The sequence below is a fragment of the Streptomyces sp. NPDC004065 genome, assembly GCF_044903565.1.
Lineage (GTDB): Bacteria > Actinomycetota > Actinomycetes > Streptomycetales > Streptomycetaceae > Streptomyces.
This window is the reverse complement of sequence record NZ_JBJDQT010000015.1, coordinates 1-114,513: the sequence shown is the minus strand read 5'-3', so window position 1 is coordinate 114,513 and position 114,513 is coordinate 1. Positions and strand designations below refer to the sequence as shown.

Genomic DNA, 114,513 nt, shown 5'->3' with positions numbered 1-114,513 from the left:
CCGAATACGAGAATGCGGGGACCGCCCGCGTTCATGCCGAATCCGAAGGACGAGAAAATGCCCGAGATGATGTTGATGATGGTGAACGAGATCGCGAAATTGTCGAATGCCTGGAAACGGCGGGTGAGTTTTCGCGGATAGCCCATCGCGTGCAGGGTCGCGTCGTCGTCGAACGTGCTCGTTTCCGCCTTGCCGCGGCGGCCGCGCGGGGGGCGGGCGGCGTGCGCCGCGGTGTCGTGGACCGGTGTCCGTTCCGGCACGGTGGACCTCTTTCAGGTGGGGGGTTGGGTGTCTGGTGGAGGTTCGGTATCTGGTGGGGGGTTGGGTGTCCGGTGGGGGCAGGTGGTCCTGGTGGGGGCCTGGGGGCCGAGGCGCTGTGCGGGGGCGGGCTTCAGGGGGACGGTGGCACCGGCAGGCCGCAGGCGCGCCGGGCACGGGAGAGCTGCTCGACCGGGTCGCCGAAGGCGCACCACGGCATGCGCGAGGCGTACGGTCCCATCGCGGTGAGGACGGCGCGGGCCTCGAACTCGCGCCGGGCCATGACCAGCGCGTGGGCGAGGTAGGCGAGGTCGAGCACCGGGGTGAAGCGGTAACCGGACACCGTGGGAAGCCAGTTGTGGTAGACCGCGAGCGAGGTGGAGCGCCACTGGGGCTGTTCCCAGACACGGTCGGCGAGCAGTTGGGCCGGGTTGTAGCTCTCCACCAGCGCGACCAGCGGCAGCAGCCGCAGCGCCGAGTCGGCGGGCGCGCGCTGGCCGAGGAACGCCGCCACGTCCCAGGCGGCGTTGACCGAGCCGCCGTGGCGGGTGAAGAAGAAGGCCAGGAAGCGGTGGTGCGCCTCGCGGTGCCAGGGGGCGAGGGACAGGATGTGCGCGAACAGCCGCCAGGGCCCCGGCGGCGCGGTCAGCAGCCCGTGGGGTGCCGGGTCGCGCGGCCGGTGCAAGCGGGCCATGGCCAGCTTGGCGACCCACGGCGTGGGGTCGGCGGGGTCCATGGCCGAGGCGCGCTCACAGGCGGAGAGGGCTATGCGCTCCAGCGCCTCGGCCCGGTCGTCCCGGGCGTCGGACGCGCGCAGCGCCCTGAGCACCGCCACCCGGGCCCACAGCAGCGCGGCCTCCGGGGACGGGTCCTCGGCCAGCCAGCGCTCGGCGAGGTCGGAGTCGGCGGCCTCGGAGGCCAGCACCAGGGAGCGGTGGGCCCGCAGCGCGTGGTCGCCACGGGTCTCGGCGAGGCAGTCCCGGGCACTGACGTGCCGGCCGGCCCGCACGTCGACGCACACGCTCGCGAGCGTGCGGTCGTCGGCCGCGGGATGCCAGACGTAGTGCCCTTCGAATAAGCCGGCCGCCATCTTCCCCCGTCCATCGCCTATGGCACCACATGGTTCACGGGAAGCACTTTACTCAGCGGGCGCCACAAACGGAACGCCGATTTCGACCTGTGGACGCGCCGACTCGCCGCGGTTCGACGGAAGTTGACGCTTGCTCAATGAATGGTTCAACGCGACACCATTTTCGGGATCACCACGCCCGGCCGGCGCCCGCCGACGGGGGCGGCGGGAAGGTCCCGCAGGAAGGTCCCGCAGGAAGGTCCGGCAGGAAGGTCCGGCGGGAAGGTCGAGTCGAGGCGGTCATTAGAATGTTCCGGGAAATACCCCTGCCCCAGCGCACCGACTCCGGGAACCGCCATCCACGCCCTCGCCGCCCGCCTCAGCCGCCTCCAGCCGTCCTGCGGCCCGGTCCGTCTGATCGGCGTCGACGGGCACGCGGGCTCCGGGAAGACCACCTTCGCCGCACGGCTGGCCGGGGCCCTCGGGGACGCCCCGGTCCTGCACCTGGACGACGTCGCCACCCACGAGGAACTGTTCGCCTGGGACGAGCGGCTGCTGACCGAGGTGGTCGAACCGCTCTCGCGCGGGACGGCGGCGCACTACTCCCCCTACGACTGGCGCGCCCGGCGCGTCGGCCCCGCCCGCACGCTGCCTCCCGCGCCGGTGATCCTGCTCGAGGGCGTGGGCGCCGGCCGCCGCTCCCTGCGCCCGCATCTGGCCCGGCTGCTGTGGATGGACGTGCCGCCGGAGGAGGCCTGGGCGCGGGGACGCGCCCGGGACGGCGAGGAGCAGCACGCGTTCTGGGACGGGTGGGTCGCGGCGGAACGCCGGCACTTCGCCGAGGACCCCTCGAGGCCCCATGCGAATCTTCTGGTACGGCAGTTGACCGTGGGATACGAGGTGCTGCCGGGGCCTTCCGGGGCCCCTGCGCCACACCGGGCGGTCACCCACCGTGACGACCCGTCCGCAATGTGCTGAACACGTGAAGATCGCCCCCGGGTGAGTTGTCCGAGTGCCCCAACTCGGCTTGACCGGGGGGCCGTACAGGTCTTAGGTTCTCAATGAGCGGTCGTCGGAGACCGCCCGCAGACGCGAAGCCCCCGGTTGTTCCCCCGTGACCGGGGGCTTCGTTCTGACCTCGTCCCGTTTCCCGGGCGCCCCGCGAGCCGATCCGATCACCCTCGGTCACCGCAGTGGTGCGCCACGTCCCGCCCCCACCTCGGCGAACGGCCCGTGCGGCACCCTTCGGCGGGTGGCGGCCCCGCGGGTACGATGCCCTCGGTGCGACCATCGAACGGCTGCTTCGCGCACCTGCAACTCCGGTCCGCGGCACAGCGGTTCGACCACAGGAGGCCACCGGGTGGATGCCCGGCGGCGAACCTACGGGGGCACGGTTTGTGGGGGACGTGATGGACTTCGGCACGCAGGGCCCCGAGGCCCCTGCCGACCTCGCCTGGCTGCGGGGCGTGGACGCCTACACCATGGGCGCCTATCCGCAGGCCGAGGAGGAGTTCCGGGCCTCGGTACGGATGGACCCCGGCATGGCCGACGGCTGGCTGGGGCTGCACGCGCTGCGCGTGGACACGACGACCGCGCTGCTGCGGATGTTCCGGCACCGCGACCGCTTCGGCGAGCAGCGGGCCCGGCACCGCCGCTCCCTCAACTCCTGGTACTGGCTGGGCTGGTGGGTGCAGCCCGTGCTGGAGAGCCCGCGCGATCTGCTGCTCGCGCACGCCTCGCACTGGCTGGACGGGCGCCATGTGCCCGAGCTGGACCGGGCACTCGCCGGTCTGCCGCCGGTGGACACGGACCCCCAGGTGCGGTTCCTGCACGCCTGCCGCGCCTACCTGGTCAAGGACTGGGAGCAGCTCGTCCGGCACACCGACCCGCTGCTCGACGACCCGATGCTCGGCATCGAGGCCGGACTGTTCGGCGGCATGGCCCGGGTGCGGCTGGAGATGTACGGGCAGGCCGAGCCGATGCTGGCGGCCGCGCTGATGCGCTGCCGCAGCGAGCAGCCGCAGCGCAAGGAGCTGCGCTACTGGCTGGCGCGGGCCCACGAGGGCACCGGGCGCAGCGCCGCCGCGCTCCCCCTGTACCGGGCCGTGCACCGGGTGGACCCCTCCTTCATGGACACCTCGGCCCGGCTCGCGGCGATCGCCGAGGGCGACGGGTTCGACGACGCGGCGGACCTCGCGGCGGTCACGCTCACCGGCCTGGGCCAGGACACGGTGGACGGCCCGGACGTCCTGGATCCGCTGTTCGGCACCGAGGGCAGGGACCTCATGCTCGGTGAGCCGGAGCCGCCGCTGTCCGCTCCCCTGGCGCCGCTGTCCGACCCCGCCGTGCGCGAGCGGACCTCGGTGGCCGCCGATCCGCTGCCCTCCGGTCCCACCGACCCCGCGCTGCTGGAGCAGGCGCTCGCCGAGCTCGAGCGCATGGTGGGCCTGGAGCCGGTCAAACGGCAGGTGAAGGCCCTGTCGGCGCAGCTGAACATGGCCCGGCTGCGGGCCGGGCAGGGGCTGCCCGTGCAGCCGCCCAAACGCCACTTCGTCTTCTCCGGACCCTCGGGAACCGGCAAGACCACGGTCGCCCGCATCCTCGGCCGCGTCTTCTACGCCCTCGGCCTGCTCGGCGGCGACCATCTGGTGGAGGCGCAGCGGGCCGACCTGGTCGGCGAGTACCTGGGCCAGACCGCCGTGAAGGCCAACGAGCTCATCGACTCCGCGATCGGCGGGGTCCTCTTCGTCGACGAGGCCTACTCGCTGTCCAACTCCGGGTACGGCAAGGGCGACGCGTACGGCGACGAGGCGCTCCAGGTGCTGCTGAAGCGGGCCGAGGACAACCGCGACCACCTCGTGGTGATCCTCGCCGGCTACCCCGAGGGCATGGACCGGCTGCTGGCCGCCAACCCCGGGCTGTCGTCCCGCTTCACCACCCGCGTGGACTTCCCGTCGTACCGCCCGCTGGAGCTCACCGAGATCGGCAAGGTGCTCGCCGCGGAGAACGGCGACCAGTGGGACGAGGAGGCCCTGGACGAGCTGCGCTCCATCGCCGGGCACGTGGTCGACCAGGGGTGGATCGACGAGCTCGGCAACGGGCGGTTCCTGCGGACGCTGTACGAGAAGAGCTGCGCGTACCGGGATCTGCGGCTGTCGACGTATCCGGGGACGCTGTCGCGGGACGACCTGGCGACGCTGCGGCTGCCGGACCTGATGCAGGCGTACGGAGAGGTCCTGTCGGGGCGCGGCCCGCAGGACCCGTGAGGCGGCCGGCGCGGGCCCGCGGGTCCCGTGGGACGCCCCGAACCCGGCGGGGCGCGGCCGTGGAGACGACGGCCCGCTCGAGGGCCGGGAGGCCGCTGCTCAGGAGCCGCGGGTCCCGTGAGGCCGTGCGCCCAGGGGCGCACGGCCGTGAAGGGCTGTGCAGCCTGGCGCGGGCACGGTCGGGTGCCGGCCGTCCCGCACGCCGGGCCGGCCGGGCGGCGGGACCTACTACCCGCCCCCGGCCGGCCCGGGATCTGCCCGCCCGGCCGGTGCGGCGGGGCGATGTTCCCCGCCCGGCCGGTGCGGCGGCGGGACGTGCCCGGACGCCAGGCCGGTGCGGCGGCGGGACGTGCCCGGACGCCAGGCCGGTGCGGCGGCGAGCGTCAGGTGGCCAGTACCTGGTCCGGCTCCCCGCTCTCGCGCCGCGGCTCCGTCAGCCGTACCCCCGGGCGCACCCGGTGGGCCGGGTCCCGCACCTCGCCGACCAGGAGTTCCAGTACGTCCTCCAGGGCGACCAGGCCCAGCACCCGGCCGGAGGCGTCCGCGACCTGGGCCAGGTGCGTCGCCGCCCGGCGCATCACCGTCAGGGCGTCGTCCAGCGGCAGCTCGGACCTGAGCGTGGTCATCGGGCGCCATATCCGCTGCGGCACGGCCCGGTCGGAGTCCTCCAGGTCGAGGACGTCCTTGACGTGCAGGTACCCCATGAAGGCGCCGCTCTCCGCGGCCACCGGGAAGCGCGAGTACCCCGTGCGCGCGGTGAGGGCGACGATCTCGCCCGGGGTCACCGACGGGCTGACGGTCACCAGCGCCTCGCGCCGCAGCAGCACATCGGTCACCGGCCGGGAGCCGAGCTCGAGCGCGTCCTCCAGACGCTCCTGCTCCTCGGGGTCGAGGAGCCCCGCCTGGCCGGAGTCCTCCACCAGCCGGTTGAGCTGCTCGCTGGTGAAGACGGCCTCGACCTCGTCCTTGGGCTCGACGCGGAAGAGCATCAGGATGCCCTTGGCGCAGGCGCCGAGCGCCACCGTGATGGGCCGGCACAGACGGGCGAAGGCGACCAGACCCGGGCCGAGCCACAGCGCGGCCTTCTCCGGGGCGGCCATCGCGAGGTTCTTCGGCACCATCTCGCCGATGACGAGGTGGAAGAAGACCACGGCCGCGAGGGCGACGACATAGCCGAGCGGGTGGACCATGCCGTGCGGCAGCCGGACCCACTCGAACACCGGCTCGAGCAGCTGGGCCACCGTCGGTTCGGCCACCGCGCCCAGGGTCAGGGAGCAGACGGTGATGCCGAACTGCGCGGCGGCCATCATCCGCGGCAGCCGCTCCAGACCGTGGATCACCTGGCGGGCCCGGGCCGTCCCGAGGGGCTCGATCTGGCTGCGGCGGACCGACACCAGGGCGAACTCCGCGCCGACGAAGAAGCCGTTGGCCAGTACCAGCAGCGCGGCGAAGAAGAGCTGGAGCACGCTCATCGGGAGGCCTCCACCGCGGTGGCGACGGCGCTGCCGGCGGGAGCGGTGCGCACCAGGCGGACCCGCTCGGCGCGGTAGTGCCCGACCTGGCGCACCGACAGCCGCCAGCCGGGCAGCTCGGCCCGGTCGCCGGGGGCGGGAATCCGGCCGAGCAGGTCGGCGACCAGACCGGCGACGGTCTCGTAGGGCCCCTCGGGGGCCTCCAGACCGATCCGCCTGAGCAGGTCGACGCGGCAGGCGCCGTCGGCGTCCCAGGCGGGGCGGCCGTCCTCGGGCGGGGCCGGGGCGAGCTCGGGCACGTCCTTGGCGTCGTGCTCGTCGCGGACCTCGCCGACGAGTTCCTCGACGATGTCCTCCAGGGTGACCACGCCCGCCGTGCCGCCGTACTCGTCGACGACGACCGCGATGGGCTGCTCGCTGCGCAGCTGGGCCAGCAGCGGCTGCACGGGCAGGGTCTCCGGCACGAGCAGCGCCGGGCGGGCGATGCGGCCGACGGGCGTGCGCAGCCGGTCGCGCGCCGGGACCGCCAGGGCGTCCTTGAGGTGGACCATCCCGACGACCTCGTCGATGCGCTCGTGGTAGACGGGGAAACGGGACAGGCCGGTGGCACGGGTGAGGTTGACCACGTCCTCGGCGGTCGCCGAGGACTGCAGGGCGCTGACCTTCACGCGCGGGGTCATGACGTGCTGTGCGGTCAGGTCGCCCAGGGACAGGGTGCGCACGAAGAGGTCGGCGGTGTCCTGTTCCAGGGCGCCGGCCTGCGCGGAGTGGCGGGCCAGCGAGACCAGCTCGCCGGGGGTGCGGGCGGAGGCCAGCTCCTCGGTGGGCTCGACGCCGACGGCGCGCACCAGCCGGTTGGCGACCGTGTTGAGCCCGGCGATCACCGGGCGGAACAGGCGTGCGAACAGGTGCTGGGGTCCGGCGACGAAACGCGCGACCTGCAGCGGCCGGGACACGGCCCAGTTCTTGGGTACGAGCTCGCCGACCACCATCTGCACCGCCGAGGCGAGCAGCATGCCGACGACCACGGCGACACCGGAGACGGCGCCCGCGGGCAGGCCGGTCGCGGCGAAGGGGCCGCGCAGCAGTTCGGCCAGCGCGGGCTCGGCGAGCATGCCGACGACGAGGGAGGTGATGGTGATGCCGAGCTGGGTGCCGGAGAGCTGGAAGGACAGCTCCTTGAGCGCTTCGACGACCGTACGGGCCCGCTTGTCGCCGTCCGCGGCGGCCTGCTCGGCGTCCGCGCGTTCCACGGTCACCAGGCCGAACTCGGCGGCCACGAAGAAGCCGTTGGCGAGGATCAGCAGGAAGGCAGCTGCCAGGAGCAGCAGGGGGATGGTCATGATGCCGCCGCCCGGGCGTGGGCGCGGGCCGCCGTGGGGCGGTGCGCGCTATGTCGGCAGGGGGCGGCGCAGGTACTGCAGGACGATCCGTCCATCGCCGGGGGGTGTCACTCCTCGGGTAGCAGGAACCCCTGGCGCCGGTCGGAGCCCAGGGGCGGAGGCGCAGCGAGTGGAGCCTCCGCCACCAGATTAATCAAGACACCGGTGTGTGCGGCAGGGCGGACGTCACGTGGGGGTCCGGGAATTCGGCCCCGCGGTTGACCCGGGGGCCGCTCGGGGTCAGCCCCGCGGTTCACCCGGGGACCGCTCGGGGTCGCCGATGGCGCGGGCCTCGACGAGCGCGCGCAGGGTCCGCGCGTCGGCGAGGGCCTGCCGCCTGGCGATGCCCGGCTGGATGCCGAGCGCGGGCAGGCTGGTGCCGTCGCTGAGGTTCAGGAACACCCAGGGATCGCCGGGACGCAGGTTGACCTGGACGATTTCCGCCCACTCCAGGGTGCGGCGGCCGGTGATGTTGACGACGGTGACGCCGGAGTCCTCGGCGACCACCTTCGGCCGGGCGAGCAGGAGCAGCACCCCGGACAGCAGGGCGGCGGTGACGACGAAGCTGACGCGCTCGCCGGGGCTCACCCCCTCCAGCAGCATCCCGACGGTGACGATCACCCCGAAGATCGCCACCGCGGCCGTGAGCAGTACCACACGGGTGGAGGCCGGCCGGAACGTGACCGGGAGCGCGGGGAGGTCGGGCAGGTCGGACATCTCTCGGTGTCCCTTTACAGTCGGCAGGCGTGGATGGCCGTGGTCAGGATGGCCCGGGCGCCGATGGCGTACAGGTCGTCCATGATGCGCTGGGCCTCCTTGGCCGGGACCATGGCGCGCACGGCGACCCAGCCCTCGTTGTGCAGCGGGGAGACCGTCGGGGACTCCAGCCCCGGGGTCAGCGCGACGGCCTTCTCCAGCTGCTCGACACGGCAGTCGTAGTCCATCATGACGTACGTGCGGGCCACCAGGACGCCCTGGAGGCGGCGCAGGAACTGCTGCACCTTGGGCTCCGCGCCGTCCGCGCCGGTGCGGCGGATCACGACGGCCTCGGACTTCATGATGGGCTCGCCGATGACCTCCAGACCGGCGTTGCGCAGCGAGGTGCCGGTCTCCACGACGTCCGCGATCACCTCGGCGACGCCGAGCTCGATGGCGGTCTCCACGGCGCCGTCGAGGTGGACGACGGAGGCGTCGACGCCGTTGTCGGCGAGGTGCTTGGCGACGATGCCCTCGTAGGAGGTGGCGACGGTCATCCCGTTCAGGTCCGCCACGCCGCCGGCCCTGCCGGGCTTGGTGGCGTAACGGAAGGTGGAGCGGGCGAAGCCGAGCGGGAGGATCTCCTCGGCGTTGGCGCCGGAGTCGACGAGCAGGTCGCGGCCGGTGATGCCGATGTCGAGGCGGCCGGAGGAGACGTAGATGGCGATGTCGCGGGGGCGGAGGTAGAAGAACTCGACCTCGTTCTCCGGGTCGACGATGCGCAGTTCCTTGGACTCCCGCCGCTGCTGGTAGCCGGCCTCATGCAGCATGTCCGCCGCAGGGCCGGAGAGTGAACCCTTGTTGGGGACGGCGATGCGCAGCATGAGGTCGGCTTCCTTCGTTCGTGCGGTGGTACGGCGTTCGGTGTGCGGGCGGATACTGCTACTGCTGCTACTGCTGTGCTACTGCTGCTCAGAGATGGGCGTAGACGTCGTCCAGGCCGATGCCGCGGGCGATCATCATCACCTGAACGTGGTACAGCAGCTGCGAGATCTCCTCGGCGGCCGCCTCCTTGCCCTCGTGCTCGGCGGCCATCCAGACCTCGGCGGCCTCTTCGACGACCTTCTTGCCGATGGCGTGGACCCCCTTCCCGACCAGCTCGGCGGTGCGGGAGGTCGCGGGGTCGCCGTGGGCGGCCTTCTGCTGGAGCTCGGCGAAGAGCTCCTCGAACGTCTTCTTGGACATGGTGTTCCCCACCCTACGCGCTCGGGCCGACTCCTCACCGCCAGGGTTCGGATACTGAACGCAGCGTGGCCGCGGTGGCGACCGCCGCGGTGACCGCCTCGTGGCCCTTGTCCTCGCTGGACCCCTCCAGGCCGGCCCGGTCCAGGGCCTGCTCCTCGGTGTCGCAGGTGAGCACCCCGAAGCCGACGGGGACGCCGGTGTCGACCGACACCTGGGTCAGGCCCTGGGTGACGCCCTGGCACACGTAGTCGAAGTGCGGGGTGCCGCCGCGGATGACGACGCCGAGGGCGACCACCGCGTCGTAGCCGCGGCCCGCCAGCACCTTGGCCACCACCGGCAGTTCGAAGCTGCCGGGGACCCTGAGCAGGGTGGGCTCGTCGATCCCCAGCTCGTGCAGGGCGCGCAGGGCGCCGTCCACCAGACCGTCCATCACCTTCTCGTGCCACTGCGCCGCCACGACGGCGACCCTGAGGTCCCCGACGTTCCGGACGGACAGTTCCGGTGCACCCTTGCCGCTCACGTTTCTCCTCAGTCGCTTTCTGTCCTACTGGTTGCCGCAGGTGGACACGGCGTTCGTGTCCAGCCAGGGCAGGTCGTGCCCCATCCGGTCCCGCTTGGTGCGCAGGTAGCGGAGGTTGTGCTCACCCGCCTGGACGGGCATCGGCTCGCGCCGGGTGACCTCGATGCCGTGGCGCAGCAGCGCCTCGGTCTTGTCGGGGTTGTTGGTCATCAGGCGGACGCTTGCGACCCCGAGGTCCTTCAGGATCTGCGCCCCGGCGCCGTAGTCGCGGGCGTCGGCGGGCAGGCCGAGTTCGAGGTTGGCGTCGAGGGTGTCCCGGCCGCGCTCCTGGAGTTCGTACGCCCGCAGCTTGGACATCAGGCCGATGCCGCGTCCCTCGTGACCGCGCAGATAGACCACCACTCCCCTGCCCTCCTGCTGGATGCGCTCCAGGGAGGCGTCCAGCTGGGGGCCGCAGTCGCAGCGCAGCGAGGAGAAGACGTCGCCGGTCAGGCACTCGGAGTGGACGCGGACCAGGACGTCGCGGCCGTCGCCGAGTTCGCCGTGCACGAGGGCGACGTGCTCGACGCCGTCGGCGGCGCGGTAGCCGTAGGCCGTGAAGACGCCGTGCGCGGTGGGCAGACGGACCTCGGCCTCGCGGCGGACGACGGGCGCGTGGGGAGCGGTCACGTCGGGGCGGGCGACGGGCTCGCTGGAGGGTTCCCGCTGCTCGGGCGGGGCCGGGCGCTCGGTGGAGCGGCGGTGGGCGATCAGGTCCTCGATGGAGATGATCGTCAGGCCGTGCTTGCGGGCGAAGACGACCAGTTCGGGCAGGCGCAGCATCCGGCCGTCCTCGCCGGCGATCTCGACGATCGCGCCGGCCGGGCGCAGCCCGGCGAGCCGGGCGAGGTCGACGGCGGCCTCGGTGTGGCCGTTGCGGACCAGCACGCCGCCGGTCCTGGCGCGCAGCGGGAAGACGTGGCCGGGGCGGACGAGGTCGCCCGGCTCGGCGCTGCCGCCCGCCAGCAGCCGCAGCGTGGTCGCCCGGTCGGAGGCGGAGATGCCGGTGGTGACGCCGTGGGCTGCCGAGGCGTCGACCGAGACCGTGAAGGCGGTCTTCATGGACTCGGTGTTGTCCTCGACCATCTGGGGGAGTTGGAGCCGGTCCAGTTCCGCGCCCTCCATGGGGGCGCAGATCAGGCCGCGGCACTCGCTCATCATGAAGGCGACGATCTCCTCGGTCGCCTTCTCGGCGGCGATGACGAGGTCGCCCTCGTTCTCGCGGTCCTCGTCGTCGACGACCACGACCGGTCGGCCGGCCGCGATGTCGGCGATGGCCTGCTCGATCGGGTCGAGCACGAGGTCCTCGACGTTGTCGGTGCTGTACAGGACGGGTGCCGCGGTCATGCGGGCGCTCCTTCCAGGACCGGCTGCGCGGCCCGGCGGGAGCGCAGCCACCAGTCGCGCATGCCCCACAGGACGAGCGCGCCGTAGATGACGTAGACGAAGCCGGAGAAGGCGAAGCCGTTGGCGAAGTTGAGGGGGACGCCGACGGCGTCCACGAGCAGCCAGGCGAACCAGAACTCGACCATGCCGCGCGCCTGCGCGTACATGGCGACGACGGTGCCGACGAAGATGTAGGCGTCGGGCCAGGGGTCCCAGGACAGCGACGGGTAGGCCTGGAACAGTCCGGCGACGGCGACCGTGCCGGCCGCGGCGGCGCCGAGCAGGGCGGCCCGCTCGCGCCAGGTGGCGAACCGTACGGCGATGTGGCCGTCCCCGGCGCCGCCCCTGCCGCGGTTCCACTGCCACCAGCCGTAGCCGGCGACGGCCATGACCACGATCTGCTTGCCGGCGCTGCCGGAGAGGTGGGCGGTGGCGAAGGCGCCGAACAGGATCAGTCCGGACAGGAACTGGGCGGGCCAGGTCCATATGGAGCGCCGCCAGCCGAAGGCCAGGGCGATCAGCCCGATCACGTTGCCGATCATGTCCGACCACTTGATGTGCTGGCCGAGGAGCGCGAAGGCCTCGGAGTTGAGCCAGTTCACTCGGCGGCCCCCCGCACCCGGTCGCCGGGCACCCGGTCGCCGGGCACCCGGTCGCCGAGCATCCGCTCGACGTACTTGGCGACGACGTCCACTTCGAGGTTGACCGGGTCGCCTGGCTGCTTGAGGCCGAGCGTGGTCAGGGCGAGGGTGGTGGGGATGAGGCTGACGGTGAAGTAGTCGGGGCCGGCCTCCACGACCGTGAGGCTGATGCCGTCGACGGTGATGGAGCCCTTCTCGACGACGTAGCGCGACAGGTCGGCGGGCAGGGAGATCCGCACGACCTCCCAGTGCTCGGAGGGGGTGCGCTCCAGGACCGTGCCGGTGCCGTCCACGTGCCCCTGCACGATGTGCCCGCCGAGGCGCGCGCCCACGGCCATCGGCCGCTCCAGGTTGACCCGGGAGCCGACCGTGAGGGCGCCGAGGCTGGAGCGCTTGAGGGTCTCGGCCATGACGTCGGCGGTGAACTCGTCGCCCTCGTGCTCCACGACGGTGAGACAGACCCCGTTCACGGCGATGGAGTCGCCGTGCCGCGCGCCCTCGGTGACGAGGGGGCCGCGGAGCCGGAAGCGGGCGGCGTCGCCGAGGTCCTCCACGGCGGTGATCTCGCCCAGCTCTTCGACGATTCCGGTGAACACTTCCCGGGTCCTCCTGCCTCTTCGGGCACGGACTCCGGGGCTGCCGACGACGGCAGAAGGTACGAGCGGGGACACTCCGCACGGCGCCGGACGGACACACCCCCGCGGGTGAGCCCACCATCGGCGGCGCGCACATGCGTGCCCGCTCGCCGCGCACTGCCTCCCATCCGGACTTTAACCGTCGGTCCAGGAATTTCACCTGGTCAACCGGCCGCTGGAAGCGACCGGGTCGCGGACTGTAACCGCCGGTTCGGAGTTTCACCGACCCCGGAGTGCGCTGCTACTGGTACAGGGCCAGTGTGCCACGCCCGGTCGGCATCCATACGGACGATCGGTGTGGGCTCGCTCACAGAGCGCATCCCCTGCGTCGCCTGCGTCGCCCGCGCCGCCTCCATCGTCCGCACCGCCTGGAGGCCCGGCGGCGGGCAAGGGCCGTCGTCACCGCCGCCGGACCGGTCTGCGAGCGCCAGATCGACAGTAAGTGGACTAGACCATACGGGTCAACAGGTACGTACCAGAAGCGGCTTGACGCTCGGGTGGCCCGAAATGCCGCCGCCGACTCGCCGGTTGGCGGCACGCCGTGCGACGAACGGGCTTTCCGCGCAAGCTGGATCCCGCACGGCCTCGCACGAAGGCCCGTGCGGAACCGGTCCGCTCCCCCGCGGGAGCCCCGACCACCGACGTCCGGAGGGACTGACAGATGACCACGATCCTGGTGACCGGCGGCACCGGCACGCTCGGCCGGCTCGTCGTCGAGCGGCTGCGCGCGGACGGCCACGAGGTACGCGTGCTCAGCAGGCACACCCCGCCGTACGCCGTCGATCTGCGCGAGGGCGGCCCGGCGCTGGACGCGGCGGTCGCGGGCGTCGAGACGATCGTGCACTGCGCGACCGCGCCGAAGGGCGACGAGGAGTCCGCCGCCCACCTGATCGCGGCGGCGCGCGGTGCCGGGGTGGCGCACCTGCTGTACATCTCCATCGTGGGAGTGGACCGGATTCCCTTCGGCTACTACGAGACGAAGTTCGCCGTGGAGCATCTCATCGAGCGGTCGGGGCTGGGCTGGACCGTGCTGCGCACCACGCAGTTCCACGACCTGGTGGCGAAGCTGCTCGGCACCCTGTGCCGTTCTCCCGTCGTCCCGCTCCCGGCGGGCGTGCGCGACCAGCCGATCGACGCGGCCGAAGTCGCCGCCCGCCTGGCGGAGTTGGCGGTGGCACCGCCCGCCGGCCGGGTGCCCGACATGGGCGGCCCCGAGGTCCGTACGTTCCCGTCCCTGGCCCGCTCCTACCTCAAGGCCACGGGCCGCCGCCGCCCCCTGCTGAACGTCCCCCTCCCCGGCCGCGCCTACCGGGCCTTCCGCCAGGGTCACCACCTGGCCCCGACGGAGGCGGTCGGCAAGCGCACGTTCGAGGAGTTCCTGAGAACACGGCCGCAGAGCAGCCGCCGGCCTTGAGGAGGGCGGGGCGCGGCCCCCGCCGGCGGGTGCAGGGGCGGAGCCCCGCGTGGGGTGCGGGGGCGGAGCCCGGCAGCCCGGGACCGGCCACCCCCGTGGTGCGGACGTGCCGTTGCTGTGGGCCGGGTCATGTCATGGCAGCCCGCCCGTCATCCAGTCGCTCATCCGTGGGAAGGGGGGTGGCACCGGATCCGGTGGCGGCTGCGGCGCCGGGCGCTGCCGGTGGGCCGGGCGGAGGCCGAAGAGGGATCCCGCGGCCTCCGCCAGCCCGGCCGCGCAGTGCGCGGCCTGCTCGGTGGGGACGTCGACCCGGCCCAGCGCACCGGCGAGGACGTCCTCCACCAGGTTCAGCCGCATGGCGATGCCGGCTGCACCGCCGCCGGGCGCGTGCGCCAGTGCCGTGAGTACTGCCTCGGCCCGGGTGCGGACCAGGCCGAGGGCCTCCCACCGGGACGGCTGCCGGGCGGGCGCGGTGACCGGCCCTCCTGGAGCCGGGACGCCCGCGGCGTCGCGGATCCGGCCCCCCACGGTTGAGTGCCATGGCGTCAAGGCGCCGTGCAGCTCGGCGAACAGACCGTCGAGGAAGGCCAGTAGTCCGGCCGCGCCGTCCGGTGGAACGTCCGCGGAGTGGGGCCTGCCGTCGCCGGATGCCCCGGTGAGCAGAGCCGTCCGCAGCGGGGCCAGGGTCTCGGCCGCCACTTCGGCCGCGGAGTGGCAGGCGTGGTCGGTGGGCATCACAGCCTCACCGCTGCGCCGGGTCGCCGCAGGGCGGCCCGTCCGGTGCGGACCGCGCCGCGAGGGCGAGGAACTCGGCCAGGTGGATGGCCTTCGCCCGGGAGCGGCGGCGGCGCAGGCCCTGCCGCACCTGGCGCAGACAGCCGGGGTTGACGGTCACCACGTAGTCGACGTCGGCCTCCTCGGCCTCGTCCAGCTTCGGTTCGAGTACCGTCTTGCTGTCCTCCGGCCTGAGCATCGCGTATGTGCCCGCCGCGCCGCAGCATGTGCCGGCGCTCGGCAGTTCCACGTAGTCGGCGACGGCGGCGATCAGCTCGCGGGGCGGGCGGGTGACGCCCAGGCCGTTGCGCAGGTGGCAGGAGTCCTGGAGCGCCACGCGCGCCCGGCGGCCGTTCACCGTCACCTGGCCGACGGGTCGGTGCCCCTTGGCGTCGAGGTACTCGCTCAGTTCCCGCACCCTGTCCCGGCCCAGGTGGTGTGCGAGGTGTGCCGCGCAGCCGCCCGCGGTGGTGAGGATGGTGCCCGGCAGCTGTTCGCCGAGTGTGCGGGCCAGTTCGGCGCCGGTCCCGGAGTCGCCGTTGTGCGCGTGGAGCGCTCCGCAGCAGCCCTGCCGGGCGGGCACGGTGATCTCCGGGCAGAGCTGCTGTGCGGCCCGGGACACCCCCGGGTACAGGCCGCGTTCGACGCAGCCGAGCATCAGCGACACCTGCGGTCCGGCCTCCTGCTGTCCGCAGGATTCGTCCGCGGGCGTCTCCGCGGGGTCGGGGCCGGTCGTCGCCGTCACAGGCGGCACCAGCGCGGACTTCGCCGTACCGCGCGCGTGTCGGCGCAGGAGCCCCTGGAGCCGTAGCAGACCCGGCCGGGACACCAGCGCCATCAGGGCGCGGGCGATCCACGGCCGGTTCGGCCCGCTCCACTGGTGGTCACGCCACTGCTCCAGCAGTTGTCCGTATTCCACGCCTGCCGGGCACACCGTTTCGCAGGCCCGGCAGCCCAGGCAGAACGACGACTCCTCGGCCAGGGTGGGGTCGTCGGGGGCGAGGTCGCCGGCCTCCAGCGCCCGCATCAGGGTGATACGGCCGCGTGGGGAGGAGGTCTCTTCGCCGGTCAGGGCGTACGTGGGGCAGGCGGGCAGGCAGAACCCGCAGGAGATGCAGCGGTCCAGCAGCTCCTTGTCGAAGATCCCCAGGGCCGGTCTCGGCCCGGGCGCGGGTGCGGGGGTGTGGCCGGTCGGGTCCACGAGGGGATGTTCGGTCATGATCCGAGCTTTCCGGGGTTGAGGATGCCTGCCGGGTCGAAGGCCCGCTTGATACGCCGCAGCAGGGCCATCTGGTCCTCTCCCAGCCGATCGGTGAGATACGGCAGTTTGGCGGCGCCGACCCCGTGCTCGCCGGTGATGGTGCCGTCGAGCGCGATGGCGGCCGCGAAGATCTCCGCGAACGCCTTGTGGGCGCGCCCGGCGCCGTCCGGGTCGTCCGGGTCCAGCACGCAGGTCGGGTGCAGGTTGCCGTCCCCGGCGTGGCCGAAGGTGGCGATCCGCAGGTCGTAGCGGTCGGCGATCTCGTCGATGCGGTCCACCATCTCGGCCATCCGGTGCCGTGGCACGGTGGCGTCCTCCAGGATCGTCAGCGAGCCGAGGCGGGACAGCGCGGGGAGCGAGCAGCGGCGCGCCGCGAGCAGCGCGTCGGCGCGGGCCACGTTCTCCGCGAGGGTGACCTCCAGAGCGCCCGTCTCCGCGCACACCTCCTGGATGCGGGCGAGGTTGCCGGACACGGTGGCCGGTGAGCCGTCGTCGCCGAAGATCAGCAGCGCGCCCGCGTCGCCGCGCAGGCCCAGCCCGGCGTACTCCTCGACCGCGGTGATGCACTTGCGGTCGAGGAACTCCAGCGTGGCGGGGACGATCCCGGCCGCGATGACGGCCGCCACGGCGCGGGAGGCGTCGGCGAGCGAGTCGAAGTACGCCACTCCCGTGCCGGTGTCCGCGGGTGCCGGGAGCAGGGCCACGGTGGCCTCGGTGATCACCGCGAGGGTGCCCTCGGAGCCGGTGAGCAGCCGGGTCAGGTCGTAGCCGGCGACGTCCTTCCACAGTCTGCCACCGGTGCGGATGATCTCACCGGTGGGCAGTACCGCCTCCAGGCCGAGCACATAGTTGCGGGTGACGCCGTACTTCAGGCCGCGCAGGCCGCCGGCGCAGGTGGCCACGTTGCCGCCGACCGTGGAGACGGTGCGGCTGCCCGGATCGGGGGCGTAGAGGAGCCCCTTGGCGGCCGCGGCGTCCGCGAGTGCCGCGGTGGTGACACCGGTCTGCACGCGGGCCAGCAGCTCCTCGGAGCTGATCTCCAGCAGCTTGTCCATCCGGGTCAGCACCAGCACGATGCCTCCTTCCAGCGGGACGGTGCCGGCGCACAGGTTGGAGCCGGCGCCCCGCGGCACCACGGGGATGCCCCGGGCGGTGGCGTACCGCAGCACGGCCGCCACCTCCTCGGTGCCGGCCGGCAGCACCACGGCCTGCGGGCGCGCGGTGAACAGCGGGGTGGCGTCGCGGGCGTAGGCGGCGAGTGCGCCGTCGTCCACCCGGACGTGGCCGTCCCCGACGATGGCCGCCAGGTCCCTGGCCAGATCGGTTCCGGTCGGCATCAGCCCACCACCATCCAGCCGAGGACCGAGGTGGACTGCAGGTAGATGAGGACGCAGATCGCGGCCAGCAGGCCGAGGCCCCAGCCGACCACCTTGCGGAACAGTTCGCCCTCGCGGCCCTCCAGGCCGACGACCGCGGCGGCGATGGCCAGGTTCTGCGGGGAGATCATCTTGCCGAGTACACCGCCGGTGGTGTTGGCGGCGCTCAGCAGGTAGGGGGAGATGCCGGTCTGTTGGGCCGCGGTGACCTGGAGCATGCCGAACAGGGAGTTGGAGGACGTGTCGGAGCCGGTCACGGCGACACCCAGCCAGCCGGCGATGGGAGAGAGCAGGGCGAAGGCGCCGCCCGCCTGTGCCAGGAACAGGCCGAGGGTGACGGTCTGGCCCGACAGGTTCATCACGTAGGCCAGGGCGAGCACCGCCATGACGGTGACGATGGTCCAGCGGAACTGCCGCACGGTGTCCACGTAGGAACCGGCCGCGCGGCGGACCCCGATGCCGTAGAGCAGGGCGGTGAGCACGCCGGCCAGGAGGAGGACTGTTCCGCCCGCGTTGAAGATGTTGAAGTTGAAGGTCAGCGAGGACAGCGGCTCGCCCTTGGCGTTGACCACGTCCAGGCCCGGCCAGGCGAACTTCCAGCCCGAATGCGCCTCCAGCCAGGTCTTGACGGGACCCGAGGTGGCCAGCGCGAAGAGGGCGACCACGATCAGGTAGGGCGCGAAGGCCTTCAGCGCGGAGCCCTCACCGGTCTGCCGGCGTCGCAGCACCGCGTCCGAGGCGCCGGTGGCGACGGACCCGCCGGCGATGACCGGAATGCTCCGCTCTGCGGCCAGCACCTCCGAGGGCTGCCACACGCGCAGCATCGCCACCACCGCCAGCGCGCCCGCGAAGGCGGCCACGATGTCGGCGATCTCGTACGACAGGTAGTTCGCGGTGACGAACTGGGCGCCGGCGAAGGCGAAACCGCCCGCCACGGCGACCGGCCAGGTCTGCCGCACACCCCGTCGCCCGTCCACCATGAACACCAGGATCAAGGGCACGAACATCGCGAGCAGCGGGGTCTGACGGCCCACCATCGCGCCGAGATCGGCCGCGTCCAGGCCGGTGATCTTGGCCAGGGTGGTGATCGGGATGGCGATGGCGCCGAAGGCCACGGGTGCGGTGTTGGCGACCAGGGAGACGGCGGCGGCCTTCATCGGGCGCAGTCCTACGGCCATCAGCATCACCGAGGAGACCGCGACCGGGGTGCCGAAACCGGCCAGTGCCTCGAGCAGAGCACCGAAGCAGAAGGCGATGATCACGGCCTGGACGCGCTGGTCGCCGGAGAGCGATCCGAACGCACGGCGCAGGACCGCGTCCCAGCCGGTGATCTCGGTCATCTTGTAGATCCACAGTGCGTTCAGCACGATGAAGACGATCGGGAAAAGGCCGAACACCGCGCCCTCGCTCGCCGCGAGCGCGGCCTGGCCGATGGGCATCGAGTAGGCCAGGACGGCCACCGCCAGGGCGGCGGCCAGCGAGACGAGCGAGGCCTTCCAGGCCTTCCAGCGCAACCCGCCGAGCAGCACGAAGAGCGTGACCAGGGGAAGCGCTGCGCACACGGCGCTCCACCCGAGAGAGTCCCCTACGGGGTTGAAGATCTGTTGGTAACCGGCCATGAAAGCGTCCTTGCCTCGTCCGTCGCCATTGTGTGACCCCCGTCACCCCTGCCAGCTGGGTTGGTAGATTGTCAGACAATCGCTCATGGCTGTCAATGGATCGCGCAAGACAGCGTGAGAGAATGCCGGGCGTTCCTTGTGGAGGTGTTCATGGCTCAGGACGCCGCTCTCCGGCTGTCCACTGTCTCCGTCGTCGACGCGCTCGCCGCATCCCTGCGCAGCCGGGTACTCGACGGACGGCTCGTCTCCGGCACCACGTTCGCGGAGACCGAGATCGCCGCCGAGTACGGCGTCTCCCGGCCCACGGCCCGCAGCGCGGTGACCGCGCTGGTCCACGAGGGGCTGCTCCAGCGGGAAGCGAACAAACCCGCCTATGTGCCGCAGCTTACGCGCGCCGACGTCGACGACCTGTTCCTCGTGCGGATTCCGCTGGAGACGCAGGTGGTCAGGGTGCTGGTCGAGAGCGGCGCCGTGCCGGTGACCGCGGCGGAGGGGGCCATAGCGGATCTGGACCGGCTCGGACCCGAAACGTCGCACAGTGCGTTCGTGGAGTCCGACCTGCGCTTCCACCAGTCACTCGTGGACGCGGTCGGCAGCCCCCGGCTCAGCCGGCTGTACCGCGGCATCCAGGGCGAGGTGCACCTGTGCATGGTGCAGACCCGGCACACGCTGGGGCGGGAGCGCATCGTCGCCGAGCACAGCGGGGTACTGGAAGCACTGCGGGCCGGGGACGCGCAGGAGGCGGAGCGCCGGATGCGCGAGCACCTGGACGGCGCCCGCCGCTCGCTCCAGCGGCTCTTCGAGGAGAATGGCGACTGACCGCCGGGCGCGGGGGCGGTGACCCGAACCACTCCCGCCTTCCCGCCTTGGCCACGCGGCCCCATCCCTATCGCTTGCCGTCGGCATCCGCCGTCTTGAAGACTCGCCGCAGCGAGCGGCAGGCTCCGTCCAGGTGCGCCCGCATGCGGTCGGCCGCCTGACCGGCGTTTCCGGCCCGCAGCGCCTCGAGTATCCGGCCGTGCTCGGCGACGATGCGTTCGCGTCCCAGGGTGTGCCGGGTCTGGACCATGCACAGATGTACTTCGCCCTTGATGCCCCGATACAGCCGGCTGAGCCGGGGGCTGGCGACGGCGTCGACCAAGGACTGGTGGAAACGCAGGTCCGGTTCGACAAAGGCGCTGTGCGGCGCGTCGTCCTCGAGCCGGTCCAGATCCGTGATGGCACGCTCGGCGGCACCCACCGGAATGGTGCCGCGCTCAACCAGGACCCGTACCACCTCCGTTTCCAAGGGGGTGCGGACCAGGAAGACGTCCTCGACGTCTGCGGAGGTCAAGCGGGGAACGTAGGCGGCTTTGTTGGCTTCGCGGTGCAGGAGCCCCTCGTACACCAGGGCGGTGATGGCGCTGCGGGCCGTGGGGCGGGACACCCCGTACTCGTTGGCGATCTCGGTCTCGGCGAGGGTCGTGCCAGGAAGGAGTTGCCCGTCGAGCACCCGGTCGTGCAGTGATGCGGCGAGCGCCTCGACGACCGAGATGGTGGGCAGCCTGAGCGTGGCGTCCTGGGCCATGGAACAACCTCCGTGGCCATTGTCCCATATGTCAGGTCAGAGGCATTGACAGACAACAGCTCATTGTCTGACGATCCAGTCGTAGCTGTCTGAAGGTTGAACGGGGTCCGCGAAGAACGTCTGCAGGGACAGAAGGAACTCGCCATGGCCAACTCCCCGTGCGATGTCGCCACCTTGCCGTCAGGCCGGCTGGACATCGCGCACCGCACACCGCACCCGTCCTGGTCGCGCCGGTGATCCAGGGACGCATCATGACCAGGTCGAACGAAGATGTGACCGCCCGCTCCGGATGGATGCCGACCGAGGTCGCCGAAGAGGTCTTCCCGTTGCCGCGCATCCTTGAGGCGCTTGCCGCGGTACGCCGCCGTGTCCGCGGCGTCCTGATCGATTGGGACCTTTCGCCGGATGTCGCGGACGACGCCCTCCTCGTGGTCTCGGAGATGATCACGAACGCGGTCACGCACGCTCTCTCGCCGGCTCTCCTGCGGCTGTCCCGCGTCAAGGGTGATGGCTGCCGCATCCTGCGTATCGAAGTCACCGACGCCGGCCCGGCGGCACAGTCCCGGCAAGGGGGCCGCGACACCCTGCCGGAAGAGCACGGCCGAGGCAGCGCGATTGTTGCCGCTCTGTCTTTTCGGTGCGGCGCCCGCATCCATCCAGGCGGGGTCACTCGATGGGCGGATCTCCGCGTGAGATGAGCAGACCTCGTGGCGCGGCGACAGCGCCGTCGCATTGGGGGGCTGGGCTGTCGGGGGCTTCCCCCGAGGCGCGGCCGGCCTGCCGGAACACCGCGAGACGGGCCTCACGCGCCCCCGACCAGCGTGTCCTGCTGCCGGCGTCACCCCGGCGCCCAATGACGGCCACGCACCGCACATGGGCAGGGGGTGCAGCCCCCGTGGGGGCGCAGCCCCGCCGTGGGGTCCGGAGCGGAGCCCCGGGGGGTGCAGGGGCGGAGCCCCATGGGGGCAACTCCTCGCCCCAGCGAGTCGGGCGGGCCGGACGGGGCAAAGGGGGTGCGGGGGGGCGCAGCCCCCCAGGGTCCGGGGCGGAGCCCCAGGGACGGTGCCGCCACAGCCCGGGGCCCGGGGCGGAGCCCCGGGGTACGTAACAGGGCCCCGCCCTAAAGAATCCCGCCGCCAGGCGGCCGGTACAGCTCCTCCTGCACCCGCTCCCGCACCATCAGCCCCGCCCCCCGCACCACCGCACCCCCACCCAGGGCACTCGCCAGCACCTCCGTCCGCAACGGCGACATCCTCCGCAGCCGTTCCGCCACGCGTGCCGCGAGCACGTCCCCGCCGGCCTGCCCCACCTCCCCGCCCAGCACCACGCAGCCGGGGTCCAGCACCGCCACCACCGAGGCGACACCGAGCGCGAACCGGTCGGCGAGCACATCGAGGAACCGCCCCGCCTCCCCCCGGGGCCCCGCCTCCCCCCGGGACCCCGCCGCCTCCCGCCGCACCGCCTCCCGCACCGCCTCCGCCGCGGCCACCTCCGGCCGGCGCCCGCCGTCGACCCCGGTCAGCCCGTGCTCGTGCGCGAGTCGCACCACCGCCGCCGCCCCGGCCAGCGAGTGGAAGCCGCCCGCGCAGTCCGTGGCCGAGGGCAGCCCCGCCGTGCCCGGCACCGGCAGGAAGCCGATCTCGCCCGTACCGCCGGAGGCCCCGCGGCGCAGGGTGCCGTCCAGCACCACCGCCGCCCCCGTGCCGCGCCCGAGCCACAGCAGCACGAAGGTGTCCCGCTCCCGCGCGGCCCCCTCGCGCTGTTCGGCCAGGGCGGCCAGATTCGTCTCGTTCTCCACCACGACGCGGGCGCGCGGCAGCCTCTCCTGGAGTGCGGCCACCAGCCGCCGGTGCCACTCGGGCAGCCCGGTGGAGTCGCGCAGTTCGCCGGTGGCCGGGTCGATCAGGCCGGGCGCCCCGATGCCCACCATCCGCAGCCGCTCGGCTCCCGCCTCCTTGGTCACCCGCTCCACCAGCGCGACGGCCTGCTCCACCGCCGGCCCGGTCCCGGTGTCCTCGTCGATCGGCACGGAGGCCGCGGCCAGTTCCCGGCCGAGCAGGTCGGTCACGGTGACGGCGACGCCCTCGGTGCGGACGTCGAGGGCGGCCAGGTGGGCGCGGTCGGCGACGATGCCGTACAGCCGGGCGTTGGGGCCGCGCCGCTGCGCGCCGGACTCGCCGACGACGGTGATCAGCCCGGAGGCCGTCAGGCGTTCCACCAGGTCGGCGACGGTCGGCCGGGACAAGCCGGTGAGCTGCTTCAACTGCCCCGCCGTCAACGGTCCTTCCTGCCGCAGCAGGCGCAGGGCGAGCCGGTCGTTGATGGCCCGGGCGGTGCTCGGGGATGCGGGCATGCCGGGAATCCTCCCAGATCCGGGCCGCGGGTCGGACGGCCGTCATCCCTGTCCATCAGGAAGGGTCCCTGATAGTTTACTCCGGCAGCGAGGAGCGGACATTCCCAGGACGTTCCCATACTGACCCCCACTGACTTCCACCGGCCCCAGGCCATCACCGACCCCCAACCCCACCGACCCCAGGAGGGCCACCATGAGCGCAGTGGTCCACACGCAGCGCGACGTGCGGCGCGCCCGGTACGCCGTGGCGGCCGTCTTCGCCGTGCACGGCGCCGTCACCGGTTCGTTCGCCACCCGCGTGCCGTGGATCCAGGACCACGCCTCGGTCGGTGCGGGCCGGCTGGGACTGGCCTTGGCCTTCCCCGCCCTCGGCGCGTCCCTGGCCATGCCGCTCGCGGGAGGCGTCAGCCACCGCTTCGGCGCCCGGACCGCGCTGCGCGGCCTGCTCGCCCTGTGGACCCTCTCCCTGGTCCTGCCGGCCCTCGCCCCCAACCTGCTCACCCTCTGTCTGGCCCTGTTCGTCTACGGCGCCACGGCCGGGATGGCCGACGTCGCGATGAACGCCCTGGGCGTGGAGGTGGAGAACCGGCTCGGCCGCTCGATCATGTCCGGTCTGCACGGGATGTGGAGCGCGGGCGCCCTGGTGGGTTCGGCGGCCGGCACCCTCGCCGCCCACCTCGGCTCGGACGCCCGGCTGCACCACGCCCTGGCCGCCGCCGTGCTGACCGTGCTCGGCCTGGTCGCCTGCACCTGGGTGCTCGACCTGCAGCCCGCCGAGGACGAGGAGCCGCCGCCGCGGTTCGCGCTGCCGCCGAAGTCGGCGCTGCTGATCGGCGCGATCGGGTTCTGCGCGGTGTTCGCGGAGGGCGCCGCCCTGGACTGGTCGGCGGTCTATCTGCGCCGGCAGCTGGAGACCTCGGCGGGTCTCGCGGCGGCCTGTACGACCGGCTTCACCCTCACCATGGCCGTCGCCCGGATCGCGGGCGACCGGGTGGTGGACCGCTTCGGCTCGGTGCGCACGGTGCGGGCGAGCGGTGTCCTGGCCGTGCTGGGCGGCCTGCTCGTCGTCCTCGGGGGCCGTCCGGCGTTGGCGATGACCGGTTTCGCGCTGATGGGCCTGGGCATCGCGGTCGTCGTGCCGCTGTGCTTCGCGGCGGCGGGCCGCAGCGGGCCGAACCCGAGCCAGGCCATCGCGGGCGTCGCCACCATCACCTACACCTCGGGCCTGGTCGCACCGAGCGCGATCGGCGGGCTGGCCCAGGCGACCAGCCTGGTCGTGTCGTTCGGCCTGGTCACCCTGCTGGCGTGCGGTCTCGCCCTGTTCGCGGGGGTGCTGCGGGCGGGCGACCGCGACCGCCCGCGGGTCACCGCGCCGGCCGCAGCAGTTCCCGGCCCGCGGCCCTGAACTCCTCGCTCCACGGCGCGGGGCGCAGGGTCGCCGCATCCAGCCGGACCAGGACCCGGGTGCCGTGCGCGTAGGTCAGCGCGCCGTCGGCCGAGCAGAAGCGGAAGCCGTACGTCAGACCGGTGGTGCCGAGCCGTTCCAGCCACAGGTGCACGGCGTACTCGCCCGGCCGGGTCACCGGCGCCTCGTAGGTGATCCGCAGTTCCTTGACGGCGTTGCAGGCGTCGCCGGCTGCGGCCCAGTCGCCCTCGAAGTGGAACCCGTGCTCCCGCCACAGCTCCGCCCAGGCCCGCTCGACCATCAGCGGGTAGCGGGCGTTGTGCAGCAGCCCGAGCGCGTCGAGGTCGTCGAAGTGGACGGCGACGGGGATCAGCCTGCCGTGCGAGAGGGCGGGGGCGGCGGGTGCTTCGGCGGTCACGGCGGAACTCCTGGACGTGCTGACGGGTGAGCGGACGGACCTCCTCATCCTAAGCGGACGCTCAGCACCGTCCCCGCGAGCGGGCGGGAGCAGCCAGGCAGGCGGGGCGGAGCCGCCAGGCAAGCGGGGCGGAGCCGCCAGGCAAGCGGGGCGGAGCCGCCAGGCAAGCGGGGCGGAGCCGCCAGGCAAGCGGGGCGGAGCCGCCAGGCAGGCGGGGCGGAGCCGCCAGGCAAGCGGGGCGGGAGCAGCCAGGCGAACCGCGTTCACATCCCCGACCGTGCGTACGGAGGACCGCCAGGTACCCGCGACAATGGTGCGGACAGTCTTCACGTACAGAGAAAGTGAAACCCCACATGGACCTCGGCGTGCGCTGGAAGCTGCACGGTGACGGGCGGACGCCCGCACCCGGAGCGGTGGTCCGGCCCGACGAACGGCTCTCCTGGCCCCGCACGGTCGGACTCGGCGCCCAGCACGTGGTCGCAATGTTCGGCGCGTCCTTCGTGGCGCCCGTTCTGATGGGCCTCGATCCCAACCTCGCGATCATGATGTCGGGCGTCGCCACCGTGATCTTCCTGCTCGCCACCCGCGGCCGGGTGCCCAGCTATCTGGGCTGCTCGCTGTCGTTCGTGGGCGTCGCCGCGGTCATCCGGGCACAGGGCGGCACGAGTGCGACGGTGACCGGCGCGGTCTTCGTCGTGGGGGTCGCGCTGTTCCTGGTCGGCCTCGCCGTGCAGCGCTTCGGGGCGCGGATCATCCACGCCGCGATGCCCCCGGTCGTCACCGGCGCCGTGGTCATGCTGATCGGCTTCAACCTGGCGCCGGTCACCGCGACCACCTACTGGCCGCAGGACCAGTGGACGGCCCTGCTGGTGATGCTGTTCACCGGTCTGGCGGTCGTCTGCCTGCGGGGCTTCTGGTCCCGGATCGCCATCTTCCTGGGCCTGGTCTTCGGCTACGCCCTCTCCTGGGTCCTCGACCACACCCTGGGGAAGATCCACTCCGTGGACGCGAGCGGCAGGCTCACCGACCACTGGCGGCTGGACCTGTCCGCGGTGGGCCGGGCGGACTGGATCGGGCTGCCGTCCTTCCACGGACCGTCCTTCCAGTGGTCGGCGATCCTGGTCGCGCTGCCCGTGGTCATCGCGCTGGTCGCGGAGAACGCGGGCCATGTGAAGGCGGTCGGCGAGATGACCGGCGACCCGCTGGACGACAAGCTGGGCACGGCGATCTCGGCCGACGGCGTCGCCTCCATGCTGTCGACCGCGGTGGGCGGCCCGCCCAACACCACCTACTCCGAGAACATCGGCGTGATGGCCGCGACCCGCGTCTACTCGACCGCCGCCTACTGGGCCGCAGCCGGCTTCGCGCTGCTGTTCGGTGTGTGCCCCAAGTTCGGGGCGGTGGTGGCCGCGATCCCGGGCGGTGTCCTCGGCGGCATCACGGTGATCCTCTACGGCATGATCGGCCTGCTCGGCGCCCAGATCTGGATCACCGCCGGGGTCGACCTGCGCAACCCGCTGAACCTGGTGCCGGCCGCGGCGGGCATCATCATCGGCGTCGGCAACGTCACCATGAAGTTCACCGACACCTTCTCCCTCAGCGGCATCGCGCTCGGCACCCTCGTCGTGATCACCGGCTACCACGTGCTGCGCACCTTCGCCCCCGCCCACCTCAAGGGCCGGGAGCCCCTGCTGGACGAGGGCACCTCGTCCTACGACGAGGACACCCCCGGCACCCGGCGCACCCGGCCCTGACCGCCCGCACCCGGCCGTGAGCGCCCGCCCCGGCGCACGGCCCGGCCCGTGCGCCGGGGCCCGGAGTTCCCCCTTTCCGGGGAAGCACCGGGCCCGTCGGCCCACGGGCCGGGCCCGGCCTGGGACCCTGCCCCCATGGGGCAATCGGCACAACTCACCCACACCCCGGGCACCCCGGGCACGGCGGACGCCGCCGACGCCATCGGGGCCGTCGGGGCCGTCGTCGCGCGGATGCGCGCGCTCGACGCCTCACTGCCCGAGCGGGACGGCGTCGCGGTGTTCAACCGCGTCTACCTCGCCGTCACCGAGGCGGTCGAGCGCCGGCTGTGCGAGGGCCGGTTCCCGGACGCGCGGGCCGCGGCCGCGCTCGACGTGCGGTTCGCCGAGCGGTATCTCGCCGCCGTCGACGACGCGGCGCGGGGGCGGCGCCCGCCGGCCTGCTGGCGGCCGCTGCTCCAGCTTCGCCGCCATCCCGGAGTACGGCCGCTGCAGTTCGCGCTGGCCGGCGTCAACGCGCACATCGGGCACGACCTGGCCCTCGCCGTGGTCGACGCCTGCCGCGCCCTGGAGTGCGAACCGGCCGATCTTGAGGACGAGTTCGACACCGTCGGCGATCTGCTCGCCTCGCTCGAGGAGCGCGTCCGCGAGGACCTCATGCCGGGCCCCGACCTGCTCCAGATCGCCGACCCGCTCACCCATCTGCTCGGTGCGTGGAGCCTGGAGCGCGCCCGGGAGGCATCCTGGTCGGCGGCGCGCGCACTGTGGGCGCTGCGCCGCGTGCCCGGCCTGGCCGAGGAGTTCACCGAGCGGCTGGACGCCGCCGTGGGCTTCGCCGGGCGCATGCTGCTGACCCCGCTGCCGCACTGACAAGGAGCAGACCGCCATGGCGATCCGTCTGGGACTCGGGCTTCCGCAGAACCGGCAGTACGACCTGGGCAGGGACGTGCCCGAGGTGGCCCGCGCCGCGGAGCGGATCGGCTACGACAGTGTGTGGGTGTACGAGCGGGCCCTGTTCCCCGAGCCCGCGACCCAGGGGCTGTACGGCATCGAGGGCCTGCCCTGGCCCGACTCCTACCGGCATGTGGCCGACCCGCTGGTCACCCTCACCCTGGCCGCGGCGGCCACCGAACGGGTGCGCCTCGGCAGCAGTGTGCTGGTCGCCCCGCTGCACATGCCGTTCCAGCTGGCCAAGGCGCTCGCCTCGCTGGACGCGGCCAGCGGCGGCCGGGTGCTGGCCGGTTTCGGCACCGGCTGGTCCCTGGACGAGTACGCGGCCTCGGGCATCCGGCCGATCAAGGAGCGCGGCCGGGTGCTGGACGAGGTGATCGACCTCTGCCGCGCGGTGTGGGGCCCGGACCCGGTGCGCCACCACGGCCGGATCGCTCAGATCGACTCGGCCGTGGTCGGCCCCAAGCCCGCCCGGCCGATCCCGATCCTGCTGGCCGCGACCACCCGCCGGGCCTACGAGCGGCTGGTCGAGCACGCCGACGGCTGGCTGCCCATCGCCCTCGGCGCCGAGGAGGTGGCCGCCCAGTGGCACGCCCTGCAGGACCTGGCCGCCGAGCGGGGCCGCGCGCAGCCGATCCGGACGGTGCTGCGGGTCAACGCCCGCCCCTCGGCCAAGGCACTCGACGACGCCGGCCGGCGTCCCTTCCAGGGCAGCGCCGGCCAGATCGTCGAGGACCTCCTCCCCTACGCCGGGATCGGCCTCGAGGAGTTCCTGCTCGACGTGCAGAGCACCGCGCGGGACGCCGCGGAGCTGCGGGACACCGCCGCCGAGCTGTACGAGACGGCGCGGGCGGCCGGGCTGTGACCGCCGCCCGGCCCGCAGTCCTCCGGCAGTTCGACCCGTCCGATCAGTCCTCCGGCAGTTCGACCGGGGCGATCTCGTCGTAGACGTCGCCCGGGCCGGGGTTGGCCGGGTCGGTCGCCCCGCCGAGGTGGCGCATGACGCCCCAGACCGCGTTCAGCGCGGTCTGGACGGCGCCCTCGGCCCAGCCCGCCGTCCAGGAGATGTCGTCGCCCGCGAGGAAGATGCCCCGCTTGTCCTCGGGCAGCCGGTCCTGCACGAAGTGCGTGAACAGGCGCCGCTGGTAGCGGTAGTGGCCCGGCAGGTTGGCCTTGAACGCGCCCATGAAGTAGGGCTCGTTCTCCCAGGAGACGGTCACCGGGTTGCCGATGATGTGCTTCCTGATGTCGACGTCCGGGTAGATCTCCGACAGCGACTTCAGCATGACCTCCATCCGCTCGTTCGCGGACAGCGGCAGCCACTTCAGGCTGTCGTCGCACCAGGTGTACGACAGGCAGATCACCGCGGGACGGTCCGGGCCGTCGTCGAGCAGGTAGGTGCCGCGGGTCATGCGGTCGGTGAGCGTCATCGACATCACGTCGCGGCCGGTCCGCTCGTCCTTGTCCCGCCAGAACGGCCGGTCCACGGGCACGAAGAGCTTGCTGGACTCCATGTAGTGGGTGCGCTCGATCGCCGTCCAGTGGTCGATCGGGAACAGCCCGTCGTCGCACTGGATCTTGGACAGCAGCATCCAGGACTGGGCCGTGAACACCGCCGCCTTGTAGGTGCGCACGTCGCCGCGGGCGTCCGTGACGGTGATCCGGTTGCCGGCGGTGCGGTGCAGCCTGGTCACGGCCGGGCGCGGCTCGCCGTCCACGTGCAGGGACTTCAGGGAGGTGCCGTACGGCCAGTGCACGATCTTCTCCGGCTCGCGCTCCCACAGCCGCAGCGGCAGTTGCTGCGAGCCGCCGACGATGCCGCGGTGGTGGTCGTCGGCCTCGGTGTAGACGACGCGCAGGATCTCCAGGATGGAGTTCGGGAAGTCGGTGTCCCAGCCGCCGGTGCCGAAGCCGACCTGGCCGAAGATCTCCCGGTGGCGGAAGGACCTGAACGCCTCGGAGTCGCACAGGAAGCCGTAGAAGGTCTGGTTGTCGAGCTTCTCGACCAGCCGCGCCCAGATCTCCCGGATGCGCGGCACGTCCCGCTCCCGGATGGCCCGGTTCATGTCGGAGAAGTCGGCGCCCTCCTCCAGGCACCTGTTCCACGCCTCGGCCACGTCCCGGTACACCTGGGGCAGGTCGTCGATGGTCTCGGCGTAGTGGGACTCGCCCTTGAGGTCGACCACGGTCGAGGGGGTCGCCTCGGCCAGCGGGTTGGGGAAGGGGCGCGTCTCGAGTCCGACGAGGTCGATGTAGTGCTGCAGGGCCGTGGAGGACGGCGGGAAGCGCATGGCGCCCATCTCGGCGGTCAGCGACTCGTCGCAGCCCTCGAAGCCGACGGTGCGCAGCCGCCCGCCGATCCGGTCCGCCTCGTAGACGACGGGCTTCAGGCCCATCTTCATCAGCTCGTAGGCCGCGACGATGCCGGACAGGCCGCCGCCGATGATGGCGACCTCGGTGCCGTGCTCGGTCGCGGGGACCTGGCCGAGCCCCGCCGGGTGGGCGAGGAAGTCGTCGTAGGCGTAGGGGAAGTCCGGGCCGAACATGGTGATCGGCGGCTGCTGCTCGTCGGCGTGCTCGACGGCGTTGGGCACCGTGGACGTCATGGGGTGCGGACTCCTTGCACGGGGATGGTTCGGTGAGAGCTCAGGGGGGTTCAGACCAGGGACCCGTACAGACCGGGGCGGCGGTCGTTCAGATACGGGTTCGCCTCGCGCGAGGCGGCCAGGAACGCGGGGTCGGCGTCGGCGACGACGAGTTCCTCGCCGCGGCCGGCACGGGTGCGGGCGACGCCGTCGGGGCCGGCCAGCGCGGAGAGCCCGAAGAACTCGAACTCGCCCTCCGGACCGACCCGGTTGGCGTACGCGACGTACATCTGGTTCTCCCAGGCACGCACCGGCACCAGCGCCTCGGCGACGAACTGGAAGGGGTGCATGTTCGCCGTCGGCACGACGAGCAGGTCGGTGCCGGCCAGCGCGTGGGCCCGCACGTTCTCCGGGAACTCGACGTCGTAGCAGATCATGATGCCGACGGTCAGGCCGCCCAGCCGGGCCTGGACGAGCGACCGCTCGCCCGGGGTGAAGTGGCCGCGCTCGGCGCTGCCGAAGAGGTGGGTCTTGCGGTAGTTCGCCAGGCGGCTGCCGTCGGCGGAGATCAGCTGCGCGGAGTTGTACACGGTCCCGCCGTCCCGCTCCGGGTAGCCGTAGACGATCGCCAGGCCGTGCCGGGCGGCGAGGTGGGCCACCGCGCCGGCCGCGTCGCCGTCGGCGGGCTCGGCGAGGCGGGCGATGCCGTCGCCGATCGCGTACCCGGTGAGGAACATCTCCGGCGCCACGAGCAGCCCGGCGCCCGCCGCCGCGGCCCGGGCCGCGGCGGCGTCGAGAACCTCCAGGTTCCCGGCCACGGAGCCGGGGCGTCCGGAGCTCTGGAGCAGGGCGGTGCGCATGCGTGATCCTCGCCGGTCAGGGGGGTTTAGGGGCCGCTTAGACGGTACGGTCGGCGGGCTCGGGCGGACAAGCGGGAGCCGTTGCGCGGCGGTGAGCGGATCATTGCGTGCCGGGTGGCCCCGGCGGCGATTCGTTGCGCGCCCGGGCGGGGTGTTCCGCGCGTCACAGGTCGCGCAGTCGCCGCACGATCTCCCGCAGCAGTCCGGGGTCGGCCGCCGGGCCGTCCGGCGGGAGGCCGCGGGGCGCGTCGATGCGGACGAGACCGGCTTCGGCGAGGTCGCCGAGGAGCACCCGGACGACGGTGAGCGGCAGATCGGCGTCCGCGGCGAGCTCGACGACCGGGCGCGGGGCCCCGCGCACCAGGGCGAGCAGGGACGCGCGGGCGTGGTCGACGCCCACCGGGGTCTCCTGCTCCGGGTCCAGGGCGGTGACCTGGGACATCAGGTCGATGTCGTGTCGCCGGGAGGGACGTGTACGGCCGCGGGTCACGGTGTAGGGGCGCACCATCGCCCCGGTCTCGTCCTCGTACCAGTGCTCTTCGGTCACGGCGGGATCAGGGTCCGGACGCGTCGGCGGCCGACCGGGCGGCGGTGTTCATGTGCCGGCCGACCTTGCGTACGAGCAGGGCCGTCTCGTGGGCCAGTTGCCCGACGTCGGTGCGCGCGTCGGCGAGTACGGCGAGGCGGGTGCCGTCGCCGGCCGGGGTGATGAAGAGGTAGGCGTCGTCCAGCATCACCATGGTCTGGCGCACCTCCCCGGCCGCGAACCGTTCCCCCGCCGAGCGGGCCAGGCTGTGGAAGCCGGAGCAGACGGCGGCCAGGTGCTCGATGTCCCGCCGCCGCATGCCCTCGGAGCAGCTCAGCGCCAGTCCGTCCGCGGTCAGCAGCACGGCCTGGCGGACGTGGTCGGTCCTGGCGACCAGGTCGTCGAGCAGCCAGTCCAGGCCGGCGCCGGGCGGCCGGGCGTCCTGGGCCCCGGGGCGGGTGCCGTGGCCGCCGTCGTCGGGGGCTCGCCGGGCGGGGGTCTGGGGGGTGTCGTCACGGCGCATCGGCGGTGTCCGTCCCTTCCTCGGTGTCGGTTCGCTGGGGGTCGGGCCGTGCGGGGCCGGGGTCCGTGGGGACACCCCTGCGGCCGCGGTCGAGCCCGCGCTGGAAGGCGCCGAAGACGGCCCGCATCTCCTCGGCGCTGATGTCCCGGTCCGGGGGCGTCCCGGCGGTGGCGGCGTCGGTGCGCAGCTGCGGTGCGAGGGCCTTCTGGCGTACCCGGGTGGGCAGTGCGGGCGGGGCGGCGGAATCGGCGGGAGGCTCGACGCCGGCGGTGTCCGCACGCGGGGCCACCGCGGTGGCCCCGCGCCGGGAGGGCAGCGGGCGGGGCGGCGCGGGGGCGTCGTCCGGCCGGGGTGACGGGGACGGCGCGGGCGTGTCGTCCCGCCGGGGTGACGGGGACGGCCCGGGGGCGTCGTCCCGCTGGGACGACGGGGACGGCAGGGGCGGTTCGGACCGCTCGGGCCGCTCGGGCGGCGAGAGCGGCCGGGACGGCTCGGACATCAGGGCCGGATAGGACGGCTCGGACATCAGGGCCGGATGGGACGGCTCGGACAGCGAGGCCGGCCCGGATGGCTCGGGCGGCGAGGACGACTCGGACGCCCCCGGCGCGTCCGTGCCGGTCTCCGCGGCGGGCCGCGCGTCCTTCCGGTCCACGTCCGCGAGCACCGCCGGAGGCAGCAGCACCACCGCCGTCGTCCCGCCGTACGGCGACCGGGTCAGGGTGACCTCGATGCCGTGGCGGGCGGCGAGCCGGCCCACGACGTAGAGGCCGAGCCGTTCGTGCCGGGTGGGGTCGAAGTCGTCGGGGCGGGTGAGGGTGCGGTGGGCGTCCTGGAGCTGGTCGGCGTCAAGGCCGAGTCCCCGGTCGTCGATCTCCAGCACGAAGCCGCCGCGCGCGTGGCCGGTGCGCAGGGTGACCCGGGTGTGCGGCGGGGAGAACACCGTGGCGTTCTCCAGGAGTTCGGCGATCAGGTGCACGACGTCGGCGACGGCGTCCGCCGCGACGCCCACCCCCGGCATGGGCGGGACCTCCACCCGCGCGTAGTCCTCGATCTCGCTGACGGCGGAGGACACCACGTCGGCGATCGGCACGGGCCGCCGCCAGCGGCGGCCCGGGGCGGCCCCGGAGAGGATGATCAGGCTCTCGGCGTGGCGCCGCATACGGGTGGTCAGATGGTCGATGCCGAACAGCTCCCGCAGCACGTCCGGGTCGTCGGTGCGCCGCTCCAGGGTGTCCACGAGCTTCAACTGCCGGTGCACCAGGGCCTGGTTGCGGCGGGCGATGTTGAGCAGCACCGCGAACAGCCCCCGGCGCAGACCGGCCTGCCGCACGGCGGCCTCGACGGCGGCGAGGCGGGCGGCGTTGAAGGACCGGCCCACCTGGCCGATCTCGTCGGGCCGCCCTTCGGCCTCGGCGAGCGGCGGCGCCTCGGCGGCCGCGTCGACCTCCTCCCCCGCACTCAACCGCGCCATCACGTCGGGCAGTTGCCGGGTGGCGAGCAGATCGGCGGCGTCCCGCAGGGTCTCCAGCCGGCGCGAGATGCGGCGGGCGCCGCGCACCGCGAACCACAGCGACAGCCCCACGGCGGCGAGCCCGGTCACCGCGACGACGGCGGCCTTGGTCAGCTCCCGGTAGGCGAAGGCGCGGCCCCGGGCGGCCGAGTTCTCGGCCGCCCGGGTGCACAGCAGCATGTAGCTCCTGACCGCCCGGTCGGTGGTGGTGCGCCAGGAACCGGCCGCCACGGCCCGCCCCGCGCCCGCCGGACCGGCACTCAGCAGGGCGTCCTCACCGCGAGTCAGCGCCCGGTGCGCCGCGTCGCGCCGGAACCGCTCGAACAGGGTCCGGGAGTCGGCGGGCAACGCGGGGACGTAGGTCCGTTCGAAGACCCGGCGGTCCTCGACGGTAGTGGTGAGCATGGTGTACTGGCGGGCGGTCAGGGTGCCGGCGGCGCGTGCCCCGGCGACCAGGGCGTCCTCGCGGGAGACGAACTCGCGCACCCGGACCAGTTCCACCACGACCTGGGCCTCCCGGGCGAGTTGCCCGGCCTGCAGCGCGGTCAGCGAGGACTCGACCGCGAAGCCGGGCTCCACCAGGGCGTCGTACTCGGTGACCGCGCGGTCCCAGGACAGGTCCCGGGAGAGCACGCGCTCGCGCAGCCCTTCGAGGCGGTCGGCGGCGGCGAGCATGGTGCCGAGGACCTGCCGCTGGCGGGCGGTGAGCCGGCCGCGGTCCCCGTGCAGTACCGCCTCGCGCATGGCGTTCACGGCGGTGTCGGTACGGCGCTGCTGCTCCAGCAGGTCGACGGCGGCGTCGGTGCGCGCCCGCCCGCCCAGGTACGCGGCGGCGAGGCGGCGTTCGATCTGGATCTGCCCGACCGCCGTGTCCACGGGGGTGCCGAAGTCCTCGTACACGCCCTGGAGGCGGATCAGCGCGCGCAGGTCCCCGGTGACGGAGACCATGGCGAAGCCCCACAGGACCATCAGCGCGACCACGGGAGCGAGCGCGAGGGCCACGATCCGGGCGCGGACCGTGGTGGGACGGCCGATGGGCCAGCGCATGGTCACCCCCGTGACGTGCCGAGCGGCCTGGGCCGGGCGGCGGGTCCGTGTGTACACCCAGGGTTATTACCCGCGGGTAGCCAAAGGTGCGGGCCAACCTACGGGACGTCCACGTGTGACTGCAACGCTTACCCGGGGTAACCGGTATCAGCCCGGCGCGCCCGAGGAGAAGCGCCGCAGCAGCGGCGACAGCACCAGCACGGACTTGGTGCGCTCCACGAAGGGCTCCCCGGCGATGCGCTCCAGGACCCGCTCGAAGTGCCGCATGTCGGCGGCGAAGACCTGGGCGATCGCGTCCGCGTCCCCGGTGACGGTGGACGCGGACACGACCTCCTGGTAGCGCTCCAGGCCCCGCTGGATGGTCTCCGGCGAGGTGTTGCGCCGACAGTAGATCTCCACGTAGCCCTCGGTCTCCCAGCCGAGCGCGGCGGGGTCCACCCGCACGGTGAAGCCGGTGATGGCCCCCGTGGCCCGCAGCCGGTCCACGCGCCGCTTCACGGCGGGCGCCGACAGGCCGACCAGCTGCCCGATGTCCGCGTAGGAGCGGCGGGCGTCCTCGGCGAGGGCGTGCACGATGCGTTCGTCGAGATCGTTCAGCACGGTGGGTGGATCACTTCTCGGAGGGTACGGGCGGTACGGGTCGTGGGGTCGGGCCGGACGCCGGATCAGGAAGCGGCGGCGGCCGGCTGGGCGAGACGGGAACGGCGGTAGCCGTACACGAAGTAGAACACGAGCCCGGCGGCCATCCAGACCCCGAAGACCACCCAGGTGACGGCGGACAGGCTGCCCATCATCCAGACGCAGAGCACGAAGCCCACCGCGGGCAGCACCGGCGACAGCGGCACCCGGAAGGTGCGGTGCATGGCCGGCCGGGTCCGCCGCAGCACCACCACGGCCACGTTGACCAGCGCGAAGGCGAAGAGGGTGCCGATGCTGGTGGCGTCGGCGAGCCGGCCCAGCGGGACGGCGGCGGCCAGCACACCGCAGAACAGCGACACGATGACCGTGTTGGCGCGGGGCGCGCCCGTCCTCGGGTGGACCCGGGAGAACACCTTGGGCACCAGGCCGTCGCGGGACATCGCGAACAGGATGCGCGTCTGCCCGTAGAGGACGGTCAGGACCACGCTGGCGATGGCGATCACCGCGCAGAACGCCAGCAGGGTGCCCCACAGGGACTGGCCGGTGACCTCGCGCATGATCTGGGCGAGCGCGGCCTCCGAGTCGCCGAAGTCCCGCCAGGGCTTGGCGCCCACGGCGACGGCCGCGACGAGGACGTACAGCGCGGTCACCACGACCAGCGACAGCATGATCGCGCGCGGCAGGTCGCGCTGGGCGTCCTTCGCCTCCTCGCCGGCCGTGGAGGCGGCGTCGAAGCCGATGTACGAGAAGAAGAGCGTCGCGCCGGCCGCGCTGACCCCGCTCATGCCGAGCGGCATGAAGTGGGAGTAGTTGCCGGAGCGGAAGCCCTGGACGCCGATGGCGCAGAAGAGCACCAGCGCCGCGATCTTCACGCAGACCATGACCGTGTTGGCGCGCGCGGACTCCTTGGCGCCGCCCATCAGGAAGGCCATCGCCAGCAGGACGACGATCAGCGCCGGCAGGTTGAACACGCCGCCGTCACCGGGCGGCGCCGACAGGGCGGCCGGGATGGCGACCCCGATGGTGCCCCGGAGCAGTTCGTTGAGGTACTCGCCCCAGCCGACGGCCACGGCGGCCACCGACACCCCGTACTCGAGGACCAGGCACCAGCCGCACACCCAGGCGATCAGCTCGCCCATCGTTGCGTATGCGTACGAGTAGGAGGACCCGGAGACCGGGATGGTGCCGGCCAGCTCGGCGTAGGACAGGGCCGAGAACAGGGCCGTCAGACCCGCGATCACGAAGGAGAGCGTCACCGCGGGCCCGGCCTTGGGCACCGCCTCGCCGAGGACCACGAAGATGCCGGTGCCGAGCGTCGCCCCGATGCTGATCATGGTCAGCTGCCACAGGCCCAGGGAGCGCCGCAGGGTGCCTCCCTCGCCTTGGCCACCCTCCGCGACCAGGCGTTCCACGGGCTTGCGGCGCACCAGGCGGGCTCCGGCGGACAGGGGGACGGTGGCGGTGCGGTTTCTCTCGGGTGCGCCTTGGTCGAGCACGCGCGGCTCCTTCGTCGCTGCGGGTCCAGGCGGCGGTGACCGGTGCGCCCCGTCCCGCGGGAACCCACCGAGCGGGGTCCCCGCACGCCTCGTACAGCGCAGCACCCTACGAGGCGGCGGTTCACGGACGTAATGCAGCAGCCTTGCGCGTCTCCGTAAGATCATTGCGTTCCCGGCGGCTGCGCGTACGTTCGTTGCGCGGAGCCTTCACGGTGTTGCGCGCACGAGGCGGAGGGGCCGCGTCCGGTCGGTTCCGGCCGGCGTCAGTTCCAGCTGGCGTGCAGCGGCTTGCCCTCCGCGTAACCGGCCGCGCTCTGGATGCCGACGACGGCCTTCTCGGCGAACTCCTCCAGGGAGCCGGCACCGGCGTAGGTGCAGGCGGAGCGGACACCCGCGATGATCGAGTCGATCAGGTCCTCCACACCGGGCCGGGCCGGGTCGAGGAACATGCGGGAGGTGGAGATGCCCTCCTCGAACAGGGCCTTGCGGGCGCGGTCGTACGCCGACTCCTCCGAGGTGCGGTTGAGCACCGCGCGCGCGGAGGCCATGCCGAACGACTCCTTGTACAGCCGGCCGTCCGCGTCCTGCTGGAGGTCGCCCGGGGACTCGTAGGTGCCCGCGAACCACGAGCCGACCATCACGTTGGACGCGCCGGCCGCGAGCGCCATCGCCACGTCGCGGGGGTGGCGGACACCGCCGTCGGCCCACACGTGCTTGCCGTGCCTGCGCGCCTCGGCGGCGCACTCCAGGACGGCGGAGAACTGCGGGCGGCCCACGCCGGTCATCATGCGGGTGGTGCACATGGCGCCCGGTCCCACACCGACCTTGACGATGTCCGCGCCCGCCTCGATCAGGTCCCTGACGCCCTCGGCGGAGACGATGTTGCCGGCGGCGATCGGCACCTGCGGATCGAGGTCGCGGACCAGCTTGATGGCGCTGATCATCGACTCCTGGTGGCCGTGCGCGGTGTCGATGACCAGGGTGTCCACGCCCGCGGCGAGCAGCTGCGCGGCCTTGCCGGCCACGTCGCCGTTGATGCCCACGGCGGCGGCGATGCGCAGCCTGCCGTGCGCGTCGGTGGCCGGGGTGTAGAGCGTGGCGCGCAGGGCGCCCTTGCGGGTGAGGATGCCCGCCAGCCTGCCGTCCTTGTCGACGGCGGGGGCGTAGCGCCGGTTGGCGGTGTCCAGGGTGTTGAAGGCCTCGCGCGGGTCGATGTCCGCGTCGAGCAGCAGCAGGTCCCGGCTCATGACCACTTCGAGCTGGGTGAAGCGGTCGACGCCGGTCAGGTCCTGGTCGGTGACGACGCCGACCGGCCGGTGCTCGCCGTCGACGACGACGCCGGCGTTGTGCGCGCGCTTGGGCAGCAGGGCCAGGGCGTCGGCGACGGTCTGGTGCGGGGCCAGCACGATCGGGGTGTCCAGCACGAGGTGGCGGCTCTTCACCCAGGAGACGACCTCGGTGACGACGTCGATCGGGATGTCCTGCGGGATGACCACGAGCCCGCCGCGCCGGGCCACGGTCTCGGCCATGCGGCGGCCGGCGATCGCGGTCATGTTGGCGACGACGAGGGGGATGGTGGTGCCCGTGCCGTCCGGCGAGGCCAGGTCCACGCCCTGCCGCGAGCCGACCGCGCTGCGGCTCGGCACCATGAAGACGTCGTCGTACGTCAGGTCGTACGCGGGCTGGATGTCATTGAGGAAACGCACGTGCTGCACATCCCAGTCGATCAGAGGTGACCCCCGGACAGGTGTGCCAGGGGAAAAGAGCACGTACTTCATTGTCCCATGCCACTCACCCGGTCACGCCCCGTCATAACCTCCAGGCGAGCGGAGGGGGCGTGGGAGGAACCTCCAAGGCGGGGGGCGGGGCGCATCGGAGGAGCGGTGGGAGCGGGGGCGGGGCGCACCGGGGGTGCGGTGGGGCGCCGCGCCGCGCCGCGCCGCGTGCGGCGGCGGACCGCGCGGGGCGTCCGGCGGCGGACCGCGCGGGGCGTGCGGTTACACGCCCGCCGTGCGTGTGCCGAGGCGCGCGGCGCGGGCGGGCGCTTCGATGCGGTGCGGTGCGGCGCGGTGGCACGCCTCGACGCGCTCCCGGTGCGGCCCGCCGCACCGTGTGCGGCCAGGCATACGGCCCGGCGCACGGCGCGGGCGGGGCGCCTCGACACGGTGCGGTGGCCAGGCGCACCGCGTGGGCGGGGCGTACGGCGTGCGGCCCGGCACACGGTGTGGCGGCTGGCCGCACCGGGAGCGCGGGGCTCCGCACCATGCCGGGGCGGAGCGGGGGGTACGGGTGACCTGCCCCCGGAGCGGGGCGCGGGTGACCGGCCCGGTGGCGCTCACCCGTCCGGGCCGGTGACGTCGGCGTCCGTTGCCGGCTCACAGTGGCCCCGCTCGCCCCACTCGCACCGGGCTTGCTCGTCCCCGCTCACGGTGGCTCGCCCAGGCCTCGGCCGGGGCCGGCCGCCGTGTACAAGGCCGCCGCACCGTACGGAGCCGGATGGGCCCGGGGACGGGAGCGGGCCTTGGGATGGGCTCGGGCCGAGACAGGCCCGGGGCCGGGAACAGGGCGGGGCCGGAGACAGGCCCCGCCCCGGGGACGAGCGCAGGCCCGGAGTCGGCACGGGCCCGGAGTCGGCACGGGCCCGGGGACGGGCGTGGGCCGTGGGACGGGCGCGGGCCGTGGGACGGGCGCGGGCCCGGAGCCGGGACCAGGCCCGGGGCCGGCAACAGGCCCGGCCGGAGACGGGCCCCGCTCCGGGGACGAGCGCAGGCCCGGGGCCGGGAGCGAGTCCGGGCCAGGCCGGGGCGGGCCCGGAGCCGGGACCAGGCCCGGCCGGAGACGGGCCCGGCCCCGAGGACGGGCTCAGGCCCAGAGCCGGGACGGGCCCCCGACGCGCGCAGGCCGGGGGACGCGCGCAGGCCCGGGGCCGGGGACGGGCCCGGAGTCGGGACGGGCCCAGGGACGGGAACAGGCCCGGGGCCGGGACGGGCCCAGGGACGGGAACAGGCCCGGGGCCGGGACGGGCCCAGGGACGGGAACAGGCCCAGGCCCGGGGACAGGCCCGGAGTCGGGGACAGGCCCGCCCGGAGTCGGGACGGGCCCCGGACGCGCACAGGCCCGGGGCCGGGACGGGCCCAGGGACCGGAACAGGCCCAGGCCCGGGGACAGGCCCGGAGTCGGGGACAGGCCCGCCCGGAGTCGGGACGGGCCCGGGAACCCGCGCAGGCCCGGGGCCGGGGACAGGCCCAGGGACGGGAACAGGCCCAGACCCGGGGACAGGCCCGGGGCCGGGACGGGCCCAGGGACGGGAACAGGCCCAGGCCCGGGGACAGGCCCGGAGTCGGGGACAGGCCCGCCCGGAGTCGGCACGGGCCCGGGGACCCGCGCAGGCCCGGGGCCGGGGGCGGGTCCGGGGCGGGGCGGCAGGCCCGGGGTCCCGTGTCAGTGGCCGTCCGGGTCCGCGCGGTTGAGGGCCGGCTTCGGGGTGGGGCCCGCCGTCATCAGGTAGTCCGCGGCCGAGGTGTCGGTGACCAGGCTGGTGACCAGGCCGGACCGCAGCACCGCGTCGATCGCCGCCGCCTTGCGCTGGCCACCCGCTATCGCCACGACCTCGGGGACACGGCGCAGCTGGTCGGCCTTGACCGTGATGCACCGCTCCCCCAGGTCCCGGCCGACCCGGCGGCCCTCGGCGTCGAAGAGGTGCGCGGACATCTCGGCGGCGACGCCGAGCGAGGCGTAGTGCGCGCGCTCCTCGTCGCTGAGCATGTCGTGCACCGTCGAGATGCCCGGCTCCCAGGAGCCGATGGACACGCAGGCGACGGTGACCTTGTCGAAGTACTCGAAGGCGCGCGCGATCCCCGTCTGGTGGCGCAGCGCCGCCGCGGTGGCCGCGTCCGGCAGCAGCATCGGCGCGTAGATGGGGTGGGCGTCGCCGCCGGAGACCTGGGCGGCGCGGCGGACGGCCTCGACGGAGCCGCGTTCGGCGGTCCCCGCGTCGTACACGCCCGTCAGCTGCACCACCGTGCACGGGGGCAGCCGGTCCAGGGCCGCCGCCATGTGGATGGTGGACCGGCCCCAGGCCAGGCCCAGGACGTCCCCCTCGTTGACGAGCTCGCCGAGCAGGTCGGCGGCGACCTCGCCGAGGTTCTCCGGGTCGGGCGTCTCCTCGGCCTCGGCCGGGGACTCGACCACGACGGCGTGCCGGAGGCCGTAGCGGGCGCGGAGCGCGTCGGAGCGCTCGGCGTCCAGCTCGGCCGGCACACGGATCTCGATGCGCACGAGATCCCGTTCGAGGGCGGTCTCCAGGACCCGGGCCACCTTGAAGCGGCTCACGCCGAACTCCTCGGCGATCTGGATCTTGGACTTGCCCTCGAGGTAGAAGCGGCGGGCCATGGCCGCCGCCTGCACCAGCTCAGCGGGTCCCATCCGCACTGCTGACCGGCCCGCCGACATACCCGACACGGCGATCTCCTCACTGCTGTTCACACTCTGGACTCGCCGTTCATCCTTGCAGATCCGGCGCGCTTGATCAGCCCTGATGAGAGCCGTTCACGTTCCTGTGGCTCAGTGGTTGCACGCCCAGGACGCCTTGGCGGTGGCCGTCTCCGCCTGCGTGCGCAGTGCACGTACCGCGCCGGCCGGGTCGTCCGCCCCGTAGACCGCCGAGCCGGCGACGAAGACGTCGGCCCCGGCGTCCGCGCACCGCTCGATCGTGGACGCCGACACCCCGCCGTCGACCTGGAGCCACATCTGGAGGCCGTGCTTGCTGATCAGCTCCCTGGTGCGGCGGATCTTGGGCAGCATGATGTCGAGGAATGCCTGCCCGCCGAAGCCCGGCTCCACCGTCATGATCAGCAGCATGTCGAGCTCGGGGAGGAGGTCCTCGTACGGCTCGACGGGGGTGGCGGGCTTGAGCGCCATCGACGCCCGGGCGCCCTTGGCGCGGATCTCCCGGGCGAGGCGCACCGGCGCGGCGGCCGCCTCGACGTGGAAGGTGACCGACGAGGCACCCGCTTCGACGTACTGCGGCGCCCACCGATCGGCGTCCTCGATCATCAGGTGGCAGTCCAGCGGCGTCTCCGTCGCCCGGGCCAGGGACTCTACGACCGGCACGCCGAGCGTGAGGTTGGGGACGAAATGGTTGTCCATGACGTCCACGTGGAGCCAGTCGGCCCCTTCGACCGCCTTGGCCTCCTCGGCCAGGCGCGCGAAGTCGGCGGACAGGATGCTGGGGTTGATCTGCACGGCCATGACCCAAGCCTGCCATGCCCGGGCCCGGTTGTTCGCGCCGGTACCGGTCCGGGGTGCGACGGCTCCCCGGTCGCGGCCGCCCGGGTGTGCCGGCCGGAGGGCCCAGAGGCCCGTCACGAGGACCACCGACACCCGTCATGAGGACCCCTACCCCCGTCGTGAGGCAGCCCCCGGGGCCCGGTCGGCCCACTTCCTGATGCCGGGACGGCGGGACAAGGCCCGGAAGAAGGCGCGCAAGGAGGCGCGCAAGGAGGCGCAGGCGTAGGTCCGGACCCACCGGGCCACCGGGCGGCCCCGAGAGGGCCGGGCCGGGTCAGGCGGTCCTGCGGATGAGGGCCAGGTACATCGCGTCGGTGCCGTGCAGGTGCGGCCACAGCTGTACGTCGGGGCCGTCGCCGAGGTCCGGGACGCCCGGCAGGAGCGGGCGGGCGTCGATCAGGTCGGCCCCGCGGAACTGCTTGAGCACGTCGCCCACCACGGCCCGGGTCTCGGCGAGGTGCGGCGAGCAGGTGGCGTAACCCACGACGCCACCGATCCGTACGGACTCCAGGGCGGTGCGCAGCAGGCCGCGCTGGAGCGGGGCGAAGCCCTCCAGGTCCTCCGGGCGCCGCCGCCACCGCGCCTCGGGGCGCCGGCGCAGTGCGCCGAGCCCGGTGCAGGGCACGTCGACGAGGACGCGGTCGAAGCTGCCGGGCAGCCACGGCGGGCGGGTCCCGTCGGCGGCCACGACCTGGTAGGGGCCGGGATTGCCGTCGAGCGCCCGGGCCACCAGGCCGGCGCGGTGGGGCTGCTTCTCGGAGGCGAGCAGCACCGCGCCGCGCTCCGCGGCGAGCGCGCCGAGCAGGGCCGCCTTGCCGCCGGGACCGGCGCAGCCGTCCAGCCACCTGCCGTCGGGGCCGTCCAGGGGGGCGTTCGCCAGGGCGAGGGCGACGAGCTGGCTGCCCTCGTCCTGCACGCCCGCGCGGCCCTGGCGCACGGCGTCCACGGCGCCGGGTTCGCCGCCCTCGGTGAGCCGTACCGCGTACGGGGACCAGCGGCCCGGTACCGCGGCCTCCTCCCGCAGCAGCTCGTCCACGGTGGCCCGGCCCGGCCGGGCCACCAGCGTCACCTCCGGCCGGTCGTTGTCGGCGCGCAGCAGCTCCTCGATGCCGGCGCGGGGGCCGCCCAGGGAGTCCCACAGGGCGGAGACCACCCAGCGGGGGTGCGAGTGGACCACGGCGAGGTGGTCCTCGGGGTCCTCGTCGTAGGGCGGGGCGACCTTGCGCGTCCACCCGTCGAGGTCGTCCTGCGCGACCTTGCGCAGCACGGCGTTGACGAACTTGGCCCGACCGTCGCCGAGGACGACGCGGGCGAGCTCGACGGTGGCGGAGACGGCGGCGTGCGTGGGGATGCGCGTGCCCAGAAGCTGGTGGGCGCCGAGGGTGAGCACGTCGAGCACCGGCGGGTCGACCTCGCGCAGCGGCCGGTCGACGCAGGCGGCGAGGATCGCGTCGTACGTGCCCTGCCGGCGCAGCGTGCCGTAGACCAGCTCGGTGGCGAGCGCGGCGTCCCGCCCGTCGAAGTCGCCCTTCTCGCGGGCCTTGCGCAGCAGCGGGGGCAGAACGAGGTTGGCGTAGGCGTCCCGTTCGTCCACGGCGCGCAGCGCCTCGAAGGCGAGGATGCGGACGGGGTCCTTCTGGGGCCGGCGGTAGGGCTTGGCGGGCTTGCGGGGCCGGCGGGTGTCGCTCACGAAAAAGGTGCTCCGGATGTCTGGGTGCGCTGTGCGCCCAGCGTACGTCCCCGCGCCGGCCGACCGCGCGGCGCGTCACCGACCGCGAGACGCCGGACTGCGGCGCGTCACCGGCCGCGAGACGCCCGCGCGGGGCGTCACCCGCCGGGAGAGACGCCCGCGCGCGACCCGTCACCCGCCGGCAGTCGCCCCGCGGTGTCCCGCCCGCGTCGCCTCAGTTCCCGAGGGTCTCGCCCTCGGCGATGCGCACGCCGCGCGCCCAGTCGGCGGCGCGCATCGGCTTCTTGCCCTGGGCCTGCACCCACAGCAGCTCGACGGCGTAGGAACCGGTGCCGGCGTGGACGCTGTTCTTGCCCACGGCGAGCGCGCCCGGCGCGAGGTCCGTCCGCCCGGGCGACGGCGCGACCTGGATCAGCTTCAGCCGCTCGCCGCGGAAGGTGGTCCAGGCGCCCGGCGCCGGCGTGCAGCCGCGCACCACCCGGTCGACGCGCAGGGCGGGCGTGGTCCAGTCGACCCGCGCGTCCTCGACGGTGATCTTGGGGGCGAGGGTGACGCCCTCGGCCGGCTGCGGCACGGCCTTCAGGGTGCCGTCCTCGATGCCGTCCATGGTCGCGGCCAGCAGCCCGGCGCCGGCGAAGGCCAGCCGGGTGAGCAGGTCGCCGCTGGTGTCCGTCGGGCGGATCTCCTCGGTGACCGTGCCGTAGACGGGACCGGAGTCGAGCCCTTCCTCGATGAGGAAGGTGGAGGCGCCGGTGATCTCGTCGCCGGCCATCAGAGCGTGCTGCACGGGGGCGGCGCCGCGCCAGGCGGGCAGCAGCGAGAAGTGCAGGTTGACCCAGCCGTGGGCGGGGATGTCCAGGGCGGCCCTGGGCAGCAGGGCGCCGTAGGCGACGACGGGGCAGCAGTCGGGGGCGATCTCCCTGAGCCGCTCCAGGAACTCGGTGTCCCTCGGCCTGACCGGCTTGAGCACCTCGATGCCGGCCTCCTCGGCCCGCTCGGCCACCGGGCTCGCCACCAGCCGGCGACCCCGGCCGGCCGGCGCGTCGGGCCGTGTGACGACGGCGGCCACCTCGTGCCGTCCGGAGGCGAGCAGTGCGTCCAGGGCGGGAACGGCGACCTCGGGGGTGCCGGCGAAGACGAGCTTCATGGGGTGGGTTGGGCCTCTCGGGCGGGGTGGACGGCGGGCAGCGCACCAGTCTATGGCCACGGCCGGGGCGGCCGGCGCAGCGCGCACGGCGGGGCGCCGGGGGCGTACGCATATGCGCTTACGCCCCCTCACCGTGACCAGCGGCGGGAAAGCGCGTTGGTCAAGAAAGAGTTGACCACAGCGGGCCGCCCCGGCGGCCCGGTTCCTTTCAACGCCGGTTCGAGAGGCTTGTTCATGGCCGACCACGCAACCCACGACGCCCAGGCCCGGGCCAGCCTGCACTTGCTGGTGCGGGACATCGAGCGGGTCCGCCGGCAGGTGGACGCACTGCGCACGCTCACCGCCCAGTTGGGAAACGTCTACCGTCCGCGCCGCTCCGGCCCTTCCACGGGCTTCGTCGTCTACGGACGCGCCCCCGCCCCGACGGTCCGTCTCGCCCAGGAGTTGCGGGACAGTGTCGAGACCCTGGTCACCGCCGCCGTGGACTTCGACCGTTCGCTCGGCTTCTCGTGGGACGCCGTCGGCTCCGCACTGGGCGTCACCAAGCAGGCGGTGCACCGCCGTTACGGCGCGCGCCGGGCCGCCGCGCAGGCCGCGGCGGAGGCCGAGCGCTCCACGGAACCGTCCGGCACCCGCACGGTCAACGTCGGCACGGGCCTCCCCACGGTGCCCACGGTCCCGGCGGCCCGCTCCATGCCGACGCAGCCCACGGCCGGCAGCCCGTCCCTGAACCCGTCCCTGCGCGACGAGGCCCGTCCCTCGGCGTTCCCGAGCCCGCGCAACGGCTGACCCCGCACGCCCCGTCCCGCCGCCTCACCCGCCCGGCGACGCGCCGCGCGGCAACGCCCCCGCGCGCACGCGCCTGTGCCGCCTTCCCGCCGTCCCGCCGTCCTCGTAGGGCACCGGCACGTCCCGTCCGGCGTGCGATCCACGGACGTGGCGCGACGGCCGTACGGCGTCCGACCGGCTCCGCACGCCGCGGTGGTGCGGTCGGCGGCCCGGGCCCGGCGGGGTCCGCGCGCGGAACGCCCCGAACCCCGCGGCCGTACGCTCCGGCACGCCGTCCGGGAGCCACACGCGCCGCACGCGGACCACCCCGTGCCCCTGCCGGTGCCGCGCCCGTGCGCCCGTGCCCGTCGCGGGCCGTACACCCCCGCCGCACGGTCGAGAGGCGTACGTCCTCGCCGCCCTCACGGTCAACGGCCGTACGCCCCCGCCCGCCGCGCCGTCGGCGGCCGTGGGTCAGCCGATGTCCGGTGGGTCGATGCGCACCCACACCGTGCCGGTGCCTCCCCGCGCCGTTCGCGCCGCCTGGGCGGCCTTGAGCGCGGCGGCGAGGGCCGATCCGCTGCCGGGCGGCACCCGGATCAGTGACCGCTCCCAGTGCTCGCCGGGCGGCGGGGCGCCCGACCGCCGCGGTCTCCCGGCCGGTGTGACCGGAAGCGGCACGGGCCCCAGCACCTGGGCCTCGCGGGGCAGTTCGACCGCGCCGAGGAACTCCGCGACCGCCTCCGCCGTACCCGACACGGACGCCATCCGGGACACCGGCGGAAACCCGAGTTCGGCCCGCTCGGCCAGTTCCCGCACCGCGTGGCCCACGGGATCCCACCGCACCAGCGCCTGCACGGGCCGCAGCGTCGGTTCGGCGACCACGACCACCGTGCCGCCCGCCTCCTGCGGCCGCACCAGCGCCGCGGCGCCGATCCAGCGGCGCAACGCGTCCTCCCCCGCGCGCAGATCGGGCCGTGCGAGCATGGCCCAGCCGTCCAGCAGCAGGGCCGCCGCGTACCCGCCCTCGGCGACCGGCTCGGCCCCCGGGGTGCTCACCACCAGTGCGGGCGCGTCCGGCACCGTGTCCAGCACGTGCTCGCGTCCCGAGGTGCGCACCGGCACGGCGGGGAAGGCCCGGCCCAGTTCCTCGGCGGTCCGCCGGGCGCCGACGACCTGGGCCCGCAGCCGGAGGCCGCCGCACTCGGGGCAGTGCCAACCGCTCTCCTCGCGCCCGCACCAGCCGCAGCGCAGCGCCCCCGCGTCCGGTGCCTGCAGCGGCCCGGAGCAGTGCCGGCAGCGGGCGGGAGCCCGGCACGTGGCGCAGGCCATCCGCGGCACGTAACCGCGCCGGGGCACCTGCACCAGCACCGGCCCGCTCCGCAGTCCGTCCCGGGCCGCCTGCCAGGCGAGCGAGGGCAGGCGCGCGGCCCGGGCGGCCTCGTCCCGCGCGAGGTCCCCGTCGCCCACCGTGCGCACGAGCGGCACCGCGCGCCGCACCTGCTCGCGCGTGGCCACCAGCGGTCGCGCCCAGCCGCTCTCGACGAGCTGGGCGGCCTCCACCGTGCAGTTGAAGCCGCCCAGCAGGAAGGCGCACTTGTCCAGGGCGGCGCGCAGCAGCAGCACCTCCCGCGCGTGCGGCTGCGGCGCGTGCTGCTCGCTGTGGCTGTCGTCGCCGTCGTCCCAGATCGCGACCAGTCCGAGGTCCTGGACCGGGGCGAACATGGCGGCCCGGGTGCCGACCACGGCCCGTACCGCTCCCCGGCGCACGGCCAGCCACTGCGCGTACCGCTTCTCGGGTCCGGCGTCCGCGGTGAGCAGCGCGTGCCGTCCCTCGCCGAGCAGCGCGGTCAGCGCGGCGTCGACCCGTGCGGCGGTCCGTCCGTCGGGGACGACGACGAGCGCGCCGCGCCCGGAGGCTAGCGTCGCGGCGACGGCCCGGGCCAGCTCCTCGCTCCAGGCCGGGCCCGGCAGGGCGTTCCACACGGCCCTGGGCGCGCCCTTGGCGGCCAGCGCGTCGAGGAAGGCGGGACCGTGCTCGTAGCGGGTCCAGGAGGCGGCCTCGGGCGCCCGCGGCGGCGGGAGCGGCGCGGGGGACGGCCGCCGTTCGGCGCGGGCGCTGCGCGGCGGCACGGCCAGTTGCAGTACGTCGGCGAGACTGCCCGCGTACCGGTCGGCGACGGCCCGGGCGAGCCCGAGCAGCTCCTCGCTGAGCACGGGCTCGGGCGAGACGACCTGGGCGAGCGCGGCCAGCGGCCCGGAGTAGTCGGACCGCTCCCGGCGCTCGATCAGGAAGCCGTCGACGAGTCCGCCGCCCTCGCGGCGGCCGTCGCGCACCCGGTGCCGCCCGGCCCCGAAGCGCACCCGGACGCGCACGCCGGGCCGGGCGTCGGCGTCCAGCTCTGCGGGTACGGCGTAGTCGAAGTACCGGTCGAGGTGGAGCACGCCCCTGTCGACGAGGACGCGCGCCACCGGCAGCTCGCCGGCGAGCGGGGCGCCGCGCCAGGTGCGCGGCTTGGCCCGCGGTTCCTTCGCCCTGCGCACGGTTTCGCGGATGAGCGCGAGCTGCTCCGGCGGCGCCCCTTCGGCCCCGCCGTGCCCCGGTTCGTTCTCGCTGCTCACGCCTGCATTCTTACCAAACGCCACTGACAGTCGCGTACGCCCGAGGCCCGGCCCCCACCGCGGTGGGGGCCGGGCCTCATGGACGAACGACGAACGACGACCGGTGGCCGGCGCCCGTCGACCGGGGGCCCGACCGTCGGCCGGCGGCCGGCCGGGGCTACAGCCCGGCGGCCTCCCGCAGGGCGTCGACGCGGTCGGTGCGCTCCCAGGTGAAGTCGGGCAGCTCGCGGCCGAAGTGGCCGTAGGCGGCGGTCTGGGCGTAGATCGGGCGGAGCAGGTCGAGGTCGCGGATGATCGCGGCCGGACGCAGGTCGAAGACCTCGTCGATCGCCTTCTCGATCTTCTCCGGGTCGACCTTGTGGGTGCCGAAGGTCTCCACGAACAGACCCACCGGTTCGGCCTTGCCGATGGCGTACGCGACCTGGACCTCGCAGCGGGAGGCCAGGCCCGCCGCGACCACGTTCTTCGCCACCCAGCGCATGGCGTACGCCGCGGAGCGGTCGACCTTGGACGGGTCCTTGCCCGAGAAGGCGCCGCCGCCGTGGCGGGCCATGCCGCCGTAGGTGTCGATGATGATCTTGCGGCCGGTCAGGCCGGCGTCGCCCATCGGGCCGCCGATCTCGAACCGCCCGGTGGGGTTGACCAGCAGCCGGTAGCCCTCGGTGTCCAGCTTGATGCCGTCGTCCAGCAGCGCCTTCAGCTCCGGCTCGACGACGAACTCGCGGATGTCGGGCGCCAGCAGCGACTCCAGGTCGATGTCGGAGGCGTGCTGCGAGGAGACGACCACGGTGTCCAGGCGGACCGCCTTGTCGCCGTCGTACTCGATGGTGACCTGGGTCTTGCCGTCGGGGCGCAGGTAGGGGATCGTGCCGTTCTTGCGCACGTCCGACAGCCGCTTGGACAGGCGGTGCGCGAGGAAGATCGGCAGCGGCATCAGGGTCGGCGTCTCGTCGGAGGCGTAGCCGAACATCAGGCCCTGGTCGCCCGCGCCCTGCCGGTCCAGCTCGTCCTCGTCGCCCTCGACCCGGGTCTCGTACGCCGTGTCGACGCCCTGCGCGATGTCCGGGGACTGCGCGCCGATCGACACCGACACACCGCAGGAGGCGCCGTCGAAGCCCTTCTTCGAGGAGTCGTAACCGATCTCGAGGATCTTGTTGCGGACCAGGGTCGCGATGTCCGCGTAGGTCTTGGTCGTGACCTCGCCGGCCACGTGCACCAGGCCGGTGGTGATCAGCGTCTCGACGGCGACCCGGGAGGCCGGGTCCTCCCTCAGGAGCGCGTCGAGAATGGTGTCGCTGATCTGGTCAGCGATCTTGTCGGGGTGACCCTCGGTCACGGACTCCGAGGTGAACAGGCGACGGGACACAACGCTCCCTGGGGTTGCAGCGGCTGCTGGCTGATCATTGGGCGGACGCCACTGGGGGCTGCGCCCGGCGTCGTCCGAGGACAGTTTATCGGTCGCGCTCGGCCACCGGCCCCCCTGTCTCGCCTCTCGGGAGCGCTGTGACCTGCGGCACGGGCATTCTGCCCACAGCCCGGCGGCCTTGACCAGTGGCGCCACGGGCCGAGTGCGGGGCCCGGGCGGGTCCGGGCCGGGGGTGGTCCGTCAGTGCAGCCGGGCGGCCACCAGGTCCCACACCGTGTCGGCCAGGGCCTCCTTCGGCCCGTGCGGCACGGGGGTCTCGCTGCCGTCGGAGCCCAGTACCACGGCCTCGTTCTCCTCCGCGCCGAAGGTCTTGCGCTCCCCCACCTCGTTGACGACGAGGAGGTCGCAGCCCTTGCGCGCGAGCTTGGCGCGGCCGTTGGCGAGGACGTCGTCGGTCTCGGCGGCGAAGCCCACGATCACCTGTCCGGGCCGCGCCCGGTCGGCCGATATCTCCGCCAGGACGTCCGGGTTGCGCACCAGCACGACGGGCTCCGGCTCCTGGTCGTCCTTCTTCTTGATCTTGCCGGTGGCGTAGGCCGCCGGGCGGAAGTCGGCGACGGCGGCGGCCATCACGACCGCGTCGGCGTCCGCGGCCGCCTTGAGCACCGCCTCGCGCAGCTGGACGGCCGTCCCGACCCGGACGACGTCCACGCCGGCGGGGTCCGGCAGGGCGGCGTTGGCGGCGACGAGGGTGACCCGGGCGCCGCGGGCGGCGGCGGTGCGGGCGAGGGCGTAGCCCTGCTTGCCGGAGGAGCGGTTGCCCAGGAAGCGGACCGGGTCGAGGGGCTCGCGGGTGCCGCCCGCGCTGACGACGACGTGCCGTCCGGCGAGGTCGGGCTCGCCGGCGCCGCGGGCGAGGACACGCCGGCACACCTCGAAGATCTCCGCCGGGTCGGGCAGCCGGCCCTTGCCGGTGTCGGCCCCGGTCAGCCGGCCGACGGCCGGCTCGATCACGACGGCGCCGCGGCGGCGCAGCGTCGCCACGTTCTCCTGGGTGGCCGGGTGCTCCCACATCTCGGTGTGCATGGCCGGGGCGAAGACGACCGGGCAGCGCGCGGTGAGCAGGGTGTTCGTCAGCAGGTCGTCGGCCAGGCCGTGGGCGGCCCGGGCGAGCGTGTCGGCCGTGGCGGGCGCGACGACCACCAGGTCGGCGTCCTGGCCGATGCGCACGTGCGGCACCTCGTGGACGTCGTCCCAGACCTCGGTGGAGACGGGGTGGCCGGACAGGGCGGACCAGGTGGCGGCGCCGACGAAGTGCAGCGCGGACGCGGTGGGCACCACGCGGACGTCATGTCCGGACTCGGTCAGCCGGCGCAGCAGCTCGCACGCCTTGTAGGCGGCGATGCCGCCGCTGACCCCCAGAACGACCTTGGGCTTGCTCACCGGGCCTCCCGCACTCGACACCCGTACGCCTCGGCTCGTCGGCGTACGCGTCCACTACACACCACGGGCCCGACAGTCGCGCTGCCGGGCCTGTGGAAAAACCTACCGCGATGTGCAGATACGACTTACTGACCCGGGCCCTCGACGGCCTCGGACGTCAGCAGACCCGCGTTGATCTCGCGCAGGGCGATGGAGAGCGGCTTCTCGTGGACGTGGGTGTCGACGAGCGGACCGACGTACTCGAGGAGGCCCTCGCCGAGCTGCGAGTAGTACGCGTTGATCTGGCGGGCGCGCTTGGCCGCGTAGATCACGAGGCTGTACTTCGAGTCGGTGGCCTCGAGGAGCTCGTCGATCGGCGGGTTGATGATGCCCTCGGGCGCGGAGATGGAAGAGGACACGCTCTACCTTCCGATGGATGGGAAAGAATCAGTCGCTGCGACGATCGTCACGGTGACCGTCACGATCACACGACGTCCATCAAGGCTAGCAGCTCGTGCGCCACGTCCTCGACGGAGGTGTTGACCAGGGTCACGTCGAACTCGGGCTCGGCCGCCAGCTCGACCTTCGCCGCCCGCAGCCGGTTCTCGATCACCTCCGGCGGCTCGGTGCCGCGGCCGGTGAGCCGGCGCACCAGCTCCTCCCAGGAGGGCGGGGCGAGGAAGACCAGCCGGCTGTCCGGCATGGACTCGCGGACCTGCCGCGCGCCCTGGAGGTCGATCTCCAGCAGCACCGGCACGCCCGCCTCGAGGTGCTCGAGGACGGCGGCACGCGGAGTGCCGTAGCGGTTGCCGGCGAACTCGGCCCACTCCAGCAGCTCGCCGTTGGCGATCAGCTTGTCCATCTCGTCGTCGGTGACGAAGAAGTAGTGGACGCCGTGCTGCTCGCCGGGGCGGGGCTTGCGGGTCGTCGCCGACACCGAGAGCCAGACCTCGGGGTGTTCCTTGCGCATATGCGCGACGACCGTGCTCTTGCCGACCCCCGAGGGGCCGGAGAGCACGGTCAGCCGCGGACGTGCGTCCGGGGGCACGGGGGAAGTCCCCCGGGGTGTTACAGCCATGCGGCGATTATTCCAGCAATCCCGCGGTGCCCGGGACCCACGTCCCGCATGGCCCCGGGCCCGGGGCCGGACTCAGGAGCCGGTGCTGCCGAACTCCCGCTCCAGGGACGCGATCTGGTTGGAGCCGAGGCCGCGCACACGGCGGCTCTCGGAGATGCCGAGCCGCTCCATGATCTGCTTGGCGCGGACCTTGCCCACGCCCGGCAGGGACTCAAGAAGGGCGGACACCTTCATCTTGCCGATGACGTCGTTTTCCTGGCCCTGCTTGATGACCTCGTGCAGGGAGGCGCCGGAGTGCTTGAGTCGATTCTTGACCTCGGCCCGCTCCCGGCGAGCCGCGGCGGCCTTTTCGAGCGCGGCTGCGCGCTGTTCAGGGGTAAGGGGCGGAAGAGCCACGCCTACGTCACCTCGGATGTCGAACTGTCGGATACGGACCGGTGAGGAACCTAGTCGCCCCACACCTGGGGAGGCGCGAGCAACACGCTTGCCCGCTCTCCCCCACTGCCTGGAGGGCGTGGGTTGGTGCCCTCACTCGACGGAGACTAGCGGTCAAGGGCGCTGGAGTCAGCGAGAACAGCGGAAAAGTCCTGGTCAGCCTCAGTCACGGCGGACATTTAGGACATACTGCCCCGGTTTTGAGGATGTATCCGGACTCAGGACGGTCCCGGACCCCCTTCCCCGGGCCTCACCGGACGGTCACGGCCTCCCGGATCTCCTGCGCGAACCGGTCCGCGGCGGTCCGCAGCTCGGACACGCCGGGACCGTGACGCAGAACACCCCTGCTGACGTTCGGGACCACGTTGCGCACCGCGTCCCCGAAGACCGCCGGAAGATCGGCCGGGGTCGCCCCCTGGGCGCCGATCCCGGGGGCGAGGAGCGGACCGTTGACGCCGAGGTCGTAGCGGGACAGGTCACCGAGAGTGGCGCCCACCACGGCCCCGAAGGAGCCCAGCGGCGTCTCGCCCGCGTTCTCCCGGGCCAGGTGCGCGAGCATGGTGGCGCCGACGTCACGCCCGTCCGGCCGCACGGCGTGCTGCACCTCGCCGCCCTCCGGGTTGGAGGTCAGCGCCAGCACGAACAGCCCGGCGCCGTTCTCCCGGGCCAGCCGCACCGCCGGTTCCAGCGAGCCGTAGCCGAGGTACGGGGAGACGGTCAGCGCGTCCGAGAAGAGCGGGGCGTCCTTGTGCAGGAACGACTCGGCGTAGGCGGCCATCGTGGAGCCGATGTCACCGCGCTTGGCGTCCATGACGACCAGCGCGCCGGCCGCGCGGGCCTCCGCCACCGCCGTCTCCAGCACCGCGACGCCCCGGGAGCCGAAGCGCTCGAAGAAGGCGCTCTGCGGCTTCAGCACCGCGACACGGTCCGCCACCGCCTCCACCACCGTGCGGCTGAACCGCTCCAGCCCGGCCACGTCGTCGTTCAGGCCCCACTCGGCGAGCAGGGAGGCGTGCGGGTCGATGCCGACGCACAGCGGTCCGCGCTCGTCCATGGCGCGGCGCAGCCGGGCGCCGAAGGGCTCCATCGGGCTCATGCCGTCTCCCCCGCCTTCTTCACGCCGGCGTTCTTCGCGCCGGGACTCTTCAGGTCGGGGCTCTGCTCGTCGGCGATTTTCTCGTCGGCGTTCTTCACATCCGCCTTCCTCACGTCCGCCTTCTTCACGTCGGCGCCGACCGCGTCGGCGAGGGTGGCGTACGGGCTGTTGCGCAGGCGCGCGGCGAGTCCCTTGTGGACGGCGCGGGCCCAGAAGGGGCCCTGGTAGACGAAGGCGCTGTAGCCCTGGACCAGGGTGGCGCCGGCGAGGATGCGCTGCCAGGCGTCCTCGGCGTTCTCGACGCCGCCGACGCCGACCAGGGTGATGCGGTCGCCCACGCGCGCGTACAGGCGGCGCAGCACCTCCAGGGACCGCGCCTTGAGCGGAGCGCCGGACAGACCGCCGGTCTCCCCGACCAGGGACGGCCGGGACCTCAGCCCCAGTCCCTCGCGCGCGATGGTGGTGTTCGTGGCGATGATCCCGTCCAGGCCCAGCTCGACGGCCAGGTCCGCGACGGCGTCGACGTCCTCGTCGGCGAGGTCGGGGGCGATCTTCACCAGCAGCGGCACCCGGCGGCCGGGCACGGCCCGGTCGGCGGCCTCGCGCACGGCGCGCAGCAGCGGGCGCAGCGCCTCGGTGGCCTGGAGGTTACGCAGGCCGGGGGTGTTGGGCGAGGAGACGTTGACGACGAGGTAGTCGGCGTACGGGGCGAGGCGCTCGGCCGACTTCACGTAGTCGGCGACGGCCTCCTCCTCCGGGACGACCTTGGTCTTGCCGATGTTGACGCCCACCACGGTCCGGAAGACCGGTGTGCGCGAGGCCAGGCGGGCGGCGACGGCCAGCGAGCCGTCGTTGTTGAAGCCCATGCGGTTGATCAGCGCCCGGTCCTCGACGAGGCGGAACAGCCGCTTCCTGGGGTTGCCCGGCTGCGGCTCGCCGGTGACCGTGCCGATCTCGACGTGGTCGAAGCCCAGCATGGACATGCCGTCGATGGCGACGGCGTTCTTGTCGAAGCCGGCCGCCAGTCCGAAGGGGCCGTGCATGCGCAGTCCGAGGGCCTCGGTGCGCAGCTCCTCGTAGCGGGGGGCCAGCGCGGCCGCGAGGAACGTGCGCAGCACGGGGACGCGCGCGGCCAGGCGGATCCAGCCGAAGGCCAGGTGGTGGGCGCGTTCGGGATCCATCCGCCGGAAGACAAGGCGGAAGAACAGCTTGTACATCTCTTGGGTCCTCTGGGTCCTCTGGGTCCTCATGAAGAGGGGGACACCGTTTCCGGTGTCCCCCTCGGGGCTGCTAGTCGCGGGCCGCGGTCAGGAATTCGGCGTGTTCCTGGAGGGAGCGCACGCCCACGTCGCCGTGGTTGAGGGCGTCGATGCCCTGGACCGCCGCGGCGAGGGCCTGGACCGTGGTCAGGCACGGCACGGACCGTGCCACGGCCGCCGTACGGATGTCGTAGCCGTCGAGGCGGCCGCCGGTGCCGTACGGCGTGTTGACGATGAGGTCGACCTCGCCGTCGTGGATGAGCTGGACGATGGTCCTCTCGCCGTTGGGGCCGGTGCCCTCGGACTGCTTGCGCACGATCGTGGCGTTGATGCCGTTGCGCTTGAGCACCTCGGCGGTGCCGGAGGTGGCGAGCAGTTCGAAGCCGTGGGCGACCAGCTCACGGGCCGGGAAGATCATCGAGCGCTTGTCCCGGTTGGCGACCGAGATGAAGGCGCGGCCCTTGGTGGGCAGCGGGCCGTAGGCGCCCGCCTGCGACTTGGCGTAGGCGGTGCCGAAGACCGAGTCGATGCCCATGACCTCGCCGGTGGAGCGCATCTCGGGACCGAGGACCGTGTCCACGCCGCGGCCGTGGATGTCGCGGAAGCGGGACCACGGCATGACGGCCTCCTTGACGGAGATCGGCGCGTCCAGCGGCATGGTGCCGCCGTCGCCGTTCTTCGGCAGCAGGCCCTCCGCGCGCAGCCCGGCGATGGTCGCGCCCAGCGAGATCCGGGCGGCGGCCTTGGCCAGCGGCACGGCGGTGGCCTTGGAGGTGAAGGGGACGGTGCGGGAGGCGCGCGGGTTGGCCTCCAGCACGTAGAGGATGTCGCCGGCCAGCGCGAACTGGATGTTGATCAGACCGCGCACGCCGACGCCGCGGGCGATGGCCTCCGTGGAGGCGCGCAGCCGCTTGATGTCGAAGCCGCCCAGCGTGATCGGCGGCAGGGCGCACGCCGAGTCCCCGGAGTGGATGCCGGCCTCCTCGATGTGCTCCATCACGCCGCCGAGGTACAGCTCCTCGCCGTCGTACAGGGCGTCGACGTCGATCTCTATGGCGTCGTCGAGGAACCGGTCGACCAGGACCGGGCGGGAGGGGCTGATCTCGGTCGACTCGGCGATGTACGCCTCCAGGCGCGCCTCGTCGTAGACGATCTCCATGCCGCGTCCGCCCAGGACGTAGGAGGGCCGCACCAGGACCGGGTAGCCGATCTCGTCGGCGATGGTCTTGGCCTGGGCGAAGGTGGTGGCGGTGCCGTGCTTGGGGGCGGGCAGGCCCGCCTCGGCGAGGACCCGGCCGAAGGCGCCCCGGTCCTCGGCCGCGTGGATCGCCTCGGGCGGGGTGCCGACGATCGGCACGCCGTTGTCCTTCAGCGCCTGGGCGAGGCCCAGCGGGGTCTGGCCGCCGAGCTGGACGACGACACCGGCGACCGGTCCGGCCTGCCGCTCGGCGTGCACGATCTCCAGCACGTCCTCCAGGGTGAGCGGCTCGAAGTACAGCCGGTCGGAGGTGTCGTAGTCGGTGGAGACGGTCTCCGGGTTGCAGTTGACCATCACGGTCTCGTACCCGGCGTCGGACAGCGCGAAGGAGGCGTGGACGCACGAGTAGTCGAACTCGATGCCCTGGCCGATGCGGTTGGGGCCGGAGCCCAGGATGATCACCGCGGGCTTCTCGCGCGGGGCGACCTCGGTCTCCTCGTCGTAGGAGGAGTAGAAGTACGGCGTCGCGGCGGCGAACTCGGCGGCGCAGGTGTCGACCGTCTTGTAGACCGGGCGCAGGCCGAGCGCGTGCCGCACCTCGCGCACGACGTCCTCGCGCAGGCCGCGGATCTCGCCGATCTGCTGGTCGGAGAAGCCGTGCCGCTTGGCCTCGGCGAGCAGCTCGCGGGTCAGCTCGGGCGCCTCGGCCAGCTCGTCCGCGATCTCCTTGATCAGGAAGAGCTGGTCGACGAACCACGGGTCGATCTTCGTGTACCGGAAGACCTCCTCGGGGGTGGCGCCCGCGCGGATGGCCCGCATGACCGTGTTGATACGGCCGTCGGTGGGCCGTACGGCCTGTTCGAGGAGGGCGTGCTTGTCGCCGGGCTCGCCGGTGAAGGTGAACTGGCTGCCCTTCTTCTCCAGGGAGCGCAGCGCCTTCTGGAAGGCCTCGGTGAAGTTGCGGCCGATGGCCATGGCCTCGCCGACCGACTTCATGGTGGTGGTCAGCGTGGAGTCGGCCTGCGGGAACTTCTCGAAGGCGAACCGGGGAGCCTTGACGACGACGTAGTCCAGGGTGGGCTCGAAGGAGGCCGGGGTCTCCCGGGTGATGTCGTTGGGGATCTCGTCGAGGGTGTAGCCGACGGCGAGCTTGGCGGCGATCTTGGCGATGGGGAAGCCGGTCGCCTTGGACGCCAGCGCGGACGAGCGCGACACGCGCGGGTTCATCTCGATGACGATGACCCGGCCGTCCTCGGGGTTCACCGCGAACTGGATGTTGCAGCCGCCGGTGTCGACGCCGACCTCGCGGATCACGGCGATGCCGATGTCGCGCAGGATCTGGTACTCGCGGTCGGTGAGCGTCATAGCGGGGGCGACGGTGATGGAGTCGCCGGTGTGCACTCCCATCGGGTCGAAGTTCTCGATGGAGCAGACGACCACCACGTTGTCGTGCTTGTCGCGCATCAGCTCCAGCTCGTACTCCTTCCAGCCGAGGATGGACTCCTCCAGGAGCACCTCGGTGGTCGGGGAGAGCGCGAGGCCGGTGCCGGCGATGCGGCGCAGCTCGTCCTCGTCGTGGGCGAAGCCGGAGCCGGCGCCGCCCATGGTGAAGGAGGGCCGGACGACGACCGGGTATCCGCCGAGCTCGTCGACGCCGGCGAGGACGTCGTCCATGGAGTGGCAGATCACCGAGCGGGCGGACTCTCCGTGCCCGGTCCTGCGCCGGACGGCCTCCACGACCTCCTTGAACTGGTCGCGGTCCTCGCCCTTGTGGATGGCCTCGACGTTGGCGCCGATCAGCTCGACGCCGTACTTGTCCAGGACGCCGTTCTCGTGCAGCTTGATGGCGGTGTTGAGGGCCGTCTGGCCGCCCAGGGTGGGCAGCAGGGCGTCGGGGCGCTCCTTGGCGATGATCTTCTCGACGAACTCCGGGGTGATCGGCTCGACGTAGGTGGCGTCGGCGATCTCGGGGTCGGTCATGATCGTCGCGGGGTTGGAGTTGACGAGGACGACCCTGAGGCCCTCCGCCTTGAGGACGCGGCACGCCTGGGTGCCGGAGTAGTCGAACTCCGCGGCCTGGCCGATGACGATCGGGCCGGAGCCGATGACCAGGACGGACTGGATATCGGTGCGCTTAGGCACGCTGGCCCTCCATCAGGGAGACGAAGCGGTCGAACAGGTAGGCGGCGTCGTGCGGGCCGGCGGCCGCTTCGGGGTGGTACTGGACGCTGAAGGCCGGCTTGTCGAGCAACTGGAGGCCCTCCACCACGTTGTCGTTCAGGCAGACGTGGGAGACCTCGGCACGGCCGAAGGGGGTGTCGGAGACCCGGTCGGTGGGGGCGTCCACGGCGAAGCCGTGGTTGTGCGCGGTGACCTCGACCTTGCCGGTGGTGCGGTCCTGCACCGGCTGGTTGATGCCGCGGTGGCCGTACTTCAGCTTGTAGGTGCCGAAGCCCAGCGCGCGGCCGAGGATCTGGTTGCCGAAGCAGATTCCGAACAGCGGGGTGCCGCGCTCCAGGACGCCCCGCATCACGGAGACCGCGTGGTCGGCGGTGGCCGGGTCGCCCGGCCCGTTGGAGAAGAACACCCCGTCGGGCCCGACCGCGTACACGTCCTCGGCGGTGGCGGTGGCGGGCAGCACGTGCACCTCGATGCCGCGCTCGGCCATGCGGTGCGGGGTCATGCCCTTGATGCCGAGGTCGACGGCGGCGACGGTGAACCTCTTCTCGCCGATCGCGGGGACGACGTACGCCTCCTTGGTGGCGACCTCGGCGGACAGGTCGGCGCCGACCATCTCCGGGGCCTGCCGCACCCGCTCCAGCAGCGCGGCGTCGTCCCCGACGGCGTCGCCGCTGAAGATGCCGACGCGCATGGCGCCGCGCTCGCGCAGATGGCGGGTCAGCGCGCGGGTGTCGATGCCGCTGATGCCGACGACGCCCTGGGCGGCCAGCTCCTCGTCCAGGGTCCGCTTCGCGCGCCAGCTCGACGGCACGCGCGCGGGATCGCGCACGACGTAGCCGGAGACCCAGATGCGCCCGGACTCGGGGTCCTCGTCGTTGACGCCGGTGTTGCCGACGTGCGGAGCGGTCATGACGACGACCTGGCGGTGGTACGAGGGGTCGGTGAGGGTCTCCTGGTAGCCGGTCATGCCGGTGGAGAACACGGCCTCGCCGAACGTCTCCCCCACGGCCCCGTAGGCACGGCCGCGGAAGATCCGGCCGTCCTCCAGGACGAGTACGGCGGGAGCCGCCCGGTGCCTGCGCGAGGCGGTCCCCTGGATGGAGGTGGTCATCGTTCGGCGCCTTCCGTGGTGTGCGTGTCGAGCTTCGTTGCGGTCAGGGCGTCGAGTGCCCGGACCCATTCGCCGTGTTCGGCCGCCCGGTCGGAGCGGAATCCGGAGTCGATCAGCCGTTCGCCGTGCTGCCAGGTCACGATCAGCAGGCCGCCCTCGGTGAGGACCTTGCCGGCGATGCCCTTGTCGAGCCGGGCCCCGCGCAGCTGTGCGGCCGGGACGAAGAAGTCGGTGGCTCCGGGGCGCACGACGTCCAGGCCGGCGTCGGTCAGGGTCAGCTCGGCGCGGCTGCGGGTGCCCAGACCGTGCGCCACGATGCGGTCCAGCCACTGTCCGGCGGTGGTGGAGCCGTGGTAGCGGCCGGTCATGGTCAGTTTCGCGGGGCCGGGGTCCTCGGGCGGGGCGGGCAGTTCGGGCAGGTCGCCCTGGAGGGTGGCCCGCCACTTCCAGCCCTCGCGCATCAGCCAGTACAGGAGGGCGACGAACAGGGCGAGGCCGACCAGCCAGCCGGCGCGGGCGGCCCAGTCGGTGACCGTCGCCGGCTTCTGTCCGGCGGCCAGTGCGGTCGCGGGTCCGGCCGCGAGCCAGGTTGCAGGTGTCACGTGAGCTTCCCGTCGACGAGCGTGGCCTTGCCCCGCAGCCACGTGTGGGTGACACGGCCCGGCAGCTCGCGTCCCGCGTAGGGGGTGTTGCGGCTGCGGGAGGCGAAGCCCGCGGGGTCCACCCGCCCACGGTATGCCGTGTCGACCAGGGTGAGGTTGGCGGGCTCACCTGCCGAGACGGGGCGTCCATGGCCGGCGGCCCGGCCGATGCGGGCCGGGGCGAAGGACATGCGGTCGGCCACGCCCGCCCAGTCCAGCAGACCGGTGTCGACCATGGTCTCCTGGACCACCGACAGCGCGGTCTCCAGGCCGACCATGCCCATGGCGGCGGCGGCCCACTCGCAGTCCTTGTCCTCGTGCGGGTGCGGAGCGTGATCGGTGGCCACGACGTCGATGGTGCCGTCGGCCAGCGCCTCGCGCAGCGCGAGCACGTCCCGCTCGGTGCGCAGCGGCGGGTTGACCTTGTAGACCGGGTCGTAGGTGCGCACCAGCTCGTCGGTGAGGAGCAGGTGGTGCGGGGTGACCTCGGCGGTGACGTCGATGCCGCGGGACTTGGCCCAGCGGACGATCTCGACGCTGCCGGCCGTCGACAGGTGGCAGATGTGGACGCGGGAGCCGACGTGCTCGGCGAGCAGCACGTCCCGGGCGATGACCGACTCCTCGGCGACGGCGGGCCAGCCGCCCAGGCCCAGCTCGGCGGAGACGACGCCCTCGTTCATCTGGGCGCCCTCGGTCAGCCGGGGCTCCTGCGCGTGCTGGGCGACCACGCCGCCGAAGGCCTTCACGTACTCCAGGGCGCGGCGCATGATCACCGCGTCGTCGACGCACTTGCCGTCGTCGGAGAAGACGGTGACCCCGGCGGCCGACTCGTGCATGGCGCCGAGCTCGGCGAGCTTCCTGCCCTCCAGGCCGACGGTGACGGCGCCGATGGGCTGCACGTCGCAGTAGCCGTGTTCCTTGCCGAGCCGCCAGACCTGCTCGACCACGCCGGCGGTGTCCGCGACCGGGAAGGTGTTGGCCATGGCGAACACGACGGTGTAGCCGCCGGAGGCGGCGGCGCGGGTGCCGGTGAGGACGGTCTCGGAGTCCTCGCGGCCCGGCTCGCGCAGATGGGTGTGCAGGTCGACCAGGCCCGGCAGGAGCACCTTGCCGGCGGCCTCGACGACCTCGGCGCCCTCGGCGCTCAGTCCGGTGCCGACCGCCGCGACGGTCTCGCCGTCGATCAGCACGTCCAGCGGCTCGCCGCCGAGCACCTTCGCACCACGGATCAGGGTCTTGCTCATGGGTGGGGTCACTTCTCCTCGGTGATGCGGGCGGGGGTGGCGGCGGGGACGTTCCTCGCGTCGAAGACGGCGCCGCCGAGCAGCAGGTAGAGCACGGCCATCCGGATGGAGACGCCGTTGGTGACCTGCTCGACGGCGGTGCAGCGGGCGGAGTCGGCGACCTCGGCGGTGATCTCCATGCCGCGGACCATCGGGCCGGGGTGCATCACGATGGCGTGCTCGGGCATCCGCGCCATGCGGTCGGCGTCGAGGCCGTAGCGCCGGGAGTACTCGCGCTCGGTGGGGAAGAACGCGGCGTTCATCCGTTCGCGCTGGACGCGCAGCATCATCACCGCGTCGGCCTTGGGCAGCGTGGCGTCGAGGTCGTACGACACCTCGCAGGGCCAGGACTCCACGCCGACCGGGAGCAGGGTGGGCGGGGCGACGAGGGTGACGTCGGCGCCCAGGGTGTGCAGCAGGTCGACGTTGGAGCGGGCGACCCGGCTGTGCAGCACGTCGCCGACGATCGTGATGCGCCTGCCGGACAGGTCCCGGCCGAGGCCCGCGTCCCGGCCGGTCAGCCGGCGGCGCATGGTGAAGGCGTCGAGCAGGGCCTGGGTGGGGTGCTGGTGGGTGCCGTCGCCGGCGTTGATGACGGCGGCGTCGATCCAGCCGGAGTTGGCCAGCCGGTAGGGGGCGCCGGAGGCGCCGTGCCGGATGACCACGGCGTCGACTCCCATGGCCTCGAGGGTCTGGGCGGTGTCCTTGAGGGACTCCCCCTTGGACACCGACGATCCCTTGGCGGTGAAGTTGATGACGTCGGCGGACAGCCGCTTCTCCGCGGCCTCGAAGGAGATCCGGGTGCGGGTGGAGTCCTCGAAGAAGAGGTTGACGACGGTGCGGCCGCGCAGGGTCGGCAGCTTCTTGATCGGCCGGTCGGCGACCCGGGCCATCTCCTCGGCGGTGTCGAGGATCAGGACGGCGTCGTCGCGGGTGAGGTCGGCGGCCGAGATGAGATGACGCTGCATCTGTCAGGCTCCGTAAGGCAGTTCAGTGGCAGGAGAGGGGGCCGGTGGTGCCCCCGGGGGCGCGTCCGGGCGCGCCGGGGCGCACGCGGGGGACGTACGGCGGGGAGGTACGGCCGGGGGTACGCGCGCGGCGGCTACGGCTGCCGCGCGCCCGGGGCGTCCGGCTTGGCGCCGAGCAGCACGGTGTCGCGGCCGTCCTCCTCGGCGAGCTGCACCTTGACCGTCTCCCGCAGCGACGTGGGGAGGTTCTTGCCCACGTAGTCGGCACGGATGGGCAGTTCGCGGTGGCCGCGGTCGACGAGGACCGCGAGCTGCACCGCGCGGGGGCGCCCGATGTCGTTCAGGGCGTCGAGGGCGGCGCGGATGGTGCGGCCGGAGAAGAGCACGTCGTCGACGAGGACGACCAGGCGCCCGTCGATGCCGTCACCGGGGATCTCGGTGCGGGCCAGCGCACGCGGCGGGTGCATGCGCAGGTCGTCGCGGTACATGGTGATGTCGAGCGAGCCGCAGGGGACCTTGCGCTCGGTGATCTGCTGGAGCTTGACGGCGAGCCGCTGGGCGAGGAAGACGCCGCGGGTGGGAATGCCGAGGAGCACCACGTCGTCGGCGCCCTTGGCGCGTTCGACGATCTCGTGGGCGATGCGGGTCAGTACCCGCGCGATGTCCGGCCCCTCGAGGACGGGCCTGGCATCGGACGCCTGGGTGTCGGCGTGCGTGTCCATTAAAAACGGACCTCCTTCTCCGCCTCACGGGACGGACCTTAAAGGACGTCGGAATTGCGCCATCCACGGTAGCAGGTGCCGCGGATGGCCCCGTTCACCCCCCTGGGGCCGGCCGGGCGCGGGCTTCGCGGAAGAGGCGGGGCGGACCGTTCGGCTTGACGCAGCAGAGTAACGCTGCGTAACCTCACAGTGAGTTACCAGCCGCGCGGTTCAACCCGCGTCGACACAGTGCCGGGGAGCTATATGTCCAGCGAATACGCCAAACAGCTCGGGGCCAAGCTCCGGGCGATCCGCACCCAGCAGGGCCTTTCCCTCCACGGTGTCGAGGAGAAGAGCCAGGGACGCTGGAAGGCGGTCGTGGTCGGCTCTTACGAGCGCGGCGACCGTGCCGTGACCGTGCAGCGCCTCGCCGAGCTGGCGGATTTCTACGGAGTCCCCGTGCAGGAGCTGCTGCCGGGCACCACGCCCGGCGGTGCCGCCGAGCCGCCGCCGAAGCTGGTCCTGGACCTGGAGCGGCTGGCCACGGTGCCGGCCGAGAAGGCGGGCCCGCTGCAGCGCTACGCGGCGACGATCCAGTCGCAGCGCGGTGACTACAACGGCAAGGTGCTCTCCATCCGCCAGGACGACCTGCGCACACTCGCCGTCATCTACGACCAGTCGCCCTCGGTCCTCACCGAGCAGCTGATCAGCTGGGGTGTGCTGGACGCGGACGCGCGCCGTGCGGTGGCGTCCCACGAGGAGGCCTGACGGGCCCGCGGGCCTGGCCCAATCCGAGCAGAAACGTGCCGCCGGGGTGGCCGGAACTTCACCGTTCCGGCCACCCCGGCGGCCGTCTGCGGCCCTGAACCGCCCCGGAGGCACCCGGGGAGCACGAGGACGCCGAGGGGCCCGCAGCGGCGCTGCGGGCCCCTCGGCGTCCTGTCCCGGCGTGGTGGGCGTCCGTCCTCGCGTACGCCCCCGCCTCAGGCCTCGCGGCCCTGCCGCGCCCCGCCGTCCGTTTCGCGCCGGAGGGAGGGCTTGAGGTCCTTCAGCCGGCCGAGCAGCCCGTTGACGAACGAGGGCGACTCGTCCGTGGAGAACTCCTTCGCCAGCTGCACCATCTCGTCCAGCACGACGGCGTCCGGGGTCTCGTCCTCCCAGATCAGCTCGTAGGCGCCCAGCCGCAGGATGTTGCGGTCGACGACCGGCATCCGGTCCAGCGTCCAGCCGACGGCGTACTGTGCGATCAGCTCGTCGATCCTGGTCGCGTGCTCGGCGTACCCCTCGACGAGCTGCATCGTGTACTCGCTCACCGGCGGCTGCCGGGTGTCGGTCCGCGCGTGCCGGATCCAGTCCGCGAGGACCGTGAGGACGTCGGCGCCGCGCTGGTCGCCCTCGAAGAGGATCTGGAAGGCGCGCTTGCGGGCCGTGTTACGGGCGGCCACGGTTAGCTGTTCACCCGGCCGAGGTAGTCGCTGGTACGGGTGTCGACCTTGATCTTCTCACCGGTGGTGATGAAGAGCGGGACCTGGATCTGGTGGCCGGTCTCCAGGGTGGCGGGCTTGGTGCCGCCGGTGGAGCGGTCGCCCTGCACGCCGGGCTCGGTCTCGGCGATGGTCAGCTCGACGGCGGCCGGCAGCTCGACGAAGAGCACCTCGCCCTCGTGCTGCGCGACGGTCGCGGTGAAGCCCTCGACCAGGAAGTTCGCGGCGTCGCCGACGGCCTTGCGGTCGATGTGCAGCTGGTCGTAGGTCTCCATGTCCATGAAGACGAAGTACTCGCCGTCCATGTAGGAGAACTGCATGTCACGCTTGTCGACGGTGGCCGTCTCGACCTTGACGCCGGCGTTGAAGGTCTTGTCGACGACCTTGCCGGAGAGCACGTTCTTGAGCTTGGTGCGCACGAAGGCCGGGCCCTTGCCGGGCTTGACGTGCTGGAACTCGACGACGGACCAGAGCTGGCCGCCTTCGAGCTTGAGCACCATGCCGTTCTTGAGGTCGTTCGTGGAAGCCACGGTTGCTTCAATCTCCTGGACTTACGTGGACGACCCCGGGGCACGCGCCTACAACGCGAGCAGCTCCTTGGTCGTGATGGTGAGTAGCTCGGGTCCGCCGTCCGCCTCGGGGCGTACGACGAGCGTGTCATCGATCCGGACACCGCCCCGGCCCGGGAGGTGGACCCCCGGTTCGACGGTGACCGGCACGCAAGCGTCCAGTTTACCCATGGCCGCGGGGGCCAACTGCGGGTCCTCGTCGATTTCGAGTCCCACGCCGTGCCCGGTGAGCGGCTGCAGCCCCTCGCCGTACCCGGCCGAGTCCAGTACCAGCCGTGCCGCGTGGTCCACGTCGCGGTAGGCGGCGCCGGGGGCCAGCGCCTCCCGGCCGGCGCGCTGGGCTGCGAAGACCAGGTCGTAGAGCTGGATCTGCCAGTCCGCGGGGGACGTGCCGATCACGAAGGTGCGGCCGATCTCGCAGCGGTAGCCGCGGTAGGCGGCGCCCAGGCACACGGAGAGGAAGTCGCCCTCCTCGACCCGGCGGTCGGTCGGGCGGTGGCCGCGCCGGCCGGAGTTCGGGCCGGTGGCCACCGAGGTGGGGAAGGCCGGGCCGTCGGCGCCGTGGTCGACCAGGCGCCGCTCCAGCTCGAGGGCGAGATGGCGCTCGGTGCGGCCGACGAGGATGGACTCCAGGAGTTCGCCCAGGGCCTGGTCGGCGATCTCGGCGCCGATTCTCAGGCAGGAGATCTCCTCCTCGTCCTTGACGACCCTGAGCTGCTCGACCGCGCTGCCGAGGTCGGCCAGCCGCAGCCCGGGGGCCACCGAGGCGAGGGCGCGGTGCCGGGCCACCGTGAGGTGGTGTTCCTCCAGGGCGAGCGAGTCGGCGCCCTGGGCTTTCGCGAGCCCGGCGGCGGCGACGGCGGGGTCGCCGCCCGGCTGGGGCAGCACCCGCACCCCCAGCGCCTCGTCGGGCCGCCCCTCGTGCGGCCGGTCGTCGGGTGGGCTCTGGCACACCAGGAGGTCCTCGCGCTTTCCGAGGAGCAGGACGGCACCCTGCGGGGCCGCGCCCGCCAGGTACCGCACATTGGCGGGACGAGTCACGAGCGCCGCTGCGCTGCCGCCCGCGTTGCAGCGCTCCCGTAGACGGGTTCGGCGGGCCGCGTACACCTCTGACATGACCCGAGCGTAAGAGCGCGGGGCCGAGATCGCCGTTCGGGAGGGGCCGAGTGGGTCTGCGAGGGGTTCCGCTCCTGCTGGGAGCGGCCGGAGCGGCACGGTCCGCCCCGGCCGCGGCGACGCGGGACTACCAGTTCGGCGGGCTGGCCATCGCCCGGGAGAGCACCTCGTCCAGGACCCGGGCGGTGGCCGGGACGTCGAGCTGGGAGTTGTCGATGATGGGCAGCCCGGAGCCGTACCAGCCGGCCATGCGGCCGTGGATGCGGGCGACCTCCTCGTCGCCGAGGCGGCGGTTGCCGGTGCGCTCGGCGTTGCGCTCCAGGACGACGTCCAGTCCGGGCAGCAGGACGACCGGGAGCAGGCCGGGCCCCACATGACGCTTCCAGCCGCCGAGGCCGACGACGGGGCGGTCCGGGAAGACGGCGTCGTCGAGGATGCAGGAGATGCCGTTGGCGAGGAAGTTCCGCGCGGCGAAGCCGCAGGTGCGGCGGGCCAGCCGGTACTGCGCCTCGGAGTGGTCGTTCCACCCCGACTGCGGGTCGGCGAAGCCGGAGCGGACCCACTCGCGCACGTCGTCCAGGCTGATGTGCGCGGTGGGGACCCGGCGGTGGTCCGCCCAGTATCTGGCGACGCTGGTCTTGCCCGCGCCCGCCGGCCCGATCAGCAGCACCGCGAGGGTGGTGGTGGCCGCGTCGGGGACCGTCTGCGCCGGGGGCGGGCTGGGCACGGCGACCGGGCCGCCCGGTGGCAGCCGTACGTGCCCGGTGGCCTCGGGGCCGGGCGCGGCCGGGGCGGCGGGCGGCGGAAGGGGCGCCGCGGGCGGGGCCGGTACGGCGGGCGGGGCCGGTACGGCGGGCGGCGGCGGTGGGGCGGAGGGGTGCGGCCCGGGCGGCGGGCCCGGGTGCCCGGGGGCCGCGGGCGGCGGCGGAACGGGGGCGGGACCCTGCTGGGCGCCCGGGTGGTGCGGACCCGGGTGCTGTGCGGCCGGCGACCAGCCGGCGGCCGGTCCCTGCCCCGGCTGATGGGGCGGCGGCAGCGGAGAACCCACTGCGTGCTGCATCCGGTGCCACTCCGTCTCGTCTGTCCGGTTCATCCGGTCCACCAGGCGACCGCGTTCACCAGGCGATCGCGGTGGGCGGCGGACTCGGGAGCCCGGCGCCCACCGAACGGTACCGTCCCCGGCCGCCCACCGGTGAACGGCCCGGGGCTGCCGGAAGTGCCCGCGCGACGGGACCGGCCGGAGGCGGCGGCGTCCCCCGGCCCCGGAGGCGCTCCCGCCCCCGCCTCCGGTGCTGCTGCCCCGCCTCAGGTGCTACTGGCCCGCCTCAGGTGCTACTGGCCCGCCTCAGGTGCTACTGCCCAGCCTGAGGTACTACTGCCCGACCTCGCCGTAGGCGGCGAGCAGCACGGCCGGGTCGGGGCCCTCCAGAACGGTGGGCTTGGCCAGGCCGTCCAGGACGACGAAGCGCAGCAGGTCGCCGCGGGACTTCTTGTCGACCTTCATGGTCTCCAGCAGCCTGGGCCACTGGTCGTGGCGGTAGTGCAGGGGGAGGCCGACCGATTCCAGGACCGTGCGGTGGCGGTCGGCCGTGGCGTCGTCCAGCCGGCCCGCCAGGCGGCCCAGCTCGGCGGCGAAGTGCATGCCGACCGAGACGGCGGCGCCGTGCCGCCACTTGTAGCGCTCGTTCTTCTCGATGGCGTGCCCGAGCGTGTGGCCGTAGTTGAGGATCTCCCTCAGGCCCGACTCCTTCAGGTCGGCGGAGACGACCTCGGCCTTGACCCGGATCGAGCGCTCGATCAGCTCGGCGGTGTGCGGTCCGGCCGGGGTGCGGGCGGCCCCGGGGTCGGACTCGATCAGGTCCAGGATCACCGGGTCGGCGATGAAGCCGGCCTTGATGACCTCCGCGAGGCCGGAGACGTAGTCGTTGACCGGCAGCGAGTCCAGTGCGGCCAGGTCGCACAGCACGCCCGCGGGCGGGTGGAAGGCGCCGACGAGGTTCTTGCCCTCGGCGGTGTTGATGCCGGTCTTGCCGCCGACGGCCGCGTCGACCATGGCCAGGACCGTGGTCGGTACGGCGATCCAGCGCACCCCGCGCAGCCAGGTCGCCGCCACGAAGCCGGCCAGGTCGGTGGTCGCGCCGCCGCCCACGCCGACGATGACGTCGGTGCGGGTGAACCCGGACTGGCCGAGGGCCTTCCAGCAGTAGGCGGCGACCTCGGCGGTCTTGGCCTCCTCCGCGTTGGGCACCTGGATGGCGACGGCCTGGTAGCCCTGCCCGGCCAGGTCGGCGCGGAGCGCCTCGCCGGTCCCGGTGAGCGCCTCGGGGTGCACCACCGCGACCCGCTTGGCCCGGTCTCCGATCAACCCGCCCAGCTCGCCGAGGAGCTGACGGCCGATCAGGACGTCGTACGGTGCGGTGCCCGCGGTGCCGCCGACGTGGATCCGGGTCACAGCCTCACTCATGCTTCCTTCAACTCCAGTGCGTCAAGGACGGCTCGGGTGACTTCCTCGGGGGTACGGCCGTCGGTGGCCACCACCGCGGTCGCGGTCTCCTCGTACAGGTGCCGGCGGGCCTCCATCAGCTCGCGCCACTGCTTGCGCGGGTTGACCGCGAGCAGCGGCCGGGCGACGTTCAGCCCGGTCCGCCGGACGGCCTCCTCGACGTCCATCGAGAGGTACACCACGCGCTGTCCGGCGAGCAGGGCGCGGGTGCCGGCGTCGAGGATCGCGCCGCCGCCCAGGGAGAGGACGCCGTCGTGCCCGGCGAGCGCGGCCCGCACCGCCTCCTTCTCCGCGGCGCGGAAGGCGGGCTCGCCGTCGTCGACGAAGATCTCGGCGATGGACCGGCCCTGTGCGGCCACGATGTCGTCGTCGGTGTCCCGGTAGCCGACGCCGAGGCGGTCGGCCAGCATCCGCCCGACGGTGGACTTGCCCACGCCCATCGGGCCGATCAGGACGACGACCGGCACGGCGCTCACCGGATGGCCAGGTGGTCGAGGTAGGACCGCACGTTGCGGCGGGTCTCGGTGACGCTGTCGCCGCCGAACTTCTCCGCCACCGCGTCCGCGAGCACGAGGGCCACCATGGCCTCGGCGACGATCCCGGCGGCCGGGACCGCCGAGACGTCGGAGCGCTGGTGGTGCGCCTGCGCCGCCTCGCCGGTGGCGACGTCCACCGTCCGCAGGGCCCGCGGCACGGTCGCGATCGGCTTCATCGCGGCCCGCACCCGCAGCAGCTCACCGGTGCTCAGACCGCCCTCGGTGCCGCCGGAGCGGCCCGAGACGCGCCGGATGCCCTCGGCGGTGCCCACGATCTCGTCGTGCGCCTGGGAGCCGGGCACCCGCGCCAGCTCGAAGCCGTCGCCGATCTCCACGCCCTTGATCGCCTGGATGCCCATGAGCGCACCGGCCAGCCGGGCGTCCAGCCTGCGGTCCCAGTGCACGTGCGAGCCCAGGCCGACCGGAACCCCGTACGCCAGCACCTCGACCACGCCGCCGAGGGTGTCGCCGTCCTTGTGGGCCTGGTCGACCTCCGCGACCATCGCCTTGGAGGCGTCCGCGTCCAGGCAGCGCAGCGGGTCGGCGTCCAGCCTCTCCACGTCGGCCGGCGTCGGGTACACGCCCCGCGGGGCCTTCACCGAGCACAGCTCCACGACATGGGAGACGATCTCGACGCCCGTCGTCTCCTTCAGGTACGACCGCGCCACCGCGCCCAGCGCCACCCGGGCCGCCGTCTCGCGCGCCGACGCGCGCTCCAGGACCGGCCGGGCCTCGTCGAAACCGTACTTCTGCATGCCGGCGAGGTCCGCGTGGCCGGGGCGGGGGCGGGTCAGCGGGGCGTTGCGGGCCAGACCGGCCAGGATCTCCGGGTCGACCGGGTCGGCCGCCATGACCTGCTCCCACTTGGGCCACTCGGTGTTGCCCACCATGACCGCCACCGGCGAGCCGAGCGTGAGCCCGTGCCGGACACCGCCGAGGAAGGTCACCTCGTCGCGCTCGAACTTCATGCGGGCGCCGCGCCCATAGCCCAGGCGCCGCCGTGCCAGGTGGTCCGCCACCATCTCCGTGGTGATCGGCACGCCGGCGGGAAGGCCCTCCAGCGTGGCGACGAGTGCGGGTCCGTGGGACTCCCCCGCGGTCAGCCAGCGCAACCTGCTCAACGGTGCTCCTCAGTGTTCGCGCCCTCGTACTGCCCTGCGTACGCGCGCCCTCGCGCGTGGTGACGGCTCCGCCGGGTGCGCGACCCCGGCCCGCCTCCCTACGATCCTCCCACGTCCGCCCACGGTGTCCGGCCGCCGGTCCATCAGTCGGACGGGCGCGGCACCGGCCGGCCGGTCAGGCCCGACGGGAGGCGAGGGCGCGCTCTCCGGCCTTGCGCATGGCCTCCAGCGGTGCCGGGGCGCGTCCGGTCATCGACTCGACCTGGAGGACGGCCTGGTGGACCAGGAGGTCCAGGCCGCTGACGACGGCGCCGCCGGCCATGGACCAGCGGGCCGCGAGGGCGGTGGGCCAGGGGTCGTAGAGCACGTCGAAGAGGGTCGCGGGGCGCTCGGGTACGGCGCCGGCCAGGGCGTCCGTGGTGCCCGCGGGGGTGGTGGCGATCACCAGGGGGGCCGTGAGGGCCCGCGCGGCCTCCGACCAGTCGGCGGTGCGGACGTCCACGTCCAGCCGCTCGCCCCACTGCCGCATCTCGGCGGCCCGGGCCTCGCTGCGGACGTAGGCGACGACCTCGCCGGTGCACACCCGGGCGAGGGCGGCCAGGGCCGAGGAGGCGGTGGCGCCGGCCCCGAGGATCGCGGCGGACGGGACCTCTTCGATGCCGTGCTCGCGCAGCGCGGCCACCATGCCGGGCACGTCGGTGTTGTCGCCCAGGCGCCGGCCGTCCTCGGTGAGGACCACGGTGTTGACCGCCTCCACCAAGGCCGCGGTCTCGCTCACCTCGTCCAGCAGCGGGATGACGGCCCGCTTCAGCGGCATCGTCAGCGACAGCCCCGCCCACTCCGGCCCGAGCCCCTCGACGAAGCCGGGCAGCGCCGCCTCGTCGATCTCGAACCGGTCGTACGTCCAGTCCGTCAGCCCCAGTTCCCGGTAGGCCGCGCGGTGCAGCACCGGGGAAAGGGAGTGGGCGATGGGCGAGCCGAGCACGGCGGCCCGGCGGGCGTCAGTTGCCCGAGCTGGCATTGAACTTGTCCTTGAGCTTCTGGAATTCGGCGTAGGTCCGGGCGAACTCGGTCTTGTTCATGCCGTCGGTCGCCACGAAGTAGATCCAGCCCTCGTCCGTGGGGTTCAGGGCGGCCCGCAGCGCCTCCTCGCCCGGGTTGCCGATCGGTCCCGGCGGCAGGCCCTTGTTGGTGTAGGTGTTATACGGGTTCTTGTTGCTGTTGATTTCCTTCTCGCTGATGTGGATCTTGCTCTCGCCCTTCAGGTAGTTGAAGGTCGAGTCGAACTGCAGCAGCTGGTTGGTCTCGGTGTTGGTGGGCTTGAGGCGGTTGTAGACCACCTCCGCCATCTTGCGGAAGTCGTCGTGCGTCTTGCCCTCGGCCTGGACGAGGCTGGCCACGGTGACGACCTGGAGCGGGTTCGCGAGGCCGAGCCCCTTGGCCTTGGCGGCGAGGTCGTAGCGGGCGTAGGCCTGGGAGGCCTGGACCACCATCTGCTTGAGCACCGCCTCGGGCTTCATGCCCTTGGCCGCGGGATAGGTGCCCGGGTACAGGAAGCCCTCGAGCGGGTCGATGATGTTGCGGTTGTCGTTCGCCCAGGCGGGCAGGCCGAGGCTCTTGTACTCCTTGGCGGCGGTCTTCTTGGTGGTGCCGCCCGCGAGATCGAGCTGCTTGTCGATCGCCGCGTACACCTGCGCGTTGCGCTCGCCCGGTCTGACCAGCACATTGCTCTGGCTGCGGGGGTCGAGCATGAGCGTCACGGCGCTCGCCGCGGACATCTCCTTCTTGAGCAGGTACGCGCCCGCCTGGATCTGCTTGCCCTGGGGGTTCTGCGACTGCGCGGCCACGAACGCGTCGACGCTCTTGACGACGCCCGCCTTCTTCAGCGCCCGGCCGATGTCGTACCCGCCGGCGCCCTGGGGGATCTCGACGGCCACCGTCTCGGCGGTGCCGTTGCCCGTGTAGTCGGGGGCCGCGCCGAAACGATTTTGGTAGAACGTGTATCCGTAGTAGCCGGCACCGGCCACACCGCCGCCGAAGACCAGCACGACGACCAGGCAGGCGCAGCCGTTGCGGCGCTTCTTGCCGCTCTTCCCCTTGCCGCCCGCGCCCTTCCTGCCGCTCCTGCCCTCGCCGCCCCGGCCCCTGCGGTCGCCGGGCCCGCGGCCGTTGCCGGGGTCGCCGGCGCCGGGCGTGTCGTCGCCCTCGTCGTCGCCGTCCGCGAAGAAGGGGTGGTCGTCCCCGCCGGACGCCGGCTCCGGGTCCCAGTCGGGCCGCGGCTCGGGCTCGGCCTTCCTGCGGGCCGGCGGTTCGGGCGGCGGGTAGGCGTCCGGCGTGCCGTAGAAGTCCGGCTGCCCGGTGCCGTAGGAGTCGGCCGGCCCGCCGTAGGGGTCGGCGGGGTCCGCCGGGTACGGGACCTGCGGCTGCGCCCCGGTGCTGTCCCAGCCGCCCTGCGGGTAGTGCTGCTGCTGCCCGCCGGCGTAGTGCTGGTCGTACTGCTGGTGGCCCTGGCCGTAGGGCTGGGGCTGCTGGTGGCCCTGGCCGTAGGGCTGGGGCTGCTGCTGGTGGCCCTGGTCGTCGTAGGACGGGTATCCGCCGCCGTAGCCGGGCTGCTGCTGGTGGCCCCACTCGCCGTGCGGCGCCTGCTGCGGCTGCTGGGGATGCTGCTGCGGCCGGCCGTAGGAGGACTGCGGGCCTTCGTGGGCCTGCTGTCCTCTCCATCCGCCGTCCCCGTACAACGGGTCCTCCGGATGCCACGGTTCGGAGCCTGGGCCCCGGCCATACTCAGTCATCGATCCCCTAGAGCCGCGAGGCGGCGGTCACGCGGCGTGCACCCGGCTCCCGTCCCGCCTCTTGCTGTGCGCCGGCTGTTCGAACGCCGCCGCATCGCGCGGAACGTTACCGTATCGCGATCAGATGACCACTTCGACGCCCTCACCGGGTGGTTTATCTGACACCCGTTCGGATTCCAGGGCTTGCTGCAGGATGATGACGGCGGCGGCCTGGTCGATCACGGAGCGTCCCTTCCGGGACGACAGCCCGGAGGCGCGCAGCCCCTGACCGGCCGTCACCGTCGTCATGCGCTCGTCCACCAGGCGGACCGGCACCGGCGCGATGCCCTTGGCGAGTTCACCGGCGAAGGCGCGGACCTTCACCGCCGCGGGCCCCTCGCCCCCCTTCAGGGAGCGCGGGAGACCCACGACGACCTCGATCGGCTCGTACTCCTCCACGAGCTGCCGCAGTCTGCGGTGGGCGGCCGGGACGTCGCGCCCGGGGACGGTCTCCACCGGGGTGGCGAGGATCCCGTCGGGGTCGCACGAGGCGACCCCGATCCGGGCGTCCCCGACGTCGATCGCGAGCCGGCGTCCTCTGCGCATCTGCACCGTTTCCTTACCGGTCCCTACCGGGCCGTCACTTGGCGGTCTCGGCGACCAGGCGCTCCACGGCCTGCGCGGCCTCGCCGACGGCGGCCGGGTTCTGGCCGCCGCCCTGGGCGACGTCCGGCTTGCCGCCACCGCCGCCGCCGAGGGTCTTGGCGGCCGTGCGCACCAGGTCGCCGGCCTTCAGACCACGCTCGCGGGCGGCCTCGTTGGTGGCGATCACGGTGAGCGGCTTGCCGCCGGTGACCGTGAACAGGGCCACCACCGCGGCCCGTCCGCCCTGGATGCGGCCGCGCACGTCGAGCACCAGCCGGCGCAGGTCGTCCGGCGTGGTGCCGTCCGGCACCTGACCGGTGACCACGGCCACGCCCCGTACGTCCCGGGCGGACTCGGCGAGACCGGCGGCGGCCTGCAGCACCTTCTCGGCGCGGAACTTCTCGATCTCCTTCTCGGCGTCCTTCAGCTTGCCGAGCATGGCGGAGACCTTCTCCGGCAGCTCCTCCGCGCGTCCCTTGAGCAGCTCGGTCAGCTGGTTGACGACCGTGTGCTCGCGGGCGAGGAAGTTGTAGGCGTCGACGCCGACCAGGGCCTCGATCCGGCGCACGCCGGAGCCGATCGAGGACTCGCCGAGCAGCTTCACCAGGCCCAGCTGGGCGGTGTTGTGCACGTGCGTGCCGCCGCACAGTTCCTTGGAGAAGTCGCCGATGGTCACGACCCGGACGCGCTCGCCGTACTTCTCGCCGAACTCGGCGATGGCCCCCTGCTTGCGGGCCTCGTCGATGCCCATGACGTCGGCGCGCACGTCCAGGTCGCGGGCGAGCACCTCGTTGATCTTCTGCTCCACGTCGGTCATCACGGACGCCGGCACGGCGGACGGGGAGCCGAAGTCGAAGCGGAAGCGGCCGGGCTGGTTCTCGGACCCGGCCTGCGCGGCCGTGGGACCGAGGGCGTCGCGCAGCGCCTGGTGGGTCAGGTGCGTGGCCGAGTGGGCGCGGGCGATGGCCTTGCGGCGGCGGACGTCGATCGAGGCGTGCGCCTTGGCGCCCACGGTCACCTCGCCGACCTGGACGACGCCCTTGTGGACGTAGACGCCCGGGACCGGCTTCTGGCAGTCGCGGACCTCGATGACGGCACCGGTGTCGGTCCTGATGCGGCCGGTGTCGCCGATCTGGCCGCCGCCCTCGGCGTAGAACGGGGTGCGGTCCAGGACGACCTCGACCTCGTCGCCCTCGGTGGCGGCCGGCGAGGGGACGCCGTCGACCAGCAGGCCGACGACGGTCGACTCGCCCTCGGTGTCGGTGTAGCCGATGAAGTCGGTGGCACCGGCGGCGTCGGCGATCTGCCGGTAGGCGCCGAGGTCGGCGTGGCCGGTCTTCTTGGCCTGGGCGTCGGCCTTGGCGCGCTCCCGCTGCTCCTTCATCAGGCGGCGGAAGCCCTCCTCGTCCACGGACAGCCCCTGCTCGGCGGCCATCTCCAGGGTGAGGTCGATCGGGAAACCCCAGGTGTCGTGCAGCAGGAAGGCCTTGTCGCCGGACAGGACCGTGCCGCCGGCGGCCTTGGTCTCGCTGACGGCGGTGTCCAGGATGTTGGTGCCGGCCTTCAGCGTCTTGAGGAAGGCGTTCTCCTCGGCGAGGGCGACCTTCTCGATGCGCTCGCGGTCGGTGACCAGCTCCGGGTACTGCTGCCCCATCATGCCGATGACGACGTCGATCAGGTCCTTGACGACCGGGCCGGTGGCGCCGAGCAGGCGCATGTTGCGGATGGCGCGGCGCATGATGCGGCGCAGCACGTAGCCGCGGCCCTCGTTGCCCGGGGTGACGCCGTCGCCGATGAGCATGGTGGCGGTGCGCATGTGGTCGGTGACCACGCGCAGCGAGACGTCCGAGGCGTGGGCGTCGCCGTAGGCCACACCGGTCAGCTCGGTGGCCTTGTCGATGACGGCCATGGAGGTGTCGATCTCGTACATGTTCTGCACGCCCTGCAGAATCATGGCGAGCCGCTCGAGGCCCAAGCCGGTGTCGATGTTCTTGCTCGGCAGTTCGCCGAGGATCTCGAAGTTGTCCTTGCCTGTGCCCTCGCCGCGCTCGTACTGCATGAAGACGAGGTTCCAGATCTCCACGTACCGCTCGTCGTTGACGGCGGGGCCGCCCTCGGCGCCGAACTCCGGGCCGCGGTCGTAGTTGATCTCGGAGCAGGGGCCGCAGGGTCCGGGGACGCCCATGGACCAGAAGTTGTCCTTCATGCCCAGGCGCTGGATGCGCTCGGCCGGGACGCCCACGACGTCGCGCCAGATCTGCTCGGCCTCGTCGTCGTCCTTGTAGACGGTGATCCACAGACGGTCCGGATCGAGGCCGTAACCGCCCTTGTCCTGGGGCGTGGTGAGCAGCTCCCAGGCGAGCTTGATGGCGCCTTCCTTGAAGTAGTCGCCGAAGGAGAAGTTGCCGCACATCTGGAAGAACGTGCCGTGCCGCGTGGTCTTGCCGACCTCTTCGATGTCGGGGGTGCGCACGCACTTCTGCACGCTGGTGGCGCGCGGGAAGGGCGGCTTGACCTCGCCCAGGAAGTAGGGCTTGAAGGGCACCATGCCGGCCGGGACGAGCAGCAGAGTCGGGTCGTCCGCGATGAGCGACGCCGAAGGGACGACGGTGTGCCCGCGCTCCTCGAAGAAGCTCAGCCAGCGGCGGCGGATCTCAGCCGACTCCATCAGTGGTCCTCATTCCGGTTGTACGAGTGCGTCTGGTACGTCGGGTCACCGGCGTACTTCGGGCTGGTGCGGTTCTCGATGGCGGTGTACCGCCGGGGCGCCGGGAGTTCGCGGTCGGCGGGGGCGCCGATGCCGAGCGCGTCGCCGAGTTCGGCCTCCCGCTGGGCCATGTGGTCACGGACGTCGACCGCGAAGCCCACCGCGCGGTCCTTGATGCGGTGACCCGCCTCGAGCGCCTTGTTCGCCGCGGTCACGGCGAGGGACTCGGGGGTCAGCTGCCGCAGTTTGCGGTTGACTTTGGTGGTGGCCCAGACACCGGCGGCGACACCGGTGCCGAACCAGAACGTACGGCGGAACATCGCTAGTCCTTACTTCTCCCGGTTGTTCCGCTTCCCCCGCCGGGCGGCCGGGACGGTGCGGCCCACGATCACGGTACGCCTGGAGGTTCCGGCGGGCACGTCCTCCGCCTTGCGGGCGCCGAGGGCCCGGCGCACGCCGTAGCCGAAGGCGGCGACCTTGACCAGGGGGCCGCCGAAGGTGGAGGCCACGGTGGTCGACAGCGCCGAGGCGTTGGAGGTGACCTCCTGCACGTCGGAGGCGATCGCGTCGACGCGGTCGATCTGGGTCTGCGCGGAGCGCACCGCCTGTGAGGCGTCCGCCAGCAGCGGCACCGCCTGGTCGGTCACCTCCGCCACGAGCCGGGTGGTCGCCTTGAGCGTCCGGGCCAGCCTCGCCAGCACCACGGCGAGGAAGGAGACCAGGATCGCCCAGAACACGGCCACCAGGATCCCGGCCACCTCTCCACCGGACACTGTGCGCACCCGCTCCCTGAACCTGCAGTGAACATCGGAACCAAAGAATCAGTCCCCCGAGCCTATCGCGCCCGGGGTGGAGCCCCGTACCGGATTACCGCCCGCGCGCGGCGGGGACCGGGGCACACGCGTGAGCCCGCCGTCTCCCCGCCCTGGGGCGGGGAGACGGCGGGCTCACCCGGGATGGTGCTACGGCCTGCCGGTGATCAGCGGGCGTAGTACTCGACGACGAGCTGCTCGTCGCAGATCACCGGGATCTCCTTGCGGTTCGGCTCGCGGTCCAGGCGGAACGCCAGGGCCTTGAGGTTCACCTGGAGGTAGCGCGGGGTCTCGCCCTCGGGGGCGAAGCCACCCTCACGGGCGATCTGGAAGAGCGTCTTGTCCTTGGAGCGGTCGCGGACCTGGACGACGTCGTCGGGGCGCACGCGGAAGGACGGCTTGTCGACCTTCTGGCCGTTGACCTGGATGTGGCCGTGGACGACCATCTGGCGGGCCTGGTAGATCGTGCGGGCGATGCCCGAACGCAGGACCAGCGCGTCGAGACGGCGCTCGAGCTCGATGATCAGGGCCTCACCGGTCTTGCCCTGAACCTTGGAGGCACGCTCGTAGGCGCGGACGAGCTGGCGCTCGGACACGTCGTACTGCGCGCGCAGACGCTGCTTCTCGAGCAGACGGACCTTGTAGTCCGAGTTCTGCTTGCGGCCGCGGCCGTGCTCACCCGGCGGGTAGGGGCGGGCCTCGAAGTACTTGACGGCCTTCGGGGTCAGCGCGATACCGAGGGCGCGCGACTTCTTGACCTTGGGGCGGGACTGGTTCGCCACTGTCTTCCTTTTCCTAGTTTCCGGCTCGTCAGTGTTGAGGGAGGTCGCATCCGCAGCCGGGGAAACCCGCCGGGTCCGCGTGGGACCTGCCGGGCAGCCGCTCCCCTGGTCTGGGCACATACGTGCAGCACGCGAGTGGCCCACCTACCGGCCCCGGCTCGGCCGGGCGGTGGTGGGCTGCCCGCGACACCGATCGACGGTGCGCGACGCTCCTGGATTCCGCCCCTGGGGGCCGGAGTCCGGCTGGGTGTCCCGCTCTGACGCGCCGACCGGAGCCGGACACGGGACGCAGCACTTCGCAGCAGTCTACAGGGTGCTCAGGGCCGCTTCCGCCCGAGGTGCTTGCGGGTCCACTCGACCGCGTCGGCATACCGCGCCTCGGCGCCGTGCCGGCCCGGGGCATAGTACTCGCGGTCCTTCAGGGCGTCCGGGGCGTACTGCTGGGCGGCGATGCCCTCGGGCAGGTCGTGCGGGTAGACGTAGCCCTGGGCGTGGCCGAGCTTGGCGGCGCCCTTGTAGTGGCCGTCGCGCAGATGGGGCGGCACGGGTCCGGCCAGTCCCTTGCGCACGTCCTCCAGGGCGGCGCCGATCGCCGTGGTCGCCGAGTTGGACTTGGGGGCGAGGGCCAGGGCGATGGTGGCGTGGCTGAGGGTGAGCGCGGCCTCGGGGAAGCCGATCATGGCGACGGCCTGGGCGGCGGCGACGGCGATGGGCAGCGCGTTGGGGTCGGCGAGACCGATGTCCTCGCTGGCGGAGATCATCAGCCGGCGGGCGATGAAGCGGGGGTCCTCGCCCGCCTCGATCATCCGGGCCAGGTAGTGCAGCGCCGCGTCGACGTCGGATCCGCGGATGGACTTGATCAGGGCGCTGGCGACGTCGTAGTGCTGGTCGCCGTCGCGGTCGTACTTCACCGCGGCCCGGTCGACGGTCTCCTCCAGCGTGGTCAGGCCGATCTCCGTCTCGCCCTTGTCGAGCGCCGCGCCGGCGGCGGCCTCCAGCGCGGTCAGGGCCCGGCGGGCGTCGCCGCCGGCGATGCGCAGCAGGTGGTCCTCGGTGTCCTCGGGGAGGGCGACGGTGCCCTTCAGGCCGCGCTCGTCGGTGAGGGCGCGGCGCAGCAGGCCGCGGACGTCGCCGTCGGTGAGCGGTTCCAGGGTGAGCAGCAGGGAGCGGGACAGCAGCGGGGAGATCACCGAGAAGTACGGGTTCTCGGTGGTGGCCGCGATCAGGGTCACCCAGCGGTTCTCGACGGCGGGCAGCAGCGAGTCCTGCTGGGCCTTGCTGAAGCGGTGGATCTCGTCGAGGAAGAGGACGGTCTCCTTGCCGTACCCGCCGGAGGCGCGGCGGGCGCCGTCGATGACCGCGCGGACCTCCTTGACGCCCGCGGTGATCGCCGACAGCTCCACGAAGCGCTTGTTGGTGGCCTTGGAGACGACATAGGCCAGGGTGGTCTTGCCGGTGCCGGGCGGGCCCCACAGGATCACCGAGGAGGGTCCCGCCGGTCCGCCCGCGCCCTCGCCGACGAGCCGGCGCAGCGGCGAGCCGGGCTTGAGCAGGTGCTGCTGGCCCACCACCTCGTCGAGGGTGCGCGGGCGCATGCGGACCGCCAGGGGGCTCGCGGCCGGGTCCTTCTCCTGGCGGTCTTCGGCGGCGGCGGTGAACAGGTCGGGCTCCACGCTGAAACCCTATGGCACACCACTGACAACGGGGCCGGGGCCCCGGCCCGGCCCGCGGTCCCGGGGCGTCAGGCCCAGAGGGTCGCGCCCCAGCGGGTCAGGATCAGCATGACGATCACACCGCAGTGCGTGACCGGCAGGACCCAGGTGAACTCGGAGAGGAAGTTCTTCACCGGGCGCGGCGCGGGCAGGAAGTCGTTGCGGACGTTGAACGAGGTGACGTACCAGAACATGACGATCGTGGCGACCCAGGCCAGCGAGCACCACAGGCACAGCGCGTTGATCCGGTACAGCGACTGGAACTGCAGCCAGGTGACGAAGCACACGCCGAAGAGCGTGCCGAAGTTGAAGGTCAGCCAGTACCAGCGCGGGAAGGTCGCGCGGGCCAGCAGGCTCATGCCGACGCAGATGACGATGCCGTAGCAGACCAGGCCCAGCAGCGGGTTGGGGAACCCGAAGACCGAGGCCTGCTTGCTCTCCATCACGCTGCCGCAGGAGATGATCGGGTTGATGCTGCAGCTCGGGGTGAAGGTCTTGCCGCTGAGCTTGCCCTCGAGGATCTTCTGCTTGTCGATCGTGATGATCCAGGCGGCGAGCAGTCCGGCCGCCCCGGTGATCACCAGCAGCAGCGCGAAGGCGCGGCTGCCGCCCACCGTGCGCGGTCCGCGCACCGCGTGCTCCGGCTCGGGGTCGGGCTCGGTGGAGACGTCCCTGACTGTCGTCTTGCTCATCACGCCGATTCCGTCACTAGTGGGTCGGGCCCGCTTCGGTCAGGGCCATTGTGCCGCACCCACGGCCCTGTCCACCGGCCGGTGGACACCAGGGGATACGTACGACGGGCCCCGAACGTTCGGTTCCGGCCGCTGCCCGGCCGCTGGCGGCCCCTGCCCCGGCCGGGGCGCGCGTGCGGCGCCCGCGCCCGGAATTCGCCCGGCGGAGCGGATCGACGGCCGCCGGGTTGACGCTCCGCGCGGCCTCGCCGGCCGCCGGGCACCGGACACCGGGCACCGGACCACCGGACACCGGCTCGCGTAACCCGCCGGCGGAAGCCGGCGCCCGGCTCGGCCGGCCGGGGAATCGGCCGGATCCCGTGCGTGGGGGCGCCGCGCCCGCCGGCACGGCCGGCGCCGCGTTCCGGCCGCCTCAGCCGAGCCGCGACTCCAGTTCCGCCACGATCTCGTTGACGCCGATCGCCGTCTGCTCGCCGGAGTCCATGTCCTTGAGCTGGACCACGCCCTCGGCGAGGTCGCGCTCACCGGCGACGAGCGTGTACCGGGCGCCGCTGCGGTTGGCGCTCTTCATGGCGCCCTTGAGCCCCTTGTGGCCGTAGGAGAAGTCGGCGGCGATGCCGACCCGGCGCAGTTCCGTGACCTTGCCGAACAGCACCCGCCGCGCCTCCTCGCCGAGCGGGACGGCGAACACGCTGGTGGACGCGGGCAGCCGCAGCTCCACGCCCTCGGCCTCCAGGGCCAGGACGGTGCGGTCCACGCCCAGCGCCCAGCCCACGGACGGCAGCGCGGGGCCGCCGATCATCTCCGACAGCCCGTCGTAACGGCCGCCGCCGCCCACCGCGGACTGCGAGCCCAGGCCGTCGTGGACGAACTCGAAGGTGGTGCGCGTGTAGTAGTCCAGACCGCGCACCAGCCGGGGGTCGTCCTCGAAGGAGACGCCCGCCGTGGTGATCAGCTCGCGGACCTCCTCGTGGTACGCCTTGCAGGCGTCGCACAGGTAGTCGCGCAGCAGCGGGGCGTCCGCGAGCTGCTTCTGGACGTCCGGCCGCTTGTCGTCCAGCACGCGCAGCGGGTTGATCTCCGCCCGGCGCAGGGTGTCCTCGTCCAGGTCCAGGCCGCGCAGGAAGTCCTGCAGCGCGCCGCGGTACACCGGACGGCACTCCTTGTCGCCCAGGCTGTTGAGCAGGATGCGGAAGCCGCTCAGGCCCAGCGAGCGGTACGCCTGGTCGGCCAGGATGATCAGTTCGGCGTCCAGCGCCGGGTCCTCGGCCCCGATCGCCTCCGCGCCCACCTGGGAGAAGTGGCGGTAACGGCCCTTCTGGGGGCGCTCGTAGCGGTAGTAGGAGCCGGAGTACCAGAGCTTGACGGGCAGGTTGCCGGCCTTGTGGAGGTTGGCCTCCAGGGCGGCGCGCAGCACGGAGGCGGTGCCCTCGGGGCGCAGGGCGAGCCGGTCGCCGCCCTTGGTCTCGAAGGCGTACATCTCCTTGGTCACGATGTCCGTGGACTCGCCGACGCCGCGCGCGAACAGCTCCACGTTCTCGAAGCCGGGTGTCTCGATGTATCCGTAGCCGGAGTTGCGCAGCGGGGCGGCGATCGCCTCACGGACCGCCAGGTACTTCGCGGAGTCCGGCGGGATCAGGTCGTACGTGCCCTTGGGGGCCTTGAAGGTGCTCACGGAGTCTCTCGTCACATTCCTCGTCGGGGAGCGGCGTCCGCGTCCGCTCCCGGGCCGGCCGCCACCTGCCGCAGATAGGGGTTGGTGGCGCGCTCCCGGCCGATGGTCGTCTGGGGGCCGTGGCCGGACAGCACCACGGTCGAGTCGTCGAGCGGCAGGCACACGCGGGCCAGCGAGTCGAGCATCTCGGCCATGTCACCGCCGGGCAGGTCGGTGCGTCCGATGGAGCCGGCGAACAGCAGATCCCCGGAGAACAGGACCTGCGGGATGTCCGCGGCCTCGGGCATCCGGAACGTCACCGACCCCTTGGTATGGCCGGGCGCGTGCGCGACGGAGAACTCCAGGCCCGCCAGCTCCAGTCGGGAGCCGTCGGCCAGCTCCCTGACGTCGTCCGGCTCCCCCACGGCCAGCTCGCCCAGCAGGGGCATGCCGATGGAGCGGCCGAGCGCCTTCTCGGGGTCGCTCATCATGTACCGGTCGGCCGGGTGGATCCAGGCCGGTACGTCGTGTGCGCCGCACACCGGGACGACCGAGGCCACATGGTCGATGTGGCCGTGGGTCAGGACGACCGCGACGGGCTTGAGCCGATGCTTCCTCAGCGCTTCCCCGACGCCGTCGGCGGCCTGGTGGCCGGGGTCGATGATCACGCACTCCTCACCGGCGGCGGGGGCGACGAGATAGCAGTTCGTCCCCCAGGCCCCGGCGGGGAACCCGGCAATGAGCACGATCGTCCTTCGTTGTGTCGATACGGGATGACATCGGGCGGCTGCGCCTGCCGTCAGAGCCTACCGGCGCTGCCGGATCCTCAGCGAACCCATATACGGTACGGGGCACACGCAGGCGGCCGGTCCGTTCGACCCGTGCGGGCCGGCCGCACATCAGACGCATGAGGAGAGAACCCGGTGGTCAGCCAGGAGCAGCGGCGGCGTCAGCTCGCCCGGGAGAAGTTCTTGCGGCAGCAGCAGCGGCGCACCGCCGCGCGGCGCAAGGCGCGGATGCGCAACTCCGTGATCGCGTCCGTGCTCGGTGTGGTCGTCATCGGAAGCGTGGCGCTCTACACGACCGGGGTCCTCAAGGACGGCAAGGACGGCAAGGCCAACGCGAGCGCGAAGGTCACCCCCAGCGCCGCCGCCACCAGCAAGGCTCCCGACCCGTGCGCGAAGCCGGCCGCGGGCTCGGTGAAGAAGCTGAGCTGGAAGAACGAGCCGGCGATGAAGATCGACACCTCGGCGAAGTACACCATGAAGCTCGCCACGACGTGCGGTGACATCGACATCGCCCTGAAGACCTCCGCCGCGCCGCACACCGTCAACTCCTTCGACTTCCTGGCCGGTCAGGGCTTCTTCGACCACACCAAGTGCCACCGGCTGACCACCAGCAACATCTATGTGCTGCAGTGCGGCGACCCGACGGCCAGCGGCAGCGGCGGCCCGGGGTACACCATCCCGGACGAGAACCTGAAGGACGCGAGCCTGAAGGGCAACGTGTACCCGGCCGGCACGGTGGCGATGGCGAACACCGGGCAGAAGCACACCGGCGGCAGCCAGTTCTTCCTCGTCTACCAGGACAGCCCGCTGCCGCCCAGCTACACACCGTTCGGCACGATTTCCGCCTCCGGGCTCCAGGTCCTGAAGAAGATCGCCGCGGCGGGCGAGAACACCGGCGGCGGCGACGGAGCGCCCAACGCGACGGTGGTGATCAACAAGGCCTCGGTCACGAAATCCTGACCGTCAACCTGCGAAATTTCGGTCGCGCTGGATGCGGACAGGCAACCCGCCGTTCGCCTATGTTGGCGGTGACGAAACTGTGGACGATGCCCGGGGGAGCTTCGAGGCCCCTCGCAGGCATCATGTGGAGGAGGCGCTGTGAGCAGCGACCCGTGGGGCCGCGTCGACGAGACGGGGACCGTGTACGTGCGTACGGCCGACGGCGAGCAGGTCGTCGGTTCCTGGCAGGCCGGCTCCCCCGAGGAGGCGCTGGCCTACTTCGAGCGCAAGTACGAGGGCCTGGTTGTCGAGATCGGCCTCCTCGAGAAGCGGGTGAAGACGACCGACCTGTCGGCGAAGGACGCCCAGGCCGCCATCGCCCATCTGCGCGAGCAGGTGGACGCGCACCACGCGGTCGGCGACCTGGACGCGCTGCGCGCCCGCCTGGACAAGCTGGTCGAGACCGTGGAGTCGCGGCGCGAGGAGCGCAGGGCCCAGCGTGCCCGGCAGGCGGACGAGGCACGGCACGCCAAGGAGGCGCTGGTCGCCGAGGCGGAGCAGCTCGCCCAGTCCGACCAGTGGCGGGCGGCCGGTGAGCGGCTGCGCGCTCTGGTGGACACCTGGAAGGGGCTGCCGCGCCTGGACCGCAAGTCCGACGACGAGCTGTGGCACCGGTTCTCGCACGCCCGGTCGGCGTTCTCCAAGCGGCGCAAGGCCCACTTCGCGCAGCTCGACGCGCAGCGCGAGGAGGCCCGCAGGACCAAGGAGCGGCTGGTCGCCGAGGCCGAGGCGCTGTCGGGCTCGACGGACTGGGGTCCGACGGCGGCCCGTTACCGCGAGCTGATGGCGGAGTGGAAGGCCGCCGGCCGCGCCCAGCGGGAGCACGAGGACGACCTGTGGAACCGCTTCCGCGGCGCGCAGGACGTGTTCTTCGCCGCCCGCGGCGAGGTGTTCGCCGAGCGGGACGCCGAGCAGGCGGAGAACCTGAAGCTGAAGGAGGAGCTGGCCGAGGAGGCCGAGCGGCTCCTGCCGATCACGGATCTCAAGGCCGCCCGCGCCGCCTTCCGCTCGATCAACGAGCGCTGGGAGGCCATCGGCCATGTGCCGCGGGACGCGCGTGCGCGGGTCGAGGGCCGGATGCACACCGTGGACCGGGCCATCCAGGAGGCCGAGGAGGCCGAGTGGCGCCGGACCAACCCGGAGGCGCGTGCGCGTGCCGAGGGACTGACCGGTCAGCTTCAGGCCGCGGTGGACAAGTTGACGGGCCAGATCGAGCAGGCGCGTGCCCAGGGCAACGCCTCCCGGGCCGACAAGCTCCAGAAGGAGCTGGAGGGCCGGCAGGCACTGCTGGACCAGGCGCTGAAGGGTCTGCAGGAGTTCGGCGGCTGAGGGCCGCGCAGAACGGCGTGGAGGGCCTCCGCACGGTACCTGCGGAGGCCCTCCGGCGTTCGGGCAGACGGCGGGCGTGGCCGGGCGGCGCCACGCGGGGCGGGACACCGCCGTGCGGCCGGGCGGGCGTGGCCGCCGCCGTTACGCGGCCGGACGGCGTGACCAGCCGCCACCACGCGGCGGGGCGGGCATGAGCAGCGGCCGCCACCACGCGGCCGGGCGAGCACGCGTGGCCAGCCGCCGCCGTGCGGCGGGGCGGGCGTGGCCAGCGGCCGCCACCACCACGGGGCAGGGCGAGCACGCGTGGCCAGCCGCCACCACGCGACCGGACGCGCGTGACCGGCCGCCGCCATGCGGCAGGGCGGGCGTCGCCGGGCGGCACGAGGCGGCCAGCCGGGCGTGGCCGGCCGCCATGCGACGGGGCGGCGTCGCCGGGCGGCGCCCGCGGCGGGGCGGGCGTGACCAGCGGCCGCCACCACGCGGCCGGGCGAGCACGCGTGGCCAGTCACCACCACGCGACCGGACGGCGTGACCGGCCGCCGCCATGCGACGGGGCGGCGTCGCCGGGCGGCGCCCGCAGCGGGGCGGGCGTGACCAGCGGCCGCCACCACCACACGGGGCAGGGCGAGCGCGCGTGGCCAGCCGCCACCACGCGACCGGACGCGCGTGACCGACCGCCGCCATGCGGCAGGGCGGCGTCGCCGGGCGGCACGAGGCGGCCAGCCGGGCGTGACCGGCCGCCATGCGGCCGGACCGTGACCGGCCGCCACCACGCGGCCGGGCGAGCGCGCGTGGCCGCCCGCCGTCACGCGGCGGGCGGGACGGGTGCGGGTGTTTCGCGCCCGGTCCGGTCAGGTCCGGCTGCGCGCCGAGGTCACCCGGTACACGTCGTAGACGCCCTCCACGCCGCGCACCGCCTTCAGGACGTGTCCCAGGTGCTTGGGGTCGCCCATCTCGAAGGTGAAGCGCGAGGTGGCGACGCGGTCGCGGGAGGTCTGGACGGCCGCGGACAGGATGTTGACGTGCTGGTCGGACAGCACCCGTGTGACGTCCGACAGCAGCCGGGAGCGGTCCAGGGCCTCGACCTGGATGGCGACCAGGAACACCGAGGACTGCGTGGGCGCCCACTCGACGTCGAGGATCCGCTCGGGCTCCCGCGACAGTGACTCCACGTTGACGCAGTCGCTGCGGTGAACCGATACTCCGCTACCGCGCGTGACGAAGCCGATGATCGGGTCGCCGGGCACCGGGGTGCAGCAGCGGGCCAGCTTGACCCAGACGTCCTCGACGCCCTTGACCACGACGCCCGGGTCGGCGCTGGAGCGGCGCTTGCGGCTGCGTCCGCGCGACGGCGGAACGCTCTCGTCGATCTCCTCGGTGGCCGCCTCCTCGCCGCCGAGCGCCTGGACGAGCTTCTGCACGATGTTCTGCGCGGAGACATGGCCCTCGCCGATGGCCGCGTACAGCGCGGAGATGTCCGAGTAGCGCATCTCGTGCGCCAGGGTGACCAGCGAGTCGCCGGTGAGGATGCGCTGGATCGGCAGGTTCTGCTTGCGCATCGCGCGGACGATGGCGTCCTTGCCCTGCTCGATCGCCTCGTCCCGGCGCTCCTTGGAGAACCAGGCGCGGATCTTGTTGCGGGCGCGCGGCGACTTGACGAAGCCCAGCCAGTCCCGGGACGGGCCGGCGCCGGCCGCCTTGGAGGTGAAGACCTCCACCAGGTCGCCGTTGTCGAGCGTCGACTCCAGCGGCACCAGGCGGCCGTTGACCCGCGCCCCTATCGTGCGGTGGCCGACCTCGGTGTGCACCGCGTAGGCGAAGTCCACCGGGGTCGCGCCCGCCGGCAGCGCTATGACGTCGCCCTTGGGGGTGAAGACGAAGACCTCGTTGCGGGACAGGTCGAAGCGCAGCGACTCCAGGAACTCGCCCGGGTCCTCGGTCTCCTTCTGCCAGTCCAGCAGCTGCCGCAGCCAGGTCATGTCGTTGATGGCGGAGCTGTCCTTGCCGGACCTGCCCGCCGGCTTCGGCGCGTCGGTGCGGACCTTGGAGGCGCCGGCGACGGCGTCCTGCTTGTACTTCCAGTGCGCGGCGATGCCGTACTCGGCGCGGCGGTGCATGTCGAAGGTGCGGATCTGCAGTTCGACCGGCTTGCCGTTGGGACCGATGACCGTCGTGTGCAGCGACTGGTACATGTTGAACTTGGGCATCGCGATGTAGTCCTTGAACCGGCCGGGGACCGGGTTCCATCGCGCGTGCACGGTGCCGAGGGCGGCGTAGCAGTCGCGGACCGTGTCGACGAGGACGCGGATGCCCACCAGGTCGTAGATCTCCGCGAAGTCGCGGCCGCGGACGATCATCTTCTGGTAGACGCTGTAGTAGTGCTTGGGGCGCCCGGTGACGGTCGCCTTGATGCGGGCGGCGCGCAGGTCGGCCTGGACCTCGTCGGTGACGATCGCCAGGTACTCGTCGCGCTTGGGGGCGCGCTCGGCGACCAGGCGGACGATCTCGTCGTACATCTTGGGGTAGAGGATCGCGAAGGCGAGGTCCTCCAGCTCCCACTTGATGGTGTTCATGCCCAGGCGGTGGGCGAGCGGCGCGTAGATCTCCAGGGTCTCGCGCGCCTTCTTCTCCTGCTTCTCCCGCTTGAGGTAGCGCATGGTGCGCATGTTGTGCAGGCGGTCGGCGAGCTTGATGACCAGGACGCGGGGGTCCTTGGCCATGGCGACGACCATCTTGCGCACGGTCTCCGCCTGCGCGGCCTCGCCGAACTTGACCTTGTCCAGTTTGGTGACGCCGTCGACGAGCAGCGCGACGGTGTCGCCGAAGTCGCGGCGGAGCTGGTCGAGGCCGTACTCGGTGTCCTCGACGGTGTCGTGCAGCAGGCCGGCCATCAGGGTGGCCGGGTCCATGCCCAGTTCGGCGAGGATGGTGGTGACCGCGAGCGGATGCGTGATGTACGGGTCGCCGCTCTTGCGCTTCTGGCCCCGGTGCCAGCGCTCGGCGACCTGGTAGGCGCGCTCGATCTGGCGCAGTGTGGCGTTCTCGATCTTGGGGTCGTTGCTGCGGACTATGCGCAGCAGCGGTTCCAGGACCGGGTTGTACGGGTTCGCGCGCTGGACGCCGAGGCGGGCCAGACGGGCGCGGACACGGTTGGAGGAGCCGGAGCGGGCGGGCTGGCCCGCGGCGGTGCGCACCGGGGGGGCCGGCTTGGGACGCGCGGTTTCGGCACTCTTCTCGACGGGCGCGGACTGGGCGTGCTCGACCGTGCCCCGGGTGTCGTTCTTGGCGTGGGACACGCTGGGCGCGGGCTTCGCCGCGGACGCCGAGGCGGGCTCGGGCTTGGCGGCGGTCAGTGGCTGGGCCTCGTCTGGCAAGAGGGCTCCTCGTGCGCGATCCGGGTCCCCCGGTCAGGCTCCGGAGGTCCCATGGTAGCGATCCTGGGCCCCAGGATCGCCTTCAGCCCGATGTGGGGCCGGTACACAGGAGAAACACGGGAGACGGGCGCCGGATTCCTCCGGGCCCGTCTCCGGTACGTCCGTCCCCGCGGACGCCGCTGCGTGCCGCTGCTCGGGCGCCGCGGCGTGCCGGTGCTCAGATCCGGAGCAGGGCCTCCAGCGGGGCTCCGTTCAGGGTCGGCTCCAGGCGGTCGCGGCCGCCGAGGAAGCCCAGTTCCATGAGGACGGCCAGGCCCGCGACCTCGGCGCCGGCCCTGCGGATGAGCTGTATCGAGGCCTCGGCGGTGCCGCCGGTGGCGAGCACGTCGTCGACGACCAGGATGCGGTCCTCGCCGGTCAGGTCCTCGGCGTGCACCTCGATCTCGGCGGAGCCGTACTCCAGGTCGTAGGCCTGGCGCAGGGTGGCCCCGGGGAGCTTGCCCGCCTTGCGCACCGGAATGAAGCCGAGGCCCGCCCGGACGGCGACCGGGGCGCCGAGGATGAAACCGCGGGCCTCCAGACCGACGACCTTGGTCGCCCGGGTGCGCACGGCGATCTCCGCGAGGGCGCCGGTGAGCGCCGTGAACGCCGGCGGGTCCGCCAGGAGCGGGGTGATGTCCTTGAACATCACGCCCGGCTCCGGGTAGTCGGACACGTCACGGATCCGGCTGAGCAGCAGCTCCTGGATGCCGGTCATCCCGGTCACCGGCGCTTGCCCGAGGGGCGGCCGCGGCCCCGGCCGCGGGAGGCGGGCTGGTGGCGCGGGCCGACCACGGCGGGCGCCGCGTCCCCGGGCTCGTCGCCGTACGCGGCGCCCGGGCCCTCCGCCGGCACCGGCTCGCCCTGGCTGCCGGCCTGCGCCCGCTTGGCCAGGACCCGCTTGCGCAGCGCCTTCATCTGCGGCTCGCGCTCCTTGAGGTCGGCGACGAGCGGCGTGGCGATGAAGATCGAGGAGTACGCGCCGGCCGCGAGGCCGACGAACAGCGACAGCGAGATGTCGTTGAGCGTGCCGGCCCCGAGGAAGCCGCCGCCGATGAACAGCAGGCCCGCGACCGGCAGCAGGGCGACCACCGTGGTGTTGATGGAGCGCACCAGGGTGCCGTTGATCGAGCGGTTGGCGATGTCGCTGTAGGTGAAGCGGGTCTGCTTGGTGATGTCCTTCGTCTGCTCCTTGAGGCTGTCGAAGACGACGACCGTGTCGTAGAGCGAGTAACCGAGGATCGTCAGCAGACCGATGACCGTGCCGGGGGTGACCTCGAAGCCGACCAGGGCGTAGATGCCCGTGGTGATCGTGATGTCGTGGATCAGGGCGACCAGCGCGGCGACGGCCATGCGCCACTCGAAGGCGATCGCCAGGTAGATCACGACGAGGATCATGAAGATCGCCAGGCCTTCCCAGGCCTTGTTGGCGATCTGCTCACCCCAGCTCGGACCGACCAGATCGGCGTTGATCTGCTCGGAGCCGACGTTCAGGTCCTTGGCCAGGGTGTCCTTGATGGCGTCGGACTTGCCGGTGTCGATCCCGGCGATCTGGATGCGCAGCGCGCCGGTGCCGAGCTTCTGCACCACGGCGTCATGGCCGGAGGCCTGCTCGGCGTAGGTCTCGGCCTGGGCCACGGAGACGCTGGTCTTCGGGGTGGTGAAGACCGCTCCGCCCTGGAACTCGATGCCCATGTTCAGGCCGCGCACCGCCAGGCCGACGATGGCCGTGATGGTGATCAGGATGGAGATGCCGTACCAGATCTTGCGTTTGCCGACGAAGTCGTAGCTGATCTCGCCGCGGTGCAGTCGAGCGCCGAGGTTGCCGAGTTTCGACATCGCTCAGGCCTCCTTCGGGTCGACAGGGCCGGCGGTCGGACCGGCGGGACGGCGGGTACGGCGCAGCGGCGGCTTGGCGCCCAGGCTCTTCGGGTCGAGCCCGGACCACTTGTGGCCGTTCGCGAAGAACTTGCGGCGGGCGAGGAGCGTCATCAGCGGCTTGGTGAACAGGAAGACGACGACCACGTCCAGCAGGGTGGTCAGGCCGAGCGTGAACGCGAAGCCCTGGACCTTGCCGACGGTCACGATGAACAGGACGGCGGCGGCGAGGAACGACACGAAGTCCGACACCAGGATGGTGCGCCGGGCGCGCGGCCAGGCCCGCTCGACGGCGGGACGCAGCGTGCGGCCCTCGCGGATCTCGTCCCGGATGCGTTCGAAGTAGACGATGAACGAGTCGGCGGTGATGCCGATGGCGACGATGGCGCCGCAGACCGCCGGCAGGTTCAGCGCGAAGTGGATGGTCGGGCCCAGCAGGGCCATGATCACGTAGGTGAGGACCGCGGAGACCGTCAGGGACGCCACGGCCACGAGCGACAGACCGCGGTAGTACACCACCAGGTAGAGGACCACCAGGGCCAGCCCGATCGCGCCGGCGATGAGGCCCGCCTGGAGCTGCTCGCCGCCGAGCGCGGCGGTCACCGTGGTGACGCTGGACTCCTTGAAGGTCAGCGGGAGCGCGCCGTACGACAGCATGTTGGCGAGGCTCTGCGCCTCCTGCTGGGTGAAGCGGCCGGAGATCTCCGCGTTACCGCCGGCGATGGCCGTCTGCACGAACGGGTGCGAGACCACCTGGTCGTCGAGAACGATCGCGAACTCGTTCTGCGGGGTGGTCTTCTGGGACAGCTTGCCGGTGATGTCGGCGAACTTGCTCGAGCCCTTGGAGTTGAAGGTCATCTGGACCTGCCAGCCGCTGGCGCCCTGGGTGTCGAAGACCGCCTGGGCCTTCTTCACGTCCTGGCCGTCGACCGCGACCGGTCCGAGCAGGAACTTGCTCCAGACCTTGTCGTCCTGGCCGCAGGCGACGGTGGGCTCGTCCGGCTTGGCGCCCTTGCCGGCGGAGGCCTGCTCGGCGGGCTTGGTGCAGTCGAGGGCGGCGTAGCGCGCCTGGAGGTCGGCGGAGGCGCTGCTCGCCGAGGGGGAGGGAGTCGCCGACGGCTTGCCGCCCGGGGAGGCGGACGCGCTCGGCGAGGGGCTGGAGCCGGCCTTCAGGGCGTCGGTGACGGCACGGCCCTGCGAGGTCTGCGACGCCTTGGGAGACGCGGTGGCGGGCGAGGACGCCTTCGACTGCGGGGTCGAGCCGGCGGAGGCGCCGGCGCTCGGCTTGGGCGAGGAGCTGCCGCTGGGGGTCGCGCCGGGCGACGGGCTCTGACCGGTGGCGCCGGAGACCTCGCGCTGCAGGACCGGGCGGAAGTACAGCTTGGCGGTGGTGCCGACCTGCTCCTGCGCCTCCTTGGAGTTCGTGCCGCGCGGGATGTTGACGATGATGTTGCGATCGCCCTGGGTCTGGACCTCGGTCTCCGACACGCCCAGACCGTTGACACGGCGGTTCATGATGTCGACCGCGGTGTCCATGTTGGCCTTGTTGATGGCGTTGGGCTGCCCCGGCTGGTTGACCGCCGTCAGCGTGATGCTGGTTCCACCGGCGAGGTCGATACCGAGACGGGGGGTGGTGTGTCCCGAGGCGAACATTCCGCCGGTGAGCGCCACGATGGCGATCAGGATGAGGGCCAGCGAGCGCCCCGGCTTGCTCTGGGCGCTCGCGGTCCGGCCCCTCTTAGGTGCTGCCACCTTCTCGTACTCCCTCTCGGGCCGCTCCGCGCCGGTGGGCGCGGTCGGCCGTGACATGGTGTCGGGCTGTTCCGTGCGGGAAACAGGCACGCCTGGTGGTGCCCGGGGCGGGACTGTGCCGCGCGCGCACCACCGGGGCGTGACTACTTCGCGCCGGAGTCGCCGTCGGTCTTCTTGGGCTCGTCCTGCGCCTTGGCCTCGGTGGCCCCGGTGGCCTCAGGGGCATCGGTGGTCTCGGCCGCACCGGTGCCGTCCTCGGCGTCCTTCTTGCCGAGGTCGATCTTGTCGTCGGAGGCGGCGGCAGCGGCGGAGTCGTCGGTCCCGTCGGTGCCGGTGAGGGAGGAGGCGTCGTCCGGAACGATGTCCGTGTCGGACTTCAGGTCGTGCTCGACGCCGTGGACGATGCGGTTGTACTCGTCGTCGGACAGCACGGTCGCGATCGCGTTCTTGGCGAACAGCAGGTCGACGCCCGGCCCCGCGTCGAGGAGGACCGTGTCGTCGTTGACCTCCTTGACCGTGGCGTACATGCCCCCGATGGTGCGGATTCCGCTGCCGGGCTGCATCTGGTTCCGCATTTCGGCGGCCTGCTGCTGCTTGCGCTTGGCCGACCGGGTCATCAGGAACATGGCCCCGATGAGCACGATGAACGGGAGGAGGGTCACGAGACTCACGGGTCGGTACTTCCTTCACACGACCGCGACGGTGAGCGGCCTGATGGTTGGGGGTATGCGTGCCGTCTGCAAGGGCGGCATCGGCGGAGTCTAAGCGAGTCCGCGCGCAAGGAACAACGCTCAGCATGGCACCTGGGTTCCGCCCCGGGCCAATGGCGCCGCCGTCACGCCCCGAACAAGTCCTGTTGTCCGTTTCCCGTCGCGGCCGGGCGCGGCGGGGTCAGGCCCAGGTGCGCCCAGGCGGCGGGGGTGGCGACCCGTCCGCGCGGGGTGCGGGCGAGCAGGCCCTCCCGGACGAGGAAGGGCTCGGCGACCTCCTCCACCGTCTCACGCTCCTCCCCCACCGCGACGGCGAGCGTCGACAGGCCGACGGGGCCGCCGCCGAACAGCTTCAGCAGCGCCTCCAGGACGGCCCGGTCGAGCCGGTCGAGGCCGCGGGCGTCCACCTCGTAGACCGCGAGGGCGGCCGCGGCGATCTCGCGGGTGACGCGTCCGTCCGCCTTGACCTGCGCGTAGTCGCGGACGCGGCGCAGCAGGCGGTTGGCGATACGGGGGGTGCCGCGGGAGCGGCCGGCGATCTCGGCGGCGCCGTCGGTGTCGATCTCCACGTCGAGCAGGTGCGCCGAGCGGTGCACGACCCGCTCCAGCTCGGCGGGCTCGTAGAACTCCATGTGGGCGGTGAAGCCGAAGCGGTCGCGCAGCGGGGGCGGCAGCAGGCCCGCGCGGGTGGTGGCGCCGACCAGGGTGAAGGGGGGCAGTTCCAGGGGGATGGCGGTGGCGCCGGGGCCCTTGCCGACGATCACGTCGACGCGGAAGTCCTCCATCGCCATGTAGAGCATCTCCTCGGCGGGCCGGGACATGCGGTGGATCTCGTCGAGGAAGAGGACCTCGCCCTCCTGGAGCGAGGAGAGGATGGCCGCGAGGTCGCCGGCGTGCTGGATGGCGGGGCCGGAGGTGATGCGGATGGGGGCGCCCATCTCGGCCGCGATGATCATGGACAGGGTGGTCTTGCCGAGGCCGGGGGCGCCGGACAGCAGCACGTGGTCGGCGGTGGCGCCGCGCGCGCGTGCGGCGCGCAGCACGAGGTCGAGCTGTTCGCGGACCTTCTCCTGGCCGATGAACTCGCCCAGTTCCTTCGGGCGCAGGGCGGCCTCGACGGCCTGGTCCTCGCGGTCGGCGGACGCACCGACGAGCCGCTCCGGGGCGGGGCTGTCGGTGGTGTCGTCCCAGTTCATGGAATGTGCCTCGATCGTCGTGGGGTCAGCGGGCGCGGTTCAGGGTCTGCAGGGCAGCCTTGAGCAGCCGGCCCACTTCCGGGGTGCCGCCGGCCTCCTCGGCCCGCGGGGCGACGGCGGCGACGGCCTCGTCGGCCTCCCGGGTGGCGTAGCCGAGGCCGACGAGGGCCGCGTGCAACTGGTCCTGCCACCCCTGGGCGGCGGGCGCGCCCGCGGCCGGGGCGCCGAGGGGCTCGCCGAGGCGGTCCTTCAGCTCCAGCAGCAGCTTCTGGGCGCCTTTCCTGCCGATGCCGGGCACGGCGGTGAGGGCCTTCTCGTCACCGGTGGCGACGGCGCGGCGCAGTGCGTCCGGGTGGTGCACGGCCAGCATGGCCTGGGCCAGCCGGGGACCGACTCCGCTGGCCGTCTGGAGCAGTTCGAAGGTCTGACGCTCGTCGTCGTCGGCGAAGCCGTACAGGGTGAGGGAGTCCTCGCGGACGACGAGTGAGGTGTGCAGCCTGGCGGGCTGCCCGACGCGGAGCGTGGACAGCGTGTTCGGCGTGCACTGGACGGCCATGCCGACGCCGCCGACCTCGACGACGGCCGCGTCGGGGGCGAGTGCGGCGACCGTGCCGCTGACGAAGGCGATCATGCCGTACGGCCTTTCGATGCGTTGACGGTGTGGCGGGCGACCGCCTGCTGGAGCCGGTTCTGGGCGGGGGCGCGCCAGATGTGGCAGATGGCGAGTGCGAGGGCGTCGGCGGCGTCGGCCGGCTTCGGCGGTGCGCCGAGCCGGAGCAGCCGGGTGACCATGGCCCCGACCTGGGCCTTGTCGGCGCGACCGCTGCCGGTGACGGCGGCCTTGACCTCACTGGGGGTGTGCAGCGCGACCGGGATGCCGCGACGGGCGGCGCACAGCATGGCGACGGCGCTGGCCTGGGCGGTACCCATGACGGTGCGCACGTTGTGCTGGCTGAAGACGCGCTCGACGGCCACGAACTCCGGACGGTGCTCGTCCAGCCACTGCTCGACGCCCTGCTCGACGGCGAGGAGGCGGTGGCTGAGATCGGCGTCCACGGGCGTGCGGACGACGCCCACTCCCAGCATGGCCAGCGGGCGGCCCGCGACGCCTTCGACCACGCCGACACCGCACCGCGTGAGCCCGGGGTCCACACCCAGTACGCGCATCTCGCTCCGCCACCCCCACTGTGCCGACTCGGGCCTTCCGGGTCGCTGGTGTGCCAGGTTATGCGGCGGCACCGACAACGCGTCCTCGCCCCCGGCCCAGCTGATCACGCCCAGGTAAAGGATCACAACGTATCAGGCGAGGATGACCGGGAAAGTCGGGGAATGCCCGGTATGCACAGCGGATTCTCGATTGCCTCCGGCGCTTGATCACTTATAGGTTCCCGAACTGCCGTACGAGAGACCGTCGTTCGGCCGATCCCGGACAGCGTTCGGGTCGATCAGTGACAACAGAACAAGAGAATCGGGGAACCCATGCGCTCGATGGCGAAGATCGCCGTGACCGCGTCCGTGCTGCTGGCCGGTGTGGCCGTCGCGACTCCCGCGCAGGCCGCCACGTCCGCGTCCGGCCTGACGAAGGGCCGCAGCGGCTGCTTCAACTACTCGTACGGCGACGGCATTTCGACCACGACCGTGTACTTCCACAACATCTGCGACCACAAGGCGACGATCAACATCTGGTGGAAGGACGGCAAGGTGGAGTACATGAAGGCCGCGACCGTCAAGGCCGACGGCAAGGGCCACCTGAAGCACACCGGCTCCGTCAAGTCGATCGACGGCTGATCCACGCCGCCTGACCGACGGCTGATCCACGCAGCCTGAACGACGGATGGCCCGCCGAAGAGCTTTCGGCGGGCCATTCGGCTTGCTCAGGCGTCGACCTTCTCCATGATCTCGTCGCTGACGTCGAAGTTGGCGAACACGTTCTGCACGTCGTCGCTGTCCTCGAGCGCGTCGATCAGCTTGAAGATCTTCTTGGCGCCCTCCTCGTCCAGCTCGACCTGCATGGTCGGGACGAAGTTGGCCTCGGCGGAGTCGTAGTCGATACCCGCCTCCTGGAGCGCGGTGCGCACCGCGACCAGGTCGGTGGCCTCGCTGATCACCTCGAAGGACTCGCCGAGGTCGTTGACCTCCTCGGCGCCGGCGTCCAGTACGGCGGCCAGCACGTCGTCCTCGGTCAGCTCGCCCTTGGGGACGATCACCACGCCCTTGCGGTTGAACAGGTACGACACCGAGCCCGGGTCGGCCATCGAGCCGCCGTTGCGGGTCATGGCCACGCGGACCTCGCTGGCGGCGCGGTTGCGGTTGTCGGTGAGGCACTCGATGAGCACCGCGACGCCGTTCGGCCCGTAGCCCTCGTACATGATCGTCTCGTAGTCGGCGCCGCCGGCCTCGAGGCCGCCGCCGCGCTTGATCGCCGAGTCGATGTTCTTGTTCGGGACGGACTGCTTCTTGGCCTTCTGGACGGCGTCGTAGAGCGTCGGGTTGCCGTCGAGGTCGACGCCGCCCATGCGGGCCGCGACCTCGATGTTCTTGATCAGCTTCGCGAAGAGCTTGCCGCGCTTGGCATCGATCACGGCCTTCTTGTGCTTCGTCGTGGCCCATTTAGAGTGGCCGGACATCTGCCTGTCTCCTTCGCGTAACCCATCTCTGCAACGAACGCAGGAATCCTACAAGGACTCCGCCGCCCGGTCGGCGCGCACCATGTCCACGAACAGGGCGTGCACGCGGTGGTCGCCGGTCAGCTCCGGGTGGAACGACGTGGCGAGCGCGTTGCCCTGGCGGACGGCGACGATGTGGCCCTCGTGCTCGGCGAGCACCTCGGTCCCGGCGCCGGCGGACTCGACCCAGGGGGCGCGGATGAAGACGCCCTCCACAGGATCGCCCTCGACGCCGGCCACGTCGACCGCTGCCTCGAAGGACTCGTTCTGCCGTCCGAACGCGTTGCGGCGCACGATCATGTCGATGCCGCCGATGGTCTCCTGACCCGAGCGCGGGTCGAGGATCTTGTCGGCCAGCATGATCATGCCCGCGCAGGTGCCGTAGACGGGCATGCCCTCGCGTACCCGCGCGCGCAGCGGGTCCATCACTCCGAAGAGGACGGCGAGCTTGGAGATGGTGGTGGACTCGCCGCCCGGGAGGACGAGGCCGTCGACCTCGGCGAGCTCTTCGGGGCGCCGCACCGGCCTGGCCACGGCGTCGGCCGCGGCCAGGGCGATGAGGTGCTCCCGTACGTCGCCCTGGAGTGCCAGGACGCCAATGACGGGTGCGTCAGTCATGTTTGTGGTGTGGTTCCTGATCAGAGGCCTTGAGCGGCCCGGCGGCGGCCGGCGGTGACGGGGGAGCCGGGGCGGCTCACCAGCCGCGGTTGGCGTAGCGCTCGGTCTCGGGGAGGGTGTCGCAGTTGATGCCGACCATGGCCTCGCCGAGGTTGCGGGAGGCGTCCGCGATGATCTTCGGGTCGTCGTAGAAGGTGGTGGCCTTCACGATGGCGGCCGCGCGCTTGGCGGGGTCGCCGGACTTGAAGATGCCGGAGCCGACGAAGACGCCCTCGGCGCCGAGCTGGCGCATCAGGGCGGCGTCGGCGGGGGTGGCCACGCCGCCGGCGGAGAACAGCACCACGGGGAGCTTGCCGAGCTCGGCGACCTCCTTGACCAGCTCGTACGGGGCGCGCAGCTCCTTGGCGGCGGCGTACAGCTCGTGGTTGTCGAAGCCGCGCAGCTTCGCGATCTCGTTCTTGATCTGGCGCAGGTGGCGGACCGCCTCGACGACGTTGCCGGTGCCCGCCTCGCCCTTGGAGCGGATCATGGCCGCGCCCTCGGCGATGCGGCGCAGGGCCTCGCCGAGGTTGGTGGCGCCGCAGACGAAGGGGGTGGTGAAGGCCCACTTGTCGGAGTGGTTGACCTCGTCGGCCGGGGTGAGGACCTCGGACTCGTCGATGTAGTCCACGCCGAGGGACTGCAGGACCTGGGCCTCGACGAAGTGGCCGATGCGGGACTTGGCCATGACGGGGATCGACACCGCGTCGATGATGCCCTCGATCATGTCCGGGTCGGACATGCGGGCCACGCCGCCGTCCTTGCGGATGTCGGCCGGGACCCGCTCCAGGGCCATGACGGCGACGGCGCCCGCGTCCTCGGCGATCTTCGCCTGCTCCGGCGTGACGACGTCCATGATGACGCCGCCCTTGAGCTGCTCGGCCATGCCGCGCTTGACGCGTGCGGTGCCGGTCTCGGGGGTCCGGGCGGAGTCGGGAAGCGTGGTGGACACGGGTGACCTCACTCGATGCAAAAGAGGGTGTGATGCACGTGTGAGGAAACGCGAGTGGACCAGTCCACGGCAAGGGCCAATGAGGAGCCGGTGGATCCTTTTCCCGTGGCGCGTCCGTTTCGCGCCACGGCGTGGGGCGCCCGCCTACCGGTCCCCGTCCGCCCGAAGGGCCGCGTTCAGGGCGGTGTGGGCGGTGAACGGCGCGTCGGCGGAGATCAGCAGCCTGCGGGCGGTGACGGTGGAGCCGTCCCGCAGCCGCAGCCGCACCGGCTCCCGCAGGGCCACCGCGATGTCCGCGGCGCCGGCGACGGTGCACACCACGTCACCGTCGGCGCCGGGCACCGGCCGGACACCGCGCCCGCGAGCGGAGACCGGCTGCCTGCGGACCGAGCGGACGGCGCTCAGCGGGAGCACGATCTCGTCGAAGAGCCCGGCCCGGATCCTCAGCGTGCCATCGCCGAGCCGGTGCGGGTTGCGCCGGGTGACGGCGAGGAAGAACAGGACCAGATCCATCATCGCGGCCAGCCAGAGCAGGTGGAAGGCCTGCCAGGCGGGTGGGATCAGCGCGACATCCATGAGGGCTTCGACCAGCACCTCCATGACGACGAAGGCGCACACCGTGCTCCGCAGGGTCCCCGAGTGCCCGATCACGACCTCGCCGGGCCGGGCCAGGGGGCGCCTCGTCAGCCAGGCCGTCAGGTCGCGCAAGGCCGATCCGAGCAGCTCCCGCGCTCCCGTCGTCGCCACCGTGATCGCCATGTCGCCTCCCGCGGACGTGTCCGGTCGTACCGGACTCGATCACAGCAGGAAAACCACGCCCGGTGACAGCACGGCGCCGGACATCCCTCGGCCGGAAACGGCCGGTGGGTCAGACCGCCGAGCGCTCCGCCAGGGCCGCCGGAGGTTCGTCGTCCATCTCGAAGGCCAGGGGGAAGGGCGCGTGGCCCGCCAGGCGGAACCAGCGGACCTTGCGGTGCTCGCGGAGCCTGCGGGCCGCGCCGACGGCGTCGTTGTGGAAACGGCGGGCCATGGGTACCCGGCGCACCGCCTCGGTCAGTTCGCGCGCCGCCTCCTCGCCGCCCGGGGCCTCGCGGACCGCCTCCACCTGCTGGGCCTCGGCGAACACCGCGCGCAGCGCCTGGCTCAGCTCGCTCTCGGCGACCTCCCGCTGGTCCTCCTCGGCCTGCCGGGCGGCGTGCGCGGCCTCGTAGAGCACGATCGAGGCGGCCGGGTCCAGCACTCCCGAGGTGGCCAGCTCCTGGGTCACCGAGGCGCGGCGCAGCAGCTGCGCGTCGAGCGCGGCGCGGGCGGCGTCGATGCGGGCGTGCAGCCGGTCCAGGCGTCCCGCCGTCCAGCTGAGATACAGGCCTACGACGACGAGCGCGACGAGGATCCAGATGAGGGTTGCAGTCACGGGCGGCAAGGCTAGCGGCCCGCCGGACCGCCCCCGCACGCCGCCCCGCACGGCCCCTGGGCCGGGCGGCCGGGGCGGCAGCGGCGCCATTCGCGACCCGCCCGGCCCGGTGCGGCCGGGCCCGGCAGCGCCGCCGTCCCCACACGCCGCCCGGCCCGGTGCGGCGGGGGCGCCAGTGCCGCGGTCCTCCGCACGCCGCCCGGCCCGGTGCGGCTCCGCCCGGCGCTGCTTGCGGCGCGTACGTCGCCGCAGCAGCGGCCCGGCCGGCCGCCGCGCCCGCGGCCCCCGCCCTGCCCCAACGCCGGCGCGCGACCACACCCAGCGCCACGCGGGGCCCGGGCGGGCCCGGGCCCCCAGGGGGCTCGGTCGCGGGCGAGGCCGGCCCTGGCGGGCGACCACGGTCAGCCCGACGCCGGGCCGCCCGCGCCGGGCCCGCCCGTGCTGCGGGCCGGGCGCGCGATCAGCCGCGGGCCAGTCCCAGCCGCGCCCGCGCGGGCCGGACGCACGATCATCCCCGGGCGAAGCCCGACCCCGGCGGGCGACCACGATCAGCCCCACACCAGGCCCGCCGCGCCGGGCCCGCCCCCGCCGCGGCCCGGGCGCGCGATCAGCCGCGGACCAGTCCCAGCCGCGCCCGCGCGCCCGTCGCCCAGGTCAGCCGCGGACCAAGCCCAGCCGCCCCCGCGCGCCCGTCGCCCAGATCAGCCGCGGGCGAAGCCCGACCCCGGGGAGCGATCAGGATCACCCCCGAGCCAGGCCCGCCCCCGCCCGCAGGCCGGGCACGCGATCAGCCGCGGACCAGTCCCAGCCGCGCCCGCGCGCCCGTCGCCCAGATCAGCCGCGGGCCAAGCCCAGCCGCCCCCGCGCAGGCCGGAGCCACGATCAGCCCCGGGCGAAGCCCGACCCCGGGGAGCGATCAGGATCACCCCCGAGCCAGGCCCGCCCCCGCCCGCAGGCCGGGCGCGCGATCAGCCGCGGACCAGTCCCAGCCGCGCCCGCGCGCCCGTCGCCCAGGTCAGCCGCGGGCCAAGCCCAGCCGCCCCCGCGCGCCCGTCGCCCAGGTCAGCCGCGGGCGAAGCCCGACCCCGGGGAGCGATCATGATCACCCCCGAGCCAGGCCCGCCCCCGCCCGCAGGCCGGGTGCGCGATCAATCGCGAGCCAGTCCCAGCCGCACCCTCAGACCCGTGTCAGTCGCAGGCATGGCCAAACCACCCCCGCGAACCCGTCGCACAACCCAGCCGCAGCCCCAGCCCATCGCCCCCGCCAACCCGTCGTGCACGTCAGTCGCGGGCCAAGCCCAACCGGGCTCGCAGACCCGTCGCGCGGTCGTCGGCGGCCACCGCTGCCGCGCCCGCCGTCACCGTCTCGTAGACGGAGAGGATGTCCGCGCCCACCGTCGACCAGTCGAAGCGGCGCACATGGGCGCTGCCCCGGTCGCTCAGCTCGGCCCGGCGCTCCGGGTCGGCCAGCAGCCGTACCGCCGCGTCGGCCAGAGCGTCCGCGTCCTCGTTGGCGAACAGCTCGCCCGCCTTGCCCTGGTCCAGCACCTGGGCGAAGGCGTCCAGGTCGGAGGCGAGCACCGGCGCGCCCGCCGACATCGCCTCGACCAGGATGATGCCGAAGCTCTCGCCGCCCGTGTTGGGCGCCACGTACAGGTCGACGCTGCGCAGGAAGCGCGCCTTGTCCTCGTCGCTGATCATGCCGAGGAACTCCACCCGCGCCCGTAGTTCCTCCGGCAGCGAGGCGACCGCCTCCTCCTCGTCGCCGCGGCCGGCGACCAGCAGCCGGGTGGCCGGGCGGGCGGCGAGGATCTTCGGCAGGGCCCGCATCAGCACCGGCAGGCCCTTGCGGGGCTCGTCGATGCGCCCCATGAAGCCGATCGTGTCGCCCTGCCACTCGGGCCGGGGCTCGGCGCGGGCGAAGAAGTCGACGTCGACGCCGTTGGGGATGACCACCGCGTCGCCGCCGAGGTGCTCGACGAGCGTACGGCGGGCGTACTCGCTCACCGCGATCCGGGCGCTGATCTTCTCCAGGGCGGCCTGGAGGATCGAGTACGCGGCGATCATCGCCCGCGAGCGGGGGTTGGAGGTGTGGAAGGTCGCGACGATCGGCCCCTGGGCCGCCCAGCAGGCCAGCAGGCCCAGCGACGGCGAGGTCGGCTCGTGGATGTGGATGACGTCGAAGCGTCCCTCGTGCAGCCAGCGCCGGACCCGGGCCGCGGACAGCAGGCCGAAGTTCAGCCGGGCCACCGAGCCGTTGTACGGCACCGGCACCGCGCGGCCGGCCGAGACGACGTAGGGCGGCAGCGGGGTGTCGTCGTCGGCGGGGGCGAGCACCGACACCTCGTGGCCGAGGCCGATGAAGTACTCCGCGAGGTCGCGGATGTGGAACTGGACGCCGCCCGGGACATCCCAGGAGTAGGGGCAGACGATGCCGATCCTCACGGGCGCTCCCCGTCCCCGGCGCGCGGCCGGAGGTCCGCGGTCCACAAGCGCTGCAGCATGTGCCAGTCCTCCGGATGGTCGGCGATCCCCGTGGCGAAGGCGTCGGCCAGCGCCTGTGTCATGGAGGACGTCTTCTCCGCGCGGGTGCCTGACTCGGGTACCTCGATCGGGGGATGCACCCGGCCCCGCATGACGGGCGAGTCGTCGTACCAGAGCGTGACGGGCAGCAGCAGGGCGCCCGTCTGCTGGGCGAGCAGGGCGGGTCCGGCCGGCATCCGGGCCGTCTCGCCGAAGAACCGGACCTCGACGCCCGAGGCGGACAGGTCGCGGTCGGCGACCAGGCAGACCAGGCCGCCGTCGCGCAGCCGCCGGGCCAGGGTGCCGAACGCGGAGCCGCCGCTGTGCGGCAGGACCTCCATGCCAAGGCCCTCGCGGTAGGCGACGAACCGGTCGTAGAGGGTCTCCGGCTTCAGGCGCTCGGCGACCGTGGTGAAGGGGATCCCCAGCTCGGTGGTGACCCAGGCGCCGGCCAGGTCCCAGTTGGCCAGATGGGGCAGGGCGAGGACGACGCCGCGGCCGGCGGCGAGGCCGTCGGTGAGATGGTGCAGGTCCTTGGGGTCGAAGCCGGCGCGGACGCGCTCGGGGCTCCAGGCGGGCAGCCGGAAGGACTCCATCCAGTACCGCAGGTAGGAGCGCATGCCGGCGCGGGACAGCTGTGCCAGCCGCTCGGGGCCCGCGCCCGGCACCACGCGCGCGTAGTTGGCCTCCAGTCGCCGCACGCCCTTGCCGCGCCGCTTCCAGGCGAGGTCGGCGATGGTGCGGCCCAGGCGCACGGCGGCCGGCTCGGGGAGCTTCTTCACGGTGCTCCAGCCCGCGCCGTACAGGGCGTCGGTGAGGCGCTCGCGGGCGCTCATTTCGCCGCCTCGCTCCCCCGGCTCTCGTGCCGGGCCTCGGCGGCCTCCGCCTCCGCCGACTCCCGCCGCACGGTGACCACGCGCTGGATCAGGGTGACCAGGCTGCCGACGGCGACGATCCACAGGGCGACGGGCAGCAGGTACTGGATGCCGGGCACACCGAACTTGTGCAGCCCCGCGAAACCGGCCGCGACCAGCGAGATCACCAGGCGTTCGGCACGTTCGACCAGTCCGTTGACGGCGACCGGCAGGCCGATGGACTCGCCCCGCGCCTTGGTGTACGACACCACCTGGCCGCTGGCCAGGCAGAAGATCGACACCGCGCACAGCACGTTGTCGTCGCCGTGACCGGCGTACCACAGGGCGAAGCCGCCGAAGATGGCGCCGTCGGCGACGCGGTCGAGGGTGGAGTCCAGGAAGGCGCCCCACCGGCTGGAGCGGCCGAGCTGGCGGGCCATGTTGCCGTCGACGAGGTCGGAGAACACGAACAGCGTGATCACGACCGTGCCCCAGAAGAACTCGCCGCGGGGGTAGAAGACCAGGGCGCCCGCGACCACTCCGGCCGTGCCGATGAGCGTCACCGTGTCGGGGCTGACGCCTCTGCGGATGAGAAACGCGGCGAACGGTGTGAGGACACGCGTGAAGAATGCACGCGCGTACTTGTTCAGCATGGCCTTCCCGAGGGTCGGTGTGGCGGGCGGCCCCTGCTGGCCACCGGCTGGCCCATCGTAGCCACGCGCGCGCGTGTGCGACGGCCGGGCACCCGCACCCCCCGCGAGCAGCGGCGGCGCGGCCCGCGCGGGTGCCGGTGCGGGGCGGGATCGGGTCCTTCGTATGGACGCAGCGTGACGGGAGTGGAAAGCTCGAACCATCGCGGGCGTCGCGGGAGCCGCCGGTGACGCGGTGCCGCGTGTCCGCGCCCACAGTGACCTCACCGTCAACGGGAGGCAGGACCATGGGCGACAAGGCGCACACACACCCCGGAGCCGCCGGCAGGGCAGTGGCGGCCGACCACCCCGCGTCCGTACGGAATGTGGTGCTGGTCGGCCACTCCGGATCGGGCAAGACGACTCTGGTGGAGGCCCTCGCGCTGACCGCGGGGGCGGTGAACCGGGCGGGCCGCGTCGAGGACGGCGGCTGTGTCTCGGACTACGACGACATCGAGCACCGGCAGCAGCGTTCGGTGCAGCTCTCGCTGGTGCCGGTCGAGTGGAACGGCACCAAGGTCAACCTGCTGGACACCCCCGGTTACGCCGACTTCGTCGGGGAGCTCAGGGCCGGTCTGCGAGCGGCGGACGCGGCCCTCTTCGTCGTCTCGGCCTCGGACGGCGTGGACGGCTCCACCCGCATGGTCTGGGAGGAGTGCGCGGCCGTCGGGATGCCGAGGGCCATCGTGATCACGCACCTGGAGGCCGCCCGGGCGGACTTCGAGGAGATGACACGGGTGTGCGCCGAGGCCTTCGGCGCGGACGACCCGGACGCGGTGCTGCCCCTGTACCTGCCGCTGCACGGCCCGCAGGGCCCGGACGGGCACGCGCCCGTGACCGGTCTGACCGGGCTGCTGACGCAGAAGCTGTTCGACTACTCCTCCGGCGAGCGCAAGGAGTCCGAGCCGGACGGGGACCAGCTCCCGCGGATCGAGGAGGCCCGCAACCGGCTCATCGAGGGGATCATCGCCGAGAGCGAGGACGAGACGCTCATGGACCGCTACCTCGGCGGTGAGCAGGTCGACGTCGAGACGCTCGTCAAGGACCTGGAGCGGGCCGTGGCACGCGGGGCCTTCTTCCCCGTACTGGCCGCCGCGCCGGCCGCCGAGGGCGGCAAGCAGGGCATCGGCACGGTGGAGCTGTTGGAACTGGTCACCGGCGGGTTCCCCACCCCGCTGGAGCGGGAGATGCCCGGGGTGACCACCGTCGACGGCAAGCCGCGCGAGCTCAAGCCGTGCGATCCGGACGGGCCGCTGGTCGCCGAGGTCGTGAAGACCTCCTCCGACCCCTACGTCGGCCGGATCTCGCTGGTCCGGGTCTTCTCCGGCACCCTGCGCCCCGACGAGACGGTGCACGTCTCCGGGCACGGGCTGTCCGACCGCGGGCACGAGGACCACGACGTCGATGAGCGGATCGGCGCCCTGTCCATGCCGTTCGGCAAGCAGCAGCGCCCGGTGCCGCACGTCATCGCGGGCGACCTGGCGTGCGTGGCGAAGCTCGGCCGCGCCGAGACCGGCGACACGCTGTCCGCCAAGGACGACCCGCTGCTGATGGAGCCCTGGCAGATGCCCGACCCGCTGCTGCCGCTGGCCATCCAGGCGCACAGCAAGCCGGACGAGGACAAGCTGTCCCAGGGCCTGTCGCGGCTGGTCGCCGAGGACCCGACGATGCGCCTGGAGCAGAACCAGGACACCCACCAGGTCGTGCTGTGGTGCCTGGGCGAGGCGCACGCGGACGTCGCCCTGGAGCGGCTGCGCAGCCGGTACGGCGTCCAGGTCGACGTGGTGCCGCACCGGGTGTCGCTGCGCGAGACGTTCGCGAACCGGGCAGCGGGACGCGGCCGGCACGTCAAGCAGTCCGGCGGGCACGGGCAGTACGCCATCTGCGAGATCGAGGTGGAGCCGCTGCCGGGCGGATCGGGCATCGAGTTCGTCGACAAGGTCGTCGGGGGCGCGGTGCCGCGGCAGTTCATTCCTTCGGTGGAGAAGGGCGTGCGGGCGCAGGCCGCCAAGGGGGTCGCCGCCGGATATCCACTGATCGACGTGCGGGTCACGCTGCTGGACGGCAAGGCGCACTCGGTGGACTCCTCCGACGCCGCCTTCCAGACGGCGGGCGCGCTGGCGCTCAGGGAGGCCGCGGCCGACGCGAAGATCCATCTGCTGGAGCCGGTGGCCGAGGTGACCGTGCTGGTCGGGGACGACTATCTGGGCGCCGTGATGAGCGACCTGTCGGGGCGGCGGGGCCGGGTGCTGGGCACCGAGCAGGTGGGCAACGGCCGCACGCTCGTACGGGCGGAGGTGCCCGAGATCGAGATCGGCCGCTACGCCGTCGACCTGCGGTCCCTGTCGCACGGCACGGCCCGCTTCGACCGCCGGTACGTGCGGCACGAGCCGATGCCGCCGCAGGTGGCCGAGCGGGTGCGCGAACAGGAGCGGGAGGCCTCGTAGTCGGCGCGCCCGGCGCACAACCGGGCGGTCGCGCGGGGGCGATGAGACCTTCGCCTCCGCACGGGCGGGCGGCTTCGGCCGTCCGCCCTCCCCTGCCGGTGGGTGCGGATACGCTGATGACCTGATCAACAGGTGTGCGGGGCAGGGAAGTCGGGAAGGCCGCAAGGGCAGGTGCGGCGGCAATGGGGGCGGCAGTGACGGACGGATTCGATTTCAGTCCCGGGGCGCAGGTGCCCCTGTCCGGTGCGGCGGGGCAGACGGCGGCGACCTACGCGCTGGCCGCGGCGGCGTACCGGGACGACGAGGTCACCAAGATCAAGGACGCCGACAACGAGTGGCACCAGTCCACGGTCACCCCGCCCCGCTCCTGGGCGAGGATCCTCCGCCCCAAGTTCGGCGAGGCGTACTCCCGCGCGGTGATCGACCGCATGCTGGGCGCGGAGCGCAAGCCGCTCATCCAGTCCTTCGGGCTGGAGCCCCAGGTGGTCGTGGAGCACTGCCTGGCCGCCCACCGCATCCGCCGCGAACGCGACAACTGGCTCACAGCGGTGACCGTGCTGTGCGGGGTGCTGTTCCTGCCCGGCTTCCTGGTGTGGCTGATGGTGTTCACCCTGCGCTCCACCGTCGCCCGGCGGGAGGACCGGCGCACCGGCGCCCTCGGCACCGTCCTGCTGGTGGCGATGGGCGCACTCGCCGTGCTCTTCCTGGTCAAGATGCCGTTCCACGGCTTCTGGGCGTGGTACGGGCGGGCGGCGGTCGTGATGCCGGTCGTCGGCTGGTTCTGGGCCAAGCAGATCTGCGAGCGCACGGCGCGCGACCTCAGGGAGCGCTGGGACGGCCTGCTGTCGGGCGGCGGCGTCGGCGCCAAGATCCCCGAGGCGGTGCCCGGCAGCCCCGGCGACGCGGCCGAGCAGATCCGCAAGGAGCTGGCCCGGCTCAGCGCGGAGCAGCGGTCCAACTCCGTCTTCTACGCCGGGCCCAAGGGCATACTCGGCATGGGCACGCGCTGGGGCAGCTGGCAGCTGGCCGAGGACCTGGTCTCCGCGGAGCCGGGCAAGGACTTCCACCCGTTCCGCAGCTGGGACGTCATCGTGGCGATCCAGGGCGGCCTGGCCATGCTGGAGCGCACGCCGATCAACACCGGCGGCTTCCCCAAGCCGTCCATCACGCACTGGATCGTCACCCCGATCGGGGAGGGCGCCAAGGAGGTCTCCCGGCCGAGCGGCACGGACGTCGACGCGTACACGGTCAGGTCGCACGCGATACAGGAGATCTGCAACAAGCAGCAGTTCGGCAGCGGCGACCGGCACTACCTCGGGGTGCAGTGGACGCTCTGGGACGGTCATCTGGTGATCACCATGCTGATCACGGTGACGGTGCTGCACGACACCCTGCGCATCGAGGTCACCGGCCATGCGCTGGGCCCCGTCAACCCGCTGTTCAACGAGAAGCCGGCGGCCAAGGAGAAGGAGGTGCAGAAGGCGGTCCGGTTCTGGGAGACCCGCAAGGTGAGGCTCCCCCTGGTCGACGCCGACGAGGTGGTACGGCTCGCCGCCCGCGCCCCGCTCACCGCCTACCCGCCCCTGCTGAACTGGCTGGGCGGCAGCCTGACCCTGCCGGAGCCCTTCGGCCTGCGGCACGCCTGGGCCGACCAGCCCTGGCGGCACCGCTTCATGGCCGACGACGCGCTGCGCGCGGCCACCCCGGTGCTGCGGGTGGTGCACGCCGCGGCGATCAAGGTGCTCAGGGAGAACGGCGTGGATGTCGAGAAGTTCGGCAGCCGGTCGGGCATCCTCAGCGGGGCGGTGCAGGAGGCCTCGCCCAGGAAGGCCGACGTCTACGACGCGTGAGGGCCGCGGGGGCGGGCGGGCGGGTTCGGCGCCCGCCCGCGGCGCTCATGCCGCCGGCCACGCCTCCGCGAGCATCTTCCGTGTGTCGGCGAGCAGTTGCGGCAGCACGCGGGTGTGGCCGACCACGGGCATGAAGTTGGTGTCGCCGCCCCAGCGGGGCACGATGTGCTGGTGCAGGTGGGCGGCGATGCCGGCGCCGGCCACTGAGCCCTGGTTCATGCCGATGTTGAAGCCCTGGGCGCCGGAGGCGGAGCGCAGCGCCCGCATGGCCTGCTTGGTCAGCTCGGCCAGTTCGGCGGTCTCCGCCTCGGTGAGGTCGGTGTAGTCGGCGACGTGCCGGTAGGGCACGGTCATCAGGTGGCCGCCGTTGTACGGGTACAGGTTGAGCACCGCGTACACCTGCTCGCCGCGCCGGACGATCAGGCCGTCCTCGTCGGACTTGGCCGGGATGGAGCAGAAGGGGCAGCCGTCGCCGGCCCCCGGACCGGTCGGCTTGTTCTCGCCCTGGATGTAGGCCATCCGGTGGGGCGTCCACAGGCGCTGGAACGCGTCCTGCGTCCCCACTCCGATCTGCTGTTCCGGCTCACTCGTCATGCTAGGCAGCATATGGCTTCGGCGCCGGGGACAGGGCAAGGCCCCCGATGAGAGGGGATCACCGGGGGCCTGCGCGGCCGGGCGGCCGCCGCCGCACCGCCGCCCGCGTCGTCGTGCCTCAGACCTGCGTGCGCTCCTCGACGACCTTCACGATCTTCTCGATCGCCTCGCCGACCGGGATGCCGTTCTCCTGGGAGCCGTCGCGGTAGCGGAAGGAGACGGCGTTGTTCGCCATGTCCTCGTCGCCGGCGATGACCATGAACGGCACCTTCTGCTTCTGCGCGTTGCGGATCTTCTTCTGCATGCGGTCCGAGGAGGAGTCGACCTCCACCCGCAGACCCCGGCGCTTGGCGTCGGCGGCGAACTTCTGCAGGTACTCCACGTGCGCGTCGCCGATCGGGATGCCGATCGCCTGCACCGGCGCGAGCCACGCCGGGAAGGCGCCCGCGTAGTGCTCCAGGAGCACGGCGAAGAAGCGCTCGATGGAGCCGAACAGCGCGCGGTGGATCATGACCGGCCGCTGCTTGGAGCCGTCGGCGGCCGTGTACTCCAGGTCGAAGCGCTCCGGCAGGTTGAAGTCGAGCTGGATCGTCGACATCTGCCAGGTGCGGCCGATGGCGTCCTTGGTCTGGACGGAGATCTTCGGCCCGTAGAAGGCGGCACCGCCCGGGTCGGGTACCAGGGGCAGCCCCTGCTTCTCGGCGACCTTGCGCAGCGTCTCGGTGGCCTCTTCCCAGGCCTCGTCGGAGCCGACGAACTTCTCCGGGTCCTTGGTGGACAGCTCCAGGTAGAAGTCGGTCAGGCCGTAGTCGCGCAGCAGGTCCAGGACGAAGGTGAGCGTCCTGTCGAGCTCCTCCGACATCTGCTCGCGGGTGCAGTAGATGTGCGCGTCGTCCTGGGTGAAGCCGCGGGCCCGGGTCAGGCCGTGCACCACGCCGGACTTCTCGTACCGGTACACGGTCCCGAACTCGAACAGGCGCATCGGCAGTTCGCGGTACGAGCGGCCGCGCGCGTCGAAGATCAGGTTGTGCATCGGGCAGTTCATGGGCTTGAGGTAGTAGTCCACGCCCTCGTCGAGCTGCATGGGCGGGTACATGCCCTCGGCGTACCAGTCCAGGTGGCCCGAGGTCTCGAAGAGCTTCCCCTTGGTGGCGTGCGGGGTGTAGACGAACTCGTAGCCCTCCTCCTCGTGACGGCGGCGCGAGTAGTCCTCCATCACCCGGCGGACGATGCCGCCCTTGGGGTGGAACACGGCGAGGCCGGAGCCGATCTGCTCGGGGATGGAGAACAGGTCGAGCTCGCTGCCCAGCTTGCGGTGGTCGCGCTTCTCCGCCTCGGCGAGGAAGTCCAGGTACGCCTTCAGCTCGTCCTTGGACGGCCAGGCGGTGCCGTAGATGCGCTGGAGCATCGGGTTCTTCTCGCTGCCGCGCCAGTAGGCGGCCGCGTTGCGCATCAGCTTGAACGCCGGGATGAGCCGGGTGGAGGGCAGGTGGGGACCGCGGCACAGGTCCTTCCAGCACACCTCGCCGGTCTTGGCGTCCAGGTTGTCGTAGATGGTCAGCTCGCCGGCGCCGACCTCGACGTCCGCGCCGTCGTCGTGCGAGGCGGAGCCCTTGAGGCCGATCAGCTCCAGCTTGTACGGCTCGCCGGCCAGCTCCTCGCGGGCGGCCTCGTCGGTGACGACGCGGCGGGAGAAGCGCTGACCGCGCTTCTGGATCTCCTGCATCTTCTTCTCGATGGCCTTGAGATCCTCGGGCGTGAACGGCCGGTCCACGTCGAAGTCGTAGTAGAAGCCGTCCTTGACGGGCGGGCCGATGCCCAGCTTGGCCTCGGGGAAGATCTCCTGCACGGCCTGTGCCATGACGTGCGCGGTCGAGTGGCGCAGGATGTTCAGACCGTCCTCGGAGGAGATCTCCACGGGCTCGACGACATCGCCGTCCGCGACCTCGTGGGCGAGGTCCTTCAGCTCGCCGCCGACGCGCGCGGCGACGACCGAGCGCTCGCCGGCGAAGAGGTCGGCGGCCGTGGTGCCCGTCGTCACCGTGCGCTCTTCCCGCTCGGAATCGCGTTGGATGATCACACGGACGTCTGACACCGGTCTCTCCTGACTGCAGGTGGGTGCGGCGCCATACCGGGAGCGCGCGCATGAGTGGGATCGTACCGAGCCGGGGCCGCCGACCGCGAAACGGTTACGCTCGGTTCACTCTCCGTCGCAGTCCTCGCCGCTGACCGCCTCCTCGAAGTAGTCGAGGTCCTCCTGCATCGACTTCACCAGCCGGTCCCGTTCCTCGTCGTCCACCTGCACCGGAACGACACCGGAGGCGCCCGTCAGCCGGCGGAAGCCGCCCCTGCTCTCCAGCCGCCCGAGGACCCGCACCGGCAGCCCGACCAGGTGCGCGTGCCCGGCGATCCGGTAGTCCTCCTCGTCGAGGGTCACGCGGACGTAGGGCACCTCGGCGCCGGCGAGCACCCGCAGCCGTACGGTGCCCTCGCCGCGCGGCTGGGATCTGCGCATCCGCACCACGGTGCCGGTGATGCGCACCGGCATGGAGGGCTCCGCGCGCAGGTAGCGGGCGCCGGCCTCGCGCAGCACGGGCAGGTCGCCCGGGGTGAACTCGACGGCCTCGGCGGCGGCCGCGCAGTCCTGGGGAACCCCGGCGGCGGGCGCCCAGGCGACCGCGATCCGGGCGCCCTCGGTGCCGCGCACGAACGCGACGAGCGCCTCGGTGAGCTCGCGGCTGGCGCCCGCCCGGACCGCGCCGTCGAAGGCGTCCATGGCGCCGGTGGCCCGCTGGTAGTCGATGGCCTCGCGCACCGCGTACACGGCCTGGTGCAGCCGGACGGCGAGCGGGCGTCCCGGCTCGACGGGCACGAAGGCGGTCAGACGGCGGCCGTCGGCGGCGGAGCCGACCAGCACGTGCTCCAGGGAGGCGGTGGCCGCGCGGCGGTGGCGGGCGCCGTGGTAGCCGGCCCGCGCGCGGGTGGCGAGCGCGGCGGCGAGGAGCATCTGCCGGGCGGCGGAGCGCAGCCGTTCCTCGACGGTCCAGGGGGCCGCGTCGGCGGGGCCGCCGGGCACGTCCCGCCACCAGCGGATCTCGTCGCTGGGCAGGGAGAGCGCGAGCAGCACCTCGCGCGCGGAGGGGGTGCCGCTGCGGGCCAGGGCGTCGAGCGCCTCGCCGAGCAGGTCGTCGCTGTCGGGGAAGGCGCGGCTGACGGGCACCAGCAGGCTGGTCACGGTGGGGCCGGGTCCGGGCGGAGTCCAGCGGCCATAGCGTCCGGCGGCGCCGCCGCGCCGCTGCCAGCCGTGCCGGTGCAGCAGGGCGGCGAGGACGGCGGGGTCCACGGCTCCGGGCTCGGGGGGCCGGTGCCAGGAGGTGTCCACGGGGTGCGGCCGGGCCGGCCGCAGGGGTTCGTCGAGGGGGCGGTGCGTCACGGTCTGCCTCCGGTCCCGACCCGCGTCATGATCTCGCACAGGGCCCGGTCGTCGAAGATGCGCGAGGTGGGGATCCGCACGGTGGTGCGGTGCCGGCCGGTGACCGGGTGGCCGGCGAGGTTGACCCAGTAGCAGCAGTGCCTGAGGTCGAGCCGGTCGTGTCCGGCGCGCAGCCACTGGTCCTGCGAGCGGGGCACGATCATCACCACCAGGATCTTGTGCACGGTCACCGGGGTGCGGGCGAGCTTGGCCAGGTGGTCGTTGTCCAGCGTGAAGGAGAAGAACCGGCCCGGGGGGCTGGGCGGCACCTGGTAGGTGCACTTCAGCTGCACTTTGATGGTCACCTCGTCGTCGACGGTGTGCCCGGGCGCGCTGTGGCTGACGTGCCAGTCGATGCCGTTGTCGGGAAAGGGCTGCGACAGTGAGCAGCCGGCCGCGGCGGCGACCGCGTGCAGATAGCCGACCTGCAGTGTCTCCATGCAGGCGGTGGTGGCGAGGGTGCCGCGCAGGGGGCCCGCACGCTCGGGCAGCAGCCCGCCCCGCTCGGGCTGCGCTATCGCCATGGCCAACAGCCTTCCAAGCCGGAGGAATTGCCGGGTGAGTCCCGGTCATGGGCCTGTGAACTGCAAAGACCCGTATTCCTGTTGTGTCCTTCCGGCGTACGGCGCAAACAGCCCGGGTATCACCGAACGGGCAGCGGACGGCACGTCAGCTGCTCTGGGTGAGCGAGGAGTTGTGGTCGACATGACGTGCTGCTGGTACGAGGGGCCGCTGGCCGCCTTCGACACGGAGACCACGGGCGTCGACGTCGAGACCGACCGCATCGTGTCGGCCGCCGTCGTCGTCCAGGACGCCCCGGGCTCCCGGCCGCGGGTGGCCCGGTGGCTGGTGAACCCGGGGGTGCCGGTGCCGCCGCAGGCGACGGCGGTGCACGGGCTGACGGAGGACCATCTCCAGCGCAACGGGCGCTGGCCGGCCCCGGTGATGTACGAGGTGGCCGAGGCGCTGGCCGAGCAGGCCGCCCTGGGCCGTCCGCTGGTGGTGATGAACGCGCCGTTCGATCTCACGCTGCTGGACCGGGAGTTGCGCCGGCACCGGGCGTCCTCGCTTCAGCGGTGGTTCGAGACGTCGCCGCTGTGCGTGCTCGATCCGCGGGTGCTGGACAAGCATCTGGACCGCTACCGCAAGGGCCGGCGCACGCTCACCGACCTGTGCGCGCACTACGAGGTCGTCCTGCAGGACGCGCACGACGCGGCGGCGGACGCGCTGGCCGCGCTGGAGGTCGTGCGGGCGCTGGGGCGGCGGTTCGCGGCGCGCCTGGACCGGCTGACCCCGGCCGAGCTGCACACCCTGCAGACCGGCTGGCACGCGGCGCAGGCGCGCGGGCTGCAGGCGTGGTTCACCCGCAGCGGGGCGGAGGAGACGGTGGACCCGGCGTGGCCGCTGCGGCCCGAACTGCCGGCGGCGGCCTGAGCGGGGCGTCCGCGCCGGCCGGTGCGGACAACACGATGGCGGCTCCGTCCGCGCGGTGCGCAGATCTGAGCCGCCATCGACAGCGTGGGCGATACTGGGATCGAACCAGTGACCTCTTCGGTGTGAACGAAGCGCTCTCCCGCTGAGCTAATCGCCCGGGAACGCACTGAACCATACAGGCCCGGGCGGCCCGGGTTCAAACCGTTTCCAGGTGCGCGGCCAGTCCCCGCCGCCCGGAGGCCATCATCAGGCGGTGGTTGGCGCGGAAGACGGGGCGTCCCACCGCGGCGAAGCGCCTGAGCAGCGGTTTGTCCAGGTCGGCGGTCTGCTCGTAGCGGGCCAGGGTGCCGCCGCCGCGGGCGGTGAGCGTCCAGCGGGCCCGGCCCCGCAGATCGCCGCTCAGCGCGGCCTCGAGGACGCCGGCCGCCGGATCCCGGCGCAGCTCGCGCAGGGTGAAGGTGAGGTCGTACGGCAGCAGGGAGCGGACCCGCACCACACCGGCGGTCGCGCCCGTGCGCCGCACCTCGCGCACCTGGGGCCACCACAGCGGGTAGTCCTCCACCCGTTCCAGTGCCGCGTACACGGCCGCGGGCGGCGCGGGCAGCGCCCACAGGCTGAGGAAGCGGTAGTGCGTCCGGTCCATGGCCCTCCAGTCTGCCCGCGGGTCCGGGGAGCGCGACCGGGCGCCCGCTTCTGAGTACGCGTACTCATGCCCTGCCGAGTGACGTGGACCACACTGGGCGCGGGGGGGCCCCCCCCCCGCCGGGGGGCCCCCCCCCCCGGCCGCCCCCCCCCCCGCCCCCCCCCCCCCCCCCCCCCCCCCCCCGCCCCCCCCCCCCCCCCCCCCCCCCCC

General features: G+C 73.0%; 99 protein-coding genes, 1 tRNA gene, 1 pseudogene and 1 riboswitch (1 of these 102 only partly in view). Of the genes and pseudogenes, 17 read left to right on the top strand and 84 right to left on the bottom strand.

The annotated features are described in order from the left end of the window. Both ACI2LW_RS18015 and ACI2LW_RS18010 read right to left on the bottom strand, forming a co-directional pair. Positions 1-146 carry the 5' end (the start) of an amino acid permease gene (locus ACI2LW_RS18015; protein ID WP_404732210.1) on the bottom strand. The gene continues 1,309 nt to the left of window position 1, outside the view, so 146 of the gene's 1,455 nt are visible here — the first part of the coding sequence; it begins with the start codon at positions 144-146; the stop codon falls past the left edge of the window. Positions 147-391: 245 nt separating this feature from the next. Then, entirely contained in the window at positions 392-1,348 is a 957-nt protein-coding gene (locus ACI2LW_RS18010; protein ID WP_404732165.1) for a hypothetical protein, read from the bottom strand. 336 nt (positions 1,349-1,684) lie between these two features. Here ACI2LW_RS18010 and ACI2LW_RS18005 point away from each other — a divergent pair, with 336 nt between their 5' ends. After that, the gene (locus ACI2LW_RS18005; protein ID WP_404732209.1) at positions 1,685-2,305 is read left to right on the top strand and encodes a uridine kinase; all 621 of its coding nucleotides are present in this window, start codon (positions 1,685-1,687) and stop codon (positions 2,303-2,305) included. Positions 2,306-2,736: 431 nt separating this feature from the next. Then, complete coding sequence (locus ACI2LW_RS18000) at positions 2,737-4,593, top strand: AAA family ATPase (RefSeq protein ID WP_404732164.1); 1,857 nt, start codon at positions 2,737-2,739, stop codon at positions 4,591-4,593. Positions 4,594-4,976: 383 nt separating this feature from the next. Here ACI2LW_RS18000 and ACI2LW_RS17995 read toward each other — a convergent pair whose 3' ends face one another. The 9 genes from ACI2LW_RS17995 to ACI2LW_RS17955 all read right to left on the bottom strand — a co-directional run bounded on the left by ACI2LW_RS17995 (position 4,977) and on the right by ACI2LW_RS17955 (position 12,570). Next, positions 4,977-6,065 (bottom strand): hemolysin family protein, encoded by a 1,089-nt coding sequence (locus tag ACI2LW_RS17995; protein ID WP_404732163.1) that lies wholly within the window; start codon positions 6,063-6,065, stop codon positions 4,977-4,979. After that, the gene (locus ACI2LW_RS17990; protein ID WP_404732162.1) at positions 6,062-7,408 is read right to left on the bottom strand and encodes a hemolysin family protein; all 1,347 of its coding nucleotides are present in this window, start codon (positions 7,406-7,408) and stop codon (positions 6,062-6,064) included. Before ACI2LW_RS17990 ends, ACI2LW_RS17995 begins: the two co-directional genes overlap by 4 nt. Before the next feature lie 279 nt (positions 7,409-7,687). Then, positions 7,688-8,164: a PH domain-containing protein gene (locus ACI2LW_RS17985; protein WP_404732161.1), complete on the bottom strand. Its 477-nt coding sequence runs from the start codon at positions 8,162-8,164 to the stop codon at positions 7,688-7,690. A 14-nt stretch (positions 8,165-8,178) separates the two neighbouring features. Continuing rightward, complete coding sequence (gene hisG, locus ACI2LW_RS17980) at positions 8,179-9,027, bottom strand: ATP phosphoribosyltransferase (protein ID WP_404732160.1); 849 nt, start codon at positions 9,025-9,027, stop codon at positions 8,179-8,181. 88 nt (positions 9,028-9,115) lie between these two features. Further along, positions 9,116-9,388, bottom strand: a complete 273-nt coding sequence (locus ACI2LW_RS17975; protein WP_404732159.1) for a phosphoribosyl-ATP diphosphatase — start codon at positions 9,386-9,388, stop codon at positions 9,116-9,118. A 34-nt stretch (positions 9,389-9,422) separates the two neighbouring features. Then, positions 9,423-9,908 (bottom strand): 6,7-dimethyl-8-ribityllumazine synthase, encoded by a 486-nt coding sequence (ribH, locus tag ACI2LW_RS17970; RefSeq protein ID WP_404732158.1) that lies wholly within the window; start codon positions 9,906-9,908, stop codon positions 9,423-9,425. 24 nt (positions 9,909-9,932) lie between these two features. Next, on the bottom strand, positions 9,933-11,294 hold the full coding sequence (gene ribA / locus ACI2LW_RS17965) for a GTP cyclohydrolase II (RefSeq protein WP_404732157.1): 1,362 nt from the start codon (positions 11,292-11,294) through the stop codon (positions 9,933-9,935). Continuing rightward, positions 11,291-11,935 (bottom strand): nicotinamide riboside transporter PnuC, encoded by a 645-nt coding sequence (locus ACI2LW_RS17960; protein ID WP_404732156.1) that lies wholly within the window; start codon positions 11,933-11,935, stop codon positions 11,291-11,293. Before ACI2LW_RS17960 ends, ribA begins: the two co-directional genes overlap by 4 nt. Next, positions 11,932-12,570 (bottom strand): riboflavin synthase, encoded by a 639-nt coding sequence (locus ACI2LW_RS17955; protein ID WP_404732155.1) that lies wholly within the window; start codon positions 12,568-12,570, stop codon positions 11,932-11,934. Before ACI2LW_RS17955 ends, ACI2LW_RS17960 begins: the two co-directional genes overlap by 4 nt. Positions 12,571-12,719: 149 nt before the next feature. Continuing rightward, positions 12,720-12,850: riboswitch (FMN riboswitch) on the bottom strand. 420 nt (positions 12,851-13,270) lie between these two features. Here ACI2LW_RS17955 and ACI2LW_RS17950 point away from each other — a divergent pair. Further along, positions 13,271-14,023: an SDR family oxidoreductase gene (locus ACI2LW_RS17950; RefSeq protein ID WP_404732154.1), complete on the top strand. Its 753-nt coding sequence runs from the start codon at positions 13,271-13,273 to the stop codon at positions 14,021-14,023. 132 nt (positions 14,024-14,155) lie between these two features. On the opposite strand, the gene ACI2LW_RS17945 is transcribed toward ACI2LW_RS17950, so the two are convergent. Genes ACI2LW_RS17945 through ACI2LW_RS17930 form a run of 4 tightly spaced genes read right to left on the bottom strand, consistent with a single transcriptional unit; the run spans position 14,156 to position 19,053 of the window. Next, positions 14,156-14,758 carry a hypothetical protein gene (locus ACI2LW_RS17945; protein ID WP_404732153.1) on the bottom strand — a complete coding sequence of 201 codons (603 nt, stop codon included), beginning with the start codon at positions 14,756-14,758 and terminating at the stop codon, positions 14,156-14,158. 7 nt (positions 14,759-14,765) lie between these two features. Then, positions 14,766-16,016 carry a (Fe-S)-binding protein gene (locus ACI2LW_RS17940; protein ID WP_404732152.1) on the bottom strand — a complete coding sequence of 417 codons (1,251 nt, stop codon included), beginning with the start codon at positions 16,014-16,016 and terminating at the stop codon, positions 14,766-14,768. Further along, entirely contained in the window at positions 16,013-17,395 is a 1,383-nt protein-coding gene (locus tag ACI2LW_RS17935) for an FAD-binding oxidoreductase (protein WP_404732151.1), read from the bottom strand. Before ACI2LW_RS17935 ends, ACI2LW_RS17940 begins: the two co-directional genes overlap by 4 nt. Continuing rightward, a complete protein-coding gene (locus ACI2LW_RS17930; protein ID WP_404732150.1) occupies positions 17,395-19,053 on the bottom strand; it encodes an L-lactate permease in 1,659 nt (552 codons plus the stop codon). The genes ACI2LW_RS17935 and ACI2LW_RS17930 overlap by 1 nt, the downstream gene beginning before the upstream one ends. A 150-nt stretch (positions 19,054-19,203) precedes the next feature. Between ACI2LW_RS17930 and ACI2LW_RS17925 the strand changes: the two genes are divergently transcribed. Next, complete coding sequence (locus ACI2LW_RS17925; protein WP_404732149.1) at positions 19,204-19,872, top strand: GntR family transcriptional regulator; 669 nt, start codon at positions 19,204-19,206, stop codon at positions 19,870-19,872. A 67-nt stretch (positions 19,873-19,939) separates the two neighbouring features. On the opposite strand, the gene ACI2LW_RS17920 is transcribed toward ACI2LW_RS17925, so the two are convergent. After that, positions 19,940-20,620, bottom strand: coding sequence for a GntR family transcriptional regulator (locus tag ACI2LW_RS17920; protein WP_404732148.1), 681 nt, complete (start codon positions 20,618-20,620; stop codon positions 19,940-19,942). Between the two features lie 251 nt (positions 20,621-20,871). Here ACI2LW_RS17920 and ACI2LW_RS17915 point away from each other — a divergent pair, with 251 nt between their 5' ends. Beyond that, a complete protein-coding gene (locus tag ACI2LW_RS17915; RefSeq protein ID WP_404732147.1) occupies positions 20,872-21,318 on the top strand; it encodes an ATP-binding protein in 447 nt (148 codons plus the stop codon). Between the two features lie 422 nt (positions 21,319-21,740). Here the strand turns inward: ACI2LW_RS17915 and ACI2LW_RS17910 are convergent, their stop codons facing one another. Next, positions 21,741-22,973: an ROK family transcriptional regulator gene (locus ACI2LW_RS17910; protein WP_404732146.1), complete on the bottom strand. Its 1,233-nt coding sequence runs from the start codon at positions 22,971-22,973 to the stop codon at positions 21,741-21,743. 193 nt (positions 22,974-23,166) lie between these two features. Here ACI2LW_RS17910 and ACI2LW_RS17905 point away from each other — a divergent pair, with 193 nt between their 5' ends. Continuing rightward, a complete protein-coding gene (locus ACI2LW_RS17905; RefSeq protein WP_404732145.1) occupies positions 23,167-24,378 on the top strand; it encodes an MFS transporter in 1,212 nt (403 codons plus the stop codon). On the opposite strand, the gene ACI2LW_RS17900 is transcribed toward ACI2LW_RS17905, so the two are convergent. After that, the gene (locus ACI2LW_RS17900) at positions 24,338-24,796 is read right to left on the bottom strand and encodes an acyl-CoA thioesterase (RefSeq protein ID WP_404732144.1); all 459 of its coding nucleotides are present in this window, start codon (positions 24,794-24,796) and stop codon (positions 24,338-24,340) included. The genes ACI2LW_RS17905 and ACI2LW_RS17900 overlap by 41 nt on opposite strands. A 353-nt stretch (positions 24,797-25,149) precedes the next feature. Between ACI2LW_RS17900 and ACI2LW_RS17895 the strand changes: the two genes are divergently transcribed. From ACI2LW_RS17895 to ACI2LW_RS17885, 3 genes are all read left to right on the top strand, one after another. Then, the gene (locus tag ACI2LW_RS17895) at positions 25,150-26,550 is read left to right on the top strand and encodes a uracil-xanthine permease family protein (protein WP_404732143.1); all 1,401 of its coding nucleotides are present in this window, start codon (positions 25,150-25,152) and stop codon (positions 26,548-26,550) included. Positions 26,551-26,685: 135 nt separating this feature from the next. Continuing rightward, complete coding sequence (locus ACI2LW_RS17890; protein ID WP_404732142.1) at positions 26,686-27,417, top strand: DUF5995 family protein; 732 nt, start codon at positions 26,686-26,688, stop codon at positions 27,415-27,417. Positions 27,418-27,433: 16 nt separating this feature from the next. Further along, positions 27,434-28,363, top strand: coding sequence for an LLM class F420-dependent oxidoreductase (locus ACI2LW_RS17885; RefSeq protein WP_404732141.1), 930 nt, complete (start codon positions 27,434-27,436; stop codon positions 28,361-28,363). Positions 28,364-28,406: 43 nt separating this feature from the next. On the opposite strand, the gene ACI2LW_RS17880 is transcribed toward ACI2LW_RS17885, so the two are convergent. From ACI2LW_RS17880 to fmt, 12 genes are all read right to left on the bottom strand, one after another. Continuing rightward, positions 28,407-30,104, bottom strand: a complete 1,698-nt coding sequence (locus ACI2LW_RS17880) for a flavin monoamine oxidase family protein (protein WP_404732140.1) — start codon at positions 30,102-30,104, stop codon at positions 28,407-28,409. 50 nt (positions 30,105-30,154) lie between these two features. Beyond that, complete coding sequence (locus ACI2LW_RS17875; RefSeq protein WP_404732139.1) at positions 30,155-30,943, bottom strand: carbon-nitrogen hydrolase family protein; 789 nt, start codon at positions 30,941-30,943, stop codon at positions 30,155-30,157. Between the two features lie 163 nt (positions 30,944-31,106). Continuing rightward, a complete protein-coding gene (locus tag ACI2LW_RS17870; RefSeq protein WP_404732138.1) occupies positions 31,107-31,490 on the bottom strand; it encodes a DUF742 domain-containing protein in 384 nt (127 codons plus the stop codon). Between the two features lie 7 nt (positions 31,491-31,497). Continuing rightward, positions 31,498-31,992: a roadblock/LC7 domain-containing protein gene (locus tag ACI2LW_RS17865; protein ID WP_404732137.1), complete on the bottom strand. Its 495-nt coding sequence runs from the start codon at positions 31,990-31,992 to the stop codon at positions 31,498-31,500. Continuing rightward, positions 31,982-34,606, bottom strand: a complete 2,625-nt coding sequence (locus tag ACI2LW_RS17860) for a nitrate- and nitrite sensing domain-containing protein (protein ID WP_404732136.1) — start codon at positions 34,604-34,606, stop codon at positions 31,982-31,984. The genes ACI2LW_RS17865 and ACI2LW_RS17860 overlap by 11 nt, the downstream gene beginning before the upstream one ends. Positions 34,607-34,696: 90 nt before the next feature. After that, entirely contained in the window at positions 34,697-35,149 is a 453-nt protein-coding gene (locus ACI2LW_RS17855; protein WP_404732135.1) for an Lrp/AsnC family transcriptional regulator, read from the bottom strand. 65 nt (positions 35,150-35,214) lie between these two features. Beyond that, a complete protein-coding gene (locus tag ACI2LW_RS17850) occupies positions 35,215-36,684 on the bottom strand; it encodes an amino acid permease (RefSeq protein WP_404732134.1) in 1,470 nt (489 codons plus the stop codon). Positions 36,685-36,947: 263 nt separating this feature from the next. Next, positions 36,948-38,390 (bottom strand): GuaB1 family IMP dehydrogenase-related protein, encoded by a 1,443-nt coding sequence (locus ACI2LW_RS17845; protein ID WP_404732133.1) that lies wholly within the window; start codon positions 38,388-38,390, stop codon positions 36,948-36,950. A 1,735-nt stretch (positions 38,391-40,125) separates the two neighbouring features. Beyond that, a complete protein-coding gene (locus tag ACI2LW_RS17840; RefSeq protein ID WP_404732132.1) occupies positions 40,126-41,169 on the bottom strand; it encodes a sugar-binding transcriptional regulator in 1,044 nt (347 codons plus the stop codon). Between the two features lie 78 nt (positions 41,170-41,247). Further along, entirely contained in the window at positions 41,248-41,934 is a 687-nt protein-coding gene (gene rpe, locus ACI2LW_RS17835; RefSeq protein ID WP_404732131.1) for a ribulose-phosphate 3-epimerase, read from the bottom strand. A 313-nt stretch (positions 41,935-42,247) separates the two neighbouring features. Further along, positions 42,248-43,663, bottom strand: a complete 1,416-nt coding sequence (locus ACI2LW_RS17830; RefSeq protein WP_404732130.1) for an RsmB/NOP family class I SAM-dependent RNA methyltransferase — start codon at positions 43,661-43,663, stop codon at positions 42,248-42,250. Between the two features lie 214 nt (positions 43,664-43,877). Continuing rightward, on the bottom strand, positions 43,878-44,810 hold the full coding sequence (fmt, locus tag ACI2LW_RS17825; protein WP_404732129.1) for a methionyl-tRNA formyltransferase: 933 nt from the start codon (positions 44,808-44,810) through the stop codon (positions 43,878-43,880). A gap of 234 nt (positions 44,811-45,044) precedes the next feature. On the opposite strand from fmt, the gene ACI2LW_RS17820 reads away from it, so the two are divergent. After that, a complete protein-coding gene (locus ACI2LW_RS17820) occupies positions 45,045-45,599 on the top strand; it encodes a hypothetical protein (RefSeq protein ID WP_404732128.1) in 555 nt (184 codons plus the stop codon). A 453-nt stretch (positions 45,600-46,052) separates the two neighbouring features. On the opposite strand, the gene ACI2LW_RS17815 is transcribed toward ACI2LW_RS17820, so the two are convergent. The 14 genes and pseudogenes from ACI2LW_RS17815 to pyrR all read right to left on the bottom strand — a co-directional run bounded on the left by ACI2LW_RS17815 (position 46,053) and on the right by pyrR (position 62,960). Next, complete coding sequence (locus ACI2LW_RS17815; protein ID WP_404732127.1) at positions 46,053-48,200, bottom strand: primosomal protein N'; 2,148 nt, start codon at positions 48,198-48,200, stop codon at positions 46,053-46,055. Between the two features lie 157 nt (positions 48,201-48,357). Then, the gene (metK, locus tag ACI2LW_RS17810) at positions 48,358-49,566 is read right to left on the bottom strand and encodes a methionine adenosyltransferase (protein WP_404732126.1); all 1,209 of its coding nucleotides are present in this window, start codon (positions 49,564-49,566) and stop codon (positions 48,358-48,360) included. Positions 49,567-49,806: 240 nt separating this feature from the next. Then, positions 49,807-51,009: a bifunctional phosphopantothenoylcysteine decarboxylase/phosphopantothenate--cysteine ligase CoaBC gene (coaBC, locus tag ACI2LW_RS17805; RefSeq protein WP_404732125.1), complete on the bottom strand. Its 1,203-nt coding sequence runs from the start codon at positions 51,007-51,009 to the stop codon at positions 49,807-49,809. A gap of 125 nt (positions 51,010-51,134) precedes the next feature. Beyond that, positions 51,135-51,407 carry a DNA-directed RNA polymerase subunit omega gene (gene rpoZ, locus ACI2LW_RS17800; RefSeq protein ID WP_004933985.1) on the bottom strand — a complete coding sequence of 91 codons (273 nt, stop codon included), beginning with the start codon at positions 51,405-51,407 and terminating at the stop codon, positions 51,135-51,137. A 65-nt stretch (positions 51,408-51,472) separates the two neighbouring features. After that, on the bottom strand, positions 51,473-52,066 hold the full coding sequence (gene gmk / locus ACI2LW_RS17795) for a guanylate kinase (RefSeq protein WP_404732124.1): 594 nt from the start codon (positions 52,064-52,066) through the stop codon (positions 51,473-51,475). A 72-nt stretch (positions 52,067-52,138) separates the two neighbouring features. Continuing rightward, positions 52,139-52,462: an integration host factor gene (locus ACI2LW_RS17790; RefSeq protein ID WP_003977346.1), complete on the bottom strand. Its 324-nt coding sequence runs from the start codon at positions 52,460-52,462 to the stop codon at positions 52,139-52,141. A 289-nt stretch (positions 52,463-52,751) separates the two neighbouring features. Next, complete coding sequence (pyrF, locus tag ACI2LW_RS17785) at positions 52,752-53,597, bottom strand: orotidine-5'-phosphate decarboxylase (RefSeq protein ID WP_404732123.1); 846 nt, start codon at positions 53,595-53,597, stop codon at positions 52,752-52,754. 119 nt (positions 53,598-53,716) lie between these two features. Then, positions 53,717-54,814, bottom strand: a pseudogene (locus ACI2LW_RS17780) (quinone-dependent dihydroorotate dehydrogenase); the annotation flags it as partial. A 73-nt stretch (positions 54,815-54,887) separates the two neighbouring features. Beyond that, positions 54,888-58,196: a carbamoyl-phosphate synthase large subunit gene (gene carB, locus ACI2LW_RS17775; RefSeq protein ID WP_404732122.1), complete on the bottom strand. Its 3,309-nt coding sequence runs from the start codon at positions 58,194-58,196 to the stop codon at positions 54,888-54,890. Beyond that, entirely contained in the window at positions 58,189-59,346 is a 1,158-nt protein-coding gene (carA, locus tag ACI2LW_RS17770) for a glutamine-hydrolyzing carbamoyl-phosphate synthase small subunit (protein ID WP_404732121.1), read from the bottom strand. The genes carB and carA overlap by 8 nt, the downstream gene beginning before the upstream one ends. Continuing rightward, complete coding sequence (locus ACI2LW_RS17765; RefSeq protein WP_404732120.1) at positions 59,343-59,948, bottom strand: hypothetical protein; 606 nt, start codon at positions 59,946-59,948, stop codon at positions 59,343-59,345. The genes carA and ACI2LW_RS17765 overlap by 4 nt, the downstream gene beginning before the upstream one ends. Beyond that, a complete protein-coding gene (locus tag ACI2LW_RS17760; RefSeq protein WP_404732119.1) occupies positions 59,945-61,231 on the bottom strand; it encodes a dihydroorotase in 1,287 nt (428 codons plus the stop codon). Before ACI2LW_RS17760 ends, ACI2LW_RS17765 begins: the two co-directional genes overlap by 4 nt. An 8-nt stretch (positions 61,232-61,239) precedes the next feature. Next, positions 61,240-62,238 (bottom strand): aspartate carbamoyltransferase catalytic subunit, encoded by a 999-nt coding sequence (locus ACI2LW_RS17755; RefSeq protein WP_404732118.1) that lies wholly within the window; start codon positions 62,236-62,238, stop codon positions 61,240-61,242. A gap of 134 nt (positions 62,239-62,372) precedes the next feature. Further along, positions 62,373-62,960, bottom strand: coding sequence for a bifunctional pyr operon transcriptional regulator/uracil phosphoribosyltransferase PyrR (pyrR, locus tag ACI2LW_RS17750; protein WP_404732117.1), 588 nt, complete (start codon positions 62,958-62,960; stop codon positions 62,373-62,375). A gap of 243 nt (positions 62,961-63,203) precedes the next feature. On the opposite strand from pyrR, the gene bldD reads away from it, so the two are divergent. Next, positions 63,204-63,707: a transcriptional regulator BldD gene (gene bldD / locus ACI2LW_RS17745; protein WP_018570201.1), complete on the top strand. Its 504-nt coding sequence runs from the start codon at positions 63,204-63,206 to the stop codon at positions 63,705-63,707. A 215-nt stretch (positions 63,708-63,922) separates the two neighbouring features. Here bldD and nusB read toward each other — a convergent pair whose 3' ends face one another. The 18 genes from nusB to ACI2LW_RS17655 form a co-directional block, all read right to left on the bottom strand. Then, complete coding sequence (gene nusB / locus ACI2LW_RS17740; protein WP_404732116.1) at positions 63,923-64,384, bottom strand: transcription antitermination factor NusB; 462 nt, start codon at positions 64,382-64,384, stop codon at positions 63,923-63,925. A 2-nt stretch (positions 64,385-64,386) separates the two neighbouring features. Further along, positions 64,387-64,953 carry an elongation factor P gene (gene efp, locus ACI2LW_RS17735; protein WP_014671526.1) on the bottom strand — a complete coding sequence of 189 codons (567 nt, stop codon included), beginning with the start codon at positions 64,951-64,953 and terminating at the stop codon, positions 64,387-64,389. A 48-nt stretch (positions 64,954-65,001) separates the two neighbouring features. Beyond that, the gene (locus ACI2LW_RS17730; RefSeq protein WP_404732115.1) at positions 65,002-66,108 is read right to left on the bottom strand and encodes an aminopeptidase P family protein; all 1,107 of its coding nucleotides are present in this window, start codon (positions 66,106-66,108) and stop codon (positions 65,002-65,004) included. 127 nt (positions 66,109-66,235) lie between these two features. Further along, positions 66,236-67,168: a Pro-rich N-terminal domain-containing protein gene (locus ACI2LW_RS17725; RefSeq protein ID WP_404732114.1), complete on the bottom strand. Its 933-nt coding sequence runs from the start codon at positions 67,166-67,168 to the stop codon at positions 66,236-66,238. 312 nt (positions 67,169-67,480) lie between these two features. Next, positions 67,481-68,572 carry a 3-dehydroquinate synthase gene (aroB, locus tag ACI2LW_RS17720; RefSeq protein ID WP_404732113.1) on the bottom strand — a complete coding sequence of 364 codons (1,092 nt, stop codon included), beginning with the start codon at positions 68,570-68,572 and terminating at the stop codon, positions 67,481-67,483. Continuing rightward, positions 68,569-69,051 carry a shikimate kinase gene (locus ACI2LW_RS17715; protein ID WP_404732208.1) on the bottom strand — a complete coding sequence of 161 codons (483 nt, stop codon included), beginning with the start codon at positions 69,049-69,051 and terminating at the stop codon, positions 68,569-68,571. Before ACI2LW_RS17715 ends, aroB begins: the two co-directional genes overlap by 4 nt. 32 nt (positions 69,052-69,083) lie before the next feature. Continuing rightward, entirely contained in the window at positions 69,084-70,268 is a 1,185-nt protein-coding gene (gene aroC, locus ACI2LW_RS17710; RefSeq protein WP_404732112.1) for a chorismate synthase, read from the bottom strand. Positions 70,269-70,443: 175 nt separating this feature from the next. Beyond that, a complete protein-coding gene (locus ACI2LW_RS17705) occupies positions 70,444-71,289 on the bottom strand; it encodes a shikimate dehydrogenase (protein ID WP_404732111.1) in 846 nt (281 codons plus the stop codon). Further along, positions 71,270-73,060, bottom strand: a complete 1,791-nt coding sequence (gene mltG, locus ACI2LW_RS17700; protein ID WP_404732110.1) for an endolytic transglycosylase MltG — start codon at positions 73,058-73,060, stop codon at positions 71,270-71,272. The genes ACI2LW_RS17705 and mltG overlap by 20 nt, the downstream gene beginning before the upstream one ends. A 120-nt stretch (positions 73,061-73,180) precedes the next feature. Beyond that, positions 73,181-73,645, bottom strand: coding sequence for a Holliday junction resolvase RuvX (ruvX, locus tag ACI2LW_RS17695; RefSeq protein WP_404732109.1), 465 nt, complete (start codon positions 73,643-73,645; stop codon positions 73,181-73,183). A gap of 34 nt (positions 73,646-73,679) precedes the next feature. Continuing rightward, positions 73,680-76,352 carry an alanine--tRNA ligase gene (alaS, locus tag ACI2LW_RS17690; RefSeq protein ID WP_404732108.1) on the bottom strand — a complete coding sequence of 891 codons (2,673 nt, stop codon included), beginning with the start codon at positions 76,350-76,352 and terminating at the stop codon, positions 73,680-73,682. After that, positions 76,352-76,711 (bottom strand): hypothetical protein, encoded by a 360-nt coding sequence (locus ACI2LW_RS17685; RefSeq protein WP_404732107.1) that lies wholly within the window; start codon positions 76,709-76,711, stop codon positions 76,352-76,354. Before ACI2LW_RS17685 ends, alaS begins: the two co-directional genes overlap by 1 nt. A gap of 9 nt (positions 76,712-76,720) precedes the next feature. Continuing rightward, positions 76,721-77,173 carry a DUF948 domain-containing protein gene (locus tag ACI2LW_RS17680; RefSeq protein ID WP_404732106.1) on the bottom strand — a complete coding sequence of 151 codons (453 nt, stop codon included), beginning with the start codon at positions 77,171-77,173 and terminating at the stop codon, positions 76,721-76,723. 197 nt (positions 77,174-77,370) lie between these two features. Further along, on the bottom strand, positions 77,371-77,985 hold the full coding sequence (gene rpsD, locus ACI2LW_RS17675) for a 30S ribosomal protein S4 (RefSeq protein ID WP_404732105.1): 615 nt from the start codon (positions 77,983-77,985) through the stop codon (positions 77,371-77,373). A 317-nt stretch (positions 77,986-78,302) separates the two neighbouring features. Continuing rightward, a complete protein-coding gene (locus tag ACI2LW_RS17670; protein ID WP_404732104.1) occupies positions 78,303-79,658 on the bottom strand; it encodes a replication-associated recombination protein A in 1,356 nt (451 codons plus the stop codon). Between the two features lie 68 nt (positions 79,659-79,726). After that, positions 79,727-80,389, bottom strand: coding sequence for a vitamin K epoxide reductase family protein (locus tag ACI2LW_RS17665; RefSeq protein ID WP_404732103.1), 663 nt, complete (start codon positions 80,387-80,389; stop codon positions 79,727-79,729). A 412-nt stretch (positions 80,390-80,801) separates the two neighbouring features. Further along, complete coding sequence (gene hisS, locus ACI2LW_RS17660) at positions 80,802-82,064, bottom strand: histidine--tRNA ligase (RefSeq protein ID WP_404732102.1); 1,263 nt, start codon at positions 82,062-82,064, stop codon at positions 80,802-80,804. 11 nt (positions 82,065-82,075) lie between these two features. Further along, the gene (locus tag ACI2LW_RS17655) at positions 82,076-82,789 is read right to left on the bottom strand and encodes an MBL fold metallo-hydrolase (protein WP_404732101.1); all 714 of its coding nucleotides are present in this window, start codon (positions 82,787-82,789) and stop codon (positions 82,076-82,078) included. Positions 82,790-82,966: 177 nt separating this feature from the next. Here ACI2LW_RS17655 and ACI2LW_RS17650 point away from each other — a divergent pair, with 177 nt between their 5' ends. Then, a complete protein-coding gene (locus tag ACI2LW_RS17650; protein WP_404732100.1) occupies positions 82,967-83,791 on the top strand; it encodes a peptidylprolyl isomerase in 825 nt (274 codons plus the stop codon). A 138-nt stretch (positions 83,792-83,929) separates the two neighbouring features. After that, entirely contained in the window at positions 83,930-85,159 is a 1,230-nt protein-coding gene (locus ACI2LW_RS17645) for a DUF349 domain-containing protein (protein ID WP_404732099.1), read from the top strand. Between the two features lie 851 nt (positions 85,160-86,010). Here ACI2LW_RS17645 and ACI2LW_RS17640 read toward each other — a convergent pair. The 8 genes from ACI2LW_RS17640 to ruvC form a co-directional block, all read right to left on the bottom strand. After that, positions 86,011-88,533, bottom strand: a complete 2,523-nt coding sequence (locus ACI2LW_RS17640; RefSeq protein WP_404732098.1) for a RelA/SpoT family protein — start codon at positions 88,531-88,533, stop codon at positions 86,011-86,013. 217 nt (positions 88,534-88,750) lie between these two features. Then, positions 88,751-89,290, bottom strand: coding sequence for an adenine phosphoribosyltransferase (locus ACI2LW_RS17635; RefSeq protein WP_404732097.1), 540 nt, complete (start codon positions 89,288-89,290; stop codon positions 88,751-88,753). 5 nt (positions 89,291-89,295) lie between these two features. Further along, the gene (secF, locus tag ACI2LW_RS17630) at positions 89,296-90,411 is read right to left on the bottom strand and encodes a protein translocase subunit SecF (RefSeq protein WP_404732096.1); all 1,116 of its coding nucleotides are present in this window, start codon (positions 90,409-90,411) and stop codon (positions 89,296-89,298) included. 3 nt (positions 90,412-90,414) lie between these two features. Further along, positions 90,415-92,202, bottom strand: coding sequence for a protein translocase subunit SecD (secD, locus tag ACI2LW_RS17625; RefSeq protein WP_404732207.1), 1,788 nt, complete (start codon positions 92,200-92,202; stop codon positions 90,415-90,417). Between the two features lie 143 nt (positions 92,203-92,345). After that, entirely contained in the window at positions 92,346-92,873 is a 528-nt protein-coding gene (gene yajC / locus ACI2LW_RS17620) for a preprotein translocase subunit YajC (RefSeq protein ID WP_404732095.1), read from the bottom strand. Positions 92,874-93,037: 164 nt separating this feature from the next. Beyond that, the gene (gene ruvB, locus ACI2LW_RS17615; protein WP_404732094.1) at positions 93,038-94,108 is read right to left on the bottom strand and encodes a Holliday junction branch migration DNA helicase RuvB; all 1,071 of its coding nucleotides are present in this window, start codon (positions 94,106-94,108) and stop codon (positions 93,038-93,040) included. 25 nt (positions 94,109-94,133) lie between these two features. After that, on the bottom strand, positions 94,134-94,739 hold the full coding sequence (gene ruvA / locus ACI2LW_RS17610) for a Holliday junction branch migration protein RuvA (RefSeq protein ID WP_404732093.1): 606 nt from the start codon (positions 94,737-94,739) through the stop codon (positions 94,134-94,136). After that, positions 94,736-95,275, bottom strand: a complete 540-nt coding sequence (gene ruvC, locus ACI2LW_RS17605; protein WP_404732092.1) for a crossover junction endodeoxyribonuclease RuvC — start codon at positions 95,273-95,275, stop codon at positions 94,736-94,738. The genes ruvA and ruvC overlap by 4 nt, the downstream gene beginning before the upstream one ends. Before the next feature lie 312 nt (positions 95,276-95,587). On the opposite strand from ruvC, the gene ACI2LW_RS17600 reads away from it, so the two are divergent. Further along, the gene (locus ACI2LW_RS17600; protein WP_404732091.1) at positions 95,588-95,896 is read left to right on the top strand and encodes a hypothetical protein; all 309 of its coding nucleotides are present in this window, start codon (positions 95,588-95,590) and stop codon (positions 95,894-95,896) included. Positions 95,897-95,982: 86 nt separating this feature from the next. On the opposite strand, the gene ACI2LW_RS17595 is transcribed toward ACI2LW_RS17600, so the two are convergent. The 8 genes from ACI2LW_RS17595 to pgsA all read right to left on the bottom strand — a co-directional run bounded on the left by ACI2LW_RS17595 (position 95,983) and on the right by pgsA (position 103,827). After that, positions 95,983-96,735: a YebC/PmpR family DNA-binding transcriptional regulator gene (locus ACI2LW_RS17595; RefSeq protein ID WP_404732090.1), complete on the bottom strand. Its 753-nt coding sequence runs from the start codon at positions 96,733-96,735 to the stop codon at positions 95,983-95,985. 48 nt (positions 96,736-96,783) lie between these two features. Next, positions 96,784-97,392 (bottom strand): pyridoxal 5'-phosphate synthase glutaminase subunit PdxT, encoded by a 609-nt coding sequence (gene pdxT / locus ACI2LW_RS17590; protein WP_404732089.1) that lies wholly within the window; start codon positions 97,390-97,392, stop codon positions 96,784-96,786. 76 nt (positions 97,393-97,468) lie between these two features. Next, the gene (gene pdxS / locus ACI2LW_RS17585; protein ID WP_404732088.1) at positions 97,469-98,383 is read right to left on the bottom strand and encodes a pyridoxal 5'-phosphate synthase lyase subunit PdxS; all 915 of its coding nucleotides are present in this window, start codon (positions 98,381-98,383) and stop codon (positions 97,469-97,471) included. A gap of 144 nt (positions 98,384-98,527) precedes the next feature. After that, on the bottom strand, positions 98,528-99,142 hold the full coding sequence (locus tag ACI2LW_RS17580; protein WP_404732087.1) for a hypothetical protein: 615 nt from the start codon (positions 99,140-99,142) through the stop codon (positions 98,528-98,530). Positions 99,143-99,251: 109 nt separating this feature from the next. Then, positions 99,252-99,797 (bottom strand): hypothetical protein, encoded by a 546-nt coding sequence (locus tag ACI2LW_RS17575; protein ID WP_404732086.1) that lies wholly within the window; start codon positions 99,795-99,797, stop codon positions 99,252-99,254. Between the two features lie 1,281 nt (positions 99,798-101,078). Then, a complete protein-coding gene (locus tag ACI2LW_RS17570) occupies positions 101,079-102,242 on the bottom strand; it encodes a glycosyltransferase family 4 protein (protein WP_404732085.1) in 1,164 nt (387 codons plus the stop codon). Continuing rightward, positions 102,239-103,156 carry a phosphatidylinositol mannoside acyltransferase gene (locus ACI2LW_RS17565; RefSeq protein ID WP_404732084.1) on the bottom strand — a complete coding sequence of 306 codons (918 nt, stop codon included), beginning with the start codon at positions 103,154-103,156 and terminating at the stop codon, positions 102,239-102,241. The genes ACI2LW_RS17570 and ACI2LW_RS17565 overlap by 4 nt, the downstream gene beginning before the upstream one ends. After that, positions 103,153-103,827 carry a phosphatidylinositol phosphate synthase gene (gene pgsA / locus ACI2LW_RS17560; protein WP_404732083.1) on the bottom strand — a complete coding sequence of 225 codons (675 nt, stop codon included), beginning with the start codon at positions 103,825-103,827 and terminating at the stop codon, positions 103,153-103,155. The genes ACI2LW_RS17565 and pgsA overlap by 4 nt, the downstream gene beginning before the upstream one ends. Positions 103,828-104,111: 284 nt before the next feature. Between pgsA and ACI2LW_RS17555 the strand changes: the two genes are divergently transcribed. Both ACI2LW_RS17555 and ACI2LW_RS17550 read left to right on the top strand, forming a co-directional pair. Continuing rightward, the gene (locus tag ACI2LW_RS17555; RefSeq protein ID WP_404732082.1) at positions 104,112-106,310 is read left to right on the top strand and encodes an elongation factor G-like protein EF-G2; all 2,199 of its coding nucleotides are present in this window, start codon (positions 104,112-104,114) and stop codon (positions 106,308-106,310) included. Between the two features lie 182 nt (positions 106,311-106,492). Next, positions 106,493-108,160: a hypothetical protein gene (locus ACI2LW_RS17550; RefSeq protein ID WP_404732081.1), complete on the top strand. Its 1,668-nt coding sequence runs from the start codon at positions 106,493-106,495 to the stop codon at positions 108,158-108,160. 45 nt (positions 108,161-108,205) lie between these two features. Here ACI2LW_RS17550 and ACI2LW_RS17545 read toward each other — a convergent pair whose 3' ends face one another. The 4 genes from ACI2LW_RS17545 to ACI2LW_RS17530 all read right to left on the bottom strand — a co-directional run bounded on the left by ACI2LW_RS17545 (position 108,206) and on the right by ACI2LW_RS17530 (position 112,750). Continuing rightward, complete coding sequence (locus ACI2LW_RS17545; protein ID WP_404732080.1) at positions 108,206-108,766, bottom strand: HIT family protein; 561 nt, start codon at positions 108,764-108,766, stop codon at positions 108,206-108,208. 106 nt (positions 108,767-108,872) lie between these two features. Next, a complete protein-coding gene (gene thrS, locus ACI2LW_RS17540; RefSeq protein ID WP_404732079.1) occupies positions 108,873-110,849 on the bottom strand; it encodes a threonine--tRNA ligase in 1,977 nt (658 codons plus the stop codon). A 105-nt stretch (positions 110,850-110,954) separates the two neighbouring features. Further along, a complete protein-coding gene (locus ACI2LW_RS17535; protein WP_404732078.1) occupies positions 110,955-112,187 on the bottom strand; it encodes a hypothetical protein in 1,233 nt (410 codons plus the stop codon). Beyond that, on the bottom strand, positions 112,184-112,750 hold the full coding sequence (locus tag ACI2LW_RS17530; RefSeq protein ID WP_404732077.1) for a DUF4365 domain-containing protein: 567 nt from the start codon (positions 112,748-112,750) through the stop codon (positions 112,184-112,186). Before ACI2LW_RS17530 ends, ACI2LW_RS17535 begins: the two co-directional genes overlap by 4 nt. Positions 112,751-112,931: 181 nt before the next feature. Here ACI2LW_RS17530 and ACI2LW_RS17525 point away from each other — a divergent pair, with 181 nt between their 5' ends. Continuing rightward, the gene (locus ACI2LW_RS17525) at positions 112,932-113,660 is read left to right on the top strand and encodes a 3'-5' exonuclease (RefSeq protein WP_404732206.1); all 729 of its coding nucleotides are present in this window, start codon (positions 112,932-112,934) and stop codon (positions 113,658-113,660) included. A gap of 85 nt (positions 113,661-113,745) precedes the next feature. On the opposite strand, the gene ACI2LW_RS17520 is transcribed toward ACI2LW_RS17525, so the two are convergent. Next, positions 113,746-113,817: transfer RNA gene (locus ACI2LW_RS17520), tRNA-Val, on the bottom strand. 39 nt (positions 113,818-113,856) lie between these two features. Further along, positions 113,857-114,303: an SRPBCC family protein gene (locus tag ACI2LW_RS17515; protein WP_404732076.1), complete on the bottom strand. Its 447-nt coding sequence runs from the start codon at positions 114,301-114,303 to the stop codon at positions 113,857-113,859. Positions 114,304-114,513: the final 210 nt, after the last annotated feature.

What these genes read in the sequence shown, in the direction of transcription:
- ACI2LW_RS18010 (WP_404732165.1), bottom strand. Translation starts at nt 1,348, where the DNA reads ATGGCGGCCGGCTTATTCGAAGGGCACTACGTCTGGCATCCCGCGGCC.
- ACI2LW_RS18000 (WP_404732164.1), top strand. Translation starts at nt 2,737, where the DNA reads ATGGACTTCGGCACGCAGGGCCCCGAGGCCCCTGCCGACCTCGCCTGG.
- ACI2LW_RS17995 (WP_404732163.1), bottom strand. Translation starts at nt 6,065, where the DNA reads ATGAGCGTGCTCCAGCTCTTCTTCGCCGCGCTGCTGGTACTGGCCAAC.
- ACI2LW_RS17990 (WP_404732162.1), bottom strand. Translation starts at nt 7,408, where the DNA reads ATGACCATCCCCCTGCTGCTCCTGGCAGCTGCCTTCCTGCTGATCCTC.
- ACI2LW_RS17985 (WP_404732161.1), bottom strand. Translation starts at nt 8,164, where the DNA reads ATGTCCGACCTGCCCGACCTCCCCGCGCTCCCGGTCACGTTCCGGCCG.
- hisG (WP_404732160.1), bottom strand. Translation starts at nt 9,027, where the DNA reads ATGCTGCGCATCGCCGTCCCCAACAAGGGTTCACTCTCCGGCCCTGCG.
- ACI2LW_RS17975 (WP_404732159.1), bottom strand. Translation starts at nt 9,388, where the DNA reads ATGTCCAAGAAGACGTTCGAGGAGCTCTTCGCCGAGCTCCAGCAGAAG.
- ribA (WP_404732157.1), bottom strand. Translation starts at nt 11,294, where the DNA reads ATGACCGCGGCACCCGTCCTGTACAGCACCGACAACGTCGAGGACCTC.
- ACI2LW_RS17950 (WP_404732154.1), top strand. Translation starts at nt 13,271, where the DNA reads ATGACCACGATCCTGGTGACCGGCGGCACCGGCACGCTCGGCCGGCTC.
- ACI2LW_RS17945 (WP_404732153.1), bottom strand. Translation starts at nt 14,758, where the DNA reads ATGCCCACCGACCACGCCTGCCACTCCGCGGCCGAAGTGGCGGCCGAG.
- ACI2LW_RS17940 (WP_404732152.1), bottom strand. Translation starts at nt 16,016, where the DNA reads ATGACCGAACATCCCCTCGTGGACCCGACCGGCCACACCCCCGCACCC.
- ACI2LW_RS17935 (WP_404732151.1), bottom strand. Translation starts at nt 17,395, where the DNA reads ATGCCGACCGGAACCGATCTGGCCAGGGACCTGGCGGCCATCGTCGGG.
- ACI2LW_RS17930 (WP_404732150.1), bottom strand. Translation starts at nt 19,053, where the DNA reads ATGGCCGGTTACCAACAGATCTTCAACCCCGTAGGGGACTCTCTCGGG.
- ACI2LW_RS17925 (WP_404732149.1), top strand. Translation starts at nt 19,204, where the DNA reads ATGGCTCAGGACGCCGCTCTCCGGCTGTCCACTGTCTCCGTCGTCGAC.
- ACI2LW_RS17920 (WP_404732148.1), bottom strand. Translation starts at nt 20,620, where the DNA reads ATGGCCCAGGACGCCACGCTCAGGCTGCCCACCATCTCGGTCGTCGAG.
- ACI2LW_RS17915 (WP_404732147.1), top strand. Translation starts at nt 20,872, where the DNA reads ATGACCAGGTCGAACGAAGATGTGACCGCCCGCTCCGGATGGATGCCG.
- ACI2LW_RS17910 (WP_404732146.1), bottom strand. Translation starts at nt 22,973, where the DNA reads ATGCCCGCATCCCCGAGCACCGCCCGGGCCATCAACGACCGGCTCGCC.
- ACI2LW_RS17905 (WP_404732145.1), top strand. Translation starts at nt 23,167, where the DNA reads ATGAGCGCAGTGGTCCACACGCAGCGCGACGTGCGGCGCGCCCGGTAC.
- ACI2LW_RS17895 (WP_404732143.1), top strand. Translation starts at nt 25,150, where the DNA reads ATGGACCTCGGCGTGCGCTGGAAGCTGCACGGTGACGGGCGGACGCCC.
- ACI2LW_RS17890 (WP_404732142.1), top strand. Translation starts at nt 26,686, where the DNA reads ATGGGGCAATCGGCACAACTCACCCACACCCCGGGCACCCCGGGCACG.
- ACI2LW_RS17885 (WP_404732141.1), top strand. Translation starts at nt 27,434, where the DNA reads ATGGCGATCCGTCTGGGACTCGGGCTTCCGCAGAACCGGCAGTACGAC.
- ACI2LW_RS17880 (WP_404732140.1), bottom strand. Translation starts at nt 30,104, where the DNA reads ATGACGTCCACGGTGCCCAACGCCGTCGAGCACGCCGACGAGCAGCAG.
- ACI2LW_RS17875 (WP_404732139.1), bottom strand. Translation starts at nt 30,943, where the DNA reads ATGCGCACCGCCCTGCTCCAGAGCTCCGGACGCCCCGGCTCCGTGGCC.
- ACI2LW_RS17865 (WP_404732137.1), bottom strand. Translation starts at nt 31,992, where the DNA reads ATGCGCCGTGACGACACCCCCCAGACCCCCGCCCGGCGAGCCCCCGAC.
- rpe (WP_404732131.1), bottom strand. Translation starts at nt 41,934, where the DNA reads ATGGCCGTGCAGATCAACCCCAGCATCCTGTCCGCCGACTTCGCGCGC.
- fmt (WP_404732129.1), bottom strand. Translation starts at nt 44,810, where the DNA reads ATGAAGCTCGTCTTCGCCGGCACCCCCGAGGTCGCCGTTCCCGCCCTG.
- ACI2LW_RS17820 (WP_404732128.1), top strand. Translation starts at nt 45,045, where the DNA reads ATGGCCGACCACGCAACCCACGACGCCCAGGCCCGGGCCAGCCTGCAC.
- gmk (WP_404732124.1), bottom strand. Translation starts at nt 52,066, where the DNA reads ATGGCTGTAACACCCCGGGGGACTTCCCCCGTGCCCCCGGACGCACGT.
- pyrF (WP_404732123.1), bottom strand. Translation starts at nt 53,597, where the DNA reads ATGAGCCCGATGGAGCCCTTCGGCGCCCGGCTGCGCCGCGCCATGGAC.
- carA (WP_404732121.1), bottom strand. Translation starts at nt 59,346, where the DNA reads ATGACCACCTCCATCCAGGGGACCGCCTCGCGCAGGCACCGGGCGGCT.
- ACI2LW_RS17760 (WP_404732119.1), bottom strand. Translation starts at nt 61,231, where the DNA reads ATGAGCAAGACCCTGATCCGTGGTGCGAAGGTGCTCGGCGGCGAGCCG.
- ACI2LW_RS17755 (WP_404732118.1), bottom strand. Translation starts at nt 62,238, where the DNA reads ATGCAGCGTCATCTCATCTCGGCCGCCGACCTCACCCGCGACGACGCC.
- pyrR (WP_404732117.1), bottom strand. Translation starts at nt 62,960, where the DNA reads ATGGACACGCACGCCGACACCCAGGCGTCCGATGCCAGGCCCGTCCTC.
- bldD (WP_018570201.1), top strand. Translation starts at nt 63,204, where the DNA reads ATGTCCAGCGAATACGCCAAACAGCTCGGGGCCAAGCTCCGGGCGATC.
- ACI2LW_RS17730 (WP_404732115.1), bottom strand. Translation starts at nt 66,108, where the DNA reads ATGTCAGAGGTGTACGCGGCCCGCCGAACCCGTCTACGGGAGCGCTGC.
- ACI2LW_RS17725 (WP_404732114.1), bottom strand. Translation starts at nt 67,168, where the DNA reads ATGCAGCACGCAGTGGGTTCTCCGCTGCCGCCGCCCCATCAGCCGGGG.
- aroB (WP_404732113.1), bottom strand. Translation starts at nt 68,572, where the DNA reads ATGAGTGAGGCTGTGACCCGGATCCACGTCGGCGGCACCGCGGGCACC.
- ACI2LW_RS17715 (WP_404732208.1), bottom strand. Translation starts at nt 69,051, where the DNA reads ATGGGCGTGGGCAAGTCCACCGTCGGGCGGATGCTGGCCGACCGCCTC.
- ACI2LW_RS17705 (WP_404732111.1), bottom strand. Translation starts at nt 71,289, where the DNA reads ATGCCAGCTCGGGCAACTGACGCCCGCCGGGCCGCCGTGCTCGGCTCG.
- mltG (WP_404732110.1), bottom strand. Translation starts at nt 73,060, where the DNA reads ATGACTGAGTATGGCCGGGGCCCAGGCTCCGAACCGTGGCATCCGGAG.
- ruvX (WP_404732109.1), bottom strand. Translation starts at nt 73,645, where the DNA reads ATGCGCAGAGGACGCCGGCTCGCGATCGACGTCGGGGACGCCCGGATC.
- alaS (WP_404732108.1), bottom strand. Translation starts at nt 76,352, where the DNA reads ATGGAGTCGGCTGAGATCCGCCGCCGCTGGCTGAGCTTCTTCGAGGAG.
- ACI2LW_RS17685 (WP_404732107.1), bottom strand. Translation starts at nt 76,711, where the DNA reads ATGTTCCGCCGTACGTTCTGGTTCGGCACCGGTGTCGCCGCCGGTGTC.
- ACI2LW_RS17665 (WP_404732103.1), bottom strand. Translation starts at nt 80,389, where the DNA reads ATGAGCAAGACGACAGTCAGGGACGTCTCCACCGAGCCCGACCCCGAG.
- ACI2LW_RS17635 (WP_404732097.1), bottom strand. Translation starts at nt 89,290, where the DNA reads ATGACCGGCATCCAGGAGCTGCTGCTCAGCCGGATCCGTGACGTGTCC.
- secF (WP_404732096.1), bottom strand. Translation starts at nt 90,411, where the DNA reads ATGTCGAAACTCGGCAACCTCGGCGCTCGACTGCACCGCGGCGAGATC.
- ruvB (WP_404732094.1), bottom strand. Translation starts at nt 94,108, where the DNA reads ATGAACTGGGACGACACCACCGACAGCCCCGCCCCGGAGCGGCTCGTC.
- ruvA (WP_404732093.1), bottom strand. Translation starts at nt 94,739, where the DNA reads ATGATCGCCTTCGTCAGCGGCACGGTCGCCGCACTCGCCCCCGACGCG.
- ruvC (WP_404732092.1), bottom strand. Translation starts at nt 95,275, where the DNA reads ATGCGCGTACTGGGTGTGGACCCCGGGCTCACGCGGTGCGGTGTCGGC.
- ACI2LW_RS17600 (WP_404732091.1), top strand. Translation starts at nt 95,588, where the DNA reads ATGCGCTCGATGGCGAAGATCGCCGTGACCGCGTCCGTGCTGCTGGCC.
- ACI2LW_RS17595 (WP_404732090.1), bottom strand. Translation starts at nt 96,735, where the DNA reads ATGTCCGGCCACTCTAAATGGGCCACGACGAAGCACAAGAAGGCCGTG.
- pdxT (WP_404732089.1), bottom strand. Translation starts at nt 97,392, where the DNA reads ATGACTGACGCACCCGTCATTGGCGTCCTGGCACTCCAGGGCGACGTA.
- ACI2LW_RS17580 (WP_404732087.1), bottom strand. Translation starts at nt 99,142, where the DNA reads ATGGCGATCACGGTGGCGACGACGGGAGCGCGGGAGCTGCTCGGATCG.
- ACI2LW_RS17565 (WP_404732084.1), bottom strand. Translation starts at nt 103,156, where the DNA reads ATGAGCGCCCGCGAGCGCCTCACCGACGCCCTGTACGGCGCGGGCTGG.
- pgsA (WP_404732083.1), bottom strand. Translation starts at nt 103,827, where the DNA reads ATGCTGAACAAGTACGCGCGTGCATTCTTCACGCGTGTCCTCACACCG.
- ACI2LW_RS17555 (WP_404732082.1), top strand. Translation starts at nt 104,112, where the DNA reads ATGGGCGACAAGGCGCACACACACCCCGGAGCCGCCGGCAGGGCAGTG.
- ACI2LW_RS17550 (WP_404732081.1), top strand. Translation starts at nt 106,493, where the DNA reads ATGGGGGCGGCAGTGACGGACGGATTCGATTTCAGTCCCGGGGCGCAG.
- ACI2LW_RS17545 (WP_404732080.1), bottom strand. Translation starts at nt 108,766, where the DNA reads ATGCTGCCTAGCATGACGAGTGAGCCGGAACAGCAGATCGGAGTGGGG.
- ACI2LW_RS17530 (WP_404732077.1), bottom strand. Translation starts at nt 112,750, where the DNA reads ATGGCGATAGCGCAGCCCGAGCGGGGCGGGCTGCTGCCCGAGCGTGCG.
- ACI2LW_RS17525 (WP_404732206.1), top strand. Translation starts at nt 112,932, where the DNA reads ATGACGTGCTGCTGGTACGAGGGGCCGCTGGCCGCCTTCGACACGGAG.
- ACI2LW_RS17515 (WP_404732076.1), bottom strand. Translation starts at nt 114,303, where the DNA reads ATGGACCGGACGCACTACCGCTTCCTCAGCCTGTGGGCGCTGCCCGCG.